We start from the raw sequence: 81,138 nt of genomic DNA, 5'->3' as shown, positions 1-81,138 counted from the left end.
AAAAAAAAATCAGAGTAAGTTCTACAGTGGTAAAAAGAAGAAACATACGCTAAAAGCACAAGTGATCTATCATCCGAACAGCAAACAAATCATAGGGCTAGATATATCGAATGGCAGTCAGCATGACATTAAATTGGCAAGAAGAACGGTTAAAAAATTCAAACATTGTAAATATGTTATGACCGATTTAGGGTACTACGGATTAGAGCAAGATGGCTTTAAATTATTGATGCCAATAAAGAAAAAGAAGAATTTACCCTTATTTGATGTTGAGAAAAAGTACAATAAAATGATTGGAAAAATACGAGTTGTGATCGAACATATTAATAGTCAATTGAAAACATTTAGAATATTAAGTGAACGCTATCGAAATAGACGGAAAAGATTCGGTTTACGCATTAACTTAATCGCTGCACTGGTAAATCGGATGAACTTGCAATAACGACTTTCGCAAGAGGTCTATTAAATTTTAGCTCTTTAAAAATGACAAAAGCTAAAACAGTCAAGCTTGGCCAAAGGTAGTTCACAATGCTGACTTCAATCGCTTGTTGCGCTGTCTTTGAATAGGCAAGTGCAAACGAAAAGCAGAGTTCATAAGCGATAAATAAAATTGCACCTAAAATTAAATATTTTTTAGAAATTAACTTAAAGTTTGGCACTCTAAAAATAATAAGCAGTAACAACGCACTTAGTGAATAGATCAGTGTAATGCCAACATCTGGTCCAATCACGGTCGTAATATGTTTTACAAAACCCACCATAGAGGCCCACATCAGGATGGCACTTAAACCAATCAATGTTGCTAAATTTTTTGACATAAGAAATAAATGAACTTAGTTGAACACCTGAGCTACAGTGAAAGTTAAAATAATTAAAGTAAGTCAGGGTAAAGGAATTTTTAATTAAAAAATAGGCACGGATAGATAATTACCTAATAAATGATTATCAGCAAACATAAATACTTTAGATAATTAAACTAAATCTAAGGCATCAATTTATAGCTAAGCATTAAAGTAATGCTAAACGTCTAGAAAACACCCAGTTATGTATTAAAAGTTTAAAAATATAGCCGTTAATGCCGAGCACAGTTAAATAAATAAACTATAAGTCTCTCTCCTAAAGCATTACCCTGTGCATATTGCGAAAAAATAAGAAATGGAGATAAAAGATGCTTACACGTTTTTTACTGCCGACTTTAGGTACTACCGTTGTATGTGTACTTGCAGGATGTGCTTCATCCTCTCAATATCCAATTACCGAGAGTTACGGTCCAGAACCAAAGTTACCTGAACCAAAAACAAGCTTAATTCCAACCGTAAATATAGCACCAGCGAAGGGCTGGCCTAGTGGTGTTGCACCAACTCCGGCAGAAGGCTTAAAGGTAAAAGCATTTGCTAAAGGACTTGAACATCCACGTTGGCTCTATGTATTACCGAATGGTGATGTATTGGTCGCTGAAACAGATGCTCCGCCTAAACCGGAAGACAGCAAAGGCATTAAAGGTAAAATTATGAATTTCGTGATGAGACGAGCAGGATCATCTCATCCGAGTGCTAACCGTATTACTTTACTTCGTGATACCAATGGAGATGGAATAGCTGACCAGAAAACCGTATTTCTTCAAAATCTAAATTCACCATTTGGTATGGCACTGGTGGGGAACTATTTGTATGTTGCCAATACAGATTCACTTATGCGTTTCCCTTACCAAGAAGGCGCAACCAAAATTACTGCCAGTGGTACTAAAGTACTAGATTTACCGGGGGGGCCTTTAAATCATCATTGGACCAAAAACGTCATTGCCAATCGTGAAGGGACAAAGCTCTACATTACCGTCGGCTCCAATAGTAATGTAGCTGAAAATGGTTTAGATCAAGAAAAAGGTCGCGCACAAATTATGGAGTTTGACATCGCAAGCGGTCAGTCACGTCCATTTGCAACTGGACTGCGTAATCCAAATGGTATGGCTTGGCAACCTCAAAGCGGTAAACTTTGGACGGTTGTAAATGAGCGCGATGAAATTGGTAGTGACCTAGTACCTGACTATATGACCTCAGTTCAAGATGGCACTTTTTACGGCTGGCCTTATAGCTACTATGGTCAACATGTAGATGTACGTGTAAAACCACAAAATCCTGAAATGGTGGCTCGGGCAATTAAACCTGACTATGCATTAGGTAACCATACTGCTTCTTTAGGTCTCGCATTTTATGCAGCTGAATTGATGCCACAATTTAGAGGTGGGGCGATCATCGGTCAGCATGGTTCATGGAACCGTAAGCCTCATAGTGGTTATAAAGTTATTTTTGTACCATTTAGAAGTGGTCAGCCTTCTGGTCCACCGCAAGATATTTTGACGGGATTTTTAAGTGATAAAGGCAAAGCGTATGGGCGTCCAGTTGGGGTGGCAATTGATTTTTCAGGAGCTGTGTTAGTTGCAGATGATGTCGGTAATACGATTTGGCGTGTTTCACCAGTTGCTGAAATAACTTATGAGAGTCCAACCCAGCAAACCATTAGTAGTTCAGTGATTCAACCTTAAAAAGGTTGGACAGAATAGGCCTATTTTATGCAAATATTACGGTTATCTGATTATCCTCAATACAAAGAAATGGCTGCACAGTGGTTCTCTGAAAAGTGGCAAATCCCTGTGGAAGCCTATCTTGAGAGTATCCAGATTTCCATTGATCAAAAGCATGCTATTCCACAGTGGTACATTGTTTTAAATGAAAATAAGCATTTAATTGCTGGAGCGGGAGTCATTGATAATGACTTCCATGAGCGTAAAGATTTAACCCCAAACTTATGTGCTTTATTTGTAGAAGAGACCTATCGAAACCAAAACGTTGCAAAACACATTTTAGATTTTGTACGTGAAGACTTGAGTAATCAGGGTATCCAAACACTTTATTTAATAACGGACCATACCGAATTTTATGAAAAATGTGGTTGGCGGTTTTTAACGTTGGTAAAGGATGAGGAAGGCGAGATGGTACGTATGTATGTAGCAGATACCTAGAATTTAAATAGCCTCATTAGAGGCTATTTTTTTATGGCTTATTTATTTTTAAAATTTTTAATAATCATCAGAAGGGCAACCAGTGACAATAAGATAATAAAACCAATATAACTATTTGCCGTACTCATCAGCCCAATTTTACCTACAAAATACCCCGCTAAAATTGCAGGAATACTAAAAGCCAAATAACTTTCAACAAAAAAAGCAGCCATAAGGCCCGCACGTTCTTCAGGAAGCGCCAATGGCATTACACTACGAATGGCCCCCATAAACGCCGTACCAAAACCAACTCCAGTAATAATAGAACCTAAAAATAGAACTACAGCATTGGTTAGGTTAATAGCTATGAATAAGACAATAGCACCGATAGCAATCGAGAGCGTACCGGTTAATAAAATACGGAAATTTGTCGACTTCCTAAGCGTTAATATACCTATCGCACCGGAAAGGGCGAGCGCCATAAACATAATCCCGTTTAACCATGCCGATGACGTGTGGAAAATTTTTGCCAGTAAAGATGGCATAAGTGATAGGAAGAAACCACTGACCATCCAAAGTGCAATGTTAATCGGGCTAATACTCAATAAAGCGCTTTTTGTTTGCGGAGGAATAGCCATATTGGGTTTTAATGAAGCAAGTGCCCCGGATCTTTTTTGTGCGGTTTCTGGAGTAATAAAACTTAAAATTAGTTCACAAATAAGAAGAAAACATAAGAACTCAAAAACAAGCTGTAAGGGATGGGCAGAGAATTGCAAAATAGAACAAGTCAGAAATATACCAACAGCCATGCCTATCATTGGTGCAATACTATTAATCAGTGAGCCGTGAAGTTTACTAAAATCTAAAATTGCTGCCCCTATAGCTGAAACAGCAAGCCCTGTTGCGATTCCTTGTAGGCCTCGTGCAATGAATAACATTGAAACATCTGAAGCAAATAAGAAAAAGCTCATTGAAATAATTTGCAGGGAAATAGCTGCAATAATGACTGGGCGGCGTCCAATATAGTCTGACAAAGAACCAATAATGAGTAATGAGCCAAGTAGCGTAAAAGCATAGGTTGCAAAAATTAAAGTCAGTGTGACTGGTGAAAATTGCCAGAGCTGTTGGTATAGGCGGTAGAGTGGGGTTGGTGCACTAGATGCAGCCATAAATGTCATGAGCGTAATTGTATTGAGTGTCAAAGCACTCGCGGCATCTAATTGAAAAACAGCTCTTGACCGTTTTGAACTTGAATTGTTCATAGAACATGAATAACATAAAAGCGAATATTTAGCTTTTATACATTATTTTTACACTAAAGCAAATCCTTAGCTTTAGTGTATTTTGTATATAGATATAAATATTTATAAATTTTTCGAGACCTTTACAGAGTTTATAAATGGCAAAAGTTGTTACTGGATTACGCCCTGGTGGCCGTAGCGAAAGAATACAAACCGCGGTACATAATGCTGTAAAAGAATTACAAAAAGATTTCGAGCAAAGCCAGATTACCATTCCAATGATCGCTTCACAGGCGGGAGTAACACCTTCAACTATTTATCGTCGATGGGGAGACATCAATCAGTTATTTTCAGATGTAGCTTTAAATGAACTTAAACCTGATATGGAACCCAAAGATTTAGGTTCGTTTAAACAAGATATCACAGCATGGGTTGAGCAATATTTTGAAGAATATGCTTCCGAGGTGGGACAAGATTTATTACGAGATGTTCTGTATACATCAAATTCGGATTCTAATGCACGTATGTGCGAAAGTTTAATTATTCAGCAACTCGACATTATTCAAAATCGTGCAAAATTACGAAATGAGTTCACTATACCGAACCAAGAAATTATCGAAACTGTAATTGCACCCATGTTATTTCGGATTCTATTTACTAATCAGGAATTAAATTTAGATTACGTACGTAGTCTTTTAAAACGACTATTTATTTAAAATCATAGAAATATGTTCGTCTTTTTAGTTAAAAATGGCTCATTTAATTAGCCTAAGCATATAGGTTTTTGTTTTTATTAAACAATTAAATATCAATATTTCTTATTATTTAAAAATTAAATTCTCATAATTTAGAATAAATATGAATTTATTTTAATCATTTATTTTTGAAATGATAATTTTATTCATTATAAAATTAATACTGAAAGCATTTAAGGAAGTTTTAAATAAGTTAAATTCTATAATAAACATAAGGTTATTGAGAAATTTAATTATTTTTAAGAAATTTAATTTTTTAAAAATGCCGTAAAATAATTGTTTTGTATACAAAAATATACATGATTTTTGAATTTAACATTTTTTAAATTTATGACACAGGGTGTTTTTTATTCTTTACAATGGCTTCACTTCCTTTAAAGCAGCTTGTGGTGCACGCTTTATATTTTATTTTTTTATCCCCATCGAACAGGTATTTAGATAATGGATTTCAATACCCTTGACCAAGAAACGGTACAGAAAAAACAGAAGTTTCACCAAATTTTGTATGTACAGGTCATTTTTGCAATTATTTTAGGCGTTTTAATAGGTCATTTTTACCCTGAACTTGGACAAAGCTTAAAACCACTTGGTGATGCATTCATCAAGATCGTTAAAATGATTATTGCTCCCGTAATCTTTTTGACCGTGGTTACTGGTATTGCCAGCATGACGAACATGAGTCGAGTTGGGCGTGTGACTGGTAAAGCTATGCTATATTTCATTACTTTCTCAAGTCTTGCACTTGTGGTTGGTATGATTGTGGCAAACATCATTCAACCTGGTAAAGGCCTAAATATTGATCCAGCGACCTTAGTCAGCGATAAAGTAAATACTTACGTTGAGAAGGCTCATGCTACCAATATTACTGACTTCTTCATGAATATTATCCCGCAAACACTGGTAAGCCCGCTTGCTGGTGGTGAAATCTTGCAGGTTCTATTTGTGGCGGTGTTATTTGGTATTTCTTTAGCTGCTTTAGGTGATCGTGCGCGTCCAATCACTGATTTCCTAAATAACCTTACTGCTCCAGTTTTCTACTTGGTTGGCATGTTAATGAAACTTGCGCCAATTGGTGCTTTTGGGGCTATGGCATTTACTATCGGCGCATATGGGATCGAATCAATTGGTAATCTATTACTGTTGATTATGACTTTCTATATTACAGCTGTGCTGTTTGTATTAATTGTTCTAGGTGCTGTGGCACGCTATAACGGCTTCTCAATTATTGCTTTGATTCGTTATATCAAAGACGAGCTTTGGTTGGTTTTAGGTACAAGTTCATCTGAAGCTGCTTTACCTTCCCTCATGGATAAAATGCAAAAAGCAGGTTGCGAAAAATCTGTAGTGGGCTTAGTCATTCCTACAGGTTACTCATTTAACCTTGATGGTACTAATATTTATATGACCATGGCTGCTTTATTTATTGCACAAGCATGTAATGTAGATTTATCCATTAGTGAACAGCTTGCATTACTTTTAGTGGCAATGGTGAGTTCAAAAGGTGCAGCAGGGGTAACGGGCGCAGGCTTTATTACACTGGCCGCTACTTTGTCGGTTGTTCCATCTGTACCAGTGGCAGGTATGGCGCTGATTTTAGGTATTGACCGTTTTATGTCTGAGTGTCGTGCTTTAACTAATTTAATTGGTAATGCATGTGCAACAATTGTTGTTGCTCGTTGGGACAAGGCTCTGGACAAGGACGTTCTAGATAAAGCATTAGGAAAATCTAAAACGAATTAATTAATTCATTTTTTAATTCGAAATAAAAAACCTGTAGCAATTGGCAATTTGGGAGAGGCGCCATGCTACAGGTTTTATTTTATTTAGTCGAAAATTTAATTTAAAAAAACTATCTTCTATGTAAATGCTTAATTATGGGAGGTCAGTATAAAATTTCTCACAAACTCTCATATAGATCTACTTTGAAAGCAGAACTTTTGAGGTGCCTATACTATAAATAGTATGTGCAAGAATAGTTCAAGCTTATGCTTTTAAATGATCCTCAAACTCTTCACCTAATTGCATCGCTAAGGCATTACCAGCCAAATCACAAGTGACTAAACCATACTCTTTTTTAAAACTGAAAGTGAACCCTTTTCCATCGGCAAGATTTTTAACCGAATATCCTAATTTTTCTAACCAAATACGGAACGCAATTAAATTTTTAGCTTTAACAACCTTTTTCACGTGAGAACTCCTTCTATCCGTGTCTTACACCTTATTTATTAATAGGGATTTACTAAGATTTTTTAAAGGGGGAAAACTTTGTTTTATTTTGCAACTTGTAAAAAAAGTAATAGAGATAAACCAATCTTCTTCATTTTATGAATTTATTCAGTTTTTGTGTAATCATTTTTATCACTAATAAAATTTAACTATTTAATTTTTATAATTATTTTAAAATATTAGAATTAGAGTAAATTTTAATCAAAACAAATTAATTTAAAATCAATAAATGTAAAAAATAATTTCATGAAACACGCCTTATTCAAAAAGATACAGTTCTTAAAATTAAACTGTATCTTTATATAAAGCCAAAAAATTAGAAATTATCTTTTAAACTACGTAATTGAGCGAACTCATCTACACTTTCAGCACGTAAAAATGGATTGGTTGCCAACTCAAGTTCAATACTACTTGGTAGGGTAATTTTACCTTCCGTGCGAAGCTTACGAACTTGTTCTGCACGTTCTTGTAAGGCATGATTTTCAGGTTCTACGCTTAAAGCAAACTCAGCATTAGAAAGCGTATATTCATGTGTGCAATAGACTCTGGTTGTGGTTGGAAGGGCAGCAAGACGATTTAATGAGTGATACATCTGTTCTGCCGTACCTTCAAATAGTCGGCCACATCCCATTGCAAACAAAGTATCTCCACAAAAGAGCGTATTCAACTCTTCAATAAAATAAACAATGTGTCCTAAGGTATGACCAGGTGTTGCAATAATCTCTGCTTTTAAATCATTAAACTTTAGATGGTCATCATGTTGAAGAGGATGGGTAATACCAGGAATTTTACTTAATTCGTCTCTTGGACCATATACAGCTAGAGTGGAATTTGCCATTAAATCTGCAACGCCACCAATATGATCTTTATGCCAATGTGTAAGCCAAATTTGCTTTAAAGTTAAATGATGCTCATCACAAAATTGAGTGACTAACTCAGCCTCTGTTGGATCAACTGCAACAGCTTCATGAGTTTCAGTATCTTCTAAAATCCAGATATAGTTTTGTAGGGCATTTTGCACATCAATAAAATGAATTCTATAACGCATTGTTTTTATCCTGAAACTAAATCCAAAGAGTAAATGATTAATCGCTAATTCTGATGATAACAGAAAATGCTATTAAGCCACGTACTCAACTGTTTGGTGACAGAAACTTCTAAAAACAAAAAAAGCTCCCGTTTAGGGAGCTTTGATTTGTATATAAATGATTTAACGTATCTTAGAGAGCCAGTTGCCCAAAGTCTGTACAATCTGTACTAAGAGCAAGAGGATAATCACTGTTAAAATTACGACGCTTGTATCAAAACGTTGATAACCATAAGAAATTGCTAAGTCACCAATACCCCCAGCACCAACCGCCCCAGCCATAGCAGTCGCGCCGATAAGGCTAATTGTAGCAGTTGTTAAGTTCAAAATAAGAGAACTGCGAGCTTCAGGTAAAATAAAGCGTGAAATAATCTGCCAAGGTGTTGCACCCATTGCTTGAGCAGATTCGATAATTCCTTCATTTACTTCAAGTAGGGAAGTTTCAATGAGCCGTCCCATATATGGTCCAACATAAATTGTTAAAGGAACGATTGCTGCCCAAGTACCAATTGATGTACCTACCAAGAACTTGGTGAGAGGAATAACTGCAATAAGCAAAATAATAAATGGGAGCGAACGCAGAGCATTCACAATTGGGTTGAGTAAATGATAAATGAATTTATTTGGCAAGATACCTTCTGGGCGAGTTACAAGCAGGATAATCCCTTGAATGAAGCCCCAAATACCACCAAATAAAAGCGCAAAGAACACCATGTGAAAGGTTTCTTGTAACGCAGTTACGAACTGGTCCATAGAAAGAGAGCTATGCCAGAAAGGTTGAGTCAGTTGAGTTAACCACTGTACGATTAAATCTCTCATACTTGATCTCCTGACTGAACTACACTTACTTCATTTTTCTCTAAAAACTCGATCGCTTGACGAATCAACTGTGGATCACCTAAAAGCTGTACAAACATTTGACCAATCACTGTGCCATTAATTTCAGTCATATTGGCAAACAAGATATTTAAACTAATATCAAATTGTTTAATAAGTGACTGAATCACAGGTTCTTGAGCGGAACGGCCTAAAAATTGTAAGCAGTAGATACTATGGTGATGCTGATTTTCTAGTTGATTTAGAATATTAACTGGCAACTGCTGATGTAAAACAGTTTGTATAAAGTTTTTAGTCGTTGGATGCTGAGGATTGCTAAAGATATCAATAGTTGAGCCTTGCTCAATCACTTTACCAGCTTCCATAACAGCAACATGGTCACAAATGGATTCAATTACATCCATTTCATGAGTAACCATGACGATGGTAATTTTCTGTTCTTGATTGATTTTCTTTAAAAGCTCTAGAACAGATTGAGTAGTTTGAGGATCTAGGGCAGATGTGGCTTCATCACATAATAAAATTTTAGGATGGTTTGCTAAAGCACGCGCAATACCGACACGTTGCTTTTGACCGCCAGACAACTCATCTGGATAAGCATCTTTTTTATGCTTAAGATCAATAAAATCTAATAACTCATTTAAGCGCTTTTCTCGTTCTGCCTTTTTGTAATTTAGCAGACGCATTGGCATTTCAATATTTTCAGCAACGGTTTTGGTTTGAAGCAAATTAAAATGCTGAAAAATCATACCAATATTTGCACGCTCCTGACGTAATGAACGCGCATCCAAAGCAGTGAAGTCCTTTTGATTAATGATAACCTGACCTTCGTTTGGTCGTTCAAGTAAATTAATCAGGCGAATTAAGGTACTTTTACCTGCACCACTATAGCCAATGATGCCGAAAATACTGCCCTCTGGAATCTCTAAATTGATTTGATCAAGTGCGCGTATGGTTTGGCTTTTGAGCTGATAGTGCTTTGAAATGTTTTTAAATTGAATCATATCGTCAGAAACTATGCTGGAAAGAAAAAACAGGCAAAGAGAATTTGCCTGTTTCACGTTGGGGCTATTATATTACTATTTAGCTTCTGAGAGATAGCTGATTGGTTGATCTACGTCAACTTTTGTTCCACCAAAGTGTTCTTCAACGTATTTTTTAACAGCTGGAGTGTGGTAAAGCTTACCAACTTTTTGCAGAACAGGATCATTTTTACGTGATTCAGCAGTTGCTAAAACGTTAACATTGAGTTTTGTACTTTGGTCAACAGGTTCAAAGAAAATAGAATCTTTGAGGACGTTTAAACCACCTTCCATTGCTAAGGTGTTACCTAATGCAACGGCATCAACTTCGTCTTTAAGACGCATTGCAGTAGCCATTTGAATTGGTTTGATATCGATCTTTTTAGGATTTTCGATAACATCAATTGGACTACCTTGAGCAGGGTTAAAGTCAGCTTTAAGTTTGATTAAGCCAGCAGTTTGTAATAGCAGTAAAGCACGGGCTTCGTTGGCAGCATCATTTGGGATTGCAATAATTGCACCTTCTGGAAGCTCTTCAACTTTTTTGTATTTACTTGAATAAATACCCATTGGCTCAAGATAAGTGGTAGAAACTGCCGCAATCTTATCTGGGTTTGAGTTATTAAATGCAACAAGATAAGAATAAGACTGGAACGCGTTCAAATCTACTTCTTTATTTGCAATCGCTGTATTCATTGAAACGTAGTCTGTGAAGTTTTTCACTTCTAACTTCAAACCAGCAGCTTGAGTTTCAGGTAGAGTTGCAATATAACGCCAAATATCAGCATCCGAACCTGTAGAGGCAATCACTACCTTTTGTACTTTAGAACTATCATTGTTTTGTTCGGATTGTGGAGCACTTTCTTGTTTACCACATGCTGTCAATAATACTACTGACATACTTAAAAAAAGACTGATCAGCTTTTTCATTTAAAAAAGTCCTGATTGAGAAGATACAGAACAATATTTATTGCTCTATATCCACATGAAAAGGGAGGAGTTGGAATTACAACTAGTCTAAACTCTGTTATCTTTTTCTGGGGTTCCATAATTTGCTTGCATATTTTGGCTATTCCAAAGGGTAATTGTTTAATAAACAAAAACTGTTTGCCCAAACAGTTAATCCCCAACGGTAGTCAAACGAGCGTTCATAAATCTAGAACATTAAAAAACTCTCTACAGGCATAATTTGTAGAGCAAGTCTCTATGGAAATTATTAAAACAGCAGTGTTTGTTGACAGTCACAACGTTGCGCTAATGATAACAATAAAAATGTGATTGATATAGAGGACTTTTTTCTATTTGTTGATATCTTAAGAAATCTCATAAAATTTATGTATTTTTCTTATAGTAGGTACGAAATGAAAAACTCCCTAATTAGGGAGTCTTTTCATTTTTTAACTTTTACTCAGCTTTTTCACGAGCAATAGCACGGTAACCGATGTCGCTGCGGTATTGCATACCTGTGAAGGTCACTTGTCCACAAACTTCTAAAGCATTAATTTGTGCTTCAAGAACGCTGTCACCTAGAGCAGTTACGCAAAGCACACGTCCGCCAGAAGTCACAATGTGGCCATCTTCACGAGTAGCAGTACCTGCATGGAAGATTTTAGTATCTTCTGGTGATTGACCAATACCTGAAATCACATCGCCTTTACGCACGCTGTCTGGGTAGCCTTCTGCTGCAAGTACAATACCGATTGACTTACGCTCATCCCACTCTGCTTCGCTTGGTAAGTTACCCGCGATACCTGCTTCAACCAAATCAACAAGAGATGACTTTAAGCGCATCATGATTGGTTGAGTTTCAGGATCACCGAAACGGCAGTTAAATTCGATTACGCGTGGTTGACCTTGTTCATCAATCATTAAACCAGCATACAAGAAACCAGTGTAAACATGACCGTCAGCAGCCATACCATCAACAGTTGGACGCATAATTTCAGTCATCACACGTTCAAATACGTCTGGAGTTACAACTGGAGCAGGAGAGTAGGCACCCATACCGCCAGTGTTTGGTCCTTGGTCGCCTTCAAAAATACGTTTGTGATCTTGTGAAGTTGCCATTGGTAAAATATTTTTACCATCAATCATACAAATGAAAGAAGCTTCTTCACCAGCGAGGAATTGTTCAATTACAACACGTGAACCTGCATCACCAAATTTGTTGCCTGCAAGCATGTCATCAATTGCTGCAAAAGCTTCTTCGTTGGTCATTGCAACGATGACACCTTTCCCTGCCGCTAGACCGTCAGCTTTAATTACAATTGGTGCGCCATTTTTTTCAACGTAAGCTTTCGCTGCATCAACTTCAGTAAATACTTCGTAAAAAGCAGTTGGAATGTTATGGCGTTTTAAAAAATGTTTAGCAAACGCTTTTGAGCCTTCAAGCTGCGCTGCATATTGAGTAGGACCCCAAATTTTTAAACCAGCTTCACGTGCAGCATCTACTACACCATTTACTAATGGTGCTTCTGGACCAACAACAATCAGCTCAACATTATTTTCTTTAGCAAAAGCAATAATTGCAGGGTTGTCCAAAATATCAAGTTGGACGTTAACGCATTTTGCTTCTGTTGCCGTTCCGGCATTACCAGGCGCAACAAAAACTTGAGTAACTTTGGTATCTTGCGCGATTTTCCATGCTAAAGCATGCTCACGACCACCACTACCTAAAACTAAAATATTCATTTTTAATTTGTTCCTTAACTTTAATCCTTTTTCATCCCCCTCTATTTCTCGAAGTGGAGAGATAGTTCCATTATTGTGGAAAACCCTCCTGAATAAAAGGAGGGTTAGGGAGGACTAAATTTAAATTAGTGGCGGAAATGGCGCATACCAGTGAAGACCATTGCAATACCAGCTTCATCAGCTGCAGCAATGACTTCTTCATCACGCATAGAACCACCCGGTTGAATGATACATTTAATGCCAGCTTTAGCTGCATTATCAATACCGTCACGGAACGGGAAGAATGCATCAGATGCCATAACAGCGCCTTCAACAACTAAACCAGCATGTTCTGCTTTAATTGCAGCAATACGTGCTGAATTAACACGGCTCATTTGACCCGCGCCTACACCAATAGTTTGACGGTTTTTTGCATAAACAATAGCGTTTGATTTTACATATTTCGCAACTTTCCATGCGAAAATAAGGTCATCAATTTCTTGTTCAGTAGGAACACGTTTAGTAACTACTTTAAGATCATCTTTAGTGATCATGCCCAAGTCTTGGTCTTGAACAAGTAAGCCACCGTTAACGCGTTTATAGTCAAGTTGCGGAGCACGTGCATCAATTGCAGGTAATTCGCCACATACTAAAACACGAACATTTTTCTTCGCACCAGTTACCTCAAGTACGCCATCAGCAATGCTTGGAGCAATAATAACTTCAACGAATTGACGGTCAACAATTGCTTGAGCAGTTGCAACATCTAACTCACGGTTAAATGCAATAATGCCACCGAAAGCAGATTCTGGATCTGTTGCATAAGCTAAATCATAAGCAGCTTTAATGCCGTCTAAAGAAACCGCAACTCCACAAGGGTTAGCATGTTTTACTATGACACAAGCTGGTTTAGCAAATGATTTAACACATTCAAGTGCAGCATCTGTGTCAGCAATATTGTTATAAGACAATTCTTTGCCTTGTAATTGTTTTGCTGTAGAAACAGAAGCTTCTTTTGCGTTTGCTTCAACATAGAAAGCAGCAGATTGATGTGGGTTTTCACCGTAACGTAAATCTTGTGCTTTATTTAATTGAGTGTTGAACGTACGAGGGAATAAATCAGCTTCACCTTCGGTCTTACCAACGCGAGCGCCTAAGTAAGAAGCGATCATACCGTCGTATTGAGCTGTATGTTCAAATGCTTTAACCGCTAAATCGAAGCGTGTTTCATAAGAAAGTGAACCTGTAGCTTTTAATTCGCTAATCACTGTATCGTAATCTGAAGTATTTACAACAATACCTACAGAGGCATGGTTCTTAGCAGCAGCACGTACCATTGTCGGACCACCGATGTCGATATTTTCGATAGCATCAGCAAGTGAGCAGTTAGGTTTAGCAACTGTAGCTGCAAATGGATAAAGGTTGACAACAACTAGATCGATTGGATCAATGTTGTGTTCTTGCATAACTGCTTCGTCTAGACCACGACGAGCTAAAATGCCGCCATGAATTTTTGGATGTAGTGTTTTTACACGGCCATCCATCATTTCTGGGAAACCAGTATGTTCAGATACTTCAACAACAGCAATGTTATTATCTTTAAGCAACTTGTATGTGCCGCCTGTAGATAATAATTCTACCCCTAAAGCCGCAAGGTTTTGAGCAAATTCGACAATTCCTGTTTTGTCTGATACAGAAATCAAAGCACGTTTAATAGTCATGATGTTCAAGTCAACAATTTCAAGTCTACGGATTAAAACCAATTAGAAGCATAAAAAAATGCCCACGACGTCGTGAGCATTTTATCATTTATTCACTCATTAAACCGTGAGCTTTTAACTTTTTGCGTAAAGTGCCGCGGTTTAGTCCAAGAATCTCTGCGGCACGTGTTTGGTTGCCACGAGTATATTCAAGAACTACAGATAAAAGAGGTTTCTCCATTTCTGCTAGCACCATGTCATATACCTGAGATGGTTGCTCACCTTGCAATTGTGCAAAATAATGACGAACTGCGCGATCCACGTGGATGCGAAGAGCAACATCAGATTGTGCAGTAAAAATAGGAGATTTGCTATTCATGCGAGTTAATCCGAAAATCAAATACTAGCTTGGGTAAAGTAGTATATAAATGTGGTCTAAAAATACGGAGTCCTGTTTTAGATCCTAAAACAGTGACTCTAAAACATAAGAACAATTAGCTTGCCATAAATCTTCGTATTGAGTAAAAAATAAGCGTAACAATAGTTAAATATTTGTTACAGCCCCCTCAAAAACAAAAAAAGTTAGGCTATGCGCTTAATTTAGAAAAGCACACATGCTTAACAGTATATTTTTTGAATTGAGAGCGAGGAGTATATGAGTCAAAGCTTTCGTGGCGCGTATCATACCATTGTCTAGGAAAAAGTGAGCAAATTAACTGCATTTTTTTTTATTTTTTTTTCACTTTTTTTACAAATTAGGGGTGGACAATTTCTAATCGATAATTTACTAGGCTTTTTTTGCTTTTATTTAAATCAAATTGAAATTTAAACGGTGTATTAGTTGGGATACGTTGAATGCCTCGTAAATTTTCAACCAAGTATTGTTGAGGAGTAAAAATGATCTCTTCTTGATTGCCTTCTTGACCAAAACTTAATTTTAGGTTTGGTAACTCAATACTTTTATTATTTTGATTGACTAGAACCCCAGAAAATCGAGTATGTTCTATATCTATTCTACGTAGCTTTACCTTTTCTATATAAAGAAGTTGATATTGTTCAGCTGACTTACTGCAGTGCAGTATTTGACAGACATAATTAAATGCATGGCTAATAGCAGGGCTTTGCTGCATAAGTTTTGGGTTGAACCAGAGAATCTGAAAAGTAAAAACTAAAATCAGAATCAGATTCGCAGAACTCCAAAGTGTATAGTACAACCAGCTATGCTTTTTACCATTATCCTGTTCGGGTGAAGTTGCTTGTTCAGCTAAGTTGAGGTTGGGAAGAGCATTGATGGGCTCGTTGTGGAAGTAATTTAAATTATTTAAATATGTCAAAAGATCAATATTAGAGTTTTCAACTTTCTGATCAAAGATATCTAACACATGAGAATGTGTCATATATCGTGTTTGAATCGAGCCGTCAGCTAAAACAGATGAGTTTGTTGCTTCTGGGAGCTCAATGTTAACCAAGTTGGTAAGAGCATTAAAATTTAAATTACATTTAGGGCAACAAACCATACCCTGAGCAACAGTTAACTGGGTAAGAGAAACTTTATAAACTGTTAAACACTTAGGGCAGCGGGTTTGTTTTTCATTCATGAGTTAAATAATCTCAATTTATTGTTTTACGTTTTCCTGAAATGCGGCACCAGTTTTCTTCGCGCTTTTCGACATCTAATATATCAAAAAATTCAGAATAAACACCTGAAACATCAGCTACTTGCTCTTCAATTACACCAGCAAGTGCGAACTTGCCATCAGATTTCAATAATTGTGCAAACTCTGGCGCAAGTGCCATGAGCGGTCCTGCTAAAATATTTGCAACTAAAACGTCTGCCTGTTGAGGTTTGAATTCTTGATCGAACTCTTCAGGGAGACCCACATATAGGCGGTCTAAAACCCCATTGAGTTCTGCATTTTGTTTTGTCGCAAGAACAGCTTGAGGGTCAATATCTGTCGCATAGACTTTTTTAGCACCTAATAATAAAGCTGCAACGCCTAAAATGCCTGAACCACAACCATAATCAATAACGATTTTATCTTTTACATCGGTTTTACCTAACCATTGTAAACATAAGAATGTACTTGCATGGTTACCTGTACCAAAAGCAAGGCCTGGATCAAGTTTAATATTAGTCGCATCTGCTTCTGGTGGTTCTAACCACTCAGGTACGATCCAGAATTTTTCCCCAATTTGAATCGGTTCATAATAATCCATCCATGCACGTTCCCAAACTTGGTCTTCAAGTTCTTCATGACGCATAGGTACATCTGGAAGTTGAGCTTTTAAGAAAGCTTCTAAAGTGTCAACATCAATTGGGTCTTGTTCGTCTTGTTGATAAATACCTGTAACAATAACTTTATTCCATAAAGGTGTTTCGCCTGGTAATGGTTCAAGCAAAGCCTGATCTTCAGCATCATCCAGCGTTACGCTTACCGCACCTAGAGACATTAAAAGTGTTTCTGTGAATTCAACTTGTTCTTGATCAACGGTAATGTGTATTTGTAACCACTTCACGAAAAGGACCTAAAAATTTTATTTAAAGGTGTATTGTAGCCGACTACAATGGTTTAAAAAAGAAAACGGCCCATCTTTAATGGACCGCTTTTTGAAAATTTCGCTGTGTTATAGAAAAATTAAAACTTTTTTCTATACCTTAGATTCAAACTATATTAGGGAGCAGGGGCCTTAAATTGTAGTTTGCCATTTTCGTTTGGTTGGCAAGTACCATTGAAGGTTGCACCATTATGGCTGTAAGAAACCCAATCACCCTGACGTTTTTTAGCACAAGCTCTCAGTTCTTTTTGCGTTACTGATGTACCTGACTCTGCAGCATGCTTGCTTGTTTTAGCAGTATGACTCGATTTAGTAGTATGAGTCGATTTGGCATTATGATTAGTCGCAGCGTGGGTCAACGTTACGCCTGAAAAACAAAGGAGAGATGCAGTTAAGATTTTTAACATGGTCGTTTTCATTTTGTGTTCCTTCTCGTTGCGTTAATTTTAAAGTCGTAGAAGTGCTGTACGTTTTTTATTCTAGAATGAAAAATTTTTAAAAACATTCACTTTGTATTGAATTCCTGAAACAAAATGTCAAAACATGTGGTGTAGCGTAAATCATGTGATGACAATTTTGTAATTATGTACATCAATAAGCAGATAATTTTGCTATAATGTTCCGTCTTTTTTTTCTGGTGTTTTTGTACTCATGCACTATCCTAAAGTTTATGATGTTATCGTTATCGGTGGCGGTCACGCAGGTACGGAAGCGGCACTTGCTGCGGCGCGTATGGGACGACAGACTTTGCTTTTGACCCATAACATTGAGACTTTGGGTCAGATGAGCTGTAACCCAGCAATTGGTGGTATTGGTAAATCACACTTAGTACGTGAAATTGATGCACTTGGTGGTGCAATGGCATTAGCTGCCGATAAAGGCGGTATTCAATTCCGTATTTTAAACTCGCGTAAAGGTGCCGCAGTGCGTGCAACACGTGCTCAGGCAGACCGTGTTCGTTATAAAGCTGCTATTCGCGAGACATTAGAAAACCAAGCAAATCTTGATATTTTCCAACAAGCGGCTGATGACCTGATTGTGGAAGGCGATACCGTTAAAGGTGTTGTGACCCAAATGGGTATTCGCTTCGACGCAAAAACTGTTGTGTTGACTACAGGTACATTCTTGGGTGGTGTTATTCACGTTGGTTTAGAAAAATCAAGCGGTGGTCGTGCAGGAGATCCTCCTTCTATTGCTCTTGCTCAGCGTCTTCGTGAATTAAAACTACCAGTAGGTCGTTTAAAAACAGGTACTCCACCGCGTATTGATGCCCGTTCAGTTGACTTCTCTGTTATGACACCACAACCAGGTGACTTCCCATCTCCAGTGATGTCATTTATGGGGGATGCTTCAATGCATCCTGAACAAGTGAACTGCTATATCACACATACCAATGAAAAAACCCATGACATTATCCGTGGTGGTTTAGATCGTTCACCAATGTATACCGGGGTTATTGAGGGTGTAGGTCCACGTTACTGCCCATCAATTGAAGACAAAATTCATCGTTTTTCTGATAAAGACTCACATCAGGTGTTTTTAGAGCCAGAAGGTCTTGATACACATGAGCTTTATCCAAATGGTATTTCGACTTCATTACCATTTGATGTTCAGTTTGAACTTGTACGCTCAATTCGTGGTATGGAAAATGCCCACATTTTGCGTCCGGGCTACGCAATTGAATATGATTATTTTAATCCGCAAGCATTGAAATTTACCCTTGAAACCAAAGCTATTAACGGCTTGTATTTTGCTGGTCAAATTAATGGTACTACCGGTTATGAAGAAGCTGGTGCCCAAGGTTTACTTGCAGGTCTAAATGCTGCTCGCCGTGCGTGGGAGCAAGAAGAATGGACACCGAAACGTGACCAAGCTTATATGGGTGTATTGGTTGACGATTTGATTACTTTGGGTACGAAAGAACCATACCGCATGTTCACTTCACGTGCGGAATATCGTTTGATGTTGCGTGAAGATAATGCCGATCAACGTTTAACAACTATTGGTCGTGAGCTTGGTTTAGTTGATGATGTTCGTTGGGCTGCTTATTGTGAAAAAATGGAAGCAGTTGAACGTGAAACATCTCGACTACAGCATTTGTGGGCAGCGCCTAATAACCCCATGGGTAAAAAGTTTGTCGAAATGACTGGTGCTGACTTGAGTAAAGAATGTAGTGCGATTGATTTACTCAAACGTCCTAATATTAGTTTTGCTCAAATCGCAGAACTTACGGGTTCAGAAGTTTCAGAACAAGTGGGTGAGCAAATCGAGATCGCGGTTAAATATGAAGGTTATATTAACCGTCAGCATGAAGATGTAGCTCAGTTAAAGCGTCTTGAAGAAACCAAGATTCCTGCCGATTTTGATTATGATGTTGTTTCAGGTTTATCTCGTGAAATTACTCAGAAGTTAAAAACTGTGCGTCCGGAAACATTGGCTCAAGCAAGTCGTATTCCTGGTGTTACCCCAGCTGCTGTTCAACTTGTAATGATCACGATTCGTAAAAATAACATGATCAAAAAAACAGCTTAATCATTTAAGTAATGAAAAAAGCCCAGTTAAGACTGGGCTTTTTTATTTTCTGATCAAAAAATATATGGAAACTTCCTAAGGAAGAAAATAGATTTCACTTCCTTTTTTTCTTATTTCACATGTTTTAAAACGAACGTTATATTGAATTCACGTTCAAACAAGAGGGCTTTAAACATGACAATGAAATCAATTCGCTATAATGGATATGATTTGGCATGCCAATGCTCATGTTCAACATAGCGCAAAAGAAGAAGCAGATCATTTTGGTGGAGGAGAACAGAATGATCTGAAAATAAATAAAACTATAAATACCAATATAAAATTAAGAAAATTATTATTCAAAATCTAAAGAGAACCTGACGGTTCTCTTTTTTATATCTAGTCATTTGTTATCAGGTTCAATTTCTCGTACTGCATTGTGTACTTGAACTGGTTCAATATGGAGCAACTTTTTACCGAAACTTCGTAACCACCAGACGAGTTGAGATGTAAAAGGAACAGTCGCCGTAACTTCGACAATGTTTTCTTCAATTGGAGTAATTGTCTGATCTTTACTTAACTGACTTTCATAAAAAGTTTTGGCAGTTTGTTCAGTCATGGTTAAGGTGAGCTGTATCAATTCAGTAGGTTGGTTGTAGTCTACCCTGAAACCTAAAGCACCCGAGTCAATATAGTGATCAATATCAAAATTAACGGGATGGAGCGCACGACTTTCTAAAACCTTAGCGGATTTGAAGCGGTGTAGGGCAAAGGTTTGTACTTCGGTTTTATCATGGCGGGGGCAAATTAAATAAATAACAGCACCTTTTTGGACCAATGCAAGCGGATTTAAAATATAAGTTTTATCTTCGCCTTGATTTACACGGGCTTGATAAACACACTCAATTTGTTTGTCTTGCAGTAAGCCTTCGTAAATTGCTTGTTGAGCAGCACGGTCGACTACAGGTGGAATCAGTGGTTGGCTTGCTGGCACAATACGGACACGATTAATCCATTGTCTTACATTATTTTGTGTAGACAGACTACGTTTTGCTAAGTCAAACCAAGGACCCATCTCATCAAGTAGACTTGGTGGGAGCAAATGTTTGAGATGTTCTTCAACCATCATAAAGGTTACTGCTTGAGAGCTTGTCATATGCGGTAAGCTTTGAATTGGTGCATCTGATTGCCACCGCCAGCCTTGAGGCACAGCTTTATTACTTTCAATTGGAAAACGCTGAGCAATTTGATTTAAATCACGCTGAATTGTCCTTAAACTGATTTCGATACCTTCACGCTCAAGCATTTCTTGCAATTCTCGAGTCCCGATCCATTTACCGGTAGGAAGGCGAGATAGAATCTGCCACTGGCGATATAAACTATTTGAAGTTTCTTTTTCTATTACAGACATAAGCGTAATACATCTATATCCAATTGCTTTGGTGTCAACACAATAAAAAAACTTTACACATTTAGCAAGTTTGTCAGATTCGGTTTATGGCACCTTTTACAATCAATGCTAAAATTTAAAAGAAAGTTATAACAACGAAAGCCAATAAGCATTATAGATATATAAGTGGCACTGAAATTGCTTATTTAAAAATGAAATATAGATAAATGATAAGACGAGGTTGCTATGTCAGAACAAGAGAAAGACCTACAAGCCGATATTGATTATTTTTTACAAGAGCAGGCGACCACCGCATTACTTAACCAGACTTCGTTTATGGACAATCTTTCGGTACAAACGAACTTATTTGAACAACTAAAATCGCAGTTTTTTAACGAAATGCTAGACGATGTGACATTTAACGGTGCTGCTTCTAAAAAAATTGAGCAATGGTTGAGCATTCGAACTTTAGATGAGCTTAAGCAGTTAAATGCGGAGGCCAAACAACATTTTCTCTATCACGGTATTACATTTAATGTTTACGGCGATAAAGAGGGTGCAGAGCGAACCATCCCTTTTGATTTAATCCCGAGAGTAATTGAAAAAAAACAGTGGGAGAAAATAGCAGCTGGATGTGCACAGCGAGTTAAAGCTTTAAACTATTTTTTAGATGATATTTATCATGGACAACATATTTTAAAGGAACAGTTAATTCCAGAAAATCATATTATTTGTCATGAGGCTTTTCAGCCACACATGCTCAAGCATAAGCTTAAAGGTAAAATTTATTCTCAAATTAGCGGTATAGATATTATACGAGATGGCGAAGGTGAATTTTTTGTACTAGAAGATAATTTAAGAACACCTTCTGGCGTCTCTTATATGATTGAATGTAGAAATATTAGTCAGCAACTCATGCCTGAACTTTGTGCTGCAAATAATTTGCAAGGCATTGAACATTACCCAAGCTTATTAAAAGAAATACTTCAAGAAAACTCAGAGGTTGATTGTCCTTTTATCGTAGTTTTAACACCAGGGCGTTTTAATAGTGCTTATTACGAACATGCCTTTTTGGCGCGTGAAATGGATGTGCCACTGGTTACTAACCGAGATTTATTTGTAGAAAATGATCAAGTTTTTGTAAAAACAATTCGTGGACGTCAAAAGGTTGATGTGATTTATCGTCGGTTAGATGATGATTTTTTAGATCCGCTTGCCTTTAGACCTGATAGTGCCCTAGGGGTAGCAGGTCTTATGTCCGCTTATTTACAAAAAAATGTAGTGATTGCAAATGCACCTGGTACTGGTGTAGCCGATGATAAATCGATTTATCCGTATGTTGATCAGATGATTCAATATTATTTAGGTGAAACACCAATTCTGAAGAATGTCCCTACTTATCAATGCCGCGAAAAAGAACATTTAGACTATGTATTGTCTCATCTAGATCAATTAGTGATTAAGGAAGCTCAAGGATCTGGTGGTTATGGCATGTTAATTGGTCCTAAGGCGAGTTCATGTGAAATTGATGAATTTAGAAAAAAATTGATTGCTACACCGCATGAATATATTGCACAGCCAACATTAGCTTTATCTGTTGCACCGACTTTAACGACATCAGGAGTGGCTGAGCGCCACATCGACTTACGTCCGTTTGTATTGAGTTCCCCATATCGCACTGAAATTGTACCGGGAGGCTTAACACGAGTGGCCATGCAAGCAGGATCTTTAGTCGTAAATTCCTCCCAAGGAGGAGGCATTAAAGATACATGGGTCGTTGAAACGCTACATTCCTAATAGTCGGTTAAAGAGGAAATTTATGGTTTTACTCAATTCGAGTGCACACCACATTTATTGGTTGGGCCGTTATTTAATGCGGATTAAATTTGCTGTATCACATTTACCATTTACCGATGATGAAAAAGCAACTCAATTTGCAGCGGCATTTGGACTGGTCATTGAGCAAGCAGAATTACTGAACTGCTATATGTTGGATACGAAACAAACATATTCATTACTGAACCAGTTCATGATTGCTAAAGATAATATTCAAGAATTAAGAGGGATACTATCTTCTAGCGCTTATGCCGAACTGAATCATGCGATTAAGTCACTTCAAGCTCATCCTGATTCATTAAATAAAGCTTTAGCTCAATGTAATCAAATACTTGATTCTGAAAATGAAGATATAGCCTTATTTCTGAATTTAGGAAAGAAAGTAGAGCAATTAGATATACAACTACGTTTTCAGCAAGACCTTACGGGACTTTTACAGGAGCTAGAAAAATTGCTTCAACAGCTGAATGACTTAGGATGGGAGAAGCTAAATCAATCTTGGCAATTATTAAAAGATCATCCGTCTTGGGATGCTTATTATAATTTTACTCAGCAGCTGGAATATATGTTCGAGGCATGATTATGAAATTGATGATTAATCATCAAACGCATTATAAATATACTGAAACTGCTAAAAACAGTATTCAGTATATTAAGATGATGCCTCAAACATCGCTGCATCAACATGTTGTGAATTGGGCAATCAGTGTGCCAGGTGATAAGACACTCAAAAGAGATATTTTTAATAATATTTGGTTAACCGCTACGCAGCGTTATGAATACCAACATCTTACTTTTATGGCGCAGGGTATTGTTGAGCTTTTAAATACAGAGATAGGTGGAGTAGATGTACCTATACCATCAAAAATATTTCTTCAAAGTACAGCGGCCACTCAATATGATTCTGAAATGTTGGATTTTGCCCAGAAAATTGTAACCGTCAAAGATCGACAACACATTGCTTTGCTCAGTGAGAATATTCTGCAAAAGATGCCATATCAACCAGATAGTACATCTGTTCATACGACTGCCACGCAAGCCTTTCATGCAGCTCAAGGAGTATGTCAAGATCATGCACATGTTTTAATCGCCATGTGTCGTGCGTTACAATTACCAGCACGTTATGTCTCTGGTTATTTATTTGATCAAAATTATCCGCACCTTGCCAGTCACGCTTGGGCGGAGGTATTTTTAGATAATCAGTGGTATTGTTTTGATGTAAGCAATCAATTGTTTACGCCAAAGCATCATATTTATCTCGCAGTTGGACGGGACTATCTTGATGTTGCCCCAATTAGAGGTGTGCGAGAACAGGGTGGTATTGAAAATATGATGTCTGTGGTTCAAGTGTTGGCTTGTTGAATGTAAAGAGAACGAAATGACCTATTGTTGTGCGCTGAGATTAGAACAGGGTTTGGTGTTTATAAGTGACACTCGAACTAATGCAGGGGTCGATCATATTTCTGTATTTCGTAAGCTTCATACTTTCGGTGTAACGGGAGAGCGTTTTATTGCCTTGCAAACAGCAGGTAATTTAGCAACGACACAAGCGGTTATCGGGCATTTGCAAAATGCGCTTACTTTGCAGCAAGAGCCTAATTTATATAGTATTAATACAATGTTTGAAGTGGCTGATTTAGTCGGTAAAACTTTAAAAAATGTTTTAGAAGATATTAGCTCAGATACTCAAGAACAAATGAATTATGCTTGTAGTATTTTGGTGGGTGGACAAATTAAAGGCGGTGATATGCAGCTTTATAATGTTTATCCGCAAGGTAATTTTATTTGTGCTACAACCGACACGCCTTACTTTCAAATTGGTGAAAGTAAATATGGTAAACCTATTTTAGATCGTGCTTTATATTATGCAATGCCGTTAGATGATGCTCTACGCTGTAGTTTAATCTCGTTTGACTCAACACTGCGTTCTAATGTGTCGGTAGGTTTACCATTAGATGCCTTGGTCTATAGCAGAGATAGTTTTGTGATTCCTATGGGTAAACGAATTAGTGAAGATGATCCATATTTTTCACAAATTAGTCGTCAGTGGTCGGATACTTTACGTCGTGGTTTACAGGAAATGCCTAAACCTACAGATGATTATTGGCGTTAAAAGGTATTTCAAATAAAAAAATCCAAGCAAGCTTGGATTTTTTATTTACTAAATTATTAAGTACTTTGGCGGACTGGACGAGTGCTTAAGCGGCAAAGTAATTCATAACCAATTGTGCCGTTAGCTTCAGCAACGTCATCAACTAAACGATGATTACCCCAAAGTTCCACTTGGGTACCAAGTTTTACCTGAGTATTTGTGACATCAATCGCTATCATATCCATACTTACACGTCCTACAACTGGACAAAGTTTGCCATCAATAGCGACAAAGTTTTGCTTAACATAAGTTCTTGGATAACCATCACCATAGCCAATAGAAACTATGGCAATATCCATAACCTGTTGGGCACAAAAAGTTGAACCATAACCAACGTGTTCACCAGCTTGAATATGATTTAGTGCGATTATTTCGGCACTAAAAGTCATGACAGGTTTTAAATCAAGCTCATGTACTGTTTTATCTGCAAAAGGTGAAGCACCATAGAGCATAATACCCGGTCGTACATAGTCAAAATTCAGTTCTGGCCATTTAAAAATAGCCGCTGAATTACAGCAAGACGCTAAAACTGGTTCACAAGCTTGTTTTACTTGCAAAAATTGCTGTTTTTGTTGTTCATTTAAAGGATGGTCTACATCTGCATTGGCAAAATGCATAGCAAGTACACAGGTAAATCCTTCAGATTTTAAAGTTTTAATGACTTCAATAATTTCTGGGTTTTTAAAACCTAAACGATTCATACCGCTATTTAATTTAACCCATACTTTTAAGCCTTGGGCAATGTATGCTTGTTTGTGTTTAATTAACCATTCAAACTGTTGTTGATGATGAATAACACATTCAAATTTTTGCTCAATTGCGACGGGCATTTCATCTTCAGAAAATACGCCTTCAATTAAAGTAACTGGTTGTTCGAAACCAAGTTCACGGATTTCTAATCCTTCTTGTAGGCAGGCGACACCAAAGGCATCTGAGGCATTTAAGGCTGCTAAACAGTCTTTGACTCCATGTCCGTAAGCATTGGCTTTTACCATACTTACGATTTTTGAATTTGCTGCGAGTTGTTTGACACGGTTTAAATTATATTGAAGCGCTTGGCGATCAATATAAACTGTTGCTTGACGCACCCTCATTTACTCCTTTGGGCTAGAGATAGAGTTTATTCTTCATCATCATATTGGCTGTAATACTCAGGAGAGAGATTACTAAAACGAGTATATTGACCTTCAAAGGCAAGGCGAACGGTACCAATAGGGCCGTTACGCTGTTTACCAATGATAATTTCTGCGGTGCCTGCTTCTTTAGATTCTTTGTTATAGACTTCATCACGGTAAATGAACATGATTAAGTCGGCATCCTGTTCAATCGCACCCGATTCACGTAAGTCGGACATTACTGGGCGTTTATTTGGACGGTTTTCCAGACTTCGGTTAAGCTGGGAAAGTGCAATCACAGGACAGTGCATTTCTTTTGCTAAGGCTTTTAAGCTTCGTGAAATTTCCGAGATCTCGCCAACACGGTTATCGCCCATACCCGGAACTTTCATGAGCTGTAAATAGTCGACCATGATACAGCCGATTTTACCATCATGCATTTTTGCAATACGTCTAGCTCGGGCACGAACCTCTGTTGGTGGTAAAGCTGACGAATCATCAATATATAAATGCATTTGTTGAAGCTGCAAAATAGTACCAGTGACTTTAGTCCACTCATCTGCATCTAAATTACCTGAACGTAAATGTCCTTGGTGAACTTTACCCATTGCAGAGATTAGACGCATTGCAATTGAGTCGGCTGGCATCTCCATAGAGAATACGAGAGCAGGAAGTTTATTGTATTGCAAAACACTTTCAACCAAGTTCATGGCAAAGGTAGTTTTACCCATAGACGGACGTGCCGCGACAATAATTAAGTCTCCAGGTTGCATACCGGAAGTTTTATTATCGAGTTCTAAGAAGCCAGTAGTTAAACCAGTAATATTGCCATCGAGTTTTGAAAGTTCATCAAGTTTACTAATTACATCGGCTGTTACAGAGCTAATTGCTTTAGGACCAGAATCTTTTTTATTGTTATTGTGCTGTTCAGCTAAAGAGAAAATACTGGTTTCGGCTAAATCTAAAATTTCACTAACACCACGCCCTTTTGTGTCATAAGCATTTTGTAAAATTTCAGTACTTACCTTGATCATACTGCGTAGTGTAGAGAATTCTTTAATTTTGGTTGCATAGGTTTCAAGGTTATAGAAACTTGAAGGTGAATCAGCCATAAGCTGCATTAAGTATTCTTCACCACCAATAGCATCAAGTAAGTTTTGTTTTAAAAGCCAGTCATTCACTAAGACCGCATCATAAGGTGAATTTTCCTGCGCTAATTTTTCAATTGCACGGTAAATATATTTATGACGAGTGGCATAAAAATCATTTTCTTTGAGTAGGTCACTGATTTGTTCAAAAGATTCAGCAACGGTCATCAATGCAGCAAGCACTGCTTGTTCAATGGCTAAATTGTGTGGGGGAGTGCGAAACTCTTTAAGTTGGCCTGATTCACTCGTCTTATTTTCTGTTGGAGATGAAAGCGTTAAAGAAGTGGCATTCGCCTGAGACATAATTAGACCTGATGATAAAATGTGTGCACAAAAAAAGGGTTTTAAGCCGAGAACTATCTTAAAACAAAAATAAATAAACTACCTAATTAAAAAACCAATTAAACTGAAGAACTGATCAGGAATTAATATATCTAATTTTATTTCATAAATTTAAGAGATAAAAAAAGAGCATGCGTGAGCATGCTCTTTTTTTTGATGAGAAATTACTCAGATACGATAGTAACGAGAACTTCTGCAACAACATCATGATGCAATTGGATTGCGATGTTGAATTCACCAGTGTGACGAAGCGCACCGTTTGGTAAACGAACTTCTGCACGGTCAACTGTAAGACCAGCATTCGTTAACGCGTCAGCGATGTCACGAGTACCGATAGAACCGAAGAGTTTACCTTCGTCACCAGCTTTAGCAGTGATAACGATGTTAACTTCATTCAATTGTTCAGCACGTGCTTGAGCAGCAGCTAATACTTCAGCTTCTTGCTTCTCAAGTTCAGCACGACGAGCTTCAAAAGCAGCAGTGTTAGCTTCAGTAGCTGCAACTGCTTTACCTTGAGGGATAAGGAAGTTACGGCCGTAACCAGCTTTAACTGATACTTTATCGCCTAATTTACCAAGGTTCTTAATGCGTTGTAATAAGATAACGTCCACAGATCACCTCACTTATGGTTGTCAGTGTACGGAATCAAAGACAAATAGCGAGCTTGTTTGATAGCAAGTGCTAATTGACGTTGATAACGAGCTTTAGTACCAGTGATACGGCTAGGAACAATCTTGCCGTTTTCAGTGATGTACTGTTTTAAAGTGTCGATATCTTTGTAGTCGATGTACGCAACATTCTCAGCTGTAAAGCGGCAGAACTTGCGACGACGGTAAAAACGTGCCATTGATGTTCTCCTTATTCAGCTTCTTGAGCAACTTGCTGTGCTTCTTCGCGTTGAGCTTTACGCGCACGCTTTTCTTCAGCACTCTTAGCAAGCAATGACTCTTCAGTGATTGCGTGTTCACGACGGATGATAAGGTTACGAATGATCGCGTCGTTATAACGGAATAATTCTTCTAACTCATCAAGCGTAGTTTGACCACATTCAACATTCATAAGAATGTAGTGTGCTTTGTGAATTTTGTTAATTGGGTAAGCCAATTGACGACGGCCCCAATCTTCTAAACGGTGAATTTGACCATCAGCTTCTTTGATCTGAGAGATATAGCGTTCAACCATACCTACAACTTGATCGCTTTGGTCTGGATGTACCAAAAGTACGATTTCGTAATGACGCATTGTCAGCTCCTTACGGTTTAAACAGCCCCTAAAAAATTAGAAGCAAGGAGTCATAGCTAAAATATAAATAGCTACGTCGCAAAAAATGCGAAGGCTGAATTATAGGTAAAAATTAGACTAAAAACAAATCTTTTGATAAGAAATATGAAAAGTTGTTTTTGAGGAGGAAATCCTCCCTTAATTAAAAGAGAGGAAGATTTGGAGCAGGGGATTGATAGGTAAAGCTAAAGCTCAAACTTAACAGGGTAATTAATATGACCGAGTAGAGGAAAAAACGTTTAGCCCAAAGTTGATCGTTTTCGGCTTTGAATCCAATAATCGATAAATAGAACCAGTATGCAGTTAAAGCATTAAAGGTAATTAAAAAGAATACATTGGTATAACCAAAACAATATAACCCGTTCAAAACAGCTGCAAATAACAGGATATATATTACACATTCAATTTTCGTACGATAAATAGAACGTGCTACAGGCAAAATTGGAATTCCTGCATTTTTGTAATCATCAAAACGATAAATTGCAATTGCCCAAGAGTGAGGCATTTGCCATAAACCGTATGCTAAAAACAAAAGCAAGGCTGCCACATCAAATTGATGAGTTACTGCTGTATAACCAATAACAGGAGGACTCGCTCCGGAGATACTACCAATAACGGTTTGATGGATTGAGGTACGTTTGGTCCACAAGCTATAAAAACCGACATAGACAACAAAACCAATTACTGCAAACAAAAATGCGTAACCATTTACACCAAACCACAAAATGCTAAAACCAATTACCCCAAGTACAAACGCATATATAAGCGCAACAGTAGGAGAGATGGTTTTTTTTACAAGTGCGCGGTTTTGAGTGCGCTGCATCTTTGTATCAATATCTTGATCAATAACATTATTGACGACACAACCTGAGGCAACGACTAACGTTGTTCCAATGAGAGTGAGCAATAATAATAAGATGTCTATAGAGCCTTGGGCGGCTAAGAAGAAGCCGCCCAAAGTGGTAACGAAATTACCGAAGAGAATTCCTGGTTTAGTCAGGAATAAATACTTTTTCAACATGACAATCAGTTTAGATCATCATATTGTAGTGAAGATAATTCATAATCCACACAGAACCGATTAACAGTACAGCGATACATAGGATCGTGTAGATAAATGCAATCATATTCCAGCGTTGTTCAGATGATGTATTCATGTGTAAGAAGTACACAAGTTGTACAAGAACCTGAGCAACGGCAGTAATTGCAATCACTGTAACTAAAAGACCACGGCTGAAACCACCTGCCATCACCATCCCGAATGGGATGATGGTAAGGATAACAGATAGAATAAAACCTACAGTGTATTGCTTAAAGTTACCGTGTGACGCACCAGCAGCATTATGCTCATGACTACTCATTAGAGAACTCCCAGTAAGTAAACGACGCTGAATACACAGATCCAAACGATGTCAAGGAAGTGCCAGAACAAGCTTAAGCAAGCAAGACGACGTGTATTCGGTAAAGTCAAACCTTTAGTTTTGATTTGATACATCAATACCAACATCCACACTAAACCAGAAGTTACGTGGATACCGTGCGTACCAACCAAAGTAAAGAACGATGACAAGAATGCACTATGAGTTGGACCATGACCTTCCTCTACAAGGTGATGGAATTCATAGAGCTCCATACCGATGAAGGTTGCACCAAAAAGGAATGTAATGAATAACCATGTGATTACTTGATTTACATTCTTTTTATAAGAGGCAAGTACAGCAAAACCGAAAGTTACCGATGAAATCAATAAGGCAAATGTTTCAGTTAACACGTAACCTAATGAATTATGGAACAGGTCATATGCACTTGGAGTCCCTGCTGGAACATGACTGCTTAATACAGCGAACGCAATGAAGAGTGATCCGAAAAGAATCAAGTCACTCATCAAGTATGTCCAGAAACCAAAGACCGTTAAATCTGTATCATCATGTTCATGATGACCATCGTGGCCATGGTTGTCGTGATGAAGTACTTCAGCCATTTCCTTAGTCCTTCTTCAAGTGTTTTTCAAGTAAAGCATAGCGTTCGTTTTCAATACGCTCAACTTCAGCAGCTGGAACATAGTAATCAACATTCTTAGTGAATGAGCTTACGATCAAGCTAATAACAGCTGAAACGAATGAAACAACAACGAGCCACCAAATATGCCAGATAAGTGCAAAGCCAAGAAGTGTAATGAACATTGCAATGACAAAACCAGCAGCACGATCAGTCGGCATGTGGATGTCTTCATATTTAGTATTACGTGCGTATGCTACACCGTTTTCTTTGTCAGTCCAGAAACGGTCAATACCGCTACCATCTGGTTCATGCGCAAAGTTGTAGAATGGAGCAGGGGAAGAAGTAGCCCATTCAAGTGTACGAGCATCCCATGGATCGCCTGTGTGGTCCATGTTTTGGTGACGTTGTAAGAAACCAACGATGATTTGCATTAAGAAGCATGCAATACCAATCGCAACAAGAACAGCACCAAATAATGCAATCGCAAGGTATGGATCCCATTCAGGGTTGTCATATGTATTCAAACGACGAGTCATACCCATGAAACCAAGGATATAAAGTGGCATGAATGCAAAATAGAAACCAAAGAACCAGAACCAGAATGCAGCTTTACCCCATGCTTCATTGAGCTTCCAACCAAACATTTTTGGCCAGTAGTAAATGATGCCGGCAAACATACCAAACACCACACCACCAATAATTACGTTATGGAAGTGAGCGATCAAGAATAATGAGTTGTGTACCAAGAAGTCCGCAGGCGGAACAGCCATAAGTACACCAGTTAAACCACCGATACCGAATGTTACAAGGAAGCCGAGCGTCCATAACATTGGAGTAGTAAAGGTGATGCGACCTTTATACATGGTGAATAACCAAGAGAAGATTTTCACACCAGTAGGAATCGCAATAACCATGGTCATGATACCGAAGAACGCGTTAACGTTCGCACCAGCACCCATGGTAAAGAAGTGGTGAAGCCATACAACGAATGCTAATACAGTAATTGCAATTGTTGCATACACCATAGACTTGTAACCGAACAACGCTTTACGAGAGAAGGTTGCAACGATTTCTGAGTATAAACCAAATGCTGGTAATACCAAGATATATACTTCAGGGTGACCCCATGTCCAGATCAAGTTCACATAAAGCATTGGGCTACCGCCAAGCTCATTTGTGAAGAAATGGAAGCCAAAGTAACGGTCTAATGTAAGCATTGCAAGCGTACCTGTTAATACAGGGAATGATGCAATGATTAATACTGCCGTACAAAGTGAAGTCCACGTGAAAATAGGCATGTCCATTAATTTCATGCCAGGTGCACGCATCTTGATGATGGTAACGAAGAAGTTAACACCGGATAAAAGCGTACCTAGGCCAGAAACCTGAAGTGCCCAGATATAGTAGTCAACACCTACACCAGGAGAATATTGAATACCAGACAGAGGAGGGTAAGCCATCCAACCAGTCGCAGCAAATTCACCTAATACAAGTGAAAGCATCATTAAACCAGCAGCACCAGCGAATAACCAGAAGCTTAAAGAGTTCAATAATGGGAAAGCAACGTCACGAGCACCAATCTGTAAAGGAACAGAGATGTTCATCATACCTACAACGAGACCCATTGCTACGAAGAAGATCATGATTACACCGTGTGCGGTGAAGATCTGATCGTAATGGTCAGGATGTAAATAACCTTCACCACCGCCTTTAGCGAGGAAAAGTTGTAAACGCATCATGATCGCATCGGCGAAACCACGCAAAAGCATGACGACAGATACGATGATATACATGATACCAATTTTTTTATGGTCTACAGTTGTAAACCATTCTTTCCACAAATATCCCCATTTTTTGAAATAGGTGATACCGCCAAGCACAGCAATTGCACCAAGTGCCATAAAGACCATGGTGACAAGTACGATTGGCTCTGTCGGGATAGAATCCCAACCCAATTTACCAAAAATCATATCCATGTCTTATTCCCCTTGAGCAGCGTGTTCAGCTGCAGCATGAGTTTCTGCTGTTGCATGCCCAGCAGAGTGGTCAGCACCATGATAGTTACTCATATAATGGTTGATAACTGTTTCAAACAGTTTTGGTTCAACTGAAGAGTAATAAGTCACAGGGTGTGGCTTAGTCGGGAACGGTTTCATCGCTTCTGCTTTAGCAAGCGCTTCTTGATCACCAGCAGCTTTAGCACGATTGACTAAATGCTCGATTTGGTGCTTAGAACGATCGCCATCACGTAAGGTTGCCAATTCAGCTTGGTCAAGCGTAGCTTTTTGCACTGCTTCTGGATTAATAGTTGAACCATTACCAGCTTTAACTGCTGCTACCCATTCGTTGAATTGTTGCTCTGTAACGCTATGCGCTTTGAAACGCATTTGAGAGAAACCATAGCCTGAGTAGTTAGAAGAGAAACCACGATATACACCAGTTTCATTTGCTAACAAATGAAGGTGAGTTTGCATACCTGCCATCGCGTAAATCTGGCCACCTAACTGTGGAATGAAGAATGAGTTCATTGTGAAGTTAGAAGTGATTTTGAAACTTAACGGAGTTTTTTCTGGGAAACGTACTTCGTTAACAGTCGCAATGTTTTGTTCAGGATAAATAAAAATCCACTTGAACTGTTCAGCAATAACCTGAATAGTTAAAGGTGCTTTATCTGATTCTAAAGGACGGTATGGGTCATACTTGTGGGAACCCCACCAAGTTAACCAAGCTAAAATACCAATAATAATGACAGGGATACCCCATACTACAACTTCAATTGCAGTTGAGTGTGCCCATGTAGGTTTATAGTCTGCATCTTTATTTGACGCACGATATTTCCAACCAAACCATAATGCCATGATGATTGAAGGAATCACCACGAGTAACATTAAATAGATCGCAGTCATCATAAGGTCACTTTGACCTTGACCAACTGGACCTTTAGAGTTTAGAAGTACCATATCACCACCACACCCAGTCAAAAGTGCGGCAAGCGTTGATAAAGACAATACAGCTAAAATCGTTTGTCTCATTTTACAACCTCGGTGAAGAGTCCCATTCCCTAATTAAATATGGGATAGCGATTAAAGTGTCGCATGATTGAGAACGCTAGTCTTAAAATTTAGACTTCTCAATGATGCGACACCGCTACGTTGTAGGGCATTATGCCTCATATCGACAAACTAAGCTACATGTAAAGCAGCTTGAAATAATTGTTTTAAAACCCGATTTTTTTTGTAGGGTATCGAATTATGATGGAGCTTTTATTTAAATATCAACTCTCTATAGAAAAAAGGAGGCGGGGCGCCTCCTTTTTTTTAGACATTAAATGAATCAGTCATTCACTGTCATTTGATCACTTTTGTTCTTGCAATTTTGTCATGTAAAGCCTGTCGCTTTTGTCCTAATGCAAAAGCATAGTCAATAATTGTACTAATTGGCATAAATAGTAAGTTTAATATAATGAAAACGATACTTCTGAGTAAGAAGATACGTGTTAGATTAACTTTACCATTAGTTTCAGCATCGACAATTTTAATTCCGACAATTTTTTTACCAATACTTTGCCCAAACTTGGTCAACAAAAATGCTTGAATAGCGAGCATTATTACTACATAAAGTAACATTGTATGCCACGCTTCCACTGGAATTAGTGTAAAAAGCTGCTGCTGAAGTTCAGCTGCTTTGGTTGATGCAACTTCAGCAGACTGCATCTGTTTTTGTAACTCAAAAAGTTGTTTATATTGAGCTTCGTTAAAGAAAAAAGACGGAATGGCTGCAATAGGTAGCCAAAGTAATAAGTCAATAATTTTTGCAAGCGCACGAGATGAAATTGAAGCAAGCTCATGTGTCTTAGTCTCGACTCGAATTTGCTGGATAGTCTCGTTATAAGGCGTATTTGTATTTGCCGAAAAAGCAGAATAACCCGTAGGTTGATATACAAGTTTACCTTGGGTTAATTCTCCTAAAGCTTTCCATTCTGTCATGCCTTCATGCCAAGCTAAATCAGTAAGTAAAACTTGTTGGCTTGCCAACATCTGATTTAGTTGCTCTAAGGTATAAGGCCCAGCTTGTTGATTATTACGTGCCAAGTAAATTTGCATAAGTAAAAATTCTCTATTCTAAAGATGAAAAAAGACCCACGGATGGGTCTTTTTCTATAACAAATTAGATTTGCTTGATTTTTTCTTCAGCAAGGAAGAACCATGTATCTAAAACTGAGTCAGGGTTTAAAGACACTGATTCAATACCTTGTTCCATTAGCCATTTTGCAAGGTCAGGGTGGTCAGATGGTCCTTGACCGCAAATACCGACATATTTACCAGCTTTACGACAAGCATGAATTGCCATAGAAAGAAGAGCTTTTACAGCAGCATCGCGCTCATCGAATAAGTGAGAAACAATACCAGAGTCACGATCAAGACCAAGTGTTAATTGAGTTAAATCGTTAGAGCCGATAGAGAAACCATCGAAGTGTTCAAGGAATTGTTCAGCTAATAATGCGTTAGTTGGTAATTCACACATCATGATGACTTTTAAGCCATTCTCGCCGCGCTTTAAACCATTTTGAGCCAGCAACTCAATCACGCGTTTTGCTTCAGATACTGTACGCACAAATGGAATCATGATTTGGATATTGGTTAAACCCATTTCATCACGAACTTTTTTAAGCGCGCGGCATTCAAGTTCGAAACAGTCACGGAAGTTGTCCGAAACGTAACGGCTTGCACCACGGAAACCAAGCATTGGGTTTTCTTCTTCTGGCTCGTATAACTTACCGCCAATAAGGTTTGCATATTCATTTGACTTAAAGTCAGACATACGAACAATGACTGGTTTGTCAGCAAAAGCAGCTGCAAGTGTTGCAATGCCTTCAACTAGTTTTTCAACATAGAATTCTACAGGTGATGCATAGCCAGCTGTACGTGTCATTACAGCAGCACGAGTTTCACGAGGTAAGCTTTCAATGTTAAGGAGGGCTTTAGGATGGACCCCAATCATTCGGTTAATAATGAACTCTAAACGAGCAAGACCAATACCTTCGTTTGGAATTTGAGCAAAGTCAAAGGCACGGTCAGGGTTGCCTACGTTCATCATGATCTTGAATGAAAGTTTAGGCATAGATTCAATAGAGTTACGCTGAACTTCAAAATCTAATGCACCTTCATAGATGAAACCAGTGTCGCCTTCAGCACAAGAAACAGTAACTTCTTGACCATCAGTTAATACTTCAGTTGCGTTACCACAACCTACAATTGCTGGTACACCAAGTTCACGAGCAATAATTGCAGCATGACACGTACGACCACCACGGTTAGTGATGATAGCCGCAGCACGTTTCATTACTGGTTCCCAATCTGGGTCAGTCATGTCTGATACAAGTACGTCACCGTCTTGTACTTTGTCCATTTCTTTAATTGAGTTAACAATACGGACTTTACCAGAACCGATACGCTGCCCAATTGAACGGCCTTCACAAAGTACAGTACCTTTTTGCTTGAGTAGGTAACGTTCCATTGTGCCAACATTTTGGCGGCTTTTTACGGTTTCAGGACGAGCTTGAACAATATAGATTTGACCATCGTCACCATCTTTTGCCCATTCAATATCCATCGGAGCGCCATAATGTTGCTCAATAATAAGCGCTTGTTTAGCTAACTCTTGTAATTCATGATCATTTAATGCGAACTGTTGACGTTCTTGTTTTTCAACGTCGACAACAACCACAGACTTACCTGCTGAGCCTTCTTCACCATAAATCATTTTCTGGTGCTTAGAGCCAAGATTACGGCGTAATACCGCATGTTTTCCAGCATTTAATAATGGTTTAGAAAGGTAGAATTCATCAGGGTTAACCGCACCTTGCACAACCATTTCACCTAAACCGTAAGATGCAGTAATGAATACGACATCACGGAAACCAGACTCGGTATCTAAGGTAAACATTACACCCGCAGCGCCAGTTTCAGAACGGACCATACGTTGAACACCCGCAGATAATGCGACAACATCATGATCGAAGCCTTGGTGTACACGATAAGAAATAGCACGGTCATTATATAAAGAAGCAAATACTTCTTTGATGGCGATAAGTACGTTATCAATACCGCGAATATTCAAGAAAGTTTCTTGTTGACCCGCGAAAGATGCATCTGGTAAATCTTCAGCAGTTGCAGATGAACGAACGGCAACCGCGATATCAGGGTTGCCGTTAGAAAGTTCTGTAAAAGCGGCGCGAATTTCTTGTTCTAAGGTTGCAGTGAGTGGAGTCTCTACAATCCATTGACGAATTTTAGCGCCTGTTTCTGCAAGTGCATTTACGTCATCAACGTTAAGCTGTGCAAGTTCTGCTTGAATTCGAGCGTTAAGACCGCTTTGGTCTAAGAACTCACGATAGGCCTGTGCAGTTGTTGCAAAACCACCAGGTACCGATACACCAGCATTTGATAAATGGCTGATCATTTCACCCAAAGATGAGTTTTTCCCACCTACGAGTTCGACATCGTGTTTCCCTAATTTTTCTAGACCGATTACGCGCGCTTCCAAAGTTTTCACTCCACTTTTGCAGTATTAATGTCTATCTTGGCATGAAATTAAAAAAATAAAGTGCTTAGTTGAGAATTTTACTAAGCGACAGTCATGTAAGATCAGTTTACTATAAAGATTATATAGCACTAAGACAAATGTTTAAGGAGAATTTTAATGTCAGAAAGTAAACAATTTAAGCGGAGTGTTTTTTTTATTTCTGATGGAACTGCGATTACTGCCGAGACCCTTGGACATTCGTTATTAGCCCAATTTCCCAATGTAGATTTTGATATTCACATCATGCCTTATATTACAACTGAAGAGGCAGCAATGGCAGTTGTGGTTGAGATTAATAAATGTCAAACCAGAGATGGATGTTTACCATTGGTATTTGATACTTTAGTTGATCCGCATGTACGAGAAATTATTAATACGGCTAAAGCAGTTAATCTGGATGTGTTTGAAGGATTAATTAGTAAGCTAGAGCAGGAACTCGGTACACCACCAACGACACTGGTTGGGCAAACACATGCGGTAACTGACTCTGAATATTATAAAGCCCGTATTGATGCTGTTCACTTTGCACTTGATAACGATGATGGGGCACGCACCCGACACTATGACAAAGCTGATTTAATTTTAATTGGTGTGTCTCGTTCCGGAAAAACTCCGACTTCTATTTATCTATCTTTACAGTTCGGTATTCGTGTTGCTAACTATCCTTTAACCGAAGAAGATTTAGATGATAACCGTTTACCAGCAGTATTAAGAGAACACCGTAGTAAGCTCTTTGGTTTAATGATTGATGCAGAACGTTTAGTGGCGATTCGAAGTGAGCGTAAAGCGAATAGTCGATACGCAAGTTTTAGCCAGTGCCAAATGGAATTAAGAGCGATTGAAGGTATTTATATTTCAGAAGGTATTAAATATTTAAATGTAACTGAAATGTCGATTGAAGAAATCTCTACTCGTATTTTACAAATGACTGGTTTAAAACGACGTATCGGTTAATTAAATCAAACATTTATTTAAACCATTCAATTTGAATAATATTAATATATTGGAATTGAATGGTTTTTATTTTTAATACATATTGAAAATAAAAGTTTTAAATATAAAACGCTAAGTTAATAAATAGTTTCTGATTAGTTATCAGCGTGTAAATTTTTTATAGGGAGTTTGTGAGATAAAATAAGCTTTTTGAAAAGAAATGTATATAAAATAATAATCTATATTTTAATAAATAGTTGTTTTTAATTATTTTTTAAATAAACAAATACTTTTTTTCTACACATTTTCCATTTGTTAATTCTATCGCTTGTTATTTAGTTATTGTGATGCAGTTCACATTTTTAACTATAATTTCCCATCTCGATATGGGACTATCCGATTATCAAAATGCTAAAAAAATGTGTTTTTTCATTGGTATATCTCTTACCAATTCATTTATACGCAGCTCAAGTTGATGTACTGCGTGAGCAAGCTGTTCAAAATTATAGAGCAGGCCAAACTCAACAGGCTGTTTCTCAACTCGATCAATTGTTAAAACATTATCCGTATGATCAAAAATTGCTTGCTGATTATTTAATTGTTATGTCAAGTGAAAAAAAGGATCTGACGAATTTTTCCAATTTTTTAGAAAATATTAATTATGTGAATTTTCCTGAATATGCAAAGTTACCTTTAATTCGAAATTTTCGTGATTTTAAACATTTTCAAACAGCAATTGATTGGTCAAATAAACTTAATATTCAAAAATCAGTCGATGGGCGTACCTTACTATCGGTTTTATATGCTGAAGCTCAGGACTCAACGAATGCTAAAACTCAGTTATCAAATATCAACATTAAAGGTTTAAATACTGATCAGTTGGTACAGGTTGCATATGCTTATCGTTTAATAAATTTGCCCATAGAGGCCTTAGCTACAATTGAACAAGCTTATCAGCAAAATTCTAAGTCTTCAGCTGTTTTGCAAGAGTATGTTTATGACTTGGCTGCTATTGGGGCATATAAAAAAGCCCAGCAATTACTTCAAGTAAACGTAAAAAATCAGCAAACTGAGCAGTTACAGCAGACTTTACAAGTTAGTGAGTTTTCTCAGCATGTCAATAATGCAATTGCCCGCTATAAATACTTAAATCGCCAAGGCTTATCAGATGCAGAAAGCTATGCTGAATTAGATGCTGTGTTAGACCAAGGGCAAAAAATACAACAGCAAATGTCACCAAACAACCCTAACTATTTAAGGTTTCACTACGATTATTTGTATGCGCTAGATTTTAGAGGGCGTTCAAAAGCGGTTATAGAGAATTTCACCCAGTTGAATATTCCACTCGAAAAATTACCGGCATATGTACGTCATGCAATTGCTGATAGTTATTTGGCGGAGCAGAAGCCGAAGCAAGCTGAATTTGCTTATAAGACTCTTCTAAACGAAAAAAATTATCCGGATATGATCGTCTATACCGGATTGTATTATTCCTATATTGAACAGGAAAAATATAAGGAAGCTGAACAGCTTTTGGCAAAAGTTGATCACCTTATTCCGACTTATAAATATAGTCAGGCGAAGGGGGTAGATAAAACAAGCCATCCTGATCGTGATGATTATATTGCTTTAAAAGGGATGCATTTAGCCTACGCTAATCACCTGGATCAAGCTGAACAGCACTTTCAAAAAACAGTCGAGCAAGCACCTGCGAATGAGAGCCTGATTAATAATCTTGCGCGTGTAGAACGGTGGAGAGAAAAACCGCTAGAGGCAAAAAAAACAATTTCCCGGTTAAATGGTATAGATCCGATTGCTAAAGACACTCGCATTAATGAAATGCAGAATGCTCAAGCTTTAGGTGATATTCCGACATGGCGGAAAACCACTCAAAACTTAGTGCAATATTATCCTGATGATAGTGGTGTCATAAAAAGCCGCAAAGAGTTGGATGATCGTAATAGAGCCACAATTTCACACTCAACTACTTGGGGCCAAAGTAAGGCCGACAATAGTGATACTGTAAGTGGGCAGAATGGTTTAAAAGACCGTGAAATGGAAACACGTCTTAATAGCCCTTGGATTAAGGATAATTATCGTTTATTTGCTTGGCATCAAGATCGTTATGGTGAATACAATTTTGGTGACGTGCATAACCAGCGCTATGGTGTCGGGGCCGAATGGCAAGCTAATCGTAAGGCATTGTCTGCGATCTTGTCGCAAAGTACAGATGGCGGACAAGCAGGTGTTCGTCTTGATTGGTCTCAGTGGTTAAACGATCACTGGCACTATCAATTGCAATATAACAGCCAGGCTGACATCCCTCTACAGGCAATTGATGCGGGAGAAGATGGCCAGTCTTACCGAGCTGCTTTGACATGGCAAAAAGATGAATCACGTCAAATTGGCGCAAGTTACGGTCTGACTGATATCAGTGATGGTAATAAACAACAAGAATTTTCAACTTTTTGGCGTGAAAGACTATTTGCGGCGCCGCATCACATTACTTATGGCACTGTTCGTGGTTTTTATGGCAGTAATAGCCAAGATCAAACTACTTATTTTAGCCCAAGTTCGCATTACAGCGCGGAGTTGAACTTAAGCCATGACTGGGTGACTTGGCGTGAATATGAGCGTTCATTTAAACAGCATTTCGAGGCTGGAGTGGGGCTTTATAAACAAGCCGATTATTCCACTAAGCCAACCTATTCTTTGCAATATCAACATCAATGGCAGCTATCACGTACATGGCAACTCAATTATGGAATTGGTTGGCAATACCATCCTTACGATGGACATGATGAACAGCATACCTATGGTATTTTCGGATTTGAAGGGCGTTTTTAATGAATAATTTATTTTCGAAAATGTTGAGCTGTGCTTTAGCTTCAACATTGTTACCTCTGCAATTTACATATGCCCAAATAGAAAAAGATTTACCAAAAAATCATACGGTTTCTTTAACTTTTCATGATGTCAGAGATGATGTTTTAAAAGAGGGCGATCGGGATATTTATGCAATTCAAACTAAAAATTTAGCGCAATTCTTTGACTGGTTGAGTCAATCTGACTGGAAGCCAATTCGCCTGAAAGATATTGAAGAGGCTCGTAAGCAAGGTAAAGAACTACCTCATAATGCTATTTTGTTAACCTTTGATGATGGTGCTTTAAGTAGCTACAGCCGTATATTTCCATTGCTTAAGCAATATCAGATTCCGGCAGTTTTTGCACTCCCAACCAGTTGGCTAAATGGTAATACAAAAGCTGGCTATGAAGCCTATGGACAAGGGAACTTGGTGAATTGGAAGCAAGTACGAGAAATGCAGGCTTCTGGCTTAGCTGAGTTTGCGAGTCACAGTGATGATTTGCATCATGGTGTGCTTGCTAACCCTCAAGGGAATGAACAACCCGCAGCAACTTCTTATATGTATTTAAAATCACAAGCGCGTTATGAAACGGATGTGGAATATCAGCAGCGTATTTTAAAAGATTTAAAAAAATCTCATGATGTTTTAAAAAAGGAATTGGGTGTAGAGCCGAAAGCAATTGTATGGCCGTATGGTGCGGTCAATCAGCAGTTAGAAAAACTAGCTCAACAGGCAGGTTTTACTTTTTCTTTTAGTTTAGGACGTGATGGGGTAAATCAGATTAATGACGTTACCTTTAAACGTAGTCTTATGGTGGATAACTCTACAGCTGAACAGTTGTCTGAGACCTTACTCAATATCTTGAACTCTGCAGAGAAAGATTTATATAAACAGCCAAAACATTTTGTGAGTATGGATTTAAAGCAATTAGCTGCTTCAACCAATATTCAGTCAGATGAAAAATTAGGGGCATTGTTATCCAAACTTTATAGCTTAAAAAACAATACGCTGATATTGAAGCCTTTAGATGATCAAGATGGAGATGGGCAATATGACGTTGCTTATTTCCCAACAACTCAAATGCCAGTTAAACAAGATATCTTAAACCGTAGTCTATGGCAGGCACAGACTCGTGCAGGACAAGCGGTCATTTTAGAGTTACCTGTATATCCTCAAAAAAATAAACCGTTTTTGGTGGCAGATTTAGCTAAAGATATGGCACGTCTTAATAGCAATTTAAGTGGTATTCAACTTAATGCCGGAACTGCTTTAAATTGTGCTATGCAAAGTGCAACGATAAAAGAAAGTAACTGTGTTGAACAAGTAAAGCAATTATCACAACTGAGTCAACTGACTCAAAAAGCTGCAAGGCCTTATTTGAATATGAGTAATCAGGCCCAGTTTAGTCTGCTGCTTACACCTGACTTAGAGCATATCGATCAATTGCCAGCGCTTTTAAAATCACTGTTAACCCAACATGATTTAGTGAATCTAAAATTTAATGTTGTGGGTAAGCAGAAACAATTTAAACATGTCTTAGAACTTTTAAATACACTTGATGCGAAATACAAGCAACGAATTATGCTGACTGTAACATTACCAGAAAATGATCAGAAAAATGCTTGGCAAGAGGTGAAACAAAGTCTTTTCGATATTCAGCGAACAGGTATTCAGAAATTTGGGCTTGAAGGTTATACCTTTGAAAATTCAAAAAATGTTCATGAGTATTTATATAACCCAATGAGCTTGAATTCGAGTTCGGTCATGTATAAACCCTTCGTCGGTTTAGCAACTGAGGGGAAAAAGTAATGAGAGTATTACTCGATATTCTATTTGCTTTTGCCTTTTTATATCCTTTGCTTATGGCGTGGACATGGATGGTAGGTGGCCTCTGGTTTTTCTTTAAAAGAGAATACCATGAACAGCAGTTACCTGAGCCTTCAAATGAAGGGTGCAGCATTATTATTCCTTGTTTTAACGAAGAAGCTCAGGTAAGGCAAACTATTCGTTATGCCTTACAAACAAAATATCCAAATTTTGAAGTGATTGCTGTTAATGATGGTAGTAGTGACAGAACTGCAGAAATTCTTGATGAGTTGGCAGCTCAGGATACTCGATTAAGGGTCGTGCACTTAGCGGAAAACCAAGGTAAGGCAGTGGCTTTAAGATCGGGGGTTTTAGTAAGTAAATACGAATATTTAGTTTGTATTGATGGAGATGCTTTACTACATCCTCATGCTGTACTTTGGCTTATGCAGCCATTTCTAAAATTTCCTCGTATTGGAGCCGTCACTGGAAATCCTAGAATTCTCAACCGTTCAAGTATATTAGGGAAATTACAGGTTGGTGAGTTTTCTTCAATTATTGGATTGATTAAGCGGGCGCAGCGTACGTATGGTCGTATTTTTACAGTATCGGGTGTAATTGTTGCATTTAGAAAAACTGCTTTAGTCCGTGTTGGATTTTGGTCTGATGACAAAATTACTGAAGATATTGATATCTCTTGGAAGCTTCAGATGGACCATTGGGATATTCAATATATTCCTCAAGCACTTTGTTATATCTATATGCCTGAAACTTTTAAAGGCCTTTGGAAGCAGCGTTTACGCTGGGCACAAGGTGGGGTAGAAGTCTTATTGGAATATATTCCAAAAATGTTCAAAATCCGTTTACGCCGTATGTGGCCAGTTATGCTTGAAGCTTTAGTCAGTATTGTCTGGTCTTATGTAATGATATTTATTTTCTTGCTTTTCTTAATCGGACTTTTTATTGATTTACCTCAGCAGTGGCAGATTAATTCACTCATGCCCCAATGGTATGGCGTGATATTGGGTGGAACATGCCTCATCCAATTTTTAGTAAGTTTATGGATAGATCATCGTTATGACCGTGGACGTCTTTTTAGAAATTATTTTTGGGTAATTTGGTATCCATTATTTTTCTGGCTACTGACGTTATTTACTAGTGTAGTTGCAGTCCCTAAAACTATATTTAATACCAAAAAGCGTGCTCGTTGGGTAAGTCCTGACCGAGGCTTTCGAGGAGATAACTCATGAAAAATAAAGAAAATAATGACATAGAAGTTTTAGATATCCCAGAATATATTGATCAGCCTAAATATGTGAAAAATAAAACCGCAAACTATACTTTGCAAACAGTAGGCTGGTTTTGTTTAATGTGGCTGTTTTTCCCACTGGTTTCATTATTTTTATGGTTTTATGAAGGGCATCTCATCTATGACTATGTATGGGTAGATCATATTTCTGAGGTCAATACAGTCCTCCATTTACTTCTTTTAATATCCGTAAGTGCTTTGGTCTTGATTTTATGGGCGAGTTATAACTGGCTTAGATTTCATGGTGATGATCGCCGCAGCAAAGCTCCGAATAGTCCTGTTGAGTTATTGGCTTCACAATTTATGGTCAGTACCGAGTCATTATCAGAGTTACAAAAGTCTCAGCGCATCATCTTACATTATGATGATCAGGGATATTTAACTCGATATGATTTGAAATGAGTAAAAAAAAGCATGGTCTATCAACCATGCTTTTTTTTATTTTTAAGGTGTAGTTCTAATAATGATATCTACAGGGCGTTGAGTACCATCCATACTATAAATGGCTGTAGCGGTAACTTTTACAATTGGCCAAGTTTGTAGTTTGCAATTTGGTCTTTGCAGCGCAGCATAGTAGCTATCAGATTTAAAAAATGTTTTATTGGCTTTTGCAGTATTAGGTGTCAAAAGGCGTTTGAGCCATGTTTCATTGACTTGGGTTTCAAGAAAACGTAGAGCTAAGATACTTTTTACACGATTGTTAAATAACCTCCTATTTTTAGCAATAAGCGGGTGGGTAATGAGACGGTGTATGCCGATTTGACTATGAGGCAAAATAAAATGCGGCGTAATTTGAAATACAGTTACAAATTTTGCTTGTTGGCAGATTTTTTCTAATTGCGTTACCGTTTCCTGATCTGTTCCAATAATCGCTACATTTAAATTTGAAAAATCATTTTCTTTAATTGTATTTGATAAAAGAATTTGACCAGTAAAGGCGTCAAAATCCTGAACTGAATTTTGAAAAGTAGCTGATTTGGCAACATTATTTTTAAGTTCAATACTCATTTTCCAAAAGTCCTTTTGGTTTTCATTTATGATGATTTTTTATCGTTTTAATATAAATAACCAAGCAAGTAGTTTGGGTAAAGTATTTTCAGATAGGTGGTTATCTCATGCTTGAAACTGATTCAAGCATGAGACTTTGTGTATATATTAATTGTTTGATTTTAATTGCATTAATTGAGTAAAGCTGTCTAAACGTTTATTTATATCATAGACGTCACAAGTAAAAATAAACTCATCGACTTCATAAGTAGCCAAAAGCTTTTCTAAACCTGAACGTACTGTTTCAGCTGAACCGATTTGTGCCATCGTATAGAAATTTTCAACTGAAAGTTGTTCTGCTGTGTTCCATAGTCCTTGCATTGAATTAACCGGTGGCTTCAGTTTCAAACTTTCACCACGAATTAATCCTAAAACACGTTGGTATGCGCTTGTTGCTAGGAACTGAGCTTCTTCATCTGTATTGGCAACCACAACAGGTACACCCATTGAAACATAAGGCTTGTCCAAATATTCAGAAGGTTCGAAATTTTCACGATAAAGTTCGATCGCTTGACCAAGCATGCGTGGTGCAAAATGCGATGCAAATGAATAGGGTAATCCTAGTTTCGCAGCCAATTGCGCGCTAAATAAGCTTGAACCTAATAACCAGACAGGCACATGAGTATTTTGTCCAGGAGTGGCAATAATTCTTTGGCCGGGTTGAGGCGCTTTAAAATATTGCAAAATCTCAACAACATCTCTTGGGAACTGATCTTCCGTTTCCTGATGCCCGCGACGTAAGGCACGCATAGTGACCTGATCTGTGCCGGGGGCACGACCTAAACCTAACTCAATACGATTTGGATATAAGGTTGCTAACGTACCGAATTGTTCTGCTACTACTAAGGGTGCATGGTTTGGTAGCATGATACCACCTGAACCTAAACGAATGCGCTGGGTATGAGCCGCGATAAAACCAAGTAAAACAGCTGTTGCTGAACTCGCAATTCCATCCATATTATGATGTTCTGCAAGCCAAAAACGGTCATAACCTAATTTTTCTGCATGTTGGGCGAGCTCTAATGCATGACGTAATGAAAACTCGATTGTTTTATCATCACGTATGGGAGCAAGTTCCAAAATTGAAAATTTGGTGTCTTGAAGTGATCGCATGCGATATTCTCAAAAAACGTTATATCGAAATAATACGATATAAATGGGGTGATGTATATCGGTTTTTTTCGATATAAATTTCACTCCCAAATAAAAAAGCACCGCTAGGGTGCTTTTTAATATCTGTGTACCAATTAGTGGTGTTTATACCAACCACGGTGTAAGCCATTATCATGACGATAGTAAGCGCGATCATTGTAATAGCGGCGGTCATCACGATCATAACTACTATCGTATCGACGGTCATAACGTTCATCATAGTTACGATCTTGGCCAACTTTACGACCTAAAGCAGAACCACCAGCTGCACCCACTGCTGCACCGATGTATCCACCATTTGTACCACCCATGTTTTTACCAACGGTATAACCAGCACCACCGCCTAAAGCACCACCAATAGCAGCTTCTGTACGGTTACGACGGTCACTTGCTGCAGCTGCACCACCAGCACCACCTAAAGCAGCACCAATTGTTGCGCCAGATGTACCACCGATACTTTTACCAATTGCTGTACCTACTACACTACCTAGAGCAGAAGTTGCCGCTACACGGGTACCATTATCTGCATGTGCAACTGACACCATAGAGGTTGTTGCGATTAATGCACTTGTTAACCAAATATTCATTTTCATTTTGGAACTCCATGCTCATTTTGCTGAAGAGCAATCTTTATATCTTGAGCTAAATGTAATTAAAAATTTCGTGAAAATTATGGAGAAGGGCCATGCTGATACGATAGTTTTGTGTCTGCTTTGTATGGTTTATATTAAGATGTGAATAAATCATGAACAATATATCGGGAGCGGGCAAAATTTTGCCTATAAAAAAACACCCGAAGGTGTTTTTAAGTCTATGTCTTCACTGTGATTAGTGGTGATGACGGTGTTTTTTCTTCCAGTGTTTAGAAGATCGATCATAATCGCGGTCTTTAGAAATTTTATTACCTAAAGCACCACCACCTGCCGCACCTAAAGCAGCACCGATGTATCCACCGTTTGTACCACCCATGCTTTTACCAACAGTATAACCAGCGCCACCGCCTAAACCACCGCCAATTGCAGATTCTGTACGGTGACGACGATCACTAGCAACTGCTGCACCACCAGCACCACCTAAAGCAGCACCAATTGTTGCGCCAGATGTACCACCCATGCTTTTACCAATTGCAGTACCAGCAACACTACCTAAAGCAGAAGCAGCTGCTACGTGAGTTGTGTTGTCTGCATGTGCTACAGTCATCATAGAAGTAGCTAAAACAGCACTACATAATAAAGTATTTAATTTCATCATTTACTCCATGTCCCAAGTTGCAGGACCTTATATCTTTCGTTACGGCAAATGTAACAAAACACTTCACTTCAAATGTGGAGAACCATCACTCGATTATTAGAGTTTAGTGTCTTCTTTGTATGCTTTCTATTAAAACAGGATGGAAAACCATCAATCTTATCTAAAAACTGAACAATAAAAATTAGTGAACGTAAGTCATAAGTGTTTGAGAGGGACAATATATAATTTAATAGGTTTACAGATGAAAAGAAGGTCTTTTTAAAGTTCAGGAATTAAAGGATTACATATGTCATTTAATCAGCATAATCTGTAAACTATGCGCTATTTTTATGATTTGGCTTATCTTCTTATATTTATCTAGATAAGTTTTTTGGACTTTTGAGATATTTCCTCTTATGAAAGCGTCACTCCGTTTACGACTTGATCAACTCTGTGATCGTCATGAAGAACTTACCGCATTGCTTGCAGATGCTGAAGTGATTTCCGATAACAAACGTTTCCGTAAACTGTCTCGTGAACATAGTGATTTAACTGAAATTACAGAAGTTTGGGGCAAATACCGTCAAGCAGAAGAAGACATTGAAACTGCTGAAATGATGAAGTCGGACCCCGACTTTAAAGATATGGCAGAAGAAGAAATTCAAGCAAATAAAGCATTGCTTGAAGAATTAGAAAGCCAGCTCAATATTTTGATGATTCCAAAAGATCCAAATGACTCTAATGCTGCGTATTTAGAAATTCGTGCAGGGACGGGCGGTGATGAAGCTGCAATTTTCTCAGGCGATTTGTTCCGCATGTACAGCAAGTATGCCGAGACACAAGGTTGGCGTATTGAAGTCCTTTCTGAAAATGAAGGTGAGCATGGCGGCTTTAAGGAAGTCATTTGCCGTGTAGATGGTGATGGCGTATATGGACGTTTGAAGTTTGAAAGTGGCGCACATCGTGTACAACGTGTGCCAGCAACTGAATCACAGGGTCGTGTACATACATCGGCTTTTACAGTGGCAATTCTGCCTGAAATTGATGTTGATACTAACGTTGAAATTAACCCGGCAGATTTGCGTATTGATACTTACCGTGCGTCAGGTGCGGGTGGTCAGCACATTAACAAAACCGATTCGGCAGTGCGTATTACTCACATTCCAACGGGTACAGTCGTTGAGTGCCAAGAAGAACGTTCACAGCATAAGAACAAAGCTAAAGCGATGGCATTGTTAGTATCGCGTTTAGAAAATGCAAAACGCGCAGCAGCTGATGCAGCGACTTCTGAAATGCGCCGTGATTTGGTCGGTTCTGGCGACCGTTCTGAACGTATCCGTACTTATAACTACCCACAAGGGCGTATGACAGATCACCGTATTAACCTAACTTTATATAAGTTAGATGCCATTATGGAAGGTGATTTAACTGAATTGCTCGATAGCTTACATCGTGAATATCAGGCAGATCAGCTTGCGATGCTTGCACAGGAAAATGGCGGCTAATGAATATTGCTCAAGCGCTTGCAATTCGTGGTGAGCCTGACAGTTATGAACGACAAGAAAATGCTTGGTTGCTTGAGCATTTTCTAAAAATCAATTCACTCGAATTAAAGTTTCGACTTGAGCAAGAGCTAACGGCTCAGCAAGAGCAAGACTACTTGGTTGGCCTTGAGCGTATTCAAAATGGTGAACCTTTAGCCTATGTGACAGGTTCGCAACCATTTTGGACGCTCGATTTAAAAGTAACGTCAGATACTTTAGTACCACGACCTGATACTGAGGTTTTAGTTGAAACTGTTTTAAATCTAAATTTGCCAAAGAATGCAAATATTGTGGATTTGGGAACGGGGACAGGTGCAATTGCGCTTGCATTGGCAAGTGAACGTCCGAACTGGCAGGTAACAGCAACAGATATTTATGCGCCTACGTTAGAAGTTGCAAAAGAAAATGCACAAACACATGGCTTGCAACATGTGAAATTTGCTTGCGGTGCTTGGTTTGAAGCATTAGAGCTACAACAATTTGATTTAATTGTTTCTAATCCGCCATACATTGACCCTGAAGATGAACACATGCAAGCTTTGGCAACAGAGCCGCGCCGTGCGTTGGTTGCAGACCATCAGGGATTGGCTGATATTGAAATTATTATTGCTCAAGGGAAAAACTGGTTAAAACCTCAAGGGTGGATTGTACTTGAACATGGTTATGATCAGGGGCAAGCTGTTCGAGGCATTTTCACAGAGCGTGGTTTTAGTGAGATAAAAACCATTCAAGATTATGGCCAAAATGATCGAGTCACTTTGGCACGCTGGATTTAAAGTTATTTTTGTAGCGTATCACGCCAACGTAATAACCAGTTTTCTATAAGTTTCATTAAGCTATCGGTTATTTTACCCAATAGTGCCAATAAAATAATTGCAATGATAACAATATCCGGTCGAGACGTTTCTCGGCCATCACTGAGTAAATAGCCAATCCCTTGTGTGGCTGCAATCAGTTCAGCTGCAATCATAAACATCCAAGACAAGCTTAAGCTGTTACGTAAACCCGTTAAAATGCCCGGAGATGCTGCCGGTAAAATAATAGACAAAACACGTTGAAAAGCATTGAGCCGATAAACTTTTCCAACTTCAATGAGCTTTTTATCTACATTATGAATTGCTGCAACGGTATTGGTATAAGTTGGAAAAAATGCTCCGATTGCAATAAGCGTAATTTTTGACCCTTCATCGATTCCTAACCAAAGCAATAACAGTGGAATCCAAGCAAGACTTGGGATCGATTTAATTGCTGAAAAGGTCGGTTCTAAATATGCTTCTGCCTCTTTACTTAATCCAACCCAAATCGCAAAAATTAAACCTAAACCACTTCCTATGATAAAACCGAATAGAACACGCCATGTACTAATATAAATATGGGCAAACAGGTCGCTTTGAGCTAAATCTAAAAAAGATTGCCATAAACTCGAAGGTGCAGGGAGCAGATAAGCATTGATATAGCCATTTCTGACTAAAAACTCACAACCCACTAAAAAAATGAGTGGAATGAGTAGCGCTTTAAACCACCGTGTAAATTTGTTGTTTAGATGCTTTTTCTGAGATTTTAAAGCCTGCTGAGCTAGGAAATGATTTAGCTCAGCTTTGTTAAGTGAATCACTCATATACTATTTCACGACTTTTTGAGCAAAACGTGGATCTAATAACTGATCAACCACTTGATTGACATTGGTTCCTTTTCTGACTAAGTCTTCTTCAGTCAAAATTTTCCCAGAACGTTTTAGTGCTTGTGATTGAGTTGCTGATGGGATGCTTTGATCAAAGTTGGTCCGGCTCAGTTGTAGTTTAGCCACAGGTAGAGGGAGTTTGGACTCTTGTGCTAAAAGTGCTGCTACTTTATCTGGATTGGCTTTTGCCCATTTTCTAGCTTGTTCGTAGGCTTTAATCACAGCTTCTACCGCTTCAGGGCTTTGCTTTGCAAAGTCTTCTTTAACGCTCAATACACTATAGCTATTAAATCCAACATTACGATAAAGTAATTTCGCGCCCGATTGAATTTGAGCTGAAGCCATTAATGGATCAAGTCCAGCCCAAGCATCTACTTGACCACGCTCTAATGCAGTTTTACCGTCTGGGTGTTGTAAATGAACCAATTGTACATCGCGTTTACTTAAGCCTACGGTTTCTAATGCTTGTAGTGTAAATAAGAAAGGATCTGTTCCTTTAGTGGCTGCAATTTTCTTACCTTTTAAATCTTTTAGGCTTTTAATTGGTGAGTTTTTTGAGACAACAAGGGCTGTCCACTCCGGTTGGCTTTGTACATAAACTGTTTTAATTGGACTACCATTCGCTCGGCTTAATACCGCAGCTAATCCAGCGGTAGAAGCAAAATCGATGCTGTTACTATTGAGATATTCTAATGAACGATTACTACCTTGACTAAAAACCCATTTAATTTGGGTATTGGGTAGTGCTTTTTCGAGAAGTTTTTGATCTTTTACTACCAGACTGGTTGGTGCGTAGTAAGCGTAATCAAGTTTAAGTGTAGTCGGAATTGCTGCAAAAGTAGATGAAGCAAATACGAACCCCAATGTTGATGCTAATAAAGTCTTTGGTAGAGAAAATTTTGATTTTAAAGACATGATAAAAATAGAACCGAAATAAAATAATGGATCATCCTTTCACGTGTTGAGTGGTCTATAAACTTAGTTATTTTGATTTGTAAATCAGTTTGAAAGATAAAAGTTTGAATAAAATTATAAATCTCTGTTTTTATGAATGTTATTAAGCTTTGAATGATGCATTTATCTAAAATATTGAATTTAAAATACATAAATATCATAAGTTTAAGTCTAGAACTCAAGCTTCGTTAAGTCCATTTTTATTACTTGTGTGTGGTTAAATTATCTCGATAAGCACCGGGGCTAACACCTGTCCATTTTTTAAATGCACGGTGAAAAGCACTCGGGTCATGGAAATTTAAGTCTTCACTAATGTCTTGTATTGAATCATTGCTTTTGCTTAAACGTTCAATTGCAATATCACAACGAATTTCATTTTTAATTTGTTGATAACTCACACCTTCATGTTTGAGGCGACGTTGAACAGTAGCTTCAGAAATATTGAGTTGCTGTGCCACATCTTTGAGTTCGGGCCATTGAGCAGGGTGAAGCTTTAATAAATGACGACGAATAAGAACGCTCAAGGCATTTTCATTTTTAAAGCGAACTAAAAGATTTTGCGGAGTTTGTTCTAAAAAATCATAAAGCGCTTTTTTATCTTTTTTAATTTTAATATCTAAATAGTGGGCATCAAATTCAATCTGATTTGTCTCGGCATTAAATTGTATATCTTCACAAAAGCGTACCAAATAATCTTGAATATCGTTCGGTTTTGGACAACGTACCGTAATACGGTTTAAGCCAATTCGTTGATCTACCAGCCAACACATAAGCCCATGTACTAACATTAAAAAGGTTGCGTAAGTAAACATACGTTTAGGTTGTTCACGATCACGAATGACCAAATAAGCTTTTTCTTGTTCTCGAATTAACTCTCCACGAATATCATCAAGCACAAAATTAAAAAAATTCAAAATATCGTAGAGAGCCTTTTCTAAAGTTTCAGCCGTACTGACGAGTTTTGTAAGTAATTTATAGCTGCCACGGCGCATAGGGTGGCTATCCATACCAAAAAACTCGTCGTTCATGGCATTGGCAAGTTCTATCCATAATTGTGCATACGTTGCTACTGGAACACGCGCTTTGGATGTCATGAGTAATTCAGTAGGAATACCAGCTTTATTCAAAATAATTTGAGTATTTAGCCCTTTGGCATAAGCCGCACTTAATGCTTCATGTACCAGTGCAATCGAAATTGTTCCTTTACTTAAAGAAGATTGGACAACCATGTCAAAGACTCATTTTTTTACGTATTTCAAGTGAAATATTTCATATTCAAAATTTGGATTGATCAAAAGCTGCAAGCATTTTGAGGTTTTTTGAAATTGTATCGGAAAAAAACAACTTTTACTCTCACTACTAAGGTTAAAGAACATTTCTATAGGACGTTACATAATGAAAATTCAAGGAAAACATTTTGTGATTACAGGTGGCGGCTCTGGTTTAGGAGCTGCAACGGCTGAGTATTTGGTAAAGCAGGGTGCCTCAGTCACGTTGGTTGACATGAATGTAGAAGCAGGTGAGCAGCAAGCAAAACAGCTAGGGTCAAAAGCTGACTTTGTAAAACTTGATGTAACCGATGAAGTTGCTGCTGAACAGTTCTTTAAAGATGTGTTGGTTAAACATGATCATTTGCATGGTTTGGTTAACTGTGCAGGTATTGGCCCTTCTGCAAAAGTAGTTGGCCGTGAGGGTGTTCATGACTTGGGATTATTTGCAAAGACTTTAAGTATTAATGTCACAGGTACATTTAACATGCTGCGTTTTGCAGCAGATGCCATGAGCAAAAATACAGTTGAAGAAGGTGAAGAGGACCGTGGCATCATTGTTAACACTGCTTCTGTTGCAGCATTTGACGGTCAAATCGGACAAGCAGCTTATTCTGCATCAAAAGGCGCTATTGTGGCGATGACTTTGCCGATCGCTCGTGAGCTAGCGCGACATGCCATTCGTATTATGACCATTGCACCGGGAATTATGGAAACTCCAATGCTTAAGGGTATGCCACAAAATGTACAAGATGCTCTGGGGCAAATGGTTCCGTATCCATCTCGTTTAGGAAAACCAGAAGAGTTTGCTCGTTTGGTTGCCCATATTGCTGAAAACTCATATTTAAATGGTGAAGTCATTCGTTTAGATGGTGCAATTCGTATGGCAGCAAAATAATAAATTAAGGATGTTGAAATGATTCTAAATGCTGAACAAAGTATGGTTCAGGAGATGATGCGTAACTATGCGCAAAATCAGTTAAAACCAACTGCTGCACATCGCGATAAGACTCATGAATTTCCGGCTCAAGAATTAAAAGACTTAGGCGCCCTAGGCGCTATGGGGATGACTGTGCCCGATGAATGGGGCGGTGCTGGAATGGATTATGTATCTTTGGTACTCGCAATTGAAGAAATTGCTGCAGGCGATGGTGCCATTTCGACAATCGTCAGCGTACAAAACTCTTTGATTTGCGGTATTACACTGGCATACGGTTCAGAGCAGCAAAAACAAACCTATTTGCCAAAGTTTGCCTCTGGCGAATGGCTGGGGTGCTTTTGTTTAACTGAGCCACATGTCGGTTCCGATGCGAGCGCGATTTTATGTAAAGCCGAGCGAGATGGCGACCATTGGGTGCTCAATGGTGTAAAGCAGTTTATTACCAGCGGTAAAAATGCCCAAGTGGCTTTGGTGTTTGCGGTTACAGATAAACAGGCTGGCAAAAAAGGCATTTCGTGCTTTCTTGTACCTACGAATACACAAGGTTACTTGGTCACTCGTATTGAAGACAAAATGGGTCAACATGCTTCGGACACCGCAACCATTACGCTTGAAGACTGCCGAATTCCTTTAGAAAATTTGGTGGGACAAGAGGGAGAGGGTTATAAAATTGCACTATCTAATTTAGCGGCCGGTCGTATTGGTATTGCGGCTCAATCTGTTGGTATGGCAAGAGCTGCTTTTGATGCTGCCGTGCAATATGCAAACGAGCGTAAGGCCTTCGGTGTAGAGCTGGTTCAGCATCAGGCGGTTGGTTTTCGCTTAGCCGATATGGCAACCCAAATTGAAGCGGCACATCAGCTAGTTTTGCACGCGGCAACTTTAAAAGATGCGGGGCTACCTTGTTTAAAAGAAGCCTCAATGGCGAAACTCTTTGCATCAACTATGGCTGAGCGAGTATGTTCGGATGCCATCCAGATTCATGGCGGTTATGGCTACGTCAGTGATTTTCCTGTTGAGAGAATTTATCGGGATGTCCGTGTAAGCCAGATTTATGAAGGTGCTTCAGATATTCAACGTTTGGTGATTGCTCGCGAAGTGGCTCAAGTTTAGGTCATAAAGTATTGAGTTTTTAAACTTAAAACTGCAAGAAGCCGCACATCATGTGCGGTTTCTTGCAATTGAAATGATACATTTTTGCTATTAGTTTTATTTGAAATAGATGGAAAAGTTGAAGAAATATTCTTCGAGCTTTAGCTAAAACAATAACAGTCAGGACAGATTTTGTGGTCTTACACAAAATCAATCATCAAACGGAATGAAGGTGAGCATCATGAAAACTTTGGCAGAAGCTTATCAGCAATTTGATCTTGCAAAACTCATTGACGAGCAACTTGTTGGGCATCCCCAAGCAATAAATGCTTATGTTGAGTGCTGTGAGCGTTATATAGGAAAAAATAAAACAGCGCTTATTTGGGAAGGAAAAAACGGACAGACAGAGCACTATACGTTCGAACAACTTGCTGAGCTTTCTGGAAAACTTGCCAACTTCTTTAAAGCACAAGGAATTCAAGCTGGAGATTGTATTGCAGGACTTCTACCAAGAACGCCTGAGTTATTAATTACAATTTTGGCAACGTGGCGTATAGGCGCTATTTATCAGCCTTTATTTACTGCCTTTGAAGCAAAATCGATTGATCACCGTATTACGACTGCTCAAACTAAATTGATTGTGACCAATGATGAACAGCGCCCTAAACTGAATACTTTGAATGTTCCGGTTATTGTCACTGTTCATCAGACTGGTCCTTTGTCTGAGCATGACTTCGATTTTTGGCAATCTTTACAGCGCTATTCTAAGCAATGTGAGCCAGTAAATCGTAGCTTTGAAGATGACTTTTTAATGATGTTTACCTCTGGTACAACTGGACTTGCGAAATCTGTACCCGTTCCACTAAAAGCAATTTTGGCATTTAAAGGTTATATGACCCATGCTGTCGATTTGCGTGAAGATGACATGTTTTGGAATTTGGCAGATCCGGGCTGGGCGTATGGCTTGTATTATGGCATTACCGGGCCTTTAAGCTTGGGGCATAGCATTATTATGGATGAGCGCTCATTTAATGTAGATCAGGCAATAGAGTTAATAAAAAAATATAAAATAAGTAATTTAACTGGTTCGCCAACAGCATTTCGTATGTTCTTTGGATTTAAGGAAAAATTTGACCCTTCAATTAAACAACATTTACGCGTAGTCAGCAGTGCAGGTGAGCCATTAACTCCTGAGGTTGTGAACTGGTTTAAGCAAGATTTAGAGGTCAATATTTTTGATCAATATGGCCAAACTGAGCTAGGGATGGTGATTGCAAATCATCATGCGCTTGAGCATCCATTAAAAGTAGGTTCAGCTGGTTTCGCAATTCCTGGACATCGTTTTGCGGTGTTAGACCAAAATTATCAAGAATTGCCAACAGGTGGTATTGGTATTTTGGCAATGGACTCGGAGCAATCTCCATTGATGTGGTTTAAAGGTTATGGTGGTAATAATCGCAAAGCCTTTGTTGGTAAGTATTATTTAACAGGTGACACGGTCACTTTAAATGAACATGGGGGCATTGATTTTGTAGGGCGTGCTGACGATGTCATTACAACATCAGGCTATAGAGTGGGACCATTTGATGTTGAAAGTACTTTATTAGAGTGTGAGGCGGTATTAGAGTCAGCAGTAATTGGTAAGCCAGATCCGGAACGAACTGAAATAGTAAAAGCTTTTGTGGTACTTAAGCCAGCTTATCAAGCGTGTGAAACATTAAAAGATAAGTTACAGCAATATGTTCGTAACCGTTTATCTCGTCATGCTTATCCAAAAGAAATTGAGTTTGTGGACAGTCTACCGAAAACCACGAGCGGAAAAATTCAAAGAGGACTGTTGAAGCAGCAAGAAATTGCAAAAATGCAGCAAGCCTACGCAAGCTAATTTGAACAAAGGGAAATATTTAGAATTTCCCTTTATTCTTTATATTAAAGATCGGCTTTCACTTCCTCGCCAATTAAATAAAATGTTCCACCAGCAATATAGTGCAGGCTACGAAGTTCTTTTGGTGCATCTTGAAAATGCCAGTGCCCATCTCTAAAAACGCGACTATCTGCCCATGCACCTACAACAGAACCAATAAATAGGTCATGAGCTGACTGATTATGCGGTTCTGGAATAAGTTTACAAACCAGCCATGCGATACAACCTGATACAAGTGGACTGGTCAGATCTTTTTGATAAAACAGCTCAACCCCGCAGTGTTCAAGTTTGTGTGGGTCATCTAATTTACTAATAGTGCCAAGTTGCTTGGTCATATTGAGCTGTGCATAGCAAGGAACTTGTAGGGTGAAGTAACCACTTTGCTCAATAAGCTGTCGAGTTTTCGTACTTTTATCTAAAACGACGGTCACTTTAGCAGGCTTAAACTCTAAGGCACATGCCCATGCGGCAGCCATTACATTGCGGTCATCACCATGTTGCGCCGATACAAGGACAGTTGGGCCATGGTTTAATAAACGATAAGCTTTTTCTAACTCTACAGGTGCAATATATGATTGGGACATATTTAGCCTAAGTAATACAGAAAATGGATTGTTCTATTGTTGCAGAAAGCGTGTGAGAAGTAATGTAATGGGGAGTTAACTGAATAAAAAAGTTGTTTCCATTTTATAGCTTTCCTAATGACGAACTTAGTCATAAAATCACTTGGCTTCTAAGTGAAAGGATTAACGTGTGACCGAGCTTCAAGATATCGATTTTGTAGAGTTAAGTGATGAAGAAATGCATCTCTATAGCCGTCAGATTTTACTTGATGGATGGGATATTGAAGCTCAGGAAAAACTCAAACTTGCCAATGTGCTGATTGTGGGTGCTGGTGGCATAGGCTGTAGCAGTGCAGAACTACTTGCACGAGCAGGAGTTGGAAAAATTACACTCATTGATGCAGATACCATTGAGATAAGTAATTTACAACGACAAATTGCGTTTGGTCATGAAGATATTGGTCGCTATAAAGCTGAAGTTCTAGCAAAACGGTTACAGAAAATTAACCCTTATATCTGTGTTGAATACTTTAATGAACGTTTAGACGAACATAACATTGATAGACTTGTTGAACACCAAGACGTCGTTTTAGATGGCTGTGATAACTTTACAACTCGCTATTTAGTGAATAGTGCTTGTAAAAAGCATCAGGTCGCATTAATTAGTGCTTCTGCAATTGGCTTTCAGGCGCAAATGTTTATGGTTGAAGGTGATTCAGCTTGTTATGAATGTTTATTTCCAAAAGAACAGCATGACAATGAAGGCCTTCGCTGTGCAGAGTCAGGAGTGCTTGCAACGACTCCTGTAATGATAGCGTCATTACAAGCACATCACACTTTACTTTATTTAGGGCGTAATCGCACTCCTCTGAAACAAAAACTGTTACTTTGGGATGGATTAAATATGTCACAACGTATTGTTAATTTTGATAAAGATATAAATTGTCCACTTTGTCAGGCAAGCTAATCAGCAAATAAGGCAAAATTTGCTACACTTGAGACGAATATTCTGGTTCTAAAGAAATATGAAAAAAAATATTTTATTTGATGGATTGCGCTCAGTTGCCCGTATCGGTGAAACCGCAGTGGTTGCGGCTAAAGCTGGTATTAAGTACGCAACTGATAAGCCAAGTAATGCCAAACTCATGCGTGAGACTTTTGAGTCGCTTGGCTCAACATATATTAAGCTTGGTCAGTTTATCGCGAGTACACCATCGCTATTCCCACGTGAATATGTAGAAGAATTTCAAGGTTGTTTGGATCAGACTCCAACTCTGCCATTTAGCTATATTCAAGGCGTACTTGTCTCTGAATTTGAAGGGCGTGATTTAAGCGAGATTTTTAGTTATATCGATGAAAAACCTTTAGCTTCTGCTTCAATTGCTCAGGTTCACGCAGCTAAACTAACGACAGGTGAAGATGTCGTTATCAAAGTACAAAAACCTGGCGTAGAAACTATTTTATACACTGACTTAAATGTGGTGCATTGGGCTGCAAAGCTGCTTGAACGTGCAGTCCCTAAAATCAAGTTTGCTGCTCTTTCTGACATTGTTGATGAAATTAAAACTCGTATGGTGCGTGAAGTCGATTTCATTGAGGAAGCCCAGAACTTAGATGACTTTGTGGAATATTTAAATATTTCACAAAACCAAGCTGCGACAGCCCCTAAAGTTTATCATCAGTTTTCTACACGCCGTGTTTTGACCATGCAGCGTTTATATGGTGTGTCTTTGACAGATTTTAGTGTCGTGAAACAATATGCTAAAGATCCGTCACAAGTACTCATTACTGCCATGAATACATGGTTTGGTAGTCTTATGCTCTGTAAGAGTTTCCACGCTGACTTACATGCTGGAAATCTAATGTTGCTTGAAGATGGCCGAATTGGTTTTATCGATTTCGGTATTGTGGGTCAGTTAAAACCAGAAGTCTGGACAGCATGTATCGCGTTTATGGATGCTTTGCAAAAGACTGATTATCAGGCTATGGCTGAAAATATGCTCAAAATGGGTATGACCCATAACAAGGTCGATGTTCAGGTTTTAGCTCAAGATTTAGAGCGTTTGTTTAATGGCGTATTAATGGCCGATCCACAGCAGATTCTGTCTACTAATCCTGCCGATTTAAACGACATTATGATGGATATGGTGGGTGTAGGTGAACGCCACGGTATTAAATTCCCTCGAGATTTTGCCTTGTTATTTAAGCAAATGCTTTATTTCGATCGTTTTATGCGCGTACTCGCACCATATACTGATATTTATGCAGACCAACGTTTGAAAATGGTTCAAAATATGGAACCTGCTTCGTTGTTAAAGCACTAAGGTCAGTTTAAATTTATGGATGCCATTATTATTGAAGGCTTGAAGGTTGAGACAGTGATTGGCTGTTTTAACTGGGAAAGACAAATCATTCAACCTTTAATGTTGGATTTAACCATCCATAATGATTTGAGCCGAGCTGCAGCGTCTGACAAGCTTGAGGACACACTCAACTATGCCCAGATTTGTGAGTTATCGGCTCAAACCATTCAGCAAGCCAAACCTGAGTTAATCGAGCACGCAGCTCATCTAGTTTTGCAATGTTTATTTGAAAACTTTCCAACAATTGAAAAAATTACCATAACCATCCGTAAGCCAGCCATCATTGCAGAAGCTAATGCTGTAGGAATTCGTCTTGAACGCACCAGAAACAATTTTTGCACTCGCCCTAGCGAGTAATTTAGACGCAGCACAACACTTTACTTTTGCGTATACGCAATTAGCAACTTTGGGGAAAGTGCAGTTTTCATCTGTTTATCAAATTCCATGCCGAGATGGTATTGGAGATGATTACTGGAATTCAGCATGTCTATTAAAAAGCACTTTATCATCTGAACAAATTGAATCTTTTTTAAAGAAACTTGAGTCAGATTCTGGACGTGTTCGACCATCGCATCATATTTCTTTAGATGTAGATTTGATTGCATGGGGAAATGATCTGGATCATATGCAATTTAATTCTAAAAAATTACCTTTGGCACTCGATGTAAAAATTCCTTTATATGAACTTTGGCATTGTGAAAGACTAAAGGCTGATAGTACGCTTTACCCAGTTGTTAATTTTAAATTTTAAGGTCTTTCAAACTAAATTTTACGCAAAATTTACGCGGCCTTTGAGTTCCTCAATAGAGAATTTACGAGCATTTTACCGATACTGAAATCCACTAAATTAGTGTTACTTCAGGACAATAAAGATGCTTATAAATTCTCAAATGCGCATCTTGCATCAGTCTGGCATAGTCTTATGCGGACTAAAAACAAATGATATTTCCCCATCTCTCCTTATTTCCATTTTGGCAAATCAAGCCAAGGGGTATAGAGGAGAATAGCCATGTTAGAACTTATCCTTGTTTTATTTATTGCTATTTTTTTAGCATGGTGCCTCAGCAAATATCTATCCAAAGTGATGGCAAATCAGCCGATGGTGGGCGATGGATTATTTCGTTGGATTGAAAATCCTGTCTATCGATTGTTAGGTATATCTCCGCAACAACAAATGAACTGGAAACAATATTCTTTAGCATTTGTTGTTAGCTGTATTTTTTTAGCTGTAGCAGTTTTTGCTATTTTTATGACGCAAGCATGGCTGCCATTAAACCCAAATCATGCACCAAATATGAGTTGGGATTTAGCATTACATACGGTTATTTCATTTTTAACCAACACCAACCAACAGCATTATTCTGGTCAAGCTCAATTATCTTATTTGTCGCAAATGACAGGTATTGTAGGTTTGCAAGTCATCACACCAATGATGGGATTAGCTTTAGTTGTTGCGACCTTAAGAGCTTTCTTTTATCAACGTCCTAGCCATATTGCGGCTGATGTTGCTGAACAGCCAGATCAAATTTTAATTGGTAACTATTGGGCAGATGTAATACGCCCTACAGTCCGGTTCTTGCTTCCTCTGTGTTTTGTTTGGTCATTGTTGCTTAACAGCCAAGGCGTGCCAGCAACTTTTCAGGGTGGACCGGAAGTACAGCTTATTGATAAAGCGAATACAGTACAAACCCAAAAAATTCCATTAGGTCCAGTTGCACCCATGATTGCTGTTAAGCAATTGGGTAGTAACGGTGGCGGCTGGTATGGTCCAAATAGTTCTGTGCCTTTAGAAAATCCAACGCCACTATCTAATTTATTAGAAATGATAGCGATTTTACTCATTCCAATTACAGTCGTTTTTATGGTGGGACATTTTACTCGACGCAAAAAATTTGCCTATTTTGTGTTTGGTAGCATGCTTTTCATGTCGGTTATTTCAGGTGCAGCAGCTGTCTGGTCTGAAAGTATGTCATCGACAGCATCTCAAATTGCAGTAATGGAAGGTAAAGAGCAACGATTTGGACCAGCAGCATCAGCAGTTTGGGCTGCGCTGACCACACAAGTGAATAATGGTTCGGTCAATATGATGCACGATTCTTCTGCGCCGCTTACTGGGCTGGTTGAACTCATTAATATGTTGATTAATGCCATTTGGGGCGGTGTGGGCTGTGGTCTGCAACAGTTTATGATTTATCTGTTACTCGCTGTATTCATTGCAGGCTTAATGACAGGTCGTACACCTGAATTGTTTGGACGCAAAATTGAAGCAGCAGAGATCAAGTTACTTGCGATTATTATCTTAATTCAGCCTCTTATTATTCTGGCTTTTACAGCCTTGAGTCTTAGTATTCCGGGATTATCAGGTATCACAAACCCTGGACCACACGGTATTAGCCAAGTGTTCTATGAATATGTTTCTGCGTTTGCCAACAATGGTTCAGGTTTTGAAGGCCTTGGAGACAACACCGTATGGTGGAATGTCACTTGTAGTCTTGCTCTTCTTTTAGGACGCTTCCCGACATTAATTTTGCCATTAATGATTGCGACACGTTTAGCAGCAAAAAGAAAAGCACCCGAAACAACAGGTAGCCTTCAGGTTGAAACTCCAACCTTTGCCTTAACGCTGATTACGATTGTTGTATTGCTTACCTTATTACAATTTATGCCAGTTCTTGTCCTTGGGCCAATTGCCGATCAACTGTTGTTGGTTAAAGGCTAAGGAGGCGAGTGAAAATGAATACACAAACTCATATAAATAGCCATAAAACAACTGTGGTAGTACCAAGTTTTGAAGTTTGGAAAAATGCTTTTGTAAAATTGCTACCCCAGCATGCAATTAAAAATCCAGTCATGGCAATTGTATGGCTTGGAACAGTAATCACTGCTCTAAGTACCTTAATGGGATATGCCACACTGGTATTCGGTTTGGTCGTCACAGCAATTTTGTTCATTACGATTTTATTTGCTAACTATGCTGAAGCGGTTGCAGAGGCTAGAGGTCGTGGACAGGCATCTTCATTACGTGCAGCAAGAGAAAACTTGACTGCTCGAAGACTTAATTCTTTGACAGACCGCCAAGCAACTCAAGTTGCAGCCACTGAACTTCATTTGAATGATTATATTGAAGTTCATGCAGGTGAGCTTGTTCCAGCCGATGGTGAGATTGTAGAAGGCTTTGCGACCATTAATGAATCGGCTGTTACAGGTGAGTCTGCACCTGTGCTACGTGAAGCTGGAACTGACCGTTCAGGTGTTATTGGTGGGACTAAAGTTCTTACAGATCGTATTGTTGTGCAAGTGACTGCGGAATCTGGTCAAAGTTTCTTAGACCGTATGATTGCTTTGGTTGAAGGCTCAAATCGTCAAAAAACACCAAATGAGATTGCACTTGGCTTCTTATTAATGGTGATGACAATTACCTTCTTAATTGTTGTGATTAGCTTGCCGTTTATTGCTCATTATTTGCATATTGAACTTGATCCAGTCGTGCTGGTTGCGCTGTTGGTCTGCTTAATTCCAACAACCATTGGTGGCTTGTTACCTGCGATTGGTATTGCGGGTATGAACCGCGCGCTCAAAGCCAATGTTTTGGCGAAATCAGGTAAAGCAGTAGAAGTTGCGGGTGATATTGATGTGCTTTTACTCGATAAAACAGGAACCATTACTTATGGTGACCGTCAAGCGACTTCTTTTTATCCTTTAACTTCTGTAAGTGAGTCGGAGTTGAGAGCTGCTGCTTGGGTAAGTTCACTTGCCGACCCAACACCAGAAGGGAAATCGATTGTTAAGTTAGCAAAAGAACAAGGTTTAAAACAGCAAGAACCTGAGCAAGCCGAATTTATCTCTTTTAGTGCTTCGACTCGAATTTCTGGTGTGAATTTACCGAATGGTGAGCAAATTCGTAAAGGTGCTTTAGATGCAATCTTGAAATTTGTAGATGAAGATTATTCTCAAGATTTAGAGTTAAAAGCACGTGTTGAACAAGTTGCTAAAAAAGGGGCAACACCGTTGGTTGTTGCAAATCAACATCATGTATTGGGTGTGATTGAACTCTCTGATGTAATTAAACACGGTATTAAAGAACGTTTTGCTCGTTTAAGAGAAATGGGTATTAAAACTGTCATGGTCACAGGTGATAACCCATTAACCGCTGCTGCGATTGCTGCTGAAGCGGGTGTAGATGACTATATTGCCGAAGCAAAACCAGAAGATAAACTCGCTTGTATTCGCACCGAACAACAACAAGGTCGTTTAGTTGCGATGGTCGGTGACGGAACCAACGATGCGCCAGCACTAGCACAAGCCGATATTGGCTTAGCCATGAACTCGGGTACACAAGCTGCAAAAGAAGCCGGCAACATGGTTGATTTAGACTCTGACCCAACCAAACTTCTTGCTGTGGTTGAGATTGGGAAACAGCAACTAATTACCCGCGGTGCTTTGACAACATTTTCGTTAGCAAATGACGTCTCTAAATACTTTGCCATTTTGCCTGCGTTGTTCGCTGCTGCGATTCCACAAATGCAAGTATTGAATGTGATGCATTTAGCTAGTCCAAATAGCGCGATTTTATCTGCATTAATTTTTAACGCGATTATTATCCCGCTATTAATTCCAATCGCACTCCGTGGCGTGAAATTTAAACCTTCAACTGCAACTCAGTTACTACGTCGAAATATGTTGATTTATGGGGTGGGCGGTGTGGTTCTACCATTCATTGCCATTAAAGCGATTGATGTTGTTATTGTTCAATTATTTGGTTTGTAATCTGGAGTTTGAAATGAAAACTTATGCACAAAATTCAGAAGCAAATTTGGGTCAGACCTTAAGAGCATCTTTCGGACTTCTAATTTTTACCCTTGTCGGTTGTGGTGCTGTTTATAGTGCGATCGCTACAGGTGCGGGGCAGGTTTTATTTCACAATCAAGCAAATGGTAGTTTGATTGAAATAGACCATAAAGTTCTAGGGTCAAAATTAGTCGCTCAGCCATTTGTTGGAGAAACTTATTTTCACCCACGTCCTTCAGCGGTTGCTTATGACCCAATGTCTATGGGGGCCACAAACTTAGCCCTTACCAATCCAGAGCTTCAAAAACAAATTGATGCACAGATTCTTGCGGTGAAAAAACAAGACCATACGGGCAGTACAGCTATTCCAAGTGATTTAGTGACTAAATCGGGTAGTGGTATCGATCCGCATATTAGCCCTGAATCTGCTCAGTTACAGGTTGCCAGAGTGGCTCAAGCGCGTCATTTAGACCCTAAAGTTGTAGAAGAGTTACTTCAAAAGCATATTGAACCAGTTCAGTTTGGTGCACTAGGGCAAGCTCGTGTTAATGTATTAGAGCTAAATATCGCTTTAGATCAATTACAATCTACACATTAACTTGAAAATAAAATTGTTAGTTTACCGGATGATATCAAGTGCAAAGCAATCGCGAAAATCAGGCTGAGGCCTTATTAAATCATGTAAATAGATATCAAGCCGGTCGACTAACAGTCTTTCTCGGTGCAGCGCCTGGTGTCGGCAAAACCTATGCCATGCTTGCCCGCGCTAAAGAGTTATTTCAACAAGGTACAGATGTTGTTGTTGGTATTGTTGAAACCCACGGAAGAATAGAAACTCTAAAAATTTTGGAAGGCTTGCCTCAAATTGCTAGAAAGGAAATGCAATATCAGGGGCATACTTTAGAAGAAATGGATTTGGATGCTATTTTACTCAGGCATCCGGAAATTGTTTTAGTTGATGAGTTGGCTCATCGCAATATACCCAATAGTCGCCATGAACGACGGTGGCAAGATGTCAATGAATTGCTAGATGCAGGTATTGATGTATTTACCACCATGAATATTCAGCATTTAGAAAGCTTAAACGATGTGGTGCATCAGATTACGGGCATTCGAGTAAATGAAACTGTGCCAGATCGTGTATTTGATCGTATTCGAGATATTCGTTTAATTGATTTACCTGTCAGTGAACTCATTGAAAGGCTCCATCAAGGGAAAGTCTATGTGCCAGAGCAAGCGAATCTGGCATTACAAGGCTTTTTTAGCATTTCAAATTTAACTGCATTGCGTGAACTGGCAATGCAATGCGTTGCTGAGCATGTCGATTTAGATTTAAAACAGAGTTATACCTCTAAAGGCTTGAAGTCTATCTCGCTACAAAATGAATTAATGATTGCAATAGATGGGCAAGGCTGTTCTGAATATTTAGTACGGGCAGGTTGTCGATTAGCTGAACGCTATGGAGCAACATGGACTGTAGTGAATGTTGCTAAAAGTTTGGACTCTGGACGGAGTTCAGGAAACTCATATAAAAAAGAATATATCGAAATTGACCGAGCATTTGAGCTGGCTCGACAACTCGGTGGTCGAACCGAAGTTTTATATGGGCCACGAGTTGCTTCGGTGTTAATGGATGCTGCGCTTGATCGAGGTATTTCCAATCTGGTCATTGGCAAAAGTATTTCGCCGTGGTGGTTAAAGTTATTTAAGAAAAATTTAGCTCAGCAATTATTAAATCAAGAAAACTCGATTGCTTTAACGATTTTACACCCAGAACAGGGCACTAAAAAGACAGCTCAACTTGAGAAGCCATCATTTTTATCATTAAAAGAAAGTGTTTTTGTTTTAGCGGTAACATGCGCAAGTATTTTTATAGCTCACTTTGCCGAAGTTCTATTAGGTATTGAAGACTTCTCTGTTATTTTTATTATTTCAGTTTTAATTGTAGCAACTAAAACCCGAATGCTCGCTGCAGTAGTAGCTGCTCTTATTTGTTTCTTAGCCTATAACTTTTTCTTTATAGCACCACGTTTTACATTTCAAATTTCAGCACACCAAGGTGTGGTTACCGTTGTTGCTTTTTTTGCAGCAGCTTTAATTGCTGGGCGTTTGGCTTCTCAATTACGTCAGCAGGTTTTATCTTTAAAAGTTGCCAATGTCTACACCACAGTAATGCAAGACTTGGCACGTAAGCTTTCTAGTGCAGTAAACCTTGAAGAAGTCATGCAAACCGGTCGTATGACTTTAGAAACCCAGCTGCAAACTAAAGTGTGGATTTCTATCCAAGATAGAGTTATTTCATCTGACATAGAACTAAATGATAAAGAAAAAGTAGCTGCAGAATGGTGTTTGAAACACCAACAACCGTGCGGGCGTTTTACTGATACCCTTAGTCAGTCGAACTGGTGGTTTTTACCACTTTTAGAACAGAAAAATAGCCTAGGTATAGTGGGAATTTACTTTAAGGATGATGTAGTTTCTCTAAATTTTGAGCAAAAGAAACTGACGGAAAGTGTAATCGAATATATTGCACAGGCAGCACTTCGAACCCAATTGGTCAATGAGCTTGAACAAGCAAAAGTCACCAGTGAAACAGAGCGCTTACGTTCTGCTTTATTATCTTCGGTATCGCATGATTTACGTTCACCACTTGCTTCTATTATTGGAGCCGCAGATACGCTTGCCAATTTTAAAGCTGATATGTCAGAACAAGACCAGCAAGATTTACTTGAAACAATTCATTTAGAAGGTGAGCGTCTAGACCGTTATATTCAAAACTTGCTTGATATGACACGCTTAGGCCACGAAGGCTTAACTTTAAAAAGAGACTGGATTGGGGTAGATGAATTAATTGGTTCGGCAACCCGCCGTTTAAAACGCTATAAACCAGATACGCAAGTGGTCGTTCAGTTACCTGAGCAACAAATTAGTTTATATGTTCACCCTGCACTGGTAGAGCAAGCTATTTTTAATGTTTTAGAAAATGCTGCAAACTTTTCACCCCCAGATGAACCAGTCATGATTCGTGCTCAACTTTCATCAGAAGATGAAGTAAAAATTGAAATTGAAGATAGAGGTGCGGGAATTCCTGAAGATGAAAGACATCGCATTTTTGATATGTTTTACACGATGGAAAGAGGAGACCGTGGAAAATTTGGTACTGGTTTAGGGCTTACAATCGTAAAAGCGATTATTGGTGCTCATATGGGTACAATAGAAGCATTTTCAGGGCGCCAAAATAAAGGTACTTTAATTCAAATCAGATTACCCATTCACCCAGTAAAAGAATAAGTTGTAAATTCATGATAAGTTCAGAAACATCACCTGTAGAAACACGTATTGTGATTATTGATGATGAGCCTCAAATTCGTAAATTTTTAGACATTGCTTTAAGAACTCAAAAATATAAAACCACGCTCTGCGAAACGGGTTACAAAGGCCTAGAAGCTTTAGCAACACAAGGGGCTGATTTGGTTATTCTAGATCTGGGCTTACCCGATTTAGACGGAAAAGAAGTGCTTCAAGAATTACGTAGCTGGTCAAATGTGCCGGTTATTGTGCTATCTGTAAGGGCTGACGAATACGAAAAAGTTGCTTTGCTAGATGCTGGCGCAAACGATTACATGACCAAGCCTTTTAGTGTGCAAGAGCTTTTGGCACGTATCCGTGTCATTTTAAGAAACCAACCGATTCAGCAAGAAGCGCATGTCTATGACGATGGTTATCTTAAAGTTGATGTTACGCAACGTTTGGTTTGGGTCGAGCAACAACCAATTACGTTAACTCGAAAAGAATTTCAACTTTTGACATTGTTAATGCGCTATCAAGGACAGCTTTTAACCCAGCCACAGCTCTTAAAAGAACTATGGGGCCCAACCCATCAGGAAGATACGCACTATTTACGTATTTTAGTGGGCAAGTTACGCAGTAAACTGGGGGATAACGCGATTCAGCCACGTTATATTGCAACTGAACCTGGTGTTGGATTGCGTTTTTTAGCTAAACAGAAAAATCATTAATTAGATATAAAAAAACCCTTAGGGTATTTCTCCCTAAGGGTTTGCAAAGTGGTTTATAGTTTTTTTGCTTTTTTTATTTATATATCCCAATGTTGTTCTGCTTCAGTCATTTGACTATAAATGTTTTGATATTCAGCCTGCTTAACAGTGTACCAATGTTCGACAAAGTCAGCGCCTAAATATCCTTTTAAAATAAGACTTCCTTTAAATATTTTTAAGGCTTCTGGTTGGTTGTTAGCTAATAAAATATGCTCGTCTGGAAATTTTAAAAGATGAGCAGGTTTTGGTAGTGGTAATTTATGAGATAAGCCGTAAGATACACCTGCTAAAATAGTGGCTGTAACGAGATAGGGGTTACAGTCAGCTCCAGCAACACGGTATTCTAAACGTTGATTTTGTATATCTGAACATGGAATGCGGATTGCGACATTACGATTGTTAGTATCCCAATTGGCTTCTAATGGCACATGATGCCCAATTTTAAAGCGTCTATAAGAATTAATATTAGGCGCTAAAATCGCCATAGATGCAGGCATTAGCTCAATAAGTCCGCTAATTGCACTGAGTAATTTGGTAGAAAGCTCATCTTTCTCTTCAACTGAACTAAATATATTTTTATGGTATTGATTCAGCATGCTCATATGAAAATGCATGCCGCTTCCAGCTTTTGCCAAGTTCGGTTTCGCCATAAAACAAGCTGTTAAGTCATGCTTTCTTGCGACTTGCTTTACAATTCTTTTTAAAGCATTAATTTGATCGCATAGCTTCAAAATGTCATGGCTGTGTTGAAGATTTAGTTCATATTGTCCAGGAGATGATTCCGCAACAATCGCGGTAATTTCAATAGATTGTAGTAGAGCAGCTTTTTCAACCTCATCTAGGACTTGTTGATAGTTATTGGGTGCATCTATATCAAAACATTGGTTTTCTATACAGGTTTCAGCCTGATGCTGAGGTGAGAAAAGATAAAATTCTAATTCGGCAGCCATGACAGGAAAGTAATTATTGGCATGTAACTGATTTAATATTTTTTTTAATATATTGCGTGGTTCATAGCGGCAGTCTGTACCATCTTCTTCTTGCATTGATAGGTAAAGCTGAGCATTTAATTCTGGGGATAAGGCACTTGGTTGCAAGCTGCCTAAAATGGGCAGGCAAAGTCTATCTGGTTCACCAATATATTTTCCTAATCCTGTCTCTTCAATTACTTTTCCATCAAGGCTCATGGCGTAAACAGAAAGTGGAAAATAACATCCATGAGAGAGATTTTTGAGGCTTTTAACGTCAATTCGTTTACCACGAATATGTCCGTTTAAGTCATGTAGACAAATATCAATGTGCTGAGTCTGAGGATAGAAACTTAAATATTCATCGACTTCTTTTAAAAAAAGTTCTGCGTTGAAAGTGTGATCTTGTGTCGGTGGAATAAAATCATCTGATATTTTAAATGCCTTAAAGTGAGAATCTTTTAAGTTTAAATTTGGGTAAATAAGCGTACTCATTATAAAAAACCTTGGTGGTTATTTAGCTAAAATCCTACCTTAGCCCTTGAAGTAAATCGCGTAAAAAAAGAGTAAAATGATTAAAGAGAGTTTTATAAATAATTTTTATTTTTTGTATTCATAATCAGTGGGTTGAGTTTTGTTTTGATAATAAATTTTTAAAGTAAAATTAACGTATAAGAGCCATTTGATAGATCATGATTTCGCTTTTAAAAATTAAACATAATTAGAATTTGTGATCCTTAAATTTGGTGAGATGGTCAAACTGCTTTAAACTTAAACGCTTATCCAGTTAAACATTTATATATAAGTCTTGAATAAAGCAGGGCTTACATAGTGTATGTACTGGAATTTTATTTTTTGCGTTTTTTTAAATTTTATTTTTGAGTTCTCTTAATATGAAAAATATCGGTTTAGCCATTTTGGCAATCAGCCTCTCGGGGTGTGCTGCAATGAGCGTAGAAGAATGTAAGACTGCGAATTGGTCATTAGTGGGTGAGAAAGACGGTTCAAAAGGTTCTTCGCCGCGTTTAGATCAATATTATAAAGCGTGTGGGAAAGCTAATATTGTTCCAGATCAAAAGTCATATGAACGTGGATATAAAGAGGGCTTAGGATATTATTGCCAGCCATCAAATATTTTTTATAACGCCTTAGAGGGTAACGGCAATATTAATGTATGCCCAGTTGAGCAGCGTAATCGTTTAAGACCTTATTATCGTGCAGCTTCCGATTACTACAATGCAAAAGCTGAATATGATCGTTATGACGAAAAATTTAAGCAATATTCTGATAGCGCTTACAACGAAAAATTAAAGCCAGAAGAACGCGAATGCTATCGTAAACTTTTAAGAGAACTACAAATTGATCGTGACCGTATTAACAGAAACTATTGGAACTCAATTCGAGATATTGAACGTTTCAAATATGATCATGGTTTAAAATAATATTTGAAAAAGGATTGATCTGAATGAGATCAATCCTTTGTTTTTTTAAAGGTAATAACTGGTTTTAGTCATTAGCTTTGAAATAGCAGTCATTGTGATTTTTACTGCATAAGGTAATTCAACACCACCTGCTTCAAGCGCTGTATGGCGATGATGTAATTCATCTTCATTCATTTGCTCTAAAATTTTACGAGAGCGTTCATCTTGAGCAGGTAACTGGTTTAAGTGATCTTGCAAATGTAGACTAACTTGACGTTCAGTTTCAGCAACAAAACCTAAACTATATTTATCACCTGCAATACCGGCAAGAGCACCCATACCATATGAAAGGCCATACCAAATCGGGTTCAATAAACTTGTATGGCTGTTTAGCTCTTTTAAACGGTCTTCGCACCAAGCTAAATGGTCTTGTTCTTCAATTGCTGCCTGTTGCATTTCGCGGCGTACATTTGGTAATTTCGCCGTTAATGCTTGCCCATGATAAAGCGCTTGAGCACATACTTCACCACTATGGTTAACACGCATTAAGCCTGCAACATGGCGAGCATCTTCAACTCCAAGTTTTGTTTCAGCCGTTTCAGCCGGATTTTGTCGCTGTGCTGCTGTTGCACCTGGAACAAGACTACGTAATGCCTGATCAAAGGAGTTAATAAGTTGATCAATTCCCGTATAGTGGCGCATAAATTAGTCCTCCAAAGAAAGATGTGCTGTGGCAAGCATTGGTTTTAGTCGGGCAAGAAGCCAGATACTAAAGATTGCACTAAGTACAGCTGTAATAATAAATAGTATTTTAATATCAATTTTTAAAACACTTAAGATTAAGATTGAGAAAATTGCTGACGAAACCATGAATACAGCATTTAAAATGTTATTTGCTGCAACAACACGGGCACGATGTGAGCGCGGTGAGTAAGCCTGCATCATGGCATACAAAGGAACAATATAAAAACCGCCACTAATACCCAATAAAGTCACAGCAATCATGACATGGTAGTAAACCCAACCTTGAGTGAAAATATCTTTTAAGGTTAGTAATGCTCCAGTTTTCTCTGGTACAAAGGCTAGACTCGCTGCAAGGTAAAGCGCAAAAACAGTAAGGCCAATTGTACCAATCGGCACCATTTTAATGTTGATTTCCGAACCACCAATTTTACGGCAAAGAAGAGAACCTACCCCAATACCGACTGAGAAGAATGTTAGTAATAGGCTAACCACATTTTCGGATGCGTGGAGATTTTGCTGAGTCAACTGCGGAATTTGCGTTAAATAAGTCGCCCCATAAAACCAGTACCACGAATTACCTAATAAAATGGTGAACACTAACGGTAAACTTTTGGCATATGTAATAGTTTGGAAGCTTGTACGAATAAAGTTCCAGTCTATATCTAAATCAGGTGCAGCAACTTTTTGGGGTAAAATGAAACGGCTAAATAAATAACCTATGCAAGCAATAGCGACTACAGTCAGACTAATCCACAGTAAATTACCTTCTGATGATGCAATTACGGCACCACCTAAGATCATGCCGAATAAAATTGCCATCGATGTACCGGATTGAAATAAGGCATTGCCCGACATAAGTTCGTTTGGTTTTAAAATTTCAGGCAAAATTGCATATTTAATAGGTCCGAAAAAAGTGGAATGTGTTCCCATTAAGAATAAAGCCAGAAGCAGTAGCCATAAATGCCCCAATAAGAAACCGGCAGACCCAATAAGCATGATTATGATTTCTAATATTTTTATGCCACGCACAAGTTGTGAGCGCTCGTATTTGTCAGCAATTTGTCCTGCTGTTGCTGAAAAAAAGAAATATGGCAAAATAAACAATAATGCTGCTAAATTATTGAGTGTACTTACAGGGGCAGATTGTTGTTGAATCCAACCATATGTAATGACTAACAATAAAGCTTGCTTAAAAACATTGTCATTTAATGCGCCAAAAAACTGTGTAAAAAACATCGGTACAAACCGACGTGATGTCATCAGGGATTCATCTTGTTTCATCATATACAAGCTTCATTGAGTTTTATTAAAAAATGTGACGGAGTGTTAATTTGCATCGAAAACCATGTATGATATTTTTAACGCTTGATTAAATGAAAAATCAATGGTTTCGAGTGAGTTTTATCCTCATATTGGTGCGTTTATTAAAAAATAAGTTTAGAGTTTTCCATGCCTTCTAAAATTAAGTTTAAACAGTCAACTCTTTCTCACTCTATGCATTTAATCCTAAAAATGCAGAGTATACCTAAACTTATTTGTAGCAGCCTATTGTTAAGTTTATGTGTTAATCCTTGTTATGCTCAAAGTTCAGCTGAGACCGTAACGCCGGTAGCAAACCAGTCAGTAACTGATCCATCATTGCAACAAACAAATACAAATAACCAAAATGATGTTCCGATTACTGATGTTGCTACTCTGGTAACTCAAGCACAGCAGCAACAAGATAGCTTGGCTATATTGCAACAACAAGAACAATTTCCAAATCAGATTGAAGAATTTAAGCCAATTACGCTCGATAACCTCGAAGATTTACCCGTGATGCCTGTTGACCAGAATATGGCAAATGAGATTTATCGGGTAGCAGAAGAGGCAAAAACTGAAGCTCAGAACTTCCAAAATGGCACGCAAAAACATCCAGAAATGGTAGTGAATGATGCATCACAAGCAGAATTACATGAAATTAATCAGGCGCCTGTAAATATTGATCAACTCATGCATGAGATTCAATCTGACAGTAAGATTGTAGTCGAAGCTAATGAAACTGGAAAAACTTTACCTGAGCTTACAGCTGCTACTGAAGAACCGCCGGAAGAAAAAGGTTTCTTTAAACGGATATTTAATAAAATTCGTCCACCGCGTGTGATTCCGATGGAGCAAATACCTCGTATTACTGCTGAGGTTACGGGTGCTCCAGACGATTTGGCTAAAAATATCAAAGGTAAATTATCTACATTTACTCAAGAATCATTTGAAGATTTTAATTCAGCATTGCCTCAACTTAGGAGCCTAAGCAATCAGGCCGCTCAAGCGGTGGGGTATTACAATGCTGAGTTTCGTTTTGAAAAATTAAGTGCAAGCCGTGTTCGAGTTAAAGTTACTCCAAATGAGCCGGTACGAATTAATGAACAAAATATTGAATTCAGTGGAGCTGGTGCAAAACAACCACAGTTTCAAGTTATTCGTTTAGTTCCAGACCAAGATGTGGGTGATATCTTTAATCATGGTCTGTATGAAACAACTAAAAGTCGAATTGTCGATGCCGCAACAAATAATGGATATTTTGATGCCTACTGGCGTTTACACGATGTGAAAGTAAGCCAACCTGAAAACAAAGCAGATATTAACCTCAAATATGAAACGGGTGAGCGATATAAGCTAGGTAAGGTTGAGTTTCGTATGAGTGATCCTTCAAAACCCTTGCCAATCAAATTAAATATTCTTGAGAGTATGGCACCTTGGAAAGAGGGCGATGACTACACATTCTGGCGTGTAAATGCTTTAGCCAACAACCTGACGAACTCTCGCTATTTTAACTACACTTTGGTTGATTCAATTAAACCTGATCCAATTGAGAAGCCGCTTGAGTTACCCCCAGATTTACAAGCATTAGTCGATCAGCAAAATGTCACCATTGATGAATCAAAATTGCTTTCTCCAGAACAACAACAGCTTGCTAAAGCACGACAATTAGCCTCATCTAGTAAAGAGGTTAGCCAAAATGTGGTAGACGAAAAACAATTTGCCGGAACTGAAAATGTACAATTAGCTGCAGCTCCAGCTTCTTTGAAAACCGCAGCAGCAGATCATGCAGAGCAAGAGTCGGAACAAGACCGTTTACAAGCCCAAGCACGTGAAGAAAAACGGATTCCGGTTATTGTGACTTTAAATGCGGATAAATTGAATAGTCTGGAAACTGGTGTGGGTTATGGTACTGATACGGGAGCTCGTTTACGTAGTCAATATCGTCGTTCGATTGTGAACGAATATGGCCACTCCTTTGATGCCAACTTTGAACTTTCACAAATTCGTCAGTCTATAGATGGCCGTTATAGTATTCCTTATAAGCATCCATTAAATGATTACTTTAACATTGTAGGTGGTTATGAGCGCGAGACTAGAGATAATATCGGTCCTGATGTGAGTTTATTAACTGAATCTGCCGTATTGGGTGGTGAGCGAGTTATTAAAAAACCTTTAGGCAATTGGCAACACACTATTGGGGTCCGTTACCGTCTGGACCGACTGACTCAAAAAGGAAATGTTGATATTTCTGAGTTGCCAGATGCATTTAAAACAGCTGCATCAGAGCAAGAAGCGTTATTATTTGGTTATGAAACTTCTAAAACCTCAAGTAATACAAGGTTAAATCCAACGAAAGCATTTAAACAAAGCTATAAGTTAGAACTGGGAAGTAGCAGTTTACTTTCAGATGCTAATATGGCGATTGCAACAGCAGGTTGGAGATTTATTTATTCTTTAGGTGAAAATGATAACCATCAGTTTGTGGGACGATCTGATCTTAGTTATATTTTTACCGATGAATTTGATAAAGTTCCTTATAATTTAAGATTCTTTACTGGTGGTGACCAGACAATTCGCGGTTTTGATTATAAAAGTCTTTCACCCGAAGAAAATGGATATAAGATTGGTGGACAGGCTCTAGCAGTAGGCTCTTTAGAATATAACTATCAATTCAAAGAGGGTTGGCGAGCAGCTGTTTTTTCTGATTTTGGTAATGCTTACGATAAGAATTTTAGTAACCCGACTGCCTACAGTGTTGGTGTCGGTATTCGTTGGAAGTCCCCAATTGGACCAATTCGTTTAGATGTGGCTTCAGGTATTTCTGATGATAATCATCCGATTCGTTTGCATTTCTTTATTGGTCCACAACTTTAAAAATAAAATTTTATTAGGTTTATTTTATGGCGGAAGTAGAACAGCAGCCCACTTCGGCACCTAGCTCTCCTAAGAAGCGACGCATTTTGCGTAGCTTCTTGCTGACAATATTAATCATACTTTTATTACTTGTTGCTTCCATCATTATTATGATGTCGACTGACCGTGGAAGCCGTTTTTTATTAGACCGTGTTTTACAAGCTCAGCAAGTCATTAAATATGAATATGAAGGGGGTAATTTACTTCGGGGAATTATTCTTAAAAATATTATTGTTCAGTTAAAAGAAGTTGACGTTACTTTAGATAGAGCTGATGTACGGTTAGGGTGGCGTTCTTTAATATTAGAAAAAGAAGTGCATTTGAGCAATGCAGATGTCCGTAACCTAGTTATTATTAACAAAGCTCCGCCATCGGATAAGCCATTTGAGTTTAAACCCATTAAATTACCATTTGTGCTTCGTGTAGATGTGGGAGATGTTGATCATTTAGAAATTAAAAATTCAGGTTCTGTCGTAAATTTCCATGATGTTCATTTAAATGATGCTTTGTGGTCAGAGACAAAACTGAAATTTGAAAATTCAAGTATGGATATGGGGTATCTTTCTGTTCATAACGCAACAGGAAATATGGACTTTAGTGGCAAATATCCACTGAATGCGACAGCAGATTTAAGAATTCCTTCTTTAAAAAGTTTAAACATCCAAAATATTAAAGTGGCAGCTCGCGGAAGTTTAGATACATTGCAAGCCGGTGTAGCAACGACAACACCAGATTTATTAACAGGTTGGGTCGTTTTACATCCTGTTCGCCATGAAGTACCAATGAAAGGTGCATTGTTACTTAAAAATTATCACTTGCCTTTACTGGTTGAACAAAAATTATTTGCTAAAAATGGTGTGATCAAGTTTCAGGGGGATGTTAAGCAACTTAACTTAGCACTTGAGACAGATTTAAAAGGGGAAAATTTACCAGAAGGTCAATACAACGCCTTAATGAATACTGATTTGGTTCATCAGCTGAATATTACAGACTTTAATGGTCAGGTCATGAAAGGTGCAGTTAACCTTAAAGGGTTGGTGAACTGGAAAGATCATGTCACTTGGGATGTAAAAGGTCGTTTAGATCATGTTAATCCTAAAGATAAAGCTATCCCTCAGGTCGTTCAGGACTTCTTACCACCAAGTTTAGATGCTGTAGTTGCTTCAACTGGCTCTTTAGAAAAAGGCACTGAAGTATTTGCTAATGTCGACTTTGACCGCTATGAGTCTTGGAAACTTAAATTAAATCAAGCACCTGAAAAGAATAAAAAACCACAGCCAATGTTTATGAATGTAGCTTGGTCCAAAATAGATCGTGCTATGCCATATATAGGTTGGTTAAGCAGTGATAGTGGTCAAGTAGATTTGACTTTGCGGGATGGTCAGCAAGATATTAAAGTGGCAACTAAAGTATATCAGCATGAACAAACCTTATTGCCAGCTGGACAATATTTAGCAACATTGAATGTTAAAGATAATATTCTTAATGTTCCTAGTTTTAATTTTGCGGCTCAAAAAGGGAGCCTCACAGGTCAGGCTAAAGTTTTATTACCTACCGAAAAACGTCAGTTGGCATGGAATGCGTTATTAAATGCTAAAGACTTTAATCCACAAAGTATTCATGCAGCTGCACCGGTAAACTTACTTAATGGATCAATCAAAGCAAGTGGTTTTGCCAAGCCAAATCAACAAATCATTCAACTTGAAAAAATTGATTTAAAAGGCCAGTTGGCTCAAGCAAACCAAGAAACGGTTGCGTTAGCTGGGAAAAGTACGGCAGCTTTATTATTTAATGATGTTAAAGCCGGTGGTGGTTTTAAAGGTTTTGCAGTGAATTATGATGGATCTTTAAAAGCACTTAATCAGGCTAATGGGTTATTAAAGTTCTCTCTTGCTGGTACTCCAGAGTTTATTCGAATTAGTCAGTTACAACACGATGGTGTGGCTGGAAAAATTTACGCGACTGGATCATTAAATTTAAAAGATCGTATTGCTTGGGATATCAATAGTTCGCTTGTGCGTTTTAAACCTCAATATTTTGTTTCTAGTGTAAAAGGCGAAATTTCAGGAAATGTAAAAACGCAAGGTGTTTGGTCTGATAAGTTAAAGCGTATTGATATTCAGCAATTGAACCTTGCAGGATTTTTGAATAATAAGCCAGTGAGAGGTAAAGGTAACTTATCTGTACTGATGGATTCGAACCAAAAGGGCTTTTTACCTCAGCAATTTGAAGCGAATAATCTATTTTTAGTGTATGCACAAAACCAGTTACAGGCGACTGGTAATGCACAGAATTTAAAAATCAAGCTCAATGCGCCTGCGCTTTATGAGTTGTATCCGGGTCTAAGTGGCCGTGCTTATGGAGATTTAAGTGTTCAATCTCAGCCGCGCTTGAAGGCTACAGCTAATATTGCAGTTGATAACTTCGCTTTCAATAATTTAGTGAGCGTTAAAAAACTGCGTGTACAGGGTGAACTACCAACTTCCGAAACAACTCCAACTCAGCTCACAGCAAAGCTTGATAATTTACGTAGTGGTAGCCGTCTAATCCAGTCTGCTGAAGTCAATTTAACTGGAACACGAAAAGCACACTTATTAAAAGTTCAGGCAAATAATAATATTTCTAAATTTTATGTGCAGTTAGCAGGCGGTTTTAACCAAAATAATGATTGGTTGGGCCAAATTCAAAAAGGTAGTTTTGATTCGCGTCGAATTCGTTTAGCACAAAATCAAAATGCGCCTGTTGTGTTTTCATCAGCACGTTCTGAGCTATATGTTGGGCAGCATTGCTGGCAAAGTAGAAATAGTCAGTTATGCCTTGACCAACCTGTACGTGTGAGTAAAGCACAAGGCAATATTTCATTTATTACCCAAAATCTGGATTTAGGAGATTTTGCCGCATTTATGCCGGAAGGTTTGGCTATGACGGGTCAACTCAATGGTTATGCTAAAGCGTCTTGGGTAAATGGTGGACATCCTAAACTTGATGCACGCTTAGTAACCAGAAAAGGTGAACTAGGTTTAGCAGCAGAAGACCCTCAAGATCCGCCAACCACGTTGACTTATGATGAGCTGAGTGTAATTGCGAAAAGCATTTCAGATGGTCTATTGTTCCGTGTTGATGTAAAAACACCAGATATTGGTACCGGATACGCGAATGTCATTATTAATCCATACCAACCATCTATGCCAATGCATGGTGAGGTCGCCTTTAATGATGTACAGTTAAAAGTTTTAAAACCATTTATTCAAGATGTGCGTTCAATGAGTGGTACTTTAGCCTTGGCAGGTAAAGTAAATGGTACATTAACCCAACCGCAATTTACGGGTGAGATGCGTTTGAAAAATGGGGCAATCAGTATGATTTCCCTGCCAGTGAACTTAACCAATGTACAAGTGTATTCATCTATTCGTCAGGATATGGCAACAATTGATGGCGCATTTAACAGTGGACAAGGGGTAGGTTTACTTAAAGGTAGTTTCGATTGGAAAGATTCTCCACGTCTACAGTTGAACTTAAAAGGTGATAACTTACTCGTACGTCAAGCACCATTAATTACAGCTATTGCAAATCCGAATTTGACACTCGATATGTATCCTTTCGACAAACGTTTAAGTTTGAAAGGGTCGGTAGATGTTCCTCGTGCACGTATTTCAATGCCTGAAACAACAGCACCTGTCATTAATACATCTTCAGATGTTCGTATTGTCCGTCAAGGCCAAGACCCACTTGCAATTTTACGTGCAGCAAAACCTTGGGATATCCGTGCCGATATTTCGGTAAATATTGGTAATCAAGTTATCTTCCAAGGCTTTAACAGTAATATTCCTTTAGTGGGTCGTTTGAACTTAACTCAGCGTGGTTATGAAACGGCAATGCGCGCGATGGGTGCTATTGGTGTAAGTCAAAAGGTGAAAATTGAAGCTTATGGTCAAAGCTTAGATTTGAACCGTGCTATTGCCCGTTTCAATGGCCCATTGGCAAACCCAACTTTAGATATAGATGCAAATAAAAATGTTCAGGGTAGTATGGTTGGCGTTCGTGTTACAGGTACTGCATCATCACCAAACATTCAAGTTTATAACGATGCGGGCTTATCTGAACAAGAAGCATTAAATGCATTAGTGACAGGTCGTATTAATGAAGGCTCAAGCGGTTTAAGTAATGCGGAAGGTTTTAAATCTGATGTAAACAATACAATCGCTGCTGCTGGTATTAGTATGGGCTTGGGCGGTACACGCGCTTTCACGAATCAAATTGGACGTACTTTCGGCTTAAGTGGTCTTGCATTAGATGCACAAGGTACGGGTGATGATACTCAGGTAAGCTTAACTGGATATATTACGCCTGATTTGTTTATTCGTTATGGTGTCGGGGTATTCACGCCAGTCAATAAACTTACGCTGCGTTATCAAATGAATCGCCGTCTATATTTAGAAGCAAGTCAGTCTTTAGAACGAGCGATCGATTTATTCTACAATTGGCGTTTCTAGATGTATAAATTAAGAGCTCACTTTAAGTGGGCTCTTATTTTATTAACGCTATACGGCTTTGTTGCACAAAGCTGTTCTTAAGGGCTTCTTCAGCAATATAATTTTCAAATGAAGAAGCCTACACAAAAAATCTACCGCACAACCAATTGGCCCGCATATAACCGAGCTCTCATTAATCGTGGGAATATTGCCATTTGGTTCGATCCAAAGACCCAGTGGTATGCACAATCACAAGGCAAGCATGGTCGAAATCAAACTTACTCTGACACCGCTATTCAATGCTGTTTAATGATCAAATCTTTATTCAGACTCTCTTTACGTATGG

Annotated in this window: 68 protein-coding genes and 3 pseudogenes; 34 read left to right on the top strand and 37 right to left on the bottom strand. The window is 38.4% G+C overall.

Annotated elements, in window-relative coordinates:
- A pseudogene (locus J576_RS19815) lies at positions 1-442 on the top strand (IS5-like element ISAba27 family transposase); the annotation flags it as partial.
- 19 nt (positions 443-461) lie between these two features.
- On the opposite strand, the pseudogene J576_RS13615 reads toward J576_RS19815, so the two are convergent.
- Positions 462-818, bottom strand: a pseudogene (locus J576_RS13615) (drug/metabolite transporter permease); the annotation flags it as partial.
- Positions 819-1,168: 350 nt separating this feature from the next.
- On the opposite strand from J576_RS13615, the gene J576_RS13610 reads away from it, so the two are divergent.
- Both J576_RS13610 and J576_RS13605 read left to right on the top strand, forming a co-directional pair.
- The gene (locus J576_RS13610; protein WP_002049095.1) at positions 1,169-2,542 is read left to right on the top strand and encodes a PQQ-dependent sugar dehydrogenase; all 1,374 of its coding nucleotides are present in this window, start codon (positions 1,169-1,171) and stop codon (positions 2,540-2,542) included.
- Positions 2,543-2,569: 27 nt separating this feature from the next.
- Positions 2,570-3,019: a GNAT family N-acetyltransferase gene (locus J576_RS13605; RefSeq protein ID WP_002049215.1), complete on the top strand. Its 450-nt coding sequence runs from the start codon at positions 2,570-2,572 to the stop codon at positions 3,017-3,019.
- A 38-nt stretch (positions 3,020-3,057) separates the two neighbouring features.
- Here the strand turns inward: J576_RS13605 and J576_RS13600 are convergent, their stop codons facing one another.
- Positions 3,058-4,260 carry an MFS transporter gene (locus J576_RS13600; protein WP_004708026.1) on the bottom strand — a complete coding sequence of 401 codons (1,203 nt, stop codon included), beginning with the start codon at positions 4,258-4,260 and terminating at the stop codon, positions 3,058-3,060.
- A 137-nt stretch (positions 4,261-4,397) separates the two neighbouring features.
- Here J576_RS13600 and J576_RS13595 point away from each other — a divergent pair, with 137 nt between their 5' ends.
- Together J576_RS13595 and J576_RS13590 are read left to right on the top strand one after the other, a co-directional pair.
- Positions 4,398-4,955: a TetR/AcrR family transcriptional regulator gene (locus J576_RS13595; RefSeq protein WP_002049198.1), complete on the top strand. Its 558-nt coding sequence runs from the start codon at positions 4,398-4,400 to the stop codon at positions 4,953-4,955.
- A 480-nt stretch (positions 4,956-5,435) separates the two neighbouring features.
- On the top strand, positions 5,436-6,734 hold the full coding sequence (locus tag J576_RS13590; protein ID WP_002049225.1) for a dicarboxylate/amino acid:cation symporter: 1,299 nt from the start codon (positions 5,436-5,438) through the stop codon (positions 6,732-6,734).
- 243 nt (positions 6,735-6,977) lie between these two features.
- Here J576_RS13590 and J576_RS13585 read toward each other — a convergent pair whose 3' ends face one another.
- The 11 genes from J576_RS13585 to J576_RS13530 all read right to left on the bottom strand — a co-directional run bounded on the left by J576_RS13585 (position 6,978) and on the right by J576_RS13530 (position 17,511).
- Positions 6,978-7,181 (bottom strand): hypothetical protein, encoded by a 204-nt coding sequence (locus J576_RS13585; RefSeq protein WP_000758190.1) that lies wholly within the window; start codon positions 7,179-7,181, stop codon positions 6,978-6,980.
- 355 nt (positions 7,182-7,536) lie between these two features.
- A complete protein-coding gene (gene gloB, locus J576_RS13580) occupies positions 7,537-8,268 on the bottom strand; it encodes a hydroxyacylglutathione hydrolase (protein WP_002049279.1) in 732 nt (243 codons plus the stop codon).
- 162 nt (positions 8,269-8,430) lie between these two features.
- Positions 8,431-9,126 (bottom strand): methionine ABC transporter permease, encoded by a 696-nt coding sequence (locus J576_RS13575; protein WP_002049205.1) that lies wholly within the window; start codon positions 9,124-9,126, stop codon positions 8,431-8,433.
- Complete coding sequence (locus tag J576_RS13570) at positions 9,123-10,148, bottom strand: methionine ABC transporter ATP-binding protein (RefSeq protein ID WP_002049347.1); 1,026 nt, start codon at positions 10,146-10,148, stop codon at positions 9,123-9,125. Before J576_RS13570 ends, J576_RS13575 begins: the two co-directional genes overlap by 4 nt.
- A 75-nt stretch (positions 10,149-10,223) precedes the next feature.
- Positions 10,224-11,096, bottom strand: coding sequence for a MetQ/NlpA family ABC transporter substrate-binding protein (locus J576_RS13565; RefSeq protein WP_002049318.1), 873 nt, complete (start codon positions 11,094-11,096; stop codon positions 10,224-10,226).
- A gap of 474 nt (positions 11,097-11,570) precedes the next feature.
- A complete protein-coding gene (gene purD / locus J576_RS13555; RefSeq protein WP_002049217.1) occupies positions 11,571-12,857 on the bottom strand; it encodes a phosphoribosylamine--glycine ligase in 1,287 nt (428 codons plus the stop codon).
- A gap of 125 nt (positions 12,858-12,982) precedes the next feature.
- The gene (purH, locus tag J576_RS13550) at positions 12,983-14,557 is read right to left on the bottom strand and encodes a bifunctional phosphoribosylaminoimidazolecarboxamide formyltransferase/IMP cyclohydrolase (RefSeq protein ID WP_002049272.1); all 1,575 of its coding nucleotides are present in this window, start codon (positions 14,555-14,557) and stop codon (positions 12,983-12,985) included.
- Positions 14,558-14,645: 88 nt separating this feature from the next.
- Complete coding sequence (gene fis / locus J576_RS13545; RefSeq protein WP_001086304.1) at positions 14,646-14,915, bottom strand: DNA-binding transcriptional regulator Fis; 270 nt, start codon at positions 14,913-14,915, stop codon at positions 14,646-14,648.
- 376 nt (positions 14,916-15,291) lie between these two features.
- Entirely contained in the window at positions 15,292-16,134 is an 843-nt protein-coding gene (locus J576_RS13540) for a zinc-ribbon and DUF3426 domain-containing protein (protein ID WP_002049309.1), read from the bottom strand.
- Between the two features lie 13 nt (positions 16,135-16,147).
- Entirely contained in the window at positions 16,148-17,053 is a 906-nt protein-coding gene (gene prmA, locus J576_RS13535) for a 50S ribosomal protein L11 methyltransferase (protein WP_002049320.1), read from the bottom strand.
- 155 nt (positions 17,054-17,208) lie between these two features.
- Entirely contained in the window at positions 17,209-17,511 is a 303-nt protein-coding gene (locus J576_RS13530) for a hypothetical protein (RefSeq protein ID WP_002049150.1), read from the bottom strand.
- Positions 17,512-17,743: 232 nt separating this feature from the next.
- Here J576_RS13530 and mnmG point away from each other — a divergent pair, with 232 nt between their 5' ends.
- Both mnmG and J576_RS20215 read left to right on the top strand, forming a co-directional pair.
- Entirely contained in the window at positions 17,744-19,624 is a 1,881-nt protein-coding gene (gene mnmG, locus J576_RS13525) for a tRNA uridine-5-carboxymethylaminomethyl(34) synthesis enzyme MnmG (RefSeq protein ID WP_002049310.1), read from the top strand.
- Positions 19,625-19,823: 199 nt separating this feature from the next.
- Positions 19,824-19,973, top strand: a complete 150-nt coding sequence (locus tag J576_RS20215) for a hypothetical protein (RefSeq protein WP_002049353.1) — start codon at positions 19,824-19,826, stop codon at positions 19,971-19,973.
- A 33-nt stretch (positions 19,974-20,006) separates the two neighbouring features.
- On the opposite strand, the gene J576_RS20340 is transcribed toward J576_RS20215, so the two are convergent.
- Entirely contained in the window at positions 20,007-21,014 is a 1,008-nt protein-coding gene (locus J576_RS20340) for a helix-turn-helix transcriptional regulator (RefSeq protein WP_031983318.1), read from the bottom strand.
- A 225-nt stretch (positions 21,015-21,239) separates the two neighbouring features.
- Between J576_RS20340 and J576_RS13515 the strand changes: the two genes are divergently transcribed.
- The 4 genes from J576_RS13515 to J576_RS13500 are packed head-to-tail and all read left to right on the top strand — an operon-like array spanning position 21,240 to position 24,942.
- Positions 21,240-22,790, top strand: coding sequence for a circularly permuted type 2 ATP-grasp protein (locus J576_RS13515; protein WP_033855631.1), 1,551 nt, complete (start codon positions 21,240-21,242; stop codon positions 22,788-22,790).
- 22 nt (positions 22,791-22,812) lie between these two features.
- The gene (locus J576_RS13510; RefSeq protein WP_002049176.1) at positions 22,813-23,409 is read left to right on the top strand and encodes an alpha-E domain-containing protein; all 597 of its coding nucleotides are present in this window, start codon (positions 22,813-22,815) and stop codon (positions 23,407-23,409) included.
- A 2-nt stretch (positions 23,410-23,411) separates the two neighbouring features.
- Positions 23,412-24,191, top strand: coding sequence for a transglutaminase family protein (locus J576_RS13505; protein ID WP_002049307.1), 780 nt, complete (start codon positions 23,412-23,414; stop codon positions 24,189-24,191).
- Positions 24,192-24,207: 16 nt separating this feature from the next.
- Entirely contained in the window at positions 24,208-24,942 is a 735-nt protein-coding gene (locus J576_RS13500) for a proteasome-type protease (RefSeq protein WP_002049189.1), read from the top strand.
- A 56-nt stretch (positions 24,943-24,998) separates the two neighbouring features.
- Here J576_RS13500 and alr read toward each other — a convergent pair whose 3' ends face one another.
- The 12 genes from alr to ppsA all read right to left on the bottom strand — a co-directional run bounded on the left by alr (position 24,999) and on the right by ppsA (position 37,423).
- Positions 24,999-26,069: an alanine racemase gene (alr, locus tag J576_RS13495; protein ID WP_002049086.1), complete on the bottom strand. Its 1,071-nt coding sequence runs from the start codon at positions 26,067-26,069 to the stop codon at positions 24,999-25,001.
- A gap of 32 nt (positions 26,070-26,101) precedes the next feature.
- A complete protein-coding gene (dnaB, locus tag J576_RS13490; RefSeq protein WP_002049228.1) occupies positions 26,102-27,547 on the bottom strand; it encodes a replicative DNA helicase in 1,446 nt (481 codons plus the stop codon).
- Positions 27,548-27,750: 203 nt separating this feature from the next.
- A complete protein-coding gene (rplI, locus tag J576_RS13485; protein WP_000382591.1) occupies positions 27,751-28,197 on the bottom strand; it encodes a 50S ribosomal protein L9 in 447 nt (148 codons plus the stop codon).
- 8 nt (positions 28,198-28,205) lie between these two features.
- The gene (rpsR, locus tag J576_RS13480; protein ID WP_000090661.1) at positions 28,206-28,433 is read right to left on the bottom strand and encodes a 30S ribosomal protein S18; all 228 of its coding nucleotides are present in this window, start codon (positions 28,431-28,433) and stop codon (positions 28,206-28,208) included.
- A gap of 11 nt (positions 28,434-28,444) precedes the next feature.
- Positions 28,445-28,828, bottom strand: coding sequence for a 30S ribosomal protein S6 (rpsF, locus tag J576_RS13475; RefSeq protein ID WP_002049107.1), 384 nt, complete (start codon positions 28,826-28,828; stop codon positions 28,445-28,447).
- A gap of 181 nt (positions 28,829-29,009) precedes the next feature.
- Positions 29,010-29,888, bottom strand: coding sequence for a heme o synthase (gene cyoE, locus J576_RS13470; protein ID WP_002049287.1), 879 nt, complete (start codon positions 29,886-29,888; stop codon positions 29,010-29,012).
- A 10-nt stretch (positions 29,889-29,898) separates the two neighbouring features.
- On the bottom strand, positions 29,899-30,228 hold the full coding sequence (locus J576_RS13465) for a cytochrome o ubiquinol oxidase subunit IV (RefSeq protein ID WP_000094534.1): 330 nt from the start codon (positions 30,226-30,228) through the stop codon (positions 29,899-29,901).
- Entirely contained in the window at positions 30,228-30,848 is a 621-nt protein-coding gene (cyoC, locus tag J576_RS13460; protein WP_002049203.1) for a cytochrome o ubiquinol oxidase subunit III, read from the bottom strand. Before cyoC ends, J576_RS13465 begins: the two co-directional genes overlap by 1 nt.
- A 4-nt stretch (positions 30,849-30,852) precedes the next feature.
- Positions 30,853-32,844 carry a cytochrome o ubiquinol oxidase subunit I gene (cyoB, locus tag J576_RS13455; protein ID WP_002049358.1) on the bottom strand — a complete coding sequence of 664 codons (1,992 nt, stop codon included), beginning with the start codon at positions 32,842-32,844 and terminating at the stop codon, positions 30,853-30,855.
- A gap of 3 nt (positions 32,845-32,847) precedes the next feature.
- Positions 32,848-33,900, bottom strand: coding sequence for a ubiquinol oxidase subunit II (cyoA, locus tag J576_RS13450; protein ID WP_002049341.1), 1,053 nt, complete (start codon positions 33,898-33,900; stop codon positions 32,848-32,850).
- A 315-nt stretch (positions 33,901-34,215) separates the two neighbouring features.
- Positions 34,216-34,971, bottom strand: coding sequence for an RDD family protein (locus J576_RS13445; protein ID WP_002049111.1), 756 nt, complete (start codon positions 34,969-34,971; stop codon positions 34,216-34,218).
- Between the two features lie 64 nt (positions 34,972-35,035).
- Positions 35,036-37,423 (bottom strand): phosphoenolpyruvate synthase, encoded by a 2,388-nt coding sequence (gene ppsA, locus J576_RS13440; protein ID WP_170318176.1) that lies wholly within the window; start codon positions 37,421-37,423, stop codon positions 35,036-35,038.
- Between the two features lie 147 nt (positions 37,424-37,570).
- Between ppsA and ppsR the strand changes: the two genes are divergently transcribed.
- The 5 genes from ppsR to pgaD all read left to right on the top strand — a co-directional run bounded on the left by ppsR (position 37,571) and on the right by pgaD (position 44,770).
- Positions 37,571-38,407 (top strand): posphoenolpyruvate synthetase regulatory kinase/phosphorylase PpsR, encoded by an 837-nt coding sequence (gene ppsR / locus J576_RS13435; protein ID WP_000004354.1) that lies wholly within the window; start codon positions 37,571-37,573, stop codon positions 38,405-38,407.
- A gap of 387 nt (positions 38,408-38,794) precedes the next feature.
- Positions 38,795-41,233 (top strand): poly-beta-1,6 N-acetyl-D-glucosamine export porin PgaA, encoded by a 2,439-nt coding sequence (pgaA, locus tag J576_RS13430; protein ID WP_002049192.1) that lies wholly within the window; start codon positions 38,795-38,797, stop codon positions 41,231-41,233.
- Positions 41,233-43,062: a poly-beta-1,6-N-acetyl-D-glucosamine N-deacetylase PgaB gene (gene pgaB / locus J576_RS13425; protein WP_002049294.1), complete on the top strand. Its 1,830-nt coding sequence runs from the start codon at positions 41,233-41,235 to the stop codon at positions 43,060-43,062. The genes pgaA and pgaB overlap by 1 nt, the downstream gene beginning before the upstream one ends.
- Positions 43,062-44,309, top strand: a complete 1,248-nt coding sequence (pgaC, locus tag J576_RS13420; protein WP_002049144.1) for a poly-beta-1,6-N-acetyl-D-glucosamine synthase — start codon at positions 43,062-43,064, stop codon at positions 44,307-44,309. The genes pgaB and pgaC overlap by 1 nt, the downstream gene beginning before the upstream one ends.
- Entirely contained in the window at positions 44,306-44,770 is a 465-nt protein-coding gene (pgaD, locus tag J576_RS13415) for a poly-beta-1,6-N-acetyl-D-glucosamine biosynthesis protein PgaD (RefSeq protein ID WP_002049238.1), read from the top strand. The genes pgaC and pgaD overlap by 4 nt, the downstream gene beginning before the upstream one ends.
- A gap of 42 nt (positions 44,771-44,812) precedes the next feature.
- Here pgaD and J576_RS13410 read toward each other — a convergent pair whose 3' ends face one another.
- The 4 genes from J576_RS13410 to J576_RS13395 form a co-directional block, all read right to left on the bottom strand.
- Positions 44,813-45,376: an NAD(P)/FAD-dependent oxidoreductase gene (locus J576_RS13410; protein WP_002049112.1), complete on the bottom strand. Its 564-nt coding sequence runs from the start codon at positions 45,374-45,376 to the stop codon at positions 44,813-44,815.
- 147 nt (positions 45,377-45,523) lie between these two features.
- On the bottom strand, positions 45,524-46,528 hold the full coding sequence (locus J576_RS13405) for an LLM class flavin-dependent oxidoreductase (RefSeq protein WP_002049066.1): 1,005 nt from the start codon (positions 46,526-46,528) through the stop codon (positions 45,524-45,526).
- A gap of 134 nt (positions 46,529-46,662) precedes the next feature.
- Positions 46,663-47,160, bottom strand: coding sequence for a hypothetical protein (locus J576_RS13400; RefSeq protein WP_033855630.1), 498 nt, complete (start codon positions 47,158-47,160; stop codon positions 46,663-46,665).
- Positions 47,161-47,395: 235 nt separating this feature from the next.
- Positions 47,396-47,815 (bottom strand): glycine zipper domain-containing protein, encoded by a 420-nt coding sequence (locus J576_RS13395; protein ID WP_002049123.1) that lies wholly within the window; start codon positions 47,813-47,815, stop codon positions 47,396-47,398.
- Between the two features lie 398 nt (positions 47,816-48,213).
- Here J576_RS13395 and prfA point away from each other — a divergent pair, with 398 nt between their 5' ends.
- Both prfA and prmC read left to right on the top strand, forming a co-directional pair.
- Positions 48,214-49,302 (top strand): peptide chain release factor 1, encoded by a 1,089-nt coding sequence (prfA, locus tag J576_RS13390; protein ID WP_033855629.1) that lies wholly within the window; start codon positions 48,214-48,216, stop codon positions 49,300-49,302.
- Positions 49,302-50,117: a peptide chain release factor N(5)-glutamine methyltransferase gene (gene prmC / locus J576_RS13385; RefSeq protein ID WP_002049331.1), complete on the top strand. Its 816-nt coding sequence runs from the start codon at positions 49,302-49,304 to the stop codon at positions 50,115-50,117. Before prfA ends, prmC begins: the two co-directional genes overlap by 1 nt.
- 2 nt (positions 50,118-50,119) lie before the next feature.
- Here the strand turns inward: prmC and J576_RS13380 are convergent, their stop codons facing one another.
- From J576_RS13380 to J576_RS13370, 3 genes are all read right to left on the bottom strand, one after another.
- Positions 50,120-50,959 carry an ABC transporter permease gene (locus tag J576_RS13380; RefSeq protein ID WP_002049132.1) on the bottom strand — a complete coding sequence of 280 codons (840 nt, stop codon included), beginning with the start codon at positions 50,957-50,959 and terminating at the stop codon, positions 50,120-50,122.
- A gap of 3 nt (positions 50,960-50,962) precedes the next feature.
- Positions 50,963-51,937, bottom strand: coding sequence for an aliphatic sulfonate ABC transporter substrate-binding protein (locus J576_RS13375; RefSeq protein ID WP_002049177.1), 975 nt, complete (start codon positions 51,935-51,937; stop codon positions 50,963-50,965).
- Positions 51,938-52,179: 242 nt separating this feature from the next.
- Positions 52,180-53,205, bottom strand: coding sequence for an AraC family transcriptional regulator (locus tag J576_RS13370; RefSeq protein ID WP_002049325.1), 1,026 nt, complete (start codon positions 53,203-53,205; stop codon positions 52,180-52,182).
- Positions 53,206-53,371: 166 nt separating this feature from the next.
- Here J576_RS13370 and J576_RS13365 point away from each other — a divergent pair, with 166 nt between their 5' ends.
- From J576_RS13365 to J576_RS13355, 3 genes are all read left to right on the top strand, one after another.
- Positions 53,372-54,142, top strand: coding sequence for a 3-hydroxyacyl-CoA dehydrogenase (locus J576_RS13365; RefSeq protein ID WP_002049321.1), 771 nt, complete (start codon positions 53,372-53,374; stop codon positions 54,140-54,142).
- A gap of 18 nt (positions 54,143-54,160) precedes the next feature.
- Positions 54,161-55,297 (top strand): acyl-CoA dehydrogenase family protein, encoded by a 1,137-nt coding sequence (locus J576_RS13360; RefSeq protein ID WP_000602467.1) that lies wholly within the window; start codon positions 54,161-54,163, stop codon positions 55,295-55,297.
- Between the two features lie 220 nt (positions 55,298-55,517).
- Positions 55,518-57,161, top strand: a complete 1,644-nt coding sequence (locus J576_RS13355; RefSeq protein WP_002049335.1) for an AMP-binding protein — start codon at positions 55,518-55,520, stop codon at positions 57,159-57,161.
- Positions 57,162-57,205: 44 nt separating this feature from the next.
- On the opposite strand, the gene J576_RS13350 is transcribed toward J576_RS13355, so the two are convergent.
- Positions 57,206-57,784 carry a flavin reductase family protein gene (locus J576_RS13350; RefSeq protein ID WP_002049089.1) on the bottom strand — a complete coding sequence of 193 codons (579 nt, stop codon included), beginning with the start codon at positions 57,782-57,784 and terminating at the stop codon, positions 57,206-57,208.
- A 169-nt stretch (positions 57,785-57,953) separates the two neighbouring features.
- Between J576_RS13350 and J576_RS13345 the strand changes: the two genes are divergently transcribed.
- From J576_RS13345 to J576_RS13305, 9 genes are all read left to right on the top strand, one after another.
- Positions 57,954-58,730: a HesA/MoeB/ThiF family protein gene (locus tag J576_RS13345; protein ID WP_002049236.1), complete on the top strand. Its 777-nt coding sequence runs from the start codon at positions 57,954-57,956 to the stop codon at positions 58,728-58,730.
- 58 nt (positions 58,731-58,788) lie between these two features.
- Positions 58,789-60,087 (top strand): ABC1 kinase family protein, encoded by a 1,299-nt coding sequence (locus J576_RS13340; protein WP_002049079.1) that lies wholly within the window; start codon positions 58,789-58,791, stop codon positions 60,085-60,087.
- Positions 60,088-60,102: 15 nt separating this feature from the next.
- Positions 60,103-60,483 carry a dihydroneopterin aldolase gene (folB, locus tag J576_RS13335; RefSeq protein ID WP_002049220.1) on the top strand — a complete coding sequence of 127 codons (381 nt, stop codon included), beginning with the start codon at positions 60,103-60,105 and terminating at the stop codon, positions 60,481-60,483.
- Positions 60,440-60,877: a 2-amino-4-hydroxy-6-hydroxymethyldihydropteridine diphosphokinase gene (locus tag J576_RS13330; RefSeq protein ID WP_002049298.1), complete on the top strand. Its 438-nt coding sequence runs from the start codon at positions 60,440-60,442 to the stop codon at positions 60,875-60,877. Before folB ends, J576_RS13330 begins: the two co-directional genes overlap by 44 nt.
- 258 nt (positions 60,878-61,135) lie before the next feature.
- Positions 61,136-62,845, top strand: coding sequence for a potassium-transporting ATPase subunit KdpA (kdpA, locus tag J576_RS13325; protein ID WP_002049068.1), 1,710 nt, complete (start codon positions 61,136-61,138; stop codon positions 62,843-62,845).
- Positions 62,846-62,853: 8 nt separating this feature from the next.
- On the top strand, positions 62,854-64,893 hold the full coding sequence (kdpB, locus tag J576_RS13320) for a potassium-transporting ATPase subunit KdpB (RefSeq protein WP_081400904.1): 2,040 nt from the start codon (positions 62,854-62,856) through the stop codon (positions 64,891-64,893).
- A gap of 13 nt (positions 64,894-64,906) precedes the next feature.
- Positions 64,907-65,512: a potassium-transporting ATPase subunit KdpC gene (gene kdpC / locus J576_RS13315; protein WP_002049285.1), complete on the top strand. Its 606-nt coding sequence runs from the start codon at positions 64,907-64,909 to the stop codon at positions 65,510-65,512.
- A 38-nt stretch (positions 65,513-65,550) separates the two neighbouring features.
- On the top strand, positions 65,551-68,205 hold the full coding sequence (locus tag J576_RS13310) for an ATP-binding protein (protein ID WP_002049125.1): 2,655 nt from the start codon (positions 65,551-65,553) through the stop codon (positions 68,203-68,205).
- Positions 68,206-68,216: 11 nt separating this feature from the next.
- Complete coding sequence (locus tag J576_RS13305; protein ID WP_000625750.1) at positions 68,217-68,933, top strand: response regulator; 717 nt, start codon at positions 68,217-68,219, stop codon at positions 68,931-68,933.
- Between the two features lie 77 nt (positions 68,934-69,010).
- On the opposite strand, the gene J576_RS13300 is transcribed toward J576_RS13305, so the two are convergent.
- Positions 69,011-70,435 carry a glutamine synthetase family protein gene (locus tag J576_RS13300; RefSeq protein ID WP_002049158.1) on the bottom strand — a complete coding sequence of 475 codons (1,425 nt, stop codon included), beginning with the start codon at positions 70,433-70,435 and terminating at the stop codon, positions 69,011-69,013.
- A 398-nt stretch (positions 70,436-70,833) separates the two neighbouring features.
- Between J576_RS13300 and J576_RS13295 the strand changes: the two genes are divergently transcribed.
- Positions 70,834-71,382 (top strand): DUF2799 domain-containing protein, encoded by a 549-nt coding sequence (locus J576_RS13295; RefSeq protein WP_002049172.1) that lies wholly within the window; start codon positions 70,834-70,836, stop codon positions 71,380-71,382.
- Between the two features lie 45 nt (positions 71,383-71,427).
- Here the strand turns inward: J576_RS13295 and coq7 are convergent, their stop codons facing one another.
- Both coq7 and J576_RS13285 read right to left on the bottom strand, forming a co-directional pair.
- Complete coding sequence (gene coq7, locus J576_RS13290; RefSeq protein ID WP_002049350.1) at positions 71,428-72,063, bottom strand: 2-polyprenyl-3-methyl-6-methoxy-1,4-benzoquinone monooxygenase; 636 nt, start codon at positions 72,061-72,063, stop codon at positions 71,428-71,430.
- Between the two features lie 3 nt (positions 72,064-72,066).
- Positions 72,067-73,389: an MFS transporter gene (locus J576_RS13285; protein ID WP_002049270.1), complete on the bottom strand. Its 1,323-nt coding sequence runs from the start codon at positions 73,387-73,389 to the stop codon at positions 72,067-72,069.
- A 417-nt stretch (positions 73,390-73,806) separates the two neighbouring features.
- On the opposite strand from J576_RS13285, the pseudogene J576_RS13280 reads away from it, so the two are divergent.
- The 3 genes and pseudogenes from J576_RS13280 to J576_RS13270 form a co-directional block, all read left to right on the top strand.
- Positions 73,807-76,281, top strand: a pseudogene (locus tag J576_RS13280) (autotransporter assembly complex protein TamA); the annotation flags it as partial.
- A gap of 26 nt (positions 76,282-76,307) precedes the next feature.
- A complete protein-coding gene (locus J576_RS13275; RefSeq protein WP_033855627.1) occupies positions 76,308-80,813 on the top strand; it encodes a translocation/assembly module TamB domain-containing protein in 4,506 nt (1,501 codons plus the stop codon).
- A 108-nt stretch (positions 80,814-80,921) separates the two neighbouring features.
- Positions 80,922-81,138 (top strand): transposase (locus tag J576_RS13270; RefSeq protein ID WP_033855626.1); only part of this gene is annotated, 217 nt, incomplete at its 3' end.

The sequence above is a fragment of the Acinetobacter sp. 766875 genome, from assembly GCF_000582055.1.
Lineage (GTDB): Bacteria > Pseudomonadota > Gammaproteobacteria > Pseudomonadales > Moraxellaceae > Acinetobacter > Acinetobacter nosocomialis.
This window is presented reverse-complemented; position numbering and strand designations above follow the sequence as displayed.

Bases quoted from the DNA above. Each gene is read 5' to 3' on its own strand.
- J576_RS13610 (WP_002049095.1), top strand. From the start codon at position 1,169: ATGCTTACACGTTTTTTACTGCCGACTTTAGGTACTACCGTTGTATGT.
- J576_RS13605 (WP_002049215.1), top strand. From the start codon at position 2,570: ATGCAAATATTACGGTTATCTGATTATCCTCAATACAAAGAAATGGCT.
- J576_RS13600 (WP_004708026.1), bottom strand. From the start codon at position 4,260: ATGAACAATTCAAGTTCAAAACGGTCAAGAGCTGTTTTTCAATTAGAT.
- J576_RS13595 (WP_002049198.1), top strand. From the start codon at position 4,398: ATGGCAAAAGTTGTTACTGGATTACGCCCTGGTGGCCGTAGCGAAAGA.
- J576_RS13590 (WP_002049225.1), top strand. From the start codon at position 5,436: ATGGATTTCAATACCCTTGACCAAGAAACGGTACAGAAAAAACAGAAG.
- gloB (WP_002049279.1), bottom strand. From the start codon at position 8,268: ATGCGTTATAGAATTCATTTTATTGATGTGCAAAATGCCCTACAAAAC.
- J576_RS13575 (WP_002049205.1), bottom strand. From the start codon at position 9,126: ATGAGAGATTTAATCGTACAGTGGTTAACTCAACTGACTCAACCTTTC.
- J576_RS13570 (WP_002049347.1), bottom strand. From the start codon at position 10,148: ATGATTCAATTTAAAAACATTTCAAAGCACTATCAGCTCAAAAGCCAA.
- J576_RS13565 (WP_002049318.1), bottom strand. From the start codon at position 11,096: ATGAAAAAGCTGATCAGTCTTTTTTTAAGTATGTCAGTAGTATTATTG.
- purD (WP_002049217.1), bottom strand. From the start codon at position 12,857: ATGAATATTTTAGTTTTAGGTAGTGGTGGTCGTGAGCATGCTTTAGCA.
- purH (WP_002049272.1), bottom strand. From the start codon at position 14,557: ATGACTATTAAACGTGCTTTGATTTCTGTATCAGACAAAACAGGAATT.
- fis (WP_001086304.1), bottom strand. From the start codon at position 14,915: ATGAATAGCAAATCTCCTATTTTTACTGCACAATCTGATGTTGCTCTT.
- J576_RS13540 (WP_002049309.1), bottom strand. From the start codon at position 16,134: ATGAATGAAAAACAAACCCGCTGCCCTAAGTGTTTAACAGTTTATAAA.
- J576_RS13530 (WP_002049150.1), bottom strand. From the start codon at position 17,511: ATGAAAACGACCATGTTAAAAATCTTAACTGCATCTCTCCTTTGTTTT.
- mnmG (WP_002049310.1), top strand. From the start codon at position 17,744: ATGCACTATCCTAAAGTTTATGATGTTATCGTTATCGGTGGCGGTCAC.
- J576_RS20215 (WP_002049353.1), top strand. From the start codon at position 19,824: ATGGATATGATTTGGCATGCCAATGCTCATGTTCAACATAGCGCAAAA.
- J576_RS20340 (WP_031983318.1), bottom strand. From the start codon at position 21,014: ATGTCTGTAATAGAAAAAGAAACTTCAAATAGTTTATATCGCCAGTGG.
- J576_RS13515 (WP_033855631.1), top strand. From the start codon at position 21,240: ATGTCAGAACAAGAGAAAGACCTACAAGCCGATATTGATTATTTTTTA.
- J576_RS13510 (WP_002049176.1), top strand. From the start codon at position 22,813: ATGGTTTTACTCAATTCGAGTGCACACCACATTTATTGGTTGGGCCGT.
- J576_RS13505 (WP_002049307.1), top strand. From the start codon at position 23,412: ATGAAATTGATGATTAATCATCAAACGCATTATAAATATACTGAAACT.
- J576_RS13500 (WP_002049189.1), top strand. From the start codon at position 24,208: ATGACCTATTGTTGTGCGCTGAGATTAGAACAGGGTTTGGTGTTTATA.
- dnaB (WP_002049228.1), bottom strand. From the start codon at position 27,547: ATGTCTCAGGCGAATGCCACTTCTTTAACGCTTTCATCTCCAACAGAA.
- rpsR (WP_000090661.1), bottom strand. From the start codon at position 28,433: ATGGCACGTTTTTACCGTCGTCGCAAGTTCTGCCGCTTTACAGCTGAG.
- rpsF (WP_002049107.1), bottom strand. From the start codon at position 28,828: ATGCGTCATTACGAAATCGTACTTTTGGTACATCCAGACCAAAGCGAT.
- cyoE (WP_002049287.1), bottom strand. From the start codon at position 29,888: ATGTTGAAAAAGTATTTATTCCTGACTAAACCAGGAATTCTCTTCGGT.
- J576_RS13465 (WP_000094534.1), bottom strand. From the start codon at position 30,228: ATGAGTAGTCATGAGCATAATGCTGCTGGTGCGTCACACGGTAACTTT.
- cyoC (WP_002049203.1), bottom strand. From the start codon at position 30,848: ATGGCTGAAGTACTTCATCACGACAACCATGGCCACGATGGTCATCAT.
- cyoB (WP_002049358.1), bottom strand. From the start codon at position 32,844: ATGGATATGATTTTTGGTAAATTGGGTTGGGATTCTATCCCGACAGAG.
- cyoA (WP_002049341.1), bottom strand. From the start codon at position 33,900: ATGAGACAAACGATTTTAGCTGTATTGTCTTTATCAACGCTTGCCGCA.
- J576_RS13445 (WP_002049111.1), bottom strand. From the start codon at position 34,971: ATGCAAATTTACTTGGCACGTAATAATCAACAAGCTGGGCCTTATACC.
- ppsR (WP_000004354.1), top strand. From the start codon at position 37,571: ATGTCAGAAAGTAAACAATTTAAGCGGAGTGTTTTTTTTATTTCTGAT.
- pgaA (WP_002049192.1), top strand. From the start codon at position 38,795: ATGCTAAAAAAATGTGTTTTTTCATTGGTATATCTCTTACCAATTCAT.
- pgaB (WP_002049294.1), top strand. From the start codon at position 41,233: ATGAATAATTTATTTTCGAAAATGTTGAGCTGTGCTTTAGCTTCAACA.
- pgaC (WP_002049144.1), top strand. From the start codon at position 43,062: ATGAGAGTATTACTCGATATTCTATTTGCTTTTGCCTTTTTATATCCT.
- pgaD (WP_002049238.1), top strand. From the start codon at position 44,306: ATGAAAAATAAAGAAAATAATGACATAGAAGTTTTAGATATCCCAGAA.
- J576_RS13410 (WP_002049112.1), bottom strand. From the start codon at position 45,376: ATGAGTATTGAACTTAAAAATAATGTTGCCAAATCAGCTACTTTTCAA.
- J576_RS13405 (WP_002049066.1), bottom strand. From the start codon at position 46,528: ATGCGATCACTTCAAGACACCAAATTTTCAATTTTGGAACTTGCTCCC.
- J576_RS13400 (WP_033855630.1), bottom strand. From the start codon at position 47,160: ATGAAAATGAATATTTGGTTAACAAGTGCATTAATCGCAACAACCTCT.
- J576_RS13395 (WP_002049123.1), bottom strand. From the start codon at position 47,815: ATGAAATTAAATACTTTATTATGTAGTGCTGTTTTAGCTACTTCTATG.
- prfA (WP_033855629.1), top strand. From the start codon at position 48,214: ATGAAAGCGTCACTCCGTTTACGACTTGATCAACTCTGTGATCGTCAT.
- prmC (WP_002049331.1), top strand. From the start codon at position 49,302: ATGAATATTGCTCAAGCGCTTGCAATTCGTGGTGAGCCTGACAGTTAT.
- J576_RS13380 (WP_002049132.1), bottom strand. From the start codon at position 50,959: ATGAGTGATTCACTTAACAAAGCTGAGCTAAATCATTTCCTAGCTCAG.
- J576_RS13375 (WP_002049177.1), bottom strand. From the start codon at position 51,937: ATGTCTTTAAAATCAAAATTTTCTCTACCAAAGACTTTATTAGCATCA.
- J576_RS13370 (WP_002049325.1), bottom strand. From the start codon at position 53,205: ATGGTTGTCCAATCTTCTTTAAGTAAAGGAACAATTTCGATTGCACTG.
- J576_RS13365 (WP_002049321.1), top strand. From the start codon at position 53,372: ATGAAAATTCAAGGAAAACATTTTGTGATTACAGGTGGCGGCTCTGGT.
- J576_RS13360 (WP_000602467.1), top strand. From the start codon at position 54,161: ATGATTCTAAATGCTGAACAAAGTATGGTTCAGGAGATGATGCGTAAC.
- J576_RS13355 (WP_002049335.1), top strand. From the start codon at position 55,518: ATGAAAACTTTGGCAGAAGCTTATCAGCAATTTGATCTTGCAAAACTC.
- J576_RS13350 (WP_002049089.1), bottom strand. From the start codon at position 57,784: ATGTCCCAATCATATATTGCACCTGTAGAGTTAGAAAAAGCTTATCGT.
- J576_RS13340 (WP_002049079.1), top strand. From the start codon at position 58,789: ATGAAAAAAAATATTTTATTTGATGGATTGCGCTCAGTTGCCCGTATC.
- folB (WP_002049220.1), top strand. From the start codon at position 60,103: ATGGATGCCATTATTATTGAAGGCTTGAAGGTTGAGACAGTGATTGGC.
- kdpA (WP_002049068.1), top strand. From the start codon at position 61,136: ATGTTAGAACTTATCCTTGTTTTATTTATTGCTATTTTTTTAGCATGG.
- kdpC (WP_002049285.1), top strand. From the start codon at position 64,907: ATGAAAACTTATGCACAAAATTCAGAAGCAAATTTGGGTCAGACCTTA.
- J576_RS13305 (WP_000625750.1), top strand. From the start codon at position 68,217: ATGATAAGTTCAGAAACATCACCTGTAGAAACACGTATTGTGATTATT.
- J576_RS13300 (WP_002049158.1), bottom strand. From the start codon at position 70,435: ATGAGTACGCTTATTTACCCAAATTTAAACTTAAAAGATTCTCACTTT.
- J576_RS13295 (WP_002049172.1), top strand. From the start codon at position 70,834: ATGAAAAATATCGGTTTAGCCATTTTGGCAATCAGCCTCTCGGGGTGT.
- coq7 (WP_002049350.1), bottom strand. From the start codon at position 72,063: ATGCGCCACTATACGGGAATTGATCAACTTATTAACTCCTTTGATCAG.
- J576_RS13285 (WP_002049270.1), bottom strand. From the start codon at position 73,389: ATGATGAAACAAGATGAATCCCTGATGACATCACGTCGGTTTGTACCG.
- J576_RS13275 (WP_033855627.1), top strand. From the start codon at position 76,308: ATGGCGGAAGTAGAACAGCAGCCCACTTCGGCACCTAGCTCTCCTAAG.